Consider the following 115,343-nt stretch of genomic DNA (forward strand, 5'->3'; position numbering starts at 1 on the left):
ACGGCGATGTGATGTTTATCGTCGAATCCTATGCCGACTACGGCAAGCTCTCCGGTCAGGATCTGGAGCAGCTGCAAGCCGGTGCCCGCGTTGACGTGGTCGATGCCAAGCGCAACCCGCTCGACTTCGTGCTGTGGAAGATGTCGAAGCCGGGCGAACCGACCTGGGAAAGCCCCTGGGGCCCGGGCCGTCCTGGCTGGCACATCGAGTGCTCCGCCATGAACTCCAAGCACCTTGGCAACCACTTCGACATCCACGGCGGTGGCTCCGATCTGCAGTTCCCGCACCACGAGAACGAGATCGCCCAGTCCTGCTGCGCCCACGGTGGTGACTACGTCAACACCTGGATGCACAGCGGCATGGTGATGGTGGATAAAGAGAAGATGTCCAAATCTCTTGGCAACTTCTTCACCATCCGCGACGTTTTGGCACACTACGACGCCGAAACCGTCCGTTACTTCCTGATGTCTGGCCACTACCGCAGCCAGCTCAACTACTCGGAAGATAACCTCAAGCAAGCCCGCGCCGCGCTGGAGCGCATGTACACCGCCCTGCGCGATCTGCCGGTAGCCGCTGCTGCCGGTGGCGACGAGCAGGTGGCTCGCTTCAAGGAAGCGATGGATGACGACTTCAACACCCCGGAAGCCTACTCCGCCCTGTTCGATCTGGTGCGCGAGATCAACCGCCAGAAGGTTGAAGACATGGCCGTTGCCGCCGCGCTGGGCGCCCGTCTGCGCGAGCTGGGCGCCGTGCTCGGCATCCTGCAGCAAGACCCTGAGGCTTTCTTGAAGGGTGATGAAGCGGACGAAGAGGTTGCCGAAATCGAGCGCCTGATCGCCGAGCGCAATCAGGCCCGTGCCGACAAGAACTGGGCTGCGGCGGATGCCGCCCGCAACCGTCTCACCGAGATGGGCATAGTGCTGGAAGACAGCGCCGGCAAGACCAGCTGGCGCCGTGCGTAAGGGCGATGGGCCTGTTGGTGCCAACAGGTTGAGCCAATAAAAAACCGCAGCCCTTGGGCTGCGGTTTTTGTTTGTGTCTCTTCCCTCGACACCTCTTAAGCCTCTGCGATCGGCTAAGCCTCGGTGGCCTGCGCTCTGATCCCCTCTCCCCTTGCGGGAGAGGGTTAGGGTGAGGGGGGCTAACGTCATTTCTCGGCTGAATATCGTCCTACGCCTTAATGGCATGGCTTCGATATGCTGGTTGCGAGGGTTAATAGCCACGGGCGACTGTTACGAAGCGTCTTTCGCCAAGAGCTGCATGTTGAGTGAACTTGTTTTTAAGCCTGCTCTGTTGAACCTATAGCGCATGTATGCAGAGATATCGTCCTCGTGGGAGGAGACAATCAACTGACAATGCTTGAGTTCGCAACGGAGTAGATCGGTCAAGGAAGCAACGTTGATTTCATCCAGAGATTGCGACGGATCATCAATCAAGATGAGAGGTACCTTAGCATAGACCTTGTTGAGTGAGAGAAAGAAGGCAAGGCTAAGAGCTGACACCTGACCAGAGCTCATGGACATGACCGCATCGTGTTCAGACTTCTCGGCAGTCAGAAATCTCAGCTGTGTACCTTCGCGGCTCTCGATAAATAGACCCAGACCACGCTGGTAGTTTTGGATAAGTCGGCCACTGTAGATATGGAATATGAGTTCAATAGCCGAAATTGTCTGGTCGGTATACCTTTGTTCTGTCTCCTTCAGTGTGTCGCGGAGTGTTTTGATTTTAATTTGTGCTTTTTGCGCCGCTAGGGTTTCTTTTTCGATAAGTTTAAGATCGGAAATACAGGTTTGGAGACGAGCATTTTGAGCCTCGTTGGCTTTAATCGATATGTACAGCTCTTTATCCTTTAGGTCTTCAGCCGTGATTATGTAGAAGTCCTGCAAGTCTTTAAAGGCGCTATTTGTTGTTTCTCGCCAGTCCTCTGGCAGCGCTAAAGCATCAGCTTCAACCTGTTTTTTATTCCTTAGAATCGCTTTGAATTTTTCAAGTCGCTCATTTACTACCTCATCAATTTCAGTAAATGAGTCAGTAAATTGAATATTGTCACTTTGCAGCTTTTCCATTAGCTGGGTTATTGCTGGGAGTCGAAGCTTAAGTTTGGTCAGCTCTGCATGAAGCTTGGGTTCAAATGTTGGCTTGAGAAGTTTCAAACTGTCTTGGATCTGGATGTCGATGAGCTTCAGCTCAGCGCCCATAGTAGCGATAAGGTTAACTAAGTCCTTACCGTCTTTGCTTAGTGATTCAGAGATCTGCTTGGTTCTTGCGTCAATGGCATCCACCATTGATTTGTGATCTTCCCAGTCTGCGCCACAGAGAGGGCAAAACTGATCATCGGGATAGGACTTCTTATGTTCATCAATCAGCTGTCTTTTCAGACGTTCCAATTCGGCTACGACGTTCGCATTGGTGCTGCTTCTTTCGTGGAGGCTATTTCGGGATTCAATTTGTAACTCAAACCACTCAAGGCGCCCATCCGCCCAGTTAGGTAATGATCTGGCTTCTTCGAGTTTGATTGCAGTAGCACCGCGCTTGATGATTTTTGCTGAACTCTCTAACTCATCAATTATCTTCTTGATAGCATCAAGCACATCAAGCTTGTTTAAGTCTTTACCAAACTGAGCCAAGCTTCTCAGTGATTCCTCATTGAGATCAATTTCGGCATCGATTGTCTCGTTGTGAACCCTAGTTTTTATAGTGGCTTTGAGCGGTAGAAGAGCAATAATTTTGCGAACTGATTCCTGATAGGATGTATGATCTGCCGCTGAGTACGTTGAGAATAGGATCTCCCTGTCCCATATTGGTTGGACATCAGTCGTGGAGAGTTTTTTGTACTCAAGGTTACTTGTCTCTGCCTGCAATGTGCCTTTTAAGCTGGCTATCTCTTCTTTAAGTGATAAAGCTTTTCCTGTGCGTTCAGGATTGTTTATGTACCTTGTGAATTTATTGTATATGGTGTTGCAGTTTTCAATCTCGGTTTCGATATCACTGATGTTAAAGAGGTTTCCAAGTTTATCCTTGCGTTCGTCTACTCGAGTGTGTAATAGTCGGTTTTGTCCTTGTTCCAGATAGTTAAGGAAGGAGAAGTTTTCCCTGAAGTTTTTACCAAAAACTTCGTCAAGGAAGTTGTTGTCTCGCAGATTAATCTTTGTAAAATCAGATGATTCAAATTCCGGCAGCTGGTAAAGCTTAAAGTTTTCATACTTGTCTGCACGATTGTTCGCTGGTTTTTTGAATATTGCAACTGGGCAATGTCTTGCTAAAACAAGTTTGCGCTCATCATTAATAAATTCAATTTTAATGTAGAGGTCGTTCTCTCCGGAGCGATTGTTCCAGAAAAGATTATCTGTGTAGTCTCTCTTGTTTCTGGTTAATAATGTATTGAATAGGTTTTGTATTCGACTGATTTGGCCGGTGAGTAGCAGCTCTATTGCATCAAAGATGCTTGTTTTACCATAACCGTTAGGACCGTCCAAAGTTAGCAAGGACGACTCGCCAAGGTCCAAATAGATATGCTTGAATGCTTTGAAACTAGAGACTTCAATCTTGGATATTTGCCAGTTCATTTTTAATCATTTCCTTGATAATTTCGTCGGCATTTTTGTCTGTAACTGTTTGGATAGTCGAATATGTATCGTTCAGGCCAGCTTCTGCAACGGACTCAATTGCTTGTAGCCTCAAGGCCACAAGGTTTCCTTGGTGACTTGGTAGCTCTAAAAAAGGAAGTTTGATAAATATCTTTGCCGCGAAGCTGTATTGTGTGGCGACAAGAGGGTTGTCTTTGTAGTTAAGAAATTCCTTTTTGTCTGCAATCACAGATACCAGTTTGTCGAACGTAAAATCAGTTAGAACACTTTCCTCTGCAATACTGTAATAAAGGACATATTTTTTATAAAAATGTGGATCTTCCTCGATGGCGAATATTTTTCCTTCGTGTTCCTTGAACTCGGACAGAACGTCAAGGCGATGAATGCAAATCAAGTCGCAGTTTTTCTTAAAGCTTGGATTTCTGAGAAATTCTTCAGGTGCAAGGTGATTGATTTTGTTATTCAGCTCGCCGGGGTCTGGTAGGTCGTCAAGATTATGTATGACTGCGAACCTGATGGCAGTTCCAGACTCGCGAATGTAAAAGCTTGTGGTATCCAGTTCGCGTTGACACACAAAATTATGGGCAACAAGTGCTTCATCAATGAGTTGCTTTATCATTCAGTCGGTCCTCCGCTTCGTCCTTTGTTATTACGCTAATGCATAGCGACTTGATAATGTTGCTTGCAAGCATTGCAGTGGTCTGCTTGTTGTCGTAGTCATCCGAGTTTGTGAATTTTGTATTAAACGTGAATGAGGCCTCTGCTTTGCTGGCGATTAGATGGTTGTACTCAAAAAGGAGTCTCAGCAGAGCTCCGTTGTTTTTCATTTCATTGATCATGTCAGACTCACACTCTTCGCTTTCATCCACGTCAAGAGCGGTAGGCACGTAGAACTGATTTTTGCTATCGAGGTAGTGCGGGAGATGGTTGAATATGGGCTCCACCGAAATAGCCTGTATGAGCTTGGTGTATCGCCTGATATCGTTCGTCTGAACGTCTTGAAACCGCTCGGATGGCTTCATCATCTGGCATAGCGTTTTTAATTCGTTGATGGGCGTTTCGCGTATGTGATCACACAAGCGTCTAGCTCTCTCATAAGTGGCGTCATTCATTGTTGGTAGCGCTTTATCCAGCCTTTCTTCTAGATGGGTTAGGAGCCTACTCTTTAATTCAACTGCATAGTAGTCCCTATTCTGATAGGGGTTTTCATTCAGCAGATCAGCTAAAAGGCTACTGGCTTTGATGCGATTTTCGTATGCGGCTCTGGCTTCTCGGACTCCGTCAACTTGATTTAGTTTATGGCAATGTATTGCGATGGTGCTTATTTTTTCTGACAGTAAGCAGTAGTTAAAGTTTATAAGGTTATCACTGACAGTGATGGACTGTTTTTCACATACTTTTTTTATAAGTTCTTTGGTTAAGCCTTCAATTTCACCCAGTCCACAATAATATTTATCTCCGTATCGGTAAATTTTTACTGTTTCTCCACTAGCGCCTATGTGATCATCTGTATTATCTAGCTGGACGGATACGTGAAAGTAACGGGTCGTCCCTTTTATTTTGTCTAATTCGATTAAAGTGGACTGCTCTAGCGCCTTGGTGTAGCCACTACGATATTTGCTAATCTTCGCTTTTACTTGATGGGCGGTATGTAGTTTTCCATTTTTATAAATAGCAAAATCGTCGCTACTGTCTAGCTGAAGTTCGAAGTCTAAGTCATCATCGTAAATAAGTTTAAGTGAGTGATATAGCGCAATTTTCCCTTGATAAACGAAACCGCTCCACGAGGATATGGCGCTGGCTGGATATTTTTCATCATCTTCTTGGCTCACATTAAATCCTTTTTGACTTTTTGATTAACATGGGTGCACATGTTTTTTGGGGGTTATGATCATCTGGTTTTATAGGGCCGTACGTTCGATTAGCGAAGCGTAATCGGACGTTCGAGAAATAAGGTGTTATTACGGTGAGCTACTCACTATCGGGTCTTCAATATAAAACTGTTTCCTGATAGGGGTCTGTGCCGATTGCTGTTGTACTCATAATGATTTTTTCACCCATGCAACCACGTTGATGATTCTTGTTTCATCAGTGCGGCAATCTGGCCTCGCCATATGGCGGGCGAGGGGCCGGATCAGAGATAACGTCTCTCCCGATCACAGCCTCGAATACACCGGATGCTGTTAACCAACCTCGGTGCGGCGGGTTGGGAATTGCCCCCTGTTGTTCGCCGAGGTGAGACCGTTTGTCCAGGCCGCGAGGCAGGACGCCGAGCGAGCGCCGCTGGGCCATGGATGGCCCATCGGCGCGTGCCGTGGGACAAACGGGTGAACCGAGGGAACCCGACGCAGGAGGGCGAACAAGTGGGGGATTAGACCTTTGGTGACTTTGGGTCTTTCCAAAGTCACTCGCCAAGCCAAGCCGCGCAGCGGCGGCGAAACCTCGTCGAGGACGGAGTCCTCGTGTCCTGCATGGCGAAGCCATGCCAATTAGGGGGGCGATATTCCGCCATGTAATGACGTTACCGACCCCTCACCCTAGCCCTCTCCCGCAAGGGGAGAGGGGACGGTTACCGCGGACGATTACGCTTCGCTAATCGACCCTACGCTAAAGTGGCTACCGCCCCTGACTGTCGCTACCAGATTGCGCCGTTGACCATTGATCTCGGAAAAGGGGTCAACAGACGCCCGTCGCCATATTACGGAGCCAGAGTGGTCTTATCTATGGTTTTGATGAGCTAACTATCAGAAAAGAGTGATTTTTTGCGCTGGCACAAACTTTTATTAATTAGTGATTAGTTGTTGGTTGTCGGGGCTTGGCAGTGGCAGGGTGGTGGGGTGACGCCGCGAGGGGAGCGCAAACGGTAAAGAAGGGGAGCGCAAACGGAAAAAAGCGAAGGGGCCCTTGATGGGCCCCTTGTTGTTGGCGTTCGACGTCGCTATTTGGCGGCGGGGGTTGGGAAGTATTTGCTGTGCAGCAGCGGGTATTCGCTGCTTGCCAGCACCTGGGTCAAGCCGGTCTGGAACTCCTTGACCAGCTCGTCGCTCACCGGATGGCTGAAGGCGAAGCAGAGCTGCTCCGAGCTCAGCACCCACTGCTCCTTGAAGCTGGCTGGGTCGATCTTTTGCTCTGCGACCAGCATCTCCATGGTGGTCTTGTGAGTTGACAGCAGATCAACCCGGCCGGAGGTGAGCATCTTCAGCGCCTGTGATAGCCGATTGGCAGTCATCAGCCTGGTCTCGTCAAAGCCGTTGTTGAGCAGCAGCTGTTCCCCCACATCGGCTCGCACCGCCCCGATATTGAACGCCTTGGCATCGTCGAGCTTGGTGATGGTGATATTGCGCTGGGCCAACCCTACCAGCACGACTTCGATATAGCCGACGGGACAGGCCCACTTGAACAGGGGATCCCGCGCCTGGGTGCGGGCGGTGGAGAAGAGCACTGCATTGGGTTTTTGGGTCAGCAGGTAGTAGCCGCGCGCCCAGGGCATGATGGTGATGGGCTGCGCCGGCGTGTTGGTCTTTTTCCACACCAGTTGCAGCAGCTCGACCGCGAGGCCGGTGGGGGCGCCGCTGGCATCGGCGTAGTTGTAGGGTTTGTACTCTTCGGTGATGTAGTGCAGTTTGCCGAGCTCAGGACTCGCCTGTGCGAGGGTGGCCAGCAGCGCCCCGGCCAATCCAATCCATGGTTTCATTTTTGCCATCCTGATCAAGGGAATATCTGCTCAAGTGTGACCAAGCTGGCCGATTTCGCCAAGGCGACGGAGCATGTTTGGCAAAAAAGCGCGAGGGGCGGCCGCCATCCCACGCTCTATGTCGGCGGCGTTCGGGGCGTTAGCGCAGCGGCAGGTATTTGGCTTGCAGGGCCGAGAAATCCGCCGAGGCGACGACATGGGTCAGCGCCTGCTGAAAGAGGGCGACCTCGCTGTCGGGCACCTGACGGCTGAAGGCGTAGCAGAGCGGTCTGGCATCCAGCACGAAGGCGACATGAAAGTCATCCGGCTTGAAGCCGAGCTGCTGCAGAGTTTGATAACCCGCGAGCTTGTTGGTCGCAAACAGATCGGCGCGACCTGAGGTGAGCATTTTGGCCGCCTGGGTGAGGCGGTTGGCCAGCATCAGCTGGCGCTCATCGATACCGCGTTCGAGCAGCAGCTGTTTGGAGACGGTGGAGCGCACCACGCCGACCTTGTAGCGGCTGATCTCGGCCTCCGAGCCGAGGGTGATGTTGTCCGCCTTGCGCCCCAGCAGCACAAATTCCGAGTGATCGATGGGGCAGGCCCACTTGAAAAGCGCCTCCCGCTGCGGGGTGCGGGCGGTGGCAAACAGCACCACATTGGGTTTTTGTTGCAGCAGGTTGTAGCCCCGAGCCCAGGGCATAATGCGGATGGGCTGGGGCGACACGCCGCGCGCTTTCCAGATAAGCTGCATCAGCTCTACCGACAATCCGGTTGGCATCCCTTGCTGGTCGCTGAAATTAAACGGGGGAGAGATTTCGCTCAGATACTCGAGCTTGCCCGGATCGGCCTGCGCGAAGGTGGCCCACAAGAGCAGTAGCAGATGAGGTAGGTGCCATGTCCGCACGGGAAAGATCCTTCGCAATCAACTATGTAGCCCAGTTTGACTGCTTGTGGCGGGAATAGCTAGCCACCTCTATTGCATCTTTCATCAATAAACTGGGCAGCGAACTGCTGCCCAGCGGGTGAGTGAGTGCTCAGCGCACCGGCAGGTATTTGGCCTGCAATTTTCGAAACTCCTCCGAGGCAAGGGCGCGGGTCAGGCCCTGCTGAAAGAGGGTGATCTCGCTGTCGGGCACCTGACGGCTGAAGGCGTAGCAGAGCTGCTCGGCGCTCAGCACCATGGCCACGTTGAAGTCGTCGCTATTGAGCTTCAATTCGCGGATGGCATCATATCCCGCCAGCTTGCTGGTGGCGAGCAGGTCGGCGCGGCCGGAGAGCAGCATCTTCAACCCCTGCGACAGGCGGTTGGCCGGGATGATGTTGTTGTCATCCATGCCGTTGTTGAGCAGCAGCTGCTCGGCGGCATCCGAGCGCACGGCGCTGATCTTGTACTGGCTCATCTGATCGAAGGCGGTCAGGGTGATGTTCTGCGCTTTGCGGCCCAGCAGTATGTACTCCGAGTAGCCGATGGGGCAGACCCACTTGAAGAGATCCTCCCGCGCCTGGGTGCGGGCGGTGGAGAAGAGCACCACGTTGGGCTTCTGGGTTAGCAAGTAATAACCTCGCGCCCAGGGCAGGATGCGCACCGGCTGGGGCGTCACGCCGCTGTGTTGCCAGATCATCTGCAGCAGATCGACCGCAAGGCCGGTGGGCTGGCCTTGCGGATCGCTGAAGTTGTAGGGGGGGTACTCTTCGGTGAGGTACTCGAGCTTGCCCAGATCAGCCCGGGCCGTCGAGGCCCAGCAGAGCAGCAACAGATGACAGATCAGCCATATCCTCATTGGGAACATCCTTAGCGATCAACCTTCCCTTGAGTGTGACCATGAACAGAGTAAATAGCCACTCACTGCCGTTACCAGCGGGCGCGGATCTGCCCGATGGGCTGGTAGGCCTCATCCCGCAGCCCCACCAGCAGGGTCTTGCCATCCGCTTGCAGCCGGAACTCGCCGTAGCGGGCCGCTTCGTACTGCTCCCCCGACCCCTCTTCAAAGAAGTAGGCATCGGGGCCAATCTGCCACTGTCGCTCGCTCTGGTGCACCTGCAATAGCCGCTCATCGCTGGCGAGCCGATCCGGTTTGCCATCGGCCACCAGACTGGCCACCTGATGGGCATCGAGGCGGATCACCAGGGTGTCGCTGCCCTTATTTTGAGTAGTACGGGCGTCGCGGCTGGTCAGCTCGCGGGCAATTTCATAGTTGAGCCGCATGTAATCCCCCTGCATCAGGGAGCGGGGATCGACCGGAGCGAGTCGCAGCAGCACCACTTCGCCGCTGCTCATGGCATGCTCATAGCGCCAGACGGTGGCATTGATGCCCGCCAGAATGGCGAGGCCGCTCAGCAACAGGGCGAGTTGTCGGGTGACGGGTTTCATGAGTCGCTCCTTGCCGCGAAGGTGGTGAGCAGCTGGCGGGCACTCAGCAGCAGGATGCCGGAGCCAAGCAGCAGCCAGGATTTGGTCATCAGGGTGAGCCCCAGGTCGTAGTAATAGAGCGAACCATAGCCGAGCAGCAGCAGGGCCGAGAGGGTCATCAGCCCCAGACTGCCGGCATAAAACCCGAGGATCAGCACCAGTGCGCCTGCCCCCATGCCGGGGATGATGGCACTGATCAGCACCAGCGGCAGGCCAAACAGCAGGGGGAGCCTCAGCTTCACCATCACCGCCAGCAGCAGGGCGGCGCAGATCAGCGGATTGAGCCAGAGCGGCAGGCGAGACAGCCCCAGTTCGTCCAGCATGCTGCTGCCGCCATCCCACAGCGGGTGGTGCAGGCGGCCCAGCACCAGCAGGGAGAGGGCGAGCCCCAACGTGATGGAGTGATAGAGCTGGTGGCGCTCTGGGTCCCTATCTGCCCGCAGCCAGCAGAAGGTGATGGCCGCCATCACCAGCGGCAGGGCCAGCAGTTGCAGCCCGAGGCAGGCGAGGCCAAGGGTCAGCAGCAAGGCCGCCGCCACGCTGTGAAACAGCCGCACCAGCCAGTGATCGAACAGCACGGCGATGGCAAGGGAGAGCAGGCACAACCCAAACCAGAGCAGGGCGTGATGAAGATCAAGCTGATCGAGCAGGCCATAGAGCAGCCAGGCATCAGCCGCCAGGGTGAGGGCCAGCACGAACTGATCCCAGAGATCGCCGCTTTGGCTGCGATTGAGGGCGTAGGCCCCCGCCAGCAGCACGGCCCCCAGCAGCAGGGCGCTGTTGGCCTCGCGGGTCAGCTGCTCGAAGGTGAGAAACAGGAAAAAGAGCAGGAACAGGGCGGCAATCCAGCCCACCAGCCCGAGCAGAAAGCGGCTCGACCAGTGGGGCTGGGTATCACGGGGCTGATCCCCTTCCACCAGATTGGCCTGTTGCAGTGCTTGCCAAAGGGTCAGATCACTCATGAGACCTCCGTTGTTGTTGCAGCCAGCGGGCGGCGGTGACAGAAAGGCCGATGGCAATCAGGCTCAGCAGCAAGAAGCCGTTGATGTCGGGCTCCATCCACTTGCCCAGCGCCGCGAGGATGACGGCAATCAGACTGAGGCACCCCATGGCGAGTCCGGCGATAAATTTGTGGTGCCACAAGGCATAGGCCGCAGCGAGCCAGCCAAGCCAGAGTGGCCACACCAGCGCAGAGGCGGCATCAAACAGCGCCAGCAGGGTGAGCAGGGTAGCTCCCAGACCGGCAGCAAGGCCCGCCAGCCAGCTCGGCATCAGGCGCCAGCGGGCTGGCGCCAGCAGAAGCAGACCCCAGAGGGCGGCGTTGAGCAGGGTAAGGCACCAGCCCAATCCCTCTTCATCGAAGGTAAAGAAGAACGTGAACAAACCGAGCCGCCAGTAGAGCACCAGCGCCAACTGGCCGAGCAGCCAGCTTAAGGTCCAGAGCAGGGGACTTTGGCCAAATGCCGCCAGCGGCACCAGCATCAGCGCCCAGGTGGCGAACAGCTGCCAGGGATCAGCGCCGGTCTGGTAGGTCTGACCCACCAGCGCCAGCAGGGCGCCGATATTGAGGGCGATGGCGAGCAGCAGCGCCTGACGGGGGGTATCCCCAAGGGGCTTTCGCCACAGCAGAAGCAGCATGGCGAGCAGCGGCGCCTCCAGCAGGGCGAGGCGGGAGACCCGGCCCAGCTCTTGCCAGTTGAAGGCGACGAAGAAGATGAGGCCAGCCCCGATGCAGAGGGCACCGAGCCAGAGCAGCAGCCGGTCAAACAGCCACTGCCAGCGCGCCGGATGGGGGGGAAGATCGGTGAGGGTCAGGGCGTCCGCCAGCTTCTCTGGCGCCAGCCGTCCCTGTTTGACCCATTCGAGAAGCGTCTCTCTTGATACGTTGTGCATGGGGGGACTCCACGAGGTTTGCCCCATTATGGCATGAGGCACCCGCAACCGTGCACTGCCCCTTGGCTGTAAGGCAGGTGGTTGCGACAGCGGATTACGCAATAGACACAGCAGCAAACAAAAAAGCCCTCCACAGGGGAGGGCTTGGTCAGCGGAAAAGGCGATCAGGCAAAGATCAGGGTGCTCACCCCGAGGCCGACGAAGAGGATGGCGCAGGCGATGCGGATCCCCTTGAGCGGCAGCTTGTCCGCCCCCAGCTTGCCGATCAGCACCACAGGCACGTTGGCCAGCATCATGCCGAGGGTGGTCCCGGTAATGACCTGCACCAGCGAGTCATACTTGGCGGCCAGCAATACGGTGGCGATCTGGGTCTTGTCACCAATCTCGGCGATGAAGAAGAGCACGAAGGTGGCCATAAAGGGGCCGTATTTATCCAGCGAGCTCTCCTCGTCATCCATCTTGTCCGGCACCAAAATCCAGATAGCCATGGCGATAAAGGCGATGGCGACCAGCCAGGTCATTATCTTGGGATCGAGCCAGCGGCTGATGAACTCACCAATCCAGGCAGCGCCCGCATGGTTGAGCAAGGTAGCCGCCAGCATGCCGGCGATGATGGGCCAGGGCTTGCGAAAACGGCAGATGAGCAGCAACGCCAACAGCTGGGTTTTATCGCCGATTTCGGCAATGGCGACGCTGAGGGTTGAGGTTAACAAGGCTTCCATAAAAATGACCGGGGGACGGAATTGTTATAAACCAAAGACAAGCCTGCGCCATCCGTCCCCGGTATTGGCACTGGCCCGTCAAAGGTCTTGTCAAATCCATGGCTGGCATGGATCACCCTGACCATGGTGATTTGGCACCAAGTATGTTGATCAGGGTCGCAAACCGATATTCATGCAATGGATGGCACCGGCGTGCGAGACTACTCCCCCTCGATGGGAGCGGGCATTCTAGGGAAAAACCGCATGAGTGACAAGGGGATCAGCCACCCACCAGCTTGACGCTGAAACCGGCTTTCTCCAGCTCGGTTTTGATCAGGTCCCGTTTATCCCCCTGGATCTCGATCACTCCCTCCTTGATACCACCACCGGTGCCGCACTTTTTCTTGAGCAGGGTGGCCAGGGATTTTTGCTGATCGGCGGGTACGCCATGAATGGTGATCACCCCGGCACCCTTGCGCCCCTTGGTCTCGCGGCGAATGCGCACGGTGCCGTCGGTGGGGAAGGGGGAGGCGGATTGGGGAGCGCTCTGCTCCTTGATCATGCCGCCATCTGTGCTGTAAACGAGGCGGCTGTTGTTGTCGTGACTCATGGCAATACTTTATGGGTTAGCTAAGCGGAGTTTGATTTTACTCAAATAAAAGTTGAAGACACAGCTTATAATGCCCCAAGTAAAAGCGAATTATTATTGTTTAACTTCAGGAGTCAGTCATGGTACTCACGCAGTTGTCACCGGGACAGAGTGCTCGCATCAAGAATATGAATCAGCTCGCCCGGCCGCTGCGCCGCAAACTGATGGTGATGGGCCTGTTGCCCCAGACTGAAGTCATCTATCTGCGCTCCGCCCCCCTGGGGGACCCGCTCCAGATCCAGTGCCAGGGGATCTGTCTCTCCATGCAAAAGAGTCTGGCCCAGCAAATAGAAGTCGAGCCGGTATAACCCGCTGCTCGGCTGCCGCTCCGGTCAAGAAAGTCACCGGGAGCGGTTCAGAGACAAGAAGTCGAACCTGCAAAGCGGCTTGCCACACGCACGCGGCGGGTTCAGAAGAAAAAAGAGGTAGAGCTGGTATGAATTATTCCCTGGTAACGGTAGGTAACCCCAATAGCGGCAAGACCTCCCTGTTCAACGCCCTGACCGGCGCCCGCCAGCAGGTAGGCAACTGGAGTGGTGTCACCGTCGACAAGAAGATGGGTGAGTTCAGCGCGGGTGAACATCACTTCAAGCTGATGGATCTGCCCGGTATCTATAGCCTGGCCAGTCAGGATGGCAGTCTGGACGAGCAGATCGCCAGCCGCTTTGCCCAGGGCCAACAACCCGACCTGCTGCTCAACGTCATCGACGCCGCCAATCTGGAGCGCTCCCTCTACCTCACGCTGCAACTGCGCGAACTGGGCCTGCCCATGGTGGTGGTGCTCAACAAGCTGGATATCCTGCAAAAGCGTCGCATCGTCATCGACGAGAGCAAGCTCGGCAAATCTCTCGGTTGCCCGGTGGTGGCCCTCTCTGCCCACAACAGCAAGCAGGTTGCCGCCTTCAAGCAGCAGATCCGCCAGTTTATCGGTCAGCCGCAAGCCGCCTTGCAGCTCGATTACGGCCACGCGCTTGAAACCGATCTGGCGGAGCTGGAGACCCTGCTCGCCCCGCATCACCTCACTACCCGTGGCCGCGCCCTGCGCCTGCTGGAAGAGGATGCGGTGATGCAGGAGACCCTGCTGCCCGGTCAGCAGGCGGCGGCCGCCAATGTAGTGGCTCGTGCCCATCAGGGACAGGATATCGACCTGCAACTGGCGGATATTCGCTACGGCCATATCCACCAGTGGGTACAACAGGCTCGTCAGCAGAAGGGCAAGCTCACCGAGGCCCAGAGCGAGTGGCTGGATCGGGTGCTGCTCAATCGCTTGATTGGCATCCCCTTCTTCCTGTTTGTCATGTACCTGATGTTCCTGTTTGCCATCAACGTTGGCAGCGCCTTTATCGACTTCTTTGACATCATGGGCGGCGCCCTGTTTGTCGATGGGGTGCACCACCTGCTGGGGCTGGTCAATGCCCCCGAGTGGCTGGGCGCCATTCTGGCAGACGGCTTTGGCGTTGGTTTGCAGACCGTGGCCACCTTTATTCCGGTGATTGGCTGCCTCTATCTCTTCCTCGCGGTGCTGGAGAGTTCAGGCTATCTGGCCCGCGCCGCCTTCGTGGTGGATGCCCTGATGCGCCGCCTCGGCCTGCCAGGCAAGGCGTTCGTGCCGATGCTGATGGGATTTGGCTGTACCGTCCCCTCAGTGATGGCGACCCGTACCCTTAACTCCGAGCGGGAGCGGCTGATGACCTCCGCCATGGCCCCCTTCATGTCGTGCGGTGCCCGTCTGCCGGTTTACGCCCTGTTTGCGGTGGCATTCTTCCCCGAGTCAGGTCAGAACCTGGTGTTCGGTCTCTACCTCATCGGCATTCTGGTGGCGGTGCTCACCGGCCTGTTGCTGCGCAGCACCCTGCTGCCGGGCAAGAGCGACTCCATGCTGATGGAGATGCCGGACTACGAGTGGCCGCGTCCGGTCAACGTTGCCATCAAGACCTGGCAGAAGCTCAAATCCTTCGTCTTTGGTGCCGGTAAAACCATCGTGCTGGTGGTTGCCGTGCTGAGCGTGCTTAACTCCCTGGGTACCGATGGCAGCTTTGGCCATCAGGAGCAGGAGAGCTCGGTCCTTAGCAAGATAAGCCAAGCGGTGACCCCGGTGCTGCACCCCATCGGTGTACGCGATGACAACTGGCAGGCCACGGTCGGTATCGTCACCGGTATCTTCGCCAAAGAGGCGGTGGTCGGTACCCTCAACAGCCTCTACGCCGGTGGTGGCGATGCAGAGGAGGAGAGCGAGTTCTCGCTGGTGGCCAGTTTCCACGAAGCGATCGATGCCGTGGCGGCCAATCTGGCGGAGATCAACCCGAGCGACCCCATGGGGCTTGATGTTGGCAACCTCGACGACCAGAAAGCTGCCGCCGAGGCGCAGGAGGTGGATGTCTCCACCTACGGCAATATGCAGACCCACTTCGACGGGGCGGCTGGTGCCTTTGCCTACCTCTTGTTCGTGCTGCTCTACATGCCTTGCGCCGCCGCCATGGGTGCCCTGGTGCGGGAAACCGGTCGCCAGTGGGCCCTCTTTACCGCGGCCTGGTGCAACTATATGGCCTTTATGTGCGCGACCCTCTTCTATCAGGTGGCCACCTTCGCCGCTCATCCGGAGCAGAGCCTGTTCTGGATCGTCAGCTATGGCCTCTCTCTGGTACTGCTCTGGTGGGCCGGTCGCCGTCACGGTGACATCGTTGCCCGCAAGGTGGTGACCTTATGATCCTGCGCGAGCTGGGGGATTACCTCGCCGCGCAGCAGAAGGTGAGCCGGCGTGATCTGGCTCGCCACTTCCACACCTCGGAAGATGCGGTGGAGGCCATGCTCGGCGTCTGGATGCGCAAGGGGCGGGTCATCAAGCGTGAAAGCCGGGTCTGTGGTGGCAGTTGCTGCGGCAAGAGCGAGGAGGTGATGTTCGAGTGGTGTGACGCGGGTCAGATTGGCATCAAGATCCGCTAAACGACTACCCAACCTCATCACCAAACATCGAACAATAAAAAACGGCAGACCCTGCACAAGGGTCTGCCGTTTTTATTGCTGAAGACAGGCGGGATCAGGCGCTCTGGCGAGCCTCGCTCAGCAGTGCCAGCGCCGGTTGGGCGTTGTCCGGCATCAGCCGGTAGGCCTTGTGGTGTTTGACCAGGGTGGTTTTCTTGTTGCCCTGGCTCAGCAGCAGGCCGTGCTTGAAGGCCACCTCGGCCAGCACCTTCTCGTCACCGCGTACATAGAGGGTTAGGGGTTTGACAAGCTCACCGTCCTTGATATGGCCTTCATATTCGCTGTGGCTTACCACCAGACTCGGCTGACCGCCAGATTGCAGGCGCAGCTTGGCATTCACCTCGCTTTCGGTCAGCACCAGCCAGCCTGCCGCTGCCAGTTCCTCCAGCAGGGCTGCCAGCTTGGCACCCAGTTGTTGCGGGTTGGTCATGGCGCACTGGTACTGGAAGGCGATGCGCTCCAGCAGCCCCTTGAGATCGGCACCCGCTCCCAGGGTGCGGCCAAGCTGCACCCAAGCTTTCAAATCTTCCATCACCTGACGGGAGAAGCGTTTCTCCTTGAGGGAGTCGGCCATCCAGGTGCAGAGAAAGTGGCTCTCTTGCGCCGGAGTGCGCTTGCCCGCCTTTTGTTCGGCGGTGCGGGCCAGTTCGGCCAGGCTCTGGGTGGCCATCTCGAACAGGGCCTGATTGTAGGTCGGAGAGGTCATAAGCAATCCTTGAGTTGACCACCACAGGTCAACACCGATGACAGAGATGGCAAAGGCGCCAGTGGCGCCTTTGCGGTTCAATAGAGCAACTGCCCGCCTTATTTCGGCTGGCGGGGCTTCTTGGCGGCGGCCAGACGCTTGAGGCGCTGACCCTGCAGCTTGGCTTCGGCCATCACCTGGGCTACGGCGTTATCTTCACGCTGCGGGCGCTTGCCGAAGCGGCGACGCTCCTGCAACTGCTTGATCAGCTCGTCACGGCTGCTCACCTCATAGCCCAGCACCATGATGCGACGGATCTTCTGGCCGATCAGGGCCTCGATCTCCAGCAGGGTGCGCTCCTCTTCACGGCTGACGAAGGAGATGGCCATGCCGCGCTTGCCGGCACGACCGGTACGGCCGATGCGGTGCACGTAATCTTCCGCCAGGAACGGCAGATCATAGTTGACCACGTATTCCAGATCCGGAATGTCCAGACCACGGGCGGCCACTTCGGTGGCGACCAGTACCCGTACCTTGCCTTCCATGAATTCGCGCAGGGCGCGGCGACGGTTGCCCTGGGCCTTCTCGCCATGGACAACGGCGGACTTGATGCCGTCGAGGTTCAGCTCCTCGACCAGCACATCACAGCTCTCGCGGGTACTGGCGAACACCAGCACCTGCTGCCAGTTCTGCTTGCCAATCAGCTCTGAGAGCAGCTCGCGCTTGCGCTTCTGCTCGACCGGATAGACGGTGTGGCTGACGGTGTCGGCGGTGGAGTTCTGCTTGTTGACGCTGACGATCTGCGGTCTGTCCAGCATCAGGTTGGCCAGCTTCTTCACCGCGTCGGAGAAGGTGGCGGAGAAGAGCAGGTTTTGACGGGTCTTGTTGACCGCTTGCAGGATCTTCTGCACATCGGCACTGAAGCCCATGTCGAGGATGCGATCCGCTTCATCCATCACCAGACACTCGACGCCGGAGAGGCTGAGGTTGCAGGCGGTGAGGTGCTCCAGCAGACGGCCCGGGGTGGCCACAATGATGTGAGCGCCCGCTTTGAGCTTCTTGGCCTGCACGTCCTGCTTGCCACCGCCGACGATGGTGATGGTGGTGATATCGAGATACTTGGCGAAGTCATTGATGTTGCTCGCCACCTGAGCCGCCAGCTCGCGGGTCGGGGTCAGGATCAGCACACGGGCGTTGGAAGGCTGGACCGGAGCTGGATTGTCTACCAGACGCTGCAAGATGGGCAGGGCGAAGGCGGCGGTCTTGCCGGTACCGGTCTGGGCGCTGGCCAGCACATCGCGGCCACGGCGAATGGCCGGGATCGCCTGTTGCTGCACAGGGGTCATCTCCTGATAACCGCAATCTGAGACAGCACGCAAAATCTCGGGGGCAAAATCGAACGATTCAAATCTCATAATGGGTTCCTGTGTTCCAGCTGGGCTGTGTTTGGCTTGGTTAGCTCGGCATGAGCGAGACGGAGGTTGTAACCACCGACGGCTGCGCCTGACATCAAGTCAGAGAGTGAGCCGGAAAATGGCGGGCGCGAAGTGTAACAGATAGACGTCACAAATTCTGCCTCAAATGGTTGTCCTTTTCTCATCCTTTGTGGTGTGAATGGTGGTTGAAAGCAATCATTTGACTCCCAAAGACCAAGCCAAGAGCAGTGGGTGAACGGATTTGGATAAGGACGAAAGGGATATCGATGGAACTGGAACAGTTAAAACGCCAGCTGGAGCAGCTTGGCGAGCGCAATGACAGCATGCACGCCAGCGCAAGCTGCTCAATATCACCCGCGACACGGGGGAGTTGCTGTCAGTGCTGGTGCAGACCCGTGGGGCGCATGCGGTGCTGGAGATCGGCACGTCAAATGGTTACTCCACACTCTGGCTGGCAGAAGCGGTGCGTCGGTTGGAGGGGCACGTGACCACCATTGAGCTGGATGAGGATAAGCGCGTGCTGGCCCATGACAACTTTCAGAGGGCAGGGCTGGCCCCCTGGGTAACCTTGCTGGCAGGGGATGCGAGTGAGCTGTTACCGACCTTGCCGCAAGCCGGCTATCAGCTCATCTTCCTCGATTCGGATCGTCAGCACTACCGGGCATGGTGGCCGCAGATCCGCCGCCTGCTGGCACCCCGTGGCCTGCTGGTGGTTGATAACGCCATCTCCCATCGCAGCGAGATGGTGGAGTGGATGAACGAGGTCGGGCAGGATCCGGCTTTTGCCACCTCGCTGGTGCCGGTCGGCAAGGGGGAGTGGCTGGTGGTGCGTTTGTAGGGGTAGCTACAAAAAATCAGCCCCGCATTGGCGGGGCTGATTGTGAAAGCGCATCATGGCCTTGGTCGGTCGGATCAGACCGCCAGATAGTCCATGATCCCTTCGGCCGCTTTGCGCCCTTCGTAGATGGCAGTCACTACCAGATCGGAGCCACGTACCGCGTCGCCACCGGCGAACACCTTGGGGTTGCTGGTCTGGAAGGCATACTCCGCCTGCTCGCGGGCCTTGATGCGATCCCGGTTGTCGAGCTCGATGCCGAACTCCGCCATCCAGGGCTGGGGGTTGGGCTGGAAGCCAAACGCCATCACCACCGCATCGGCAGCCAGCACCTGCTCGGAGCCCTCGATGATCACCGGATTGCGGCGGCCATTGGCGTCGGGTTCACCCAGCTCGGTGCTCACCACCTTGATGCCGACGGTGCGACCATGGGCATCCAGCTCGACAGCTACCGGTTGCAGGTTGAACATGAATTCAACCCCCTCCTCGCGGGCGTTTTTCACCTCCCGCTTGGAACCCGGCATGTTCTCCTCGTCGCGGCGATAGGCACAGATCACCTTGGCGGCCCCCTGACGGATGGCGGTACGTACACAGTCCATGGCGGTATCGCCACCGCCCAGCACCACCACCTGCTTGCCGGCGAAGTCGATATAGTCGGCTTGCGCCTTCTCGAACCCCAGCAAGCGGTTGGCGTTGGCGATGAGGTAGGGCAGGGCATCATAGACGCCCGGCGCCTCTTCGTTGGCAAAGCCGCCCTTCATGTACTTGTAAGTGCCGACCCCAAGGAAGACCGCATCGAACTCGCCAAGCAGATCGGCGAAGGTGATGTCCTTGCCCACCTCGGTTTCGAGACGAAACTCCACGCCCATCCCCTGGAAGATCTCGCGGCGACGCTGCATTACCTCTTTTTCCAGCTTGAAGGAGGGGATGCCGAAGGTGAGCAGGCCACCGATCTCCGGATACTTGTCAAACACCACCGGGGTGACGCCATTGCGTGCCAGCACATCGGCGCAGGCGAGACCCGCTGGGCCGGCGCCGATGACGGCGACCCGCTTGCCGGTCTTGACCACGTTCGAGAGATCGGGCTTCCAGCCCATCTCGAACGCTTTGTCGGTGATGTACTTTTCGATGTTGCCGATGGTCACCGCGCCGAAGCGATCGTTGAGGGTGCAGGAGCCTTCACAGAGGCGATCCTGCGGGCAGACCCGACCGCACACTTCCGGCAGGCTGTTAGTCTGGTGGGAGAGCTCCACCGCCTCCAGAATGCGCCCCTCTTTGGCCAGCTTCAGCCAGTTGGGGATGTAGTTGTGGACCGGACACTTCCACTCGCAATAGGGGTTGCCGCACTCGAGGCAGCGATCCGCCTGCATCTGTACCTGCGGCTGATTGAAGGACTCGTAGATCTCCACAAACTGGATTTTGCGGATCTTGAGTGGCTTCTTGGGCGGGTCGACCCGCTGGACATCGATAAACTGAAATACGTTCTGGCTCATAGGGTTCCCTCCTTATTGCGCCTGGATTCTGAGTTCTGCACTGGAACGGCTGGTGTGACCCAGCAGCGATTTCACGTCGCTGGACTTGGGTTTGATCAGCCTGAACTTGGGCACATAGGAGTCGAAGTTGGCCAGGATCTCCTCGGCGCGCGAGCTGCCGGTCTCATTGAGGTGCGCCGTGATGATGCCGCGCAGGTGCTCCTGATGGATGGCGAGATCCGCCACGTCCAGCAGTTCCACCAGCTCGGGGTTGGTGCGCTTGGCGAAGTTGCCGCACTCGTCGAGCACGTAGGCAAAGCCGCCGGTCATGCCCGCCGCGAAGTTGACGCCGGTCTGACCGAGCACGGTGACGATACCGCCGGTCATATATTCACAACCGTTGTCGCCAATCCCCTCGACCACCGCCAGTGCGCCGGAGTTGCGCACCGCGAAACGCTCGCCGGCAGTGCCCGCGGCGTAGAGTTTGCCGCCGGTGGCGCCGTAGAGGCAGGTGTTGCCGATGATGGCGGCTTCATGGGATTTGAACGCCACGCCGACATGGGGCTTGATCACCAGCTTGCCGCCGGTCATCCCCTTGCCCACGTAGTCGTTGGCATCACCGGTGAGGATCATCTCAAGGCCACCCGCGTTCCAGACGCCGAAGCTCTGGCCTGCGGTGCCGTTGAAGTGCACTTTGACCGGATCGGCCGCCATCCCCTGGTTGCCGTGACGTTTGACGATCTCGCCCGAGAGGCGCGCACCCACCGAGCGGTCGGTGTTGCGAATGTCGTAGCGGAACTCGCCGCCGCTTGAGGTTTCCACCGCTTCCAGCAGATCTTCCACCATTTTCAGGTTGAGCGGTCCCTTGTCGAAGGTGGGGTTGTGCTGCTGGCTGAACAGACTGGAGCCTGCCGGAGCCACCGGACGGGCCAGAATGCCGGAGAGATCCAGCTTGGCCTGACGGGCTGTGAGGCCGGGCAGGGCCTCCAGCAGATCGGTGCGGCCAATCAGGTCGGTCAGCTGGGTGACGCCGAGCTGAGCCATCAGCTCGCGGGTCTCCTCGGCGATGAACTTGAAGTAGTTCATCACCATCTCCGGCAGGCCGGTGAAGTGCTCGCGACGCAGCTTCTCATCCTGAGTGGCAACGCCAGTGGCGCAGTTGTTCAGGTGGCAGATCCGCAGGTATTTGCAACCGAGCGCCACCATGGGACCGGTGCCAAAACCGAAGCTCTCGGCGCCGAGGATGGCCGCTTTGATGATGTCGAGACCGGTCTTGAGGCCGCCATCCACCTGCAGCCGCACCTTGTGGCGCAGACCGTTGGCGACCAGCGCCTGCTGGGTCTCGGCCAGACCCAGCTCCCACGGGGAGCCGGCATATTTGACCGAGGTGAGGGGGCTCGCGCCAGTGCCGCCGTCATAACCGGAGATGGTGATGAAGTCGGCATAGGCCTTGGCCACGCCGCAGGCAATGGTGCCAACGCCGGGTTCGGAGACCAGTTTCACCGACACCAGACAGCTCGGGTTGATCTGCTTGATGTCGAAGATGAGCTGGGCCAGATCCTCGATGGAGTAGATGTCGTGGTGCGGCGGCGGCGAGATCAGGGTCACGCCGGGCACGGAATAGCGCAGCTGGGCGATCTGGGCGGTGACCTTGTCACCGGGCAGTTGGCCACCCTCGCCGGGCTTGGCGCCTTGAGCCACCTTGATCTGCACCACATCGGCGTTCATCAGGTAGTGGGGGGTGACACCGAATCGGCCGGAGGCCACCTGCTTGATGCGGGAGTTCTTCTCGGTACCGAAACGCTTGGGATCTTCGCCACCTTCGCCGGAGTTGCTCTGACCGCCGAGGCGGTTCATGGCGACAGCCAGTGCCTCGTGGGCTTCAGGGCCGAGGGCGCCGATGGACATGGCGGCGGAGTCGAAGCGGGGGAACAGCTTGTCGGCTGGCTCAACCTGATCCAGCGCGACCGGATTGTCGACTTTCTTCAGTGCAAGCAGATCGCGCAGGGTGGCAACCGGGCGCTCGTTGACCAGACGGGCGTACTCCTTGTAATCGGCATAGTTGCCGGAGCGCACCGCGGTTTGCAGGGTCTGCACCACATCCGGGTTGTAGGTGTGGTACTCGCCGCCGTGAACGAACTTGAGCAGGCCGCCGTGGGCGAGGGGCTTGCGGGCCAGCCAGGCCTGACGGGCCAGCTTGAGCTGATCCTGCTGGATGTCGGCAAAGTCGGCGCCCTGAATACGGCTCGACACGCCACGGAAACAGGTCTCGACCACGGCTTTGGCCAGACCCACCGCTTCAAACAGCTGGGAGCAGCGGTAGCTGGCGACCGTGCTGATGCCCATCTTGGACATCACCTTGTAGAGCCCCTTGTTGATGCCGTTGCGGTAGTTGACCATCGCCTGGCGCAGGGGCATGGCGAGCACCCCCTCTTCAACCTGTTTGGCCAGGGTTTCGTAGGCCAGATAGGGGTAGATGGCGGTCGCGCCAAAGCCCAGCAACACCGAGAAGTGGTGCGGATCGCGCACGCTCGCGGTCTCCACCAGAATGTTGGCGTCACAGCGCAGGTTGTTGTCCACCAGAGTACGCTGTACCGCACCCACCGCCATGGCGGCCGGGATGGGCAGGGTATCGATGCTGATGTCGCGATCCGACAGCACCAGCAGCACGGTACCGCTCCTGGCGGCAGCCTTGGCCTCCTCGCAGATGCGCAGGATGGCGGCCTCCAGCCCCTCTTCGGGCTTGAAGTTGAGGCTGATCACCTTGTGGCGGTAGTACTCCCCTTCCAGAGCCAGCAGCTGGTGGAAATCGGAGTAGAGCAGGATCGGTGACTGGAACAGTACCCGGTGGGCGTGGCCGAAGGTCTCGTTGAAGACGTTCTGCTCGCGACCGATACAGGTGGCGAGAGACATGACGTGGTTTTCCCGCAGCGGATCGATGGGCGGGTTGGTCACTTGCGCAAACATCTGGCGGAAGTAGTCATAAAGGGTGCGAGCGCTGGAAGAGAGTACCGCCATCGGGGTGTCATCCCCCATGGAGCCCACCGCTTCCTGACCATTTTCACCGAGAACCCGGATGATCTGATCCAGCTCCTCGAAGGAATAGCCAAACAGCTTCTGATAGGTTTTAAGTTGGTCGTCGGAGAATTCGCGGCTACCAGTCTGGCTATCGTCCATCTGCTCGAAGGGGACCAGTCGGCGGCAATGTTTGTCCATCCACTGCTTGTAGGTGTGGCGGCTCTTGAGATCGTCATCGATCTCGAAGCTGGTCCACACCTTGCCGTTGCTGGTATCCACCACGAACAGCTCGCCCGGGCCGACCCGGCCCTTCTCCAGCACTTCGTCCGGGGTGTAGTCCCAGGTGCCGACCTCGGAGGCGAGGGTGATGAACTTGTCCTTGGTGATGACGTAGCGGGCCGGACGCAGACCGTTGCGATCAAGTGCGCAGGTGGCGTAGCGACCGTCGGTCATGACGATACCGGCGGGGCCATCCCACGGCTCCATGTGCATGGAGTTGAAGTCGTAGAAGGCGCGCAGGTCGTCATCCATGTTCGGATGTTTTTGCCATGCAGGCGGGATCAACAGGCGCATGGCGCGGAACAGGTCCATACCACCGGCGAGGAAGAGATCCAGCATGTTGTCGAGACTGGAGGAATCCGACCCCGTGGTGTTGACGAAGGGTGCCGCTTCCTGCAAATCGGGAATGAGCGGCGTCGCAAACTTGTAGCTGCGCGCCTTGGCCCACTGGCGGTTGCCGGCGATGGTGTTGATCTCGCCGTTGTGGGCCAGATAGCGAAACGGCTGCGCCAGCGGCCAGCGCGGGCTGGTGTTGGTGGAGAAACGCTGGTGGAAGACGCAGATGGCCGCCTGCATACGGATGTCGGCGAGATCCAGATAGAAGCGCGGCAAGTCCACCGGCATGCACAGCCCTTTATAGACGGTGACCAGGTTGGAGAGGCTGACCACGTAGAAGTAGTCGTCGTTGACGCGCTTTTCGATGCGGCGACGCACGATATAGAGACGGCGCTCGAGATCCTTGTCGACCCAGCCGGGCGGGGCGTTGACAAAGACCTGTTCAATGCTGGGCAGGGAGGCTTTGGCGATGGTACCCAGTACGTTGGTATCGACGGGCACCTTGCGCCAGCCGACCAGACTCAGGGTCTCTTTTTCCAGCTCTTCGTCGATGATGTCGCGGGTCTGCTGGGCCAATACGGGATCAGGGTTGAGAAACAGCATGCCGACCGCATAGTTGCGGCCAAGGTGCCATCCCTTCTCCTCGGCGACAGCTCTGAAGAAGCTGTCCGGTTTTTGCAGCAGCAGACCGCAACCATCGCCGGTCTTGCCATCGGCGGAGATCCCGCCGCGGTGCTGCATGCGAGCCAATGCTGACATCGCGAGACGGACAAGCTTGTGGCTGGCTTCCCCTTCCATGTGGGCCAACAGGCCGAAGCCACAGTTATCCCTCTCCAGCTTTGGATCATATAGTGACATTGCATTTCTCCCTTGCTCGGCCTTGTATCGCACAGTCATCACCTGACTGCATAAATTGCGATTGGCTCTTGTGGTTCCGTCTGCCTGACGTGGCGAATCTCCAAACTAATGGGATTTTCTGGCGAGGTCAATCGCAGGTCAGGTTTGTCTTCATGGTTACATTCGCATAACAAAATGTCGGGTTAGGGGGATTAGCTCGCAGTTATGGAGTGTTTATTCTGTTTAATTTGATTTTATTGGTTAAATATATCGCCATTGGCGGGCTCAATGGTGCGCTCGGCGACGATGGGCGAATGTAGTAATTTTACCAACTCTATGCTACCGAGAGCGGAAGGGATCACATTTTCAATATCCCATGCTTGCAATTGTGTGCTGTCGGGTCTCTTTGAATTTTTCATTGTTCAACAGTGGGTTATCAGGTCTCATTTTCATATGGATGTTTACTGTTTGAATCATCAAAGAACTGTAAAAATCCTTTTTTTGCGCTTTTTCTCTATATTTATTCAAAATTGGTCGGGTATTTATATGTTTTACCCTCTCCGCTAGCTTGATCCAGCTCAGCCCCTGTTTTGCGCAAGCTCGTACAATGGCGCTCCTTTAGCGGAGGTGTCATGCAGTTACACGAACTCGTCAATACATTCGGTCAGGATCTCAAGCAACGTCATGGTCAGAAGATCCACAAACTCTCCATCCACGGGGCCTTCACCTGCCCGAACCGTGACGGCACCCTGGGTCGTGGTGGCTGCACCTTCTGCAACGTATCCTCTTTTGCCGACGAGTCGGCCCAACAACTCTCCGTGGTGCAACAACTGCTGGCTCGCCGGGACGAAGTCACCCGTGCCAAGCGCTATCTTGCCTATTTTCAGGCCTATACCAGCACCTATGCCGAGGTCGAATATCTGCAGCGGATGTATGAAGAGGCGCTGTCGGTGAGCGATATGGTGGGGCTCTGCGTGGGCACTCGCCCCGATTGCGTGCCGGATGCGGTGCTGGATCTGTTGGCGGGCTATCAGGCCCGGGGCTACGAGGTGTGGCTGGAGCTCGGGCTGCAAAGCGCCAATGACAAGACCCTGCAACGGATCAACCGCGGCCATGGTTATGCCGTCTATGAGGATGCGGTAAGACGTGCCCATCAGCGCGGCATCAAGGTATGTGCTCATCTGATCGTCGGCCTGCCGGGGGAGGTGCCGATGGACAGCCTCGATACCCTGCATCGCATCGTTGAGACCGGTGTTGAGGGGATCAAGTTGCATCCGCTTCATGTGGTTGAAGGCAGTACTCTCGGCAAGGCGTGGCAGGCGGGGCGCCTTGAGGTATTGACGCTGGAGCAGTATGTGGAAGCGGCCGTTGCCATGATCCAGCACACGCCGCCCGAGGTGGTGTATCACCGGATTTCGGCCTCCGCGCGCCGTCCAACCCTGTTGGCGCCAGCCTGGTGTGAAAACCGCTGGACGGCCATGGCGGATATTGCCAAAGCACTCTCATTGAACGGCCCGCAAGGTCACGCGTTGGGCAGACCCTTCATACTTCCTGACCTATAATTGAGCGCCAGATTATTATTTTCACGTAAAACATAGGGTTATATAAAAAACTTCATACCCTAAACTATAGTTTTGGTACGTGCCGGTTGATATAGTGGTGCGCCATAATAAATGTCATTATCAATTAACTCCGACATTCACCCTGATTGCAGTGTTAGCATGGTGTTGATGAGCCGATTATTTTTACCAATAACGAATCATGCCGCCATTGCTGCTGTGCCGGGAAATTGGCGATGAGTGTCGCGATCTATCTGGACAGGTTTATCCCCTGATCAGTCTCATCAGCGGGAAGGCCACTCGGTTTTAGCGTGGCTATAGCAGGGAAATATGAGCGATGAACGCTCCTATCTACCTCATTTATGCAGTGACAGGATGCTATGCAAGCAGAAACAAGTCGTATTGATGAGTTATTGGAGTGTCTGGTCTTCTTGACCCGTTTTTATGGTGTGCCCAACAGCCAGGATGCCCTGACGACCGGGTTGCCACTGGTCTCCGGACGCCTGACTACCGCACTCTTTTGCCGTGCTGCCGAGCGTGGCGGGTTATCCGCCCGTGAAGTGATACAGCCACTGGCCGATATTTCTCCCTTGCTGCTGCCTTGTGTATTGCAGATGCGCAGTGGTGGCGCCTGCATTTTGCTGGAATGGAACGAAGATCGCAGCCAGGGGAAAGTGATTTTCCCGCAGGCCGGTGATGCCGCGCAATGGCTGACCGCAGCCCAATTGGGTGATGAGTATCTGGGACGCCTCTTCTACGTGAAGAAGCAGTTCAAGTTTGACGAACGCTCGCCCAAAGTGCTGGAAACCCGTGATGGCCACTGGTTCTGGAGCACCTTGTTCGAATCCCGCGGCATCTATCGCGATGTGCTGATCGCCTCCATTCTGATCAACCTGTTTGCCATCGCCAGCCCTCTTTTCACCATGAACGTCTATGACAAGATTGTGCCCAATCTGGCGTTTGATTCGCTCTGGGTGCTGGCGGTCGGGGCCATGGTGGTCTTTACCTTCGATTTTGTGATGCGGCAGTTGCGCAGTTACTTTATCGATATCGCTGGCAAAAAGTCTGATGTGCTGCTGTCCGCCAAGATCTTCGCCAAGGTGATGGGTATGCGGATGGAATCTCGTCCCGCCTCCACTGGCGCGTTCGCCAAACATCTGCAGGAATTTGAATCGGTGCGGGAGTTTTTCACCTCCGCAACGGTTTCTACTCTTATCGATCTGCCCTTTGCCGTCTTCTTCCTTTTTATTATCTGGATGTTTGCCGGTGTGATGGTGGTGGTCCCCATCGTCGCCATGCTGATCCTCATCGCCTACAGCTTCTATATTCAGGAGCCCCTCAAGCAGTCCATCGAAGAGGGTTCACGCCTTGCGTCCCAGAAGAACGCCAACCTGATTGAAAGTATTTCCGGGCTGGAAACCGTCAAGATTTTCGGTGCCGAGAGTATGTTCCAGCATCGCTGGGAACAGGCCGTCTCCCATATTTCCACCTGGGGCGTACAGACCCGCCGCATTACCAACTCTATGTCCTCACTGGCCAGTTATATCCAGCAGGTGGTGACGGTCGGTCTGGTGATCGTGGGTGTTTACCAGATCTCCGAAGGTTTGGTTACCATGGGGGGGATGATTGCTGCCGTGATGCTCTCCAGCCGCGCCATTGCGCCTATGGTGCAACTCTCCGTGTTGTCGACCCGTTATAACCAGGCCAAATCTGCATTGGATATTCTGGAAAAAATCATGCAAACCCCGGGTGAGCAGGAGGAAGGCAAGCAATATATCCATCATCCGGTGATTGCCGGTCGAATTGAATTCGAAAATGTCTCCTTCAAATATCCGGGAATGGAAACCAGCACGCTGCACAATATCAATTTGCGCATTCAGCCGGGCGAAAAGGTGGCGATTATCGGCCGGATTGGGGCGGGTAAAACGACCCTCGAGAAGTTGTTGATGGGACTTTATCGACCGACCGATGGCTCGGTACGTATCGATGGCTTTGAACTCGATCAACTGCCACCTGCGGTGATCCGTCGCAATATCGGCTGTGTTCCGCAAGATGTCATTCTCTTTTTCGGCTCTGTGCGGGACAACATCATGCTGGGTAATCCGCTGGTGGATGATGTGAGAGTCTTGCGCGCAGCCAAGCGGGCGGGTGTCACCAACTTTACCAACCGGGATCCCAACGGGCTGGATCGGCAGATAGGTGAGGGGGGGCGTCAGCTCTCCGGTGGCCAGCGTCAGTCGATCCTGCTGGCACGCGCCCTGCTCAATGATCCCCCCATTCTGGTGATGGATGAGCCGACCTCCAACATGGACAACCAGTCCGAGATGCAGGTCAAACAGGAGCTCGCCAGACTGGGCCCGGAAACCACATTGATCCTCATCACTCACAAAACCTCGATGCTGGATGTGGCATCGCGAGTGATCGTCATCGAGCAGGGGCAGATCGTTGCTGATGGCCCCAAAGAGGTGGTGTTGCAGCAGTTGAAGGAAGGCAAGGTGCGCGTGCAGGAGGTGTCCCATGCTTAAGGGGCTCATGGACTGGTTCAAGCGCAGCAAAAAGACGCCTTCCGGCGAGGTATTGCCGGCACCCGAGCATCTGGAGTTTGTCGATGACGGCGCTGCAGCTGTGCTGCTGACCACGCCGACCGGAGCTCGTATCCTGCTATGGTGCTGTTTCCTCTTTTTCATGAGTGCCATCGTCTGGGCGGCCTGGGCCGAGCTGGATGAAGTCACCGTGGGTCAGGGCAAGGTTATTCCATCCCGTCAGCTGCAGGTGATCCAGAACCTGGAAGGGGGGATCGTCAAAGAGATCTTCGTTAAAGAGGGGGATATCGTCGAAAAGGGGCAGCCGCTGCTGCGCATTGATGACACCCGTTTCCGTTCCGACTTTAGAGAACGGGAGCAAGAGGTAGTTACCCTCAAGGGGGATGTGGCTCGTCTGCGCGCCGAGATGGCCAGCGTCGAGGTGAAAAACGACCCGGCACTGGGGTGGCGTGAGCAGGTAGTGGTAGGCGAAGCGCCAATCCAGTTCCCCGATGGTTATGAAACCGTCTTTGCCGAATACGCACACCGTGAGCGCTCTGTACAGCGGGATCGCCTCAATAACCTGAAGAACCAGCTCTATATTCTTGGTCAGCAAATCGAACAGAAAGAGCAGGAGCTGATTGAACTGAATGCCAAAATTCGCACCGTGAATCGCAGTGTGGATCTGGCCAGACAGGAACTGAATATTAGCCGTCCGCTGGCGAAAGAGGGTATAGTGCCTCAAGTGGAGCTAATCAAGCTTGAGCGGCAGGTCAACGAGATGCAGGGGGAGCTGGAGAGCAACCGTCTGCTGATCCCAAAACTCAATTCGGTACTGCGTGAGACCATCTCCAAGCGTAATGATATTGCGCTGAAGTTCAGAGCAGACTCCCAGACTGAACTGAATGAGAAGCAGGGGCGGCTTGGCCAGTTGTCAGAAGGGCAGGTTGGCTTGCGAGACAGGGTCGACCGGACCAGCGTGATTGCTCCGCTCAAGGGCACCATCAAGAAACTCAAGATCAACACCCTGGGCGGCGTGGTTCAGCCCGGCATGGATTTGATGGAGATTGTGCCGCTGGAGGATACCTTGCTGGTAGAAGCCAAGGTGTCACCGAAAGATATCGCCTTCCTGCGACCGGGGCTGGACGCCATCGTCAAAATTACTGCCTACGACTTTACAATCTATGGAGGATTGCATGGCAAGGTTGAACAGATAAGTGCGGATTCGATCCAGGATGAGGAGGGGAACTCCTTTTATCTGGTTCGGGTTCGAACAGAGAAGAGTTACTTGGGCGATGAGCTTAACGCACTTCCCATCATCCCCGGTATGTTAGCCAGTGCTGATATCATTACTGGTAAAAAAAGTGTCCTAGACTATTTGCTTAAGCCGATTTTACGGGCAAAGCAGTCGGCACTGAGAGAACGATAAGCCAACAATCTAAAAACAAAACATGACTGGAGATAACATGAAAAAAACGATTGTTGCCATGCTGGTCAGTGGCTGCATCCTGATCCCGAGTTTGGGTCAGGCCCAGACTCTGGAAGAGTCGGTGGCACAGACACTTGCTACGCATCCCAAGATCAAGGAAGCGTTTGATCTGTATCAGGCACGACTCTATCAGCATGATGGAGCCAAGGGTGGCTATTATCCTACGATCGATCTGCGTGGCGGCGTAGGCTATGAAAAAACTGACAGCCCTTCTACCCGTGCTGCAAGTGCCAACAGCAATATTGATGATTCCATGACTCGCAAAGAGGCAGGATTGAGTCTGCGGCAAATGTTGTTTGATGGCTTTGATGTCAGCAACAACGTCTCCAGAACCGAAGCTGAAGCCAATGCCCAGCGTCTGGCGATGATCTCTGAAGCTGAAAATACCGCGCTGCGAGTAGCTGAGGTCTACCTCAATATGCTGCGCCAGCAGGAGATCCTGGAGCTTTCCAAACAAAACCTGGAAACGCACGAACAGATCCGCAGCGACATCAGCAAGCGGACTGATTCAGGGCTTGGCTCTACTGCGGATCAGACCCAGATTGAAGGTCGTGTTGCCCGAGCCTATTCAAATCAGGCCGCTGCCGAAAACAACTATCGCGACGCAGAGAGTGAATTTATTCGTGTCGTGAACGAGGTACCAAAAGATCTGGTACAGCCGGTTCCCAATACCGAGCTTATCCCGGCCAGCCTCGATAGTGCGCTGAAAACGGCGACCGAAGTCCACCCGACCCTGCTCTCTTCCCTGCAGGATATCGAAGCAGCCAAGTATCAACATGAAGGCGCCAAATCCGGTTTCTACCCGAATGTAACATTCGAGGTCGATCAGAACTGGAATGAGGATATCGATGCGGTCAAAGGGCGCAACGATGATCTGACCGCAATGGTGCGCATGCGTTACAACCTGTTCCGTGGCGGTTCTGATGTGGCAGAGAGCAATGCAACATCGGCTCTCTACTCTCAGGCGAAAGACATTCATTTGAATGCGTTTCGCCAGGTGGAGGAAGGCACTCGTCTGGCCTGGAACGCGAAAGAGTCGCTGGCCAAGCAGAAGACCTTCCTGAAAGAGCATGTTGACGCCAGCTATGACACCGTACAGGCATACAAGAAGCAGTTTGGTTTGGGTCAACGGACATTGCTGGACGTATTGAACACCGAGAACGAACTGTTCGAGGCGCGTCGCAGCTACATTACTGCCGAGTATGATGCACTGCTGGCGGACTATCGCATTCTCAACGCGACAGGCAGCCTGCTCAATGCATTTAGCGTCAAACAACCCGCTGAATGGCAGGCTAGGCAATAACCGTTTGCCCATGATCCCGCTGGGATCATGAACGCCAACATGGTGACTGCTGCTGGCAGTCACCATGTTTGGCTAAAGCAGATGGTTGCACGGGCTTTGAGGAGTGCAGCAGCAATAATGCAGCAGGAATATGACGTGACACTCCAGCGCGGAACCGGCGGCAGATGGGGTTATCTTCTTAATGAATGGAGATACAGCTCCCTACGCGCTCTGCGCCACTCCTTATGGATCCTGCTGTTACCCTTCTCACTTCTGCTCTGTGCCAGTCAGCCTCTGCCACAGGAAGATCTCAACTTGATCAAGCGGGCGGAGCAGACCTATGGCGCCAGAGCCGGCAAGCGTGTAACCAGTTGGCGTATGCTGGTCATGGAGACGAAGGGCAGGGCCCTGAGCGAAGAAAAAAAGCTTGAGCGGGTAAATAATTTTTTCAATCGGATGCGTTTTATTGACGATATCAAGTTGTGGCGCAAAAAGGATTATTGGGCAACCCCGCTAGAATTTTTGGGAGCCGCCGGGGGAGACTGTGAAGATTTCAGTATCGCCAAATACTCTACGCTGCTCGAGCTTGGGATCCCGGATGATAAAATGCGGATGGTGTACGTCAAGGCTCTTGATTACAACCAGTTTCACATGGTGGTGGCATATTATGAGACACCCTCTTCCGTTCCGGTTATTTTGGATAATTTGATAGGCTCGATTCGCCCTGCCACACAGCGGCGAGATCTGGTGCCTATTTACAGCTTTAACGGTAGTCACTTGTGGTTGATGAAGGCACGAGGCCAAGGGGAACTGGCTGGTCAATCATCCCGCTTGGGATTATGGAATGATTTACGCAATCGCATGACCTCGGGGCGATTGGCTCGGCCAGTGGTGAATTTGGATGATTAACCTATGACGCTCTATCGACAGTTATTAGCCACCATGCTGCTGCTGTTTGGATTGTTATTTGCGGCCACATACTGGGTGCAATTCAATTCAACCCGCACTTATCTGGCGCAGCAACAGGAAACAACGGTCATCAATACGGCAACTTCGCTGGGGCTTGCGCTCACTCCCTATCTGGAAAACGGTGACAAGGTCGGTGCCGAGTCGGTGATCCAGGCTATTTTTGATGGCGGCTATTATCGATTGGTTCGCCTGGATCTGCTGGCTTCAAAGGATGTCATCGAGCAGGAAAATACCAACAATATTCAGGGGGTACCGCGGTGGTTTGTAAATTTGGGACTGTTTCCTGAGGTATCCAACGAGTCAATTCTGACGTCTGGCTGGTTGCAGCTTGGAAAATTAAAAGTAGTGGGTCACCCCGGCCAGGCTTATTACGAGTTGTGGCGTGGGATGAGTGAGCTGGCGAGCTGGTTTCTGGTCGGCTTTTTGATCACCACCATTTTGTTGATGAGAGCACTCAACTACTTGCTCAAGCCACTCAAACAGATCTGTGATCAAGCCGTCGAGATCGAGTTGCACCATTTCGGTCATACGATCCCGGAGCCTAAAACCCATGAATTGAAGCAGGTCGTTCAGGCGATCAACACCCTCTCAAGCAAGTTGGCGTTGCAGTTCAAAGAGCAAGCCGATGAGGCCGAGAAATTGCGTGAGCGGGTTTATGTCGATGCCGTGTCGGGGCTTGGCAACCGAGCCTATTTTGTGGGTCAGGTAAACGCATGGATAGCGGAGGCTGGCCAAGGTGGCGTCATGCTGGTTGCGGTCGACATGCTGGATGATATCTATCGCGATGAAGGCTTTGCTGCCCGTGACAACATGGTCAAATCGATAGCTCAGGCTTTGAAAGAGCAATTAAAAGGGTGGGATGGCGCAGCCTTGGCACGGATCTCCGCGACGGAATATGCGCTGCTCTGTCCAACTGACGATCTGACTCAGCTAAAAGAGCTGGCTGAAGTGATTAATAGCCGCATTGCCGATCTGGTGGTGAATCCAATGGGCGAAGGGGATGCGCTCTCCGTCATTGGTATTGCCGGTCGTGATGGCAATGATGATCTCTCTGCCTTGTTGACCAAAGCCGATAATGCGCTTGGCAAGGCGCGCAATGAACGCCGTGGTGCTGTGGTGATGGAAGGGGGTACCGAGCAAGGTTTGATGGGGCGTTTGGCCTGGCGAGATCTGGTACAAGATGCAATTTCACGACAACTTTGGCGCTTCAAAGCCCAACCAGCTTGCCGGTTTGATAATGGAGCAAGGTTGCATGCCGAGCTGTTTGCTTCTATCTCTCGGGATGGCACTGATTATTTTGCCGGTCAGTTCTTGCCCGCGATTGAACAGTTCAAATTGGGTGGCGAGTTTGACCAGGCGGTGCTTGATGCTTGCGTTCCATTACTGCAAAAACAGTCTGATCTGGTACTGGCGATCAACATCACTGCTGGCTCGCTCTGCTCGGATGAATTTTTAACCTGGCTGACGCGCTATCTGACCGAGCATGCAGAGCTCAAAGAGCGGTTGTTATTTGAGATACCTGAAGCTGCCATCATGAAACATAAAGACAATGTGGCTGCGTTGGTGGGCACCTTGCAAGCTCATGGTTTCCAGTGGGGGGTTGACCACTATGGTCGTCACTTCCAGTCTCTGGGCTATCTGGAGGAGTTGTCGCCGGCTTATGTCAAGGTTGATCACGGTTATACCAGTCAGGTCATGGAGCCGGGGGCTGACACCTCATTCCTGGCTGCAGTGTGTCGCGCTGCGCACAATGCCGGTGTGACGACTATTGCAACCCGAGTCGAAGATCAACATCAAGTGGAACTGCTTTCCAAGTTGCATATCGATGGTTACCAGGGATTTGTTCATCCTGCCTTCCCATTATCTTGAACTAAATGGATAAAATGGCCCCGATAGGGGCCTTTTTATCCATTCAGGCGAGATCGACAGTCTTCACGGATGTATTAAGTTGGCGCTTTTAGGGACCAGAGTGATATCAGTAATGACAAGGGGGCTTTCAAGCCCCCTCGATATTTTAGATATAGATGCAGACATCAAAGTGGTTTCGTATTTTCCATCATTTGCCTATTTCGGCTGCTGTTCGGCCCCCGACAGCTCGATCTGTACCTTCACCCCCTCGCTCTGGAGTTTGTTGGCGATGGCGTTGAGATCGTTGCCCGGTTTGGCCTCAAGCAGGGCAATGCCGCCGCTGCTCTGCTTGAAGTTCAAGCCGTGGCGAGTCGCCAGCGCCTTGGCGCTGGCATCGTCAGCTTCCACCAGCAGGGTGCCGCTTACAGTCAGCTCCGGGCTGGCGGCCCCTTGCATCAACACGTCACCGCGGCGCAGGGTCTGTTGCGGGACCTTGCTGTCAAGGCTGCGGGCGACCCGCTTCTTGCTGCCGTTGTCAGGAATGAGGTAGGTCTGGCCGTTCACCTCTATGGTGCTGTACTGCTTGCCATCCATGGTGATGGACTCCTGGGCGCAGAGCTGTCCCGAGAGGGGGGCCAGCAGGGTTGCCAGAAGCAAGGTAACAGGTTTGTTCATGGTAATACTCCTAGCGTGTTAGCTGCGGTTGGCATCGTGACCCAGGACCCGCAGGGACCATGAGATCAGCTTGCCCGGTTGGCGATTGTTGCGCTCGGTCAGGGTGGTACGCTCACGGGTCTCGCGATTGAGCAGAGAGACCTGACGGGTACCGTTGGCAACATCGGTTACTTCCAGTCGCCATGTGCCTTGCGCCGATTCACCGTAAAACTTGTTGGACAGCATCCGCATGTCGCGCAATCCCTTGGTTCGTACAAAGCCCAGCTGCTGCTGGTCGAGAGATTGGCCGACCAGGCTGTTGAAGGGGCTCAGCAGGATGCTGCGGGTGCCGGTGGGGGAGACCAGTTCGATCAGCAGATCGGGCAGACGCTGGTGATCGAGGCTCACCATCACCTGAACCGCTTCTACCGTCAATGGTGTCGCGATGCGGGTTGTCGAGCTGGTCGGGCTGTTGCCCACATCCGGGATGGCAGCGGTACTGCCGGTGACATTGATCTTCTGCCACGGCAGCAGCACCAGCGGGGGGAGGGGCTGGTGATTGGCTGCCAGCTCAAGGGCCTTGTTGACGTCGATCAGACCAAAACCGTAAGTCGGGCTGAACCACATGCCGGCGGCATTGCGCTCCCACCCTTCCAGCCCTTTCACATCACGCACCTTGCCGGTGCTGCTGGTGTAGCTGACCATCACAGGTTTCTGTGTGGCATCGACCCGGGTTGCGCTGCGCGCCAGCAGATCCCGCAGGTCACGTACCGACAGATCCGGATAGGCGGACATCAGCAGCGCCATGGCGCCGGAAGTGCTGGGGGTGGCGGAGGAGGTGCCGTTCATCACGCCGTTGTAGTCGCAGCTGGCATCCAGTTGCGGGTTGCCGTGCAGCCGGTTGGTGCTGGGATCGTCGTTGCGGTTGTAACCCATGTCGCAGCCGGGCAGATCCGTGGTCACCATCGCCGGAGCGTCGGTACCGTACTCGCCGCCGGTCGCGCTCAGGAAGATGTTGCTGCCGACGCTGGAGTAGGAGGATCTGACGCCATCGGCGTTGAGAGCGCTTACCACCAGGTTCCAGAAGTTGCTGTTGGAGGGATCGAGGTTGCTGTTTTCAAACGGCAATTTGGGGCCATTGCCGGTGCGGTTAAGCACATAGCCGCCCGCCGCTATCTTGTTGAAGCCGTTGCCGGCGGCCTTGATATAGGCCGCGCCCTGCGCCTTGAGGGTTTGCTGTTCAAACAGACGATCAAGCTGGGATTGGTCCAGAGAGTTGGCAGAGCGGGGATCCACCACACTCATGCCGTAGCTCTGGTTGAACACCCGGTTGTCGCGGCTGGCATCGCTGTCGCCAAGGGCGTAGAGCCAATCCTTCTGCAACTGCTGGCTGTTGTCATCCAGCAGGTTGAAACCCTGCAGCTGGGCTCGCGGGGCAATACCCTTGGTACCTATGGCGTTGTCTACCGCCGCAATAATGCCGGAGACCGAGGTGCCGTGGGCCGTATCCGGATCGGTCGGTGTCGGGTCATCGCTGCCGGTTACCACGTTTTTCGACCCTGGGCGCACGTTGTCCGCCAGATCCGGGTGGGCGATGGCCAGACCATCATCCACCACGGCCACATTGACTCCCTGGCCCAGCACGCCGGTGCGATGAGCCCACCAGAGGTTGAGATCATTGCCTGCTATACCGCCACGGGCGCTGAATCCATCCTGCCCGCTGTTGAGCAGATACCACTGCTGATCCTGCAGGGGATTGGTACCTGGCAGGCAGCGCTCGGTGCTGCTGCGTCCGATATCCATGCCGCTCTCCTTGCCGGTGAGCGGCGCACAACCTTCATTTGCCTGAACGAGCGCACTGGGCAGGGTCGACAGCAGTGCTGTGATCGCCAGTGCTAACGATGTTTGCTTCATTATTTTTTTAACTCCATCTTGGATCGCACCATCCTGAGTGCGACGGAAATCTATACACGGGTGGTAGGGGTTCAAAAAGAGCCATTTTCAAAAAACGCAATGAGGTTCAAAGAAATCCGATCTGGTTTATGGTAGGTATTCCAATGACGCTGGTTATGTGTTCTATTGAGAATGGTTCTCACCGCTCACTACTGATCTTTTTATCTGTAATTCACTCCTCTCGCGACTCTCCTTCGCCGCAGCCATCTCGATTCGGGGCAATCCCGAGGGGAGCTCGTGCGCTCTTGAACGTGAGCGGCATGGTTGTGTGTGCCAACGTGAGTACAGCTATGCATTCGGGGGTGACAGCAAGGGTGATGAGGTGGAACCAGCGGTTTATTGCTTGGCGGCAGTGGATGGCTCTGTTATGGTAACCAAAATAGCCGTTTGGATGGCTAGATTGCTGCGGTTTGAGGGGCCAAATCTCTGAGAGCTACCCCGCCGCAGTCCCATAGCTTGATGCGTACCTGACAGGGAGTCCCTATGCCGTTTCGTTCCTTCTTATCTTCTCCTTTGACTGCCTCCTTGCGCGTCACTGCTGGCGCCAGCACCTTTATTGCCGCGATAGCGGTCGGGAGCCTCTCTTTTTCCGCTGTTGCCGTCGATGCGTCCTTGCCGACCAAACAGGAGATTGTGATTGGTACCACGGTGGGGGATTTTGCCGACATGGTGACCGACTCCATCAAGCCGCAGCTGGAGGCCAAGGGGTATAAGGTCAAGCTGGTGGAGTTCACCGACTATGTGACCCCCAATATTGCTCTGGCTGACGGATCACTGGATGTGAACTGTTTCCAGCACAAACCTTATCTGGAGAGTTTTGCCAAAGATCGCGGCTTGTCGCTGGCGCCCATTACCCAGGTGCCAACCGGTCCGATGGGACTCTACTCCGGCAAGCTGGCGGCACTCGACAAGGTGAAAGAGGGGAGCACGGTGGCCATCCCCAACGATCCCACCAATCAGGCGCGGGCGCTGTTGATGCTGCAGGATCTTGGTTGGCTCACTCTCAAGGAGGGGATAAACCCGCTCAAGGCGAGCGAGTTTGATGTGGTGAACAATCCGCACAATCTCAAGCTGGTACTGCTGGAAGCCGCGCAGTTGCCCCGCTCGCGGGAGGATGTGGACTTCTCGGTGATCAACGGTAATTTTGCCGCCTCCAGCGGAATCCCGTTCAGTGAAGGACTGTTTCTGGAGCGCAGCTACGATTTTATCAACTGGGTGGTGGTGAAAAGCGCAGATGCGGACCAGCCTTTTGCCAAAGATGTGGCGGCGGCCTACAACTCGGCGGCTTTCAAAGCCTATGCAGCCAAGCGTTTCGTCGGCTACAAGTACCCGCAAGGGTGGGGTGGCTGACAGTCGTGAACGTGGCCCGGCTATACAACGAAAAACGCCCCGAATTCGGGGCGTTTTTTATGGTAGCAAGCCATTAAGGGGCGCTTCACTGGTTGCGATAGAAGCGGTTCAGCTCGTTCATCACCTGGATCATGGCGCCCATATCCGGGGTGCCGTGCTTGATCGGGCGATAGCTGTTGCGTTCCAGCAGTTCGAAGTCACCCTGCTTGTTGAAGTGGGTGATGGTCTCCCCTTCATAGATGGCGAAGTCATTCTGATCCCCGGCCAGCAGCCAGTTGCGCGGGCTGGTATCAAACAGCGAGCGACCAACGCTGTAATCGCGCGCCGGATTGCGCACGCCCAGCATCCCCTGCATCAGGGTCGGAGCCAGATCGAAATGGCTGCTCGGTTGTTCCCGAACGTCACTGCCGCGCCCAGGCCAGGCCAGTACCAGCGGGACCTGCACCTGATAGGGAGAGTAGTTGCTGCCTGCGCCCCAGCTGTTGCTGCGGGTGTCGTTGAACTCCTGACCGTGGTTGGAGGTGATGACGACGATGGTGTTGCTGTCCATCCCCTGCGACTGCAATTTGGTCAGCATCTGTTCAAGCAACTGGTCGGTATAGAAGACCGAGTTCTTGTAGCGGTTCTCCAGTTTTTGCAGGTTCTCCGCCCGATAGGCGGTCGCCGGATTGAAGTTGGCGAGCTCCGGTTGGAACGGCCCCTTCATGGTGGCGGGCAACTGGTAGTCGCCGGGGCTCGAGAGATAGACCAGCGAGAACCAGGGGCGCTCGGGTGAGCGCTTCTCCAGCCACTGTTGCCAGTCGGTCAGCAGCTTGCCATCGTCACTCTGCTCGGAGACAAACACCTGTTTGCGCAGACCGGCGAGGATGCTCTTGCGATACTTCTGGGCATCTTCCATCGCGCCGAATAGCCCGAACTGGTAATCCTGGCGCAGCATCTCGTCGAACAGCACCGGCGGACGCTTGTCGCTGCTGATGTCCTTGTAGTAGTGACCGGGCAACCCGTAGAAGAGGCTGAACATCCCCATCAGGTCGTCGTTGCCGCCACTCAGGTGATTGCGGAACGTCAGATGCTGATCCGCATAGCGCTGCAGATTGGGCATGTTGATGTTGTTGAGCATGTCAAAGCGCAGCGAATCGACCACCACAATCAGCAGATTGTTGTGAGTCAGGGGGGCGTTGACGTTGAGCGGGCGCAGCGGATAGTGCATCCGGCTGTCGCTGTTATCCCCCTGGGAGGCCGCCTGCTTCTCGTACTGATCCAGATCCAGCCAGCCATGTTTGGCCAGGAAGGAGCGGGCCGTCATGGGGTAGGAGAGGGGGAAGTTGGCTCTCTGCATGGTGATGGGCTGATAGAGGGTCGCATCCGCCCAGCTGTTGACCACGTGGGTCAGAATAAAGCAGATCAGCAGGGCCAGCCCCACCTGATTGCCGTACTGGCGGCGCTTGCGCTTGTTGATCTTGCGCCAGACATAGGCCGACAGCAGCAGTTGCAGCAGGAAGATGGTGGGCACGGCAACGAAGATGATGCTCCAGATTGAGCCCTCTTCGGTTTGCGCCTGATCCAGCAGCAACTGCCATACCTGACTGTTGAGGTGGAACTTGAACAGCCGGAATACCTGGGTGTCGATCAGCAGCAGCACCAGCGCCAGGGTAGCGATGATGGCCGAGATGAACCGCAACGACTTCTCCTTGGGCAGCACGAAGCTGAGCGGGAAGATCGTCAACAGGTAGGTGACAAAACTCAGAAACGAGAAGTGGCCAATCCAGCTTACAACGAGATAGATCACGCCAAGCGTGGTCGATGGCCAGCTGATGGCACCCAGATAACGGGTGGCGATGAGCATGGCCAGAATAATGTTGAAGAAGGAGAACCAATGCCCCCAGGTGATCAGGCGAGAGACATTATCACGATAGGGGTTACCGGTTTCGACCATAGTGATCCATCTGCGTTGAGAAACGTCAAATCAACAGAGTCGGGGACTCAGTGTGCGTCGTGGCGATTATCGACCGATGCGGTCAGGGCCTGGACAAACTTTTCAGTGATGGCCTGGCGCTGGGCCGGTGCCATACCGTTGATGATATTGGTGGTCAGATTGCCAAGCACCATAAGGCTGAGATCTACCGGCGCTTTATGCTTTTCCAGCGCGGTGATCAGGTCGTTCATCAGGGCGTCAAATTGCTCGTTATTGTACTTTGATACGATAGGCATAATCTTCAGTTCATCTCGGTTCAAAGCGCCTTATAATACTTCACCCTTTCGGCTAACACTATGGCTTTGTGACATGAGTCTCGATATCGACAAGATCATTCTTCACTCCTTGCGCCAGGGCGGCGATGGTCAACCCCACGCCGATACCCGCAGCCAGACCCTGCCCCCTGATGAGGCGGTACAGGGACTGATGGCGGAACTGCATCGGATCTACAACGGCAAGGGCGGCAAAGGCTTTGGCTTCTTTGCCGATCCCGAGGCCGCCGTCGCCGAGCTGGCCGACGGTGAAGAGGCTCCCAAGCAGCCTTCACCCGCGTTTCGTATCGCCCTCGAACAGCTGCTCGCCGAGCAGACCGAATTCGTTCCCTTCTCGGTCACCGTGACCCAGATGCTGGTCAAGCAGCTGGTGGAGCACGCCCTCGATGAGCAGGGGGTGCTGCTGTTTGCCAAATATAACTACGTCGGGGTCGATTATCTGCTGATTGCCCTGCTGGAGGGCAAGGAGAGCGTCACCGTCAGCGAAGCGCTGGAATTGCGCCATATCCAGTATCTGGATATCGGCAAACTCAATCTGGTGGCCCGCATTGATTTGACCGAATGGAAAACCCAACCTGATTCGCGCCGCTATATCACCTTCAGCAAGGGGCGCATTGGTCGCAAACTGGGCGACTTCTTTATGGATCTGCTGGGTGCCCGCGAGGGCATGGATGCCAAGGTACAAAATAAAGGCTTGCTGCAGGCGGTCGAAGATTATTGCGACAGTCGTCAGCTCGAACCGACCGAGCGCAATGACTATAAAAAGCAGGTCTTCAAATATTGCACCGAACAGGCGAGTGCCGGTGAAGAGATCGAAATCAAGGAGTTGTCTGCAGAATTGCCCGGCGACGGTGACCTCGATTTTTACAGCTTTATCGGTCAGGAGTATGAGCTGGAAGAGCGCTTCCCGGCGGATCGCTCTACTCTGCGTGGTTTGACCAAGTTTGTCGGCTCCGGTGGCGGCCTGACTTTGAGCTTTGAGCAGAAGCTGTTGAACAGCCGGATCTTTTACGATCCCCAGACCGACACCCTGACCATCAAGGGTGTGCCGCCCAATCTTAAGGATCAGCTGCTGCGCCAGTCGTAGTCATGCTCCCGAGTGTGATCAACTCGTCATTTCTGGCAAAAAGAGACTCCGCCCCGGCGGGGTCTCTTTTTTTATCGCGCCCGGGCAGACCTCGAAACTGGCGCGGTACTTTGTTAACAAATCAAACAAAATAAACCACCTGAAAGGGTTTTCATTGAGGTGAAAACCCTTTCATTCATGAAAATTTATTTCATTTTGGTAATTATTATTCTGTGGTTGTCTGGAATTAAGCCGATAAATGGCCGTAATTCCCTGAAATAAGAAAATGTTTTCAAAACTTTCTGGAAGGAAATACGTAATTGCATTTCAAAAATGCGAGTTGCGTCATGTGAGCCGTTTGCCGCTTGGGATAATATTCATCTCGCACACAATGCTCTTACAGCGCGGAACTAATACAAGGAAAGGCTCATGAAAAAGAAATTGCTGTCATCCCTGATCGGTCTGGCCACTCTTGGCGTCGCTTGCTCTGCTACTGCTGCCATCGATGAAGGCCAGCTGACCATCTGGATCAACGGTGACAAGGGATACAACGGTCTGGCTGAAGTGGGTAAGAAGTTTGAAGCAGAAACCGGCATCAAGGTTACTGTTGCTCACCCGGATCAGGTTGAAGTGAAATTCCAGCAAGCCGCCGCCACTGGCAACGGCCCGGACATCTTCTTCTGGGCTCACGACCGTTACGGTGAGTGGGTCAAAGCCGGTTTGCTGGTTCCGGTAACGCCGAACGCTGCCACCAAAGGCAAATTTGAACAGCTGGCATGGGATGCCATGACTGTTGATGGCAAAACCTATGGCTACCCGGTTGCCATGGAAGCAGTCAGCCTGATTTATAACAAGGACCTGCTGCCCGAGCCGCCGAAAACCTTCGAAGAGATCGCCAAGATTGACGAGACTCTGAAGAAAAATGGCAAGCGCGCCATCATGTGGGCTTATGACACCCCGTACTTCAGCTATCCGCTGGTGGCTGCCAACGGTGGTTACGCCTTCAAGAAAACCGCTACCGGTTATGACGTCAAAGATACCGGCGTGAACAACGCAGGTGCCAAGATGGGCGTGGGCTACATCTCCGAGATGATCAAGTCCGGTCACCTGGAAAAAGGCATCGACTACGGTGTGATGGACGCCAAGTTCAACAAGGGCGAAGTGGCCATGATGATCAACGGTCCCTGGGCCTGGAGCAACCTGGACAAGAGCGGCATCAAGTACGGCGTAGCGCCGCTGCCGACCCTGAACGGCAAGCCGGCCAAAGCCTTCGTTGGCGTACTGGGTGCCACCATCAACGCTGCCAGCCCGAACAAGGATCTGGCTATCGAGTTCCTGGAAAACTACCTGCTGACCGATGCCGGTCTGGCGCCGGTTAACGCCGACAAGCCGCTGGGTGCCGTTGCGCTGAAATCCTTCCAGAAGACCCTGGAATCCGATCCGCACATCAAGGCCACCATGCTGAACGCCCAGGCTGGCGAGCCGATGCCATCCGTTCCCGAGATGAGCCGTTTCTGGTCTTCCTTCGAAACTGCCCTTAAGAACGTGACCTCCGGTCGTCAGGGTGTTGACGAAGCTCTGGATACCGCTGCCAAGCGTATCGTTCAGTAAGCACGCACTACCCGGGAGGCCGTCATGGCCTCCCACTCTCTCAAATCTCTCTTGGCGTTATAAAGGTTAATTGGCATGGAAGTAGTTCCTTCTGTTGAGTCCTATGCCGGTCCGAAGGATAAGCACACCTGGCTTAAGTGGACCATAGCGGCCCTGGTTGCCATCCTCAACGGCTACGCAGCCGTGATGATGTACGCCAGTGGCGAGTGGGTATTCGCGCTGCTGGATCTGGTGGTGGTTTCCGTCGGTCTGTATGTCTTCATGAACAAGAAGACCTATGCCCATCGCTACATCTTTCCGGGTGTTGCGGGCATGGTTGTGTTTATCATCTTCCCTCTTGCCTACACCATTGGCATTGCCTTCACCAACTATTCGGGGTCCAACTTGCTCTCCGTGGAGCAGGCGCGGGACTACCACCTGAAGAAAACCTACAAGGTGGCGGGCGGTGAATTCGATTTTACCCTGCTGGGTGGCGACAATGGCCAGTTCCAGCTGCTGCTGACACAGGATGATCAATCCTTTATCAGCCAACCTGTTTCCCTTATGACCAACAAGGCCCGTGAGCTGGCGTCCCGCGAGGGCCGTGTGCAGAACACCCAGCAAGTGGTCGAGCTGCAGCCCTTCACTGGCGAAGCGGCCAGCAAGGCCGCACCGATCCGCGCCATTGTTGAACATCGTACTCATCTGAGTGACCTTGATCTGGTACTGCCGGATGGCGGTACCCACCTGACCCTGAGCAGCCTGCGCAAGTTTGCCGCCCAGAAGCAGCACTACACCCGTCTGATGGATGGTGCCGTGCTCAAGTCCGGCGTGGTGATCAAAGACAGCAACCTGCTGCGTGATACCCAGAATGGCGAGCTGATGCTGCCCAATGGCGAGACCGGCTTCTATCAGTACATCGACGAACAGGGTCAGTTTGTCGGCAAGAGTATTGCTCCGGGCTTTGTGGTGAGCGTCGGTTGGAAGAACTTCGCGCGCATCGTCACCGATCCGGGCATCCAGTCACCCTTCCTGCAGATCTTCATCTGGACCGTGATCTTCTCAACCTGCTCCGTCGCTTTCACCCTGGCTATCGGCATGGTGCTGGCCTGTCTGGTGCAGTGGGAAGAGCTCAAGGGGCGCGGTTTCTATCGGGTCATGTTGATCCTGCCCTATGCGATCCCGGCGTTTATCTCCATCCTGGTGTTCAAGGGGTTGTTCAACCAGAACTTCGGTGAGATCAACATGTTCCTGGAAGCGGCGTTTGGCATCAAGCCGGACTGGTATACCAACCCCTTCCTGGCCAAGGTGATGATCCTGATTGTCAACACCTGGCTCGGCTACCCCTACATGATGATCCTCTGCATGGGCCTGCTCAAAGCCATTCCGGAAGATCTCTATGAAGCGTCCGCCATGGACGGTGCCGGTCCGGTACAGAACTTCTTCAAGATCACCGTGCCGCTGCTGATGAAGCCGCTGACACCCCTGTTGATTGCCTCGTTCGCTTTCAACTTCAACAACTTCGTGCTTATTCAGTTGTTGACCAACGGTGCGCCCGACATCATCGGCGCCAGCACCCCGGCCGGTACCACCGACTTGCTGGTGAGTTATACCTACCGGATTGCGTTCCAGGGATCGGGTGGTCAGGACTACGGTCTGGCCAGTGCCATCGCCACAGCTATCTTCCTCATCGTAGGTGCGCTGGCGCTGCTCAACCTGAAATTGTCCAAAGCCGACAAGCAGCTGTAAGGAGGCTTCAACATGGCAATCGTACAACCCAAATCAGTCAAATACCGGGTGTGGGCAACCCACCTGGTCATGTGGGGCTTCCTGGCGCTGATCATCTTCCCGTTGATCATGGTTATCGCCATCTCGTTCCGTAACGGTAACTTCGCGGTAGGGGAGATCATCCCCTCCAATCCGACGCTGGATCACTGGAAGCTGGCGCTGGGCATGTCTATCACCAACGCCGACGGCAGCATCACGCCGCCGCCGTTCCCGGTGCTGACCTGGTTGTGGAACTCCATCAAGATCGCCGGCATCACAGCCCTGATGATCGTGACGCTCTCCACCACCTGTGCTTACGCCTTTGCCCGCCTGCGTTTTCGTGGCAAGTCCACCATCCTGCAGGGTATGCTGATTTTCCAGATGTTCCCGGCAGTGCTGGCACTGGTAGCCATCTACGCGCTCTTTAACAAGATTGGTGACTACATCCCTTGGCTCGGTCTCAACACCCACGGTGGCCTGATCCTGGCGTACATGGGGGGGATTGCCCTCCACGTCTGGACCATCAAGGGCTACTTCGAGACCATCGACTCCTCCCTGGAGGAGGCGGCGGCCATCGACGGGGCGACCCCGTGGCAGGCATTCCGTCTGATCCTGTTGCCCCTGTCGGTGCCCATCCTGGCGGTAGTGTTTATTCTGGCCTTTATCGGTTCCATTACCGAGGTGCCCATGGCCTCCATCCTGCTGCAGGATGTGAACAATCTGACCCTGGCGGTCGGGGCCCAGCAGTACCTCTATCCGCAGAACTATCTGTGGGGTGATTTCGCGGCGGCCGCAGTGCTCTCCGGTTTCCCCATCACTGTGGTCTTCCTGTTGGCACAGCGCTGGTTGGTTGGCGGTCTGACTGCTGGTGGTGTGAAAGGTTAAGTTTATGGCCGGGGGAGCTGACTCCCCCCGCTATCACGATTTGCAAAGATTCAAGAGCGGAGCTCGTCATGGCTGAAGTAGTACTCAACAACGTTCGCAAAAATTACGATCCGGCTGTTCACAAGGACACCCTGCGCAACATCAACCTCTCCATCAAGGAAGGCGAATTCATTGTCTTCGTCGGCCCGTCCGGCTGCGGTAAATCCACCCTGCTGCGGATGATCGCGGGTCTGGAAGACATCACCAGCGGTGAGCTGACCATCGGCGGTCGCTACATGAACGACGTGCCGCCGGTAGAGCGCAACGTCGGCATGGTGTTCCAGTCCTACGCCCTTTATCCGCACATGAACATCTACGAGAACATGGCCTTTGGTCTGAAGCTCAAGAAGATGGACAAAGAGAACATCCACAAGCGGGTGATGCGCGCCGCCGAGATCCTGGGTCTTGAGCCGCTGCTGGACAGAAAGCCCAAGGCGCTCTCCGGTGGTCAGCGTCAGCGTGTCGCCATCGGTCGCTCCATCGTGCAGCAGCCGCAGGTATTCCTGTTTGACGAACCCTTGTCCAACCTGGATGCCGCGCTGCGGGTCAAGATGCGGATCGAGATCGCCAAGCTGCACAAGGAGCTTAACTCCACCATCATCTACGTGACCCACGATCAGGTGGAAGCGATGACCCTGGCCGACAAGATTGTGGTGCTGAGCCCGCTCAAGGCCGAAGCTGCCACCAACCTGGAACAGTTCGGTTCACCTCTGCATCTCTACCACAACCCGGACAACAAGTTCGTGGCGGGCTTTATCGGCTCTCCCAAGATGAACTTCCTGGCGGGCGAGTTGCTGGAGATTGGCGAGCAGGAGTGCCTGGTCAAGTTGACCTCTGGCGATACCGTGCGTGCCCGGGTCGATGCCCGCAGTGGCGCTGTGGGTGACAAGGTGGAGCTGGGTATTCGCCCCGAGCATCTGATGCCGCTGGATCACCCCCATGCACACAGCAAGGTGAGCGGGATCGTGCAGGTGGCCGAGCACCTGGGTGCCGAGTCCTTCGTTTATATGGATGTGGATGGTCACGACTTTACCGTCAAGGCTACCTCGGATGTGGATGTGGCGACCGGTCAGACCTACAGCGTGGGTATCCCGGCCGAAGCCTGCTACCTGTTCGATGCCAAGGAGCAGGCGTTCCCCCGTACCGCCAAATATATCCGTACCTGATTTTTTGTTGTGCTGGTTTTCCTTTCTTAATAATCAATGCCTTTTTGCCGGTCGTCAGACCGGCTTTTTATTGCCTGCGATTTGAACATGCAGATAGGCAAGGTAACCCGGTTCAAGCCTCGAGTTCGGCGGTAATATCGGGCACAAAGGTCTGGCTGGCCAGCGGCGGGCGCTCATACCCTTCGGTCTTGATGGGGGGGAGCTTGATAGGCTCGTAGTGGATCGCCTCGTAGGGTACCTTGCTCAGCAGATGGGCGATGCAGTTGAGGCGGGCACGGCGTTTGTCATCTGCCTCCACCACGAACCAGGGACAATCCTCGGTGTCGGTGTAGGTGAACATGTCATCCTTGGCGCGGGAGTATTCCACCCAGCGTGACCGGGATTGCAAATCCATCGGGCTGAACTTCCAGCGCTTGATGGGGGTGTTGATCCGCTCTTTAAAGCGCTTCTCCTGCTCCTCGTCACTGACCGAGAACCAGTATTTGATCAAGGTGATGCCGGAGCGGATCAGCATCCGCTCAAACTCGGGGCAGGCGCGCAGAAACTCGCGATACTCAGCGTCGCTGCAAAATCCCATCACCCGCTCGACTCCGGCCCGGTTGTACCAGGAGCGGTCAAACAGCACCATCTCGCCAGCGGCGGGCAGGTGGGCCACATAACGCTGAAAGTACCACTGGGATCGCTCCCGATCGGAGGGGGCGGGCAGCGCCGTGACCCGGCAGACCCGGGGGTTGAGCGGTTCGGTGATCGCCTTGATGACGCCCCCTTTACCGGCGGCGTCCCGTCCCTCGAACAGCACCACCACCTTCAGTCCCTCCTGCTTGACCCACTCCTGCAGCTTGACCAGCTCCTCCTGCAGATGGGCAAGGTGGTGCTCGTAGCACTTCTTGTCCAGACGTGGCCGCTTCTTGCTCTTCTCCTTCGCCATGGGCTTCTCCTTTTGGCATCCTTTCATGGGTGACCTCTTTGAGTCACTGTCAGCTTGCACCAGGGAAGCGTCACCTGCCAAGGGGGACGTGATACACTGCCCGCCCATCGCTGGCAACAGGAGATAACATGAAGCATTTTATGGAGATAGCGGGCCGCCGGATGGCCTATCTGGATGAAGGGCAAGGGCCGGTACTGCTGTTTGGTCACAGCTATCTGTGGGACAGCGCCATGTGGGCGCCGCAAATCGAGGCGCTCAAGGGCAGCTATCGCTGCATCGTTCCCGAGCTGTGGGGCCACGGCGATTCCGACCTGCTCCCCGAAGGTGGCTGCACCCTGGCGACTCTGGCGCGGGATCACCTGGCGCTGCTCGATGCCCTCGGCATTGAGGAGTTCGTGTTGGTGGGCCTCTCCATCGGTGGCATGTGGGGGGTTGAGCTGGCGCGCATGGTGCCAAACCGCCTCAAGGGTCTGGTGCTGATGGACAGTTTTGTCGGCCTGGAACCGCAGATCACCTGCGAGCGCTACCTCGGCATGCTCGCTGCGATCGAGCAGCTTGGTTCAATTCCTGCACCCATCATCGAACAGGTGGCGCCTATCTTCTTTGCCAGCCAGCCTGATGAGGCGCTGATGAGTGGTTTCAAGGCGCGTCTTGCCGCTTGGCCAAACGAGAAGATCGCCGCCATGGTGGCGGTGGGCCGCAGCTTTGTGACCCGCGAAGATCGTATCGAGTGGCTGGAGGAGATCACCACTCCCGCGCTGGTGATGACAGGCTGCGAGGACAAGGCCCGTCCGGTGCTGGAGGGCTATCTGATGGCCGAGGTGCTGGGTTGCCCGTTCAGGGAGATCCCGATGGCTGGCCACATCTCGTCGCTGGAAAATCAGTCCTTCGTCAATCAGCAACTGACCGAGTTTCTGGCGGCGCTGTCAGCCTGAATTGGCAGCCTGAGTAGGCTGTACTACCAGCCTGATGATGGTCGTGAAAAAGGGAGCCGAGGGCTCCCTTTTGTTTGGTCGTGTCTCACGGTTCAAGACTCATAACTGTTACCAGATATAGCCCAGCGCAAAACCCGCATAGAGCTCGCCATCGTGCTGGACGATGGGGCTGTTTTTGATGTCCCGATCATACCATTCGTAGTTCATGGCAAACATGCCAATCCAGTTGGGGCTGAAGCGGTAACTGGTGACGAGGGCCGCCATCGGGGATAGGGTGGTACCGGTATCCCAGGCGGGCCTCTGGGCGGTTGCCTCGCTCTCGAAGATGCCGCCGAAGTAGTAGTTGGCCATCTTGTCGCTGCGCAGCATCAGCCCCATCCCCGGCATGATCAGCAGGTTGTCGCGCTGGATGGGGAAGTCGGCCCACAGCAGCAGCTCCTGCCCCTTGCTGCGGCCGGTGACATCGCTGTTGGCACGCACGGTCAGCAGGGCGTAGGGGGTGATGATGTTGCCACCGATCCCGCCTTCCAGCTGCCATTTTCGCTGCTCCATGCCAGTAAAGGCCGGAGAGTCCTCGGGATCCAGATTGCCAAAACGGACCCGGCCATAGCCGTAGAGGGCCACGTTCTCATCCTTGTGGAAGTAGTAGCGGGCCCGATCCCCCAGAAACATGAACTGGTCGCCAAAATAGATAAAGCCCGGGATGGCGTAGAGGCTGTTATCTTGTGCTTCATAACGGGCCTGCCCCCCGATGAGCGCCGCACCGGCGACAAAGCCTTGTGGCACCGGACTGGTTGGGCTGTCGCTGGTGAGCAGATCCATGGCGCCAAGATCGATATCGGCACGCGCAGGGAGGGCTGTAGCGAGGAGCAGGGCCGTCAGTCCTGCCGCTCTGATTTGACGAAAAAAGGTCATGGACACTCCGTTGTCACGATTGCAGGGGAAGCAGGTTATTTTGCAGCACTGGGCATCTCTTCACGTTTTGGCCACGCATTGATCACCGCCTTGACCAGGGTGGCGAGGGGAATGGCGAAGAAGACTCCCCAGAATCCCCACAAGCCGCCGAAGACCAGCACGGCGATGATGATGGCGACCGGATGGAGGTTGACCGCTTCCGAGAAAAGCACCGGCACCAGCAGGTTGCCATCGAGAGCCTGAATGACCAGATAGGCCACCATCAGCCAGGCGAACTCGGGGGTGAGCCCCCACTGGAACAGGGCGACCATGGCGACCGGAACTGTCACCACGGCGGCGCCGATATAGGGGATTAGCACCGAGAAGCCGACCGCGACCGCCAGCAGCACCGAGTAGCGCAATCCCATCAGGGCGAAGGGGACATAGGTGGCGATGCCGACGATGAGGATCTCGATCACCTTGCCGCGGATGTAGTTGATGATCTGGTTGTTCATCTCGACCCACACCCGGTTGACCAGGGTGCGGTTGCGCGGCAGGAAGCGGCGCAGGCTGCCCATCAGTACCCGCTTGTCCTTGAGCATAAAGAAGACCATCAGCGGCACCAGAATGAGGTAGATCATGATGGCGACCACGTTGACCAGCGAACTGAGGGAGGCGCTCACCAGATGCTCGCCGCCACTGAGGATGCGCTGGCGAATATTGTCGATGACGGTCTCCACCAGACTGACGTCGATGAGCTCGGGGTATTTGTCAGGCAGGGTGCGCACATAATCCTGAGCGTGGGTCAGCATGGCCGGCGCCTCTTTGGCCAGATTGATCCCCTGACTGACCAGCGTCGGGATAAGACCCAGCAAGGAGGCCACCGCCACTGCAATAAAGAGGATCAGAATGACGCTGGTGGCCAGGGTGCGCGACAGCCCCGCTTTTTGCAGCCGGGCGACCGGCCACTCCAGCAGATAGGCCATCACCAGCGCCACCAGCAGGGGGGCCAGCAGATCACCAAACAGCCAGATGATGGTGAAGCAGAACACCAGCAACAGGAAAAGGGTAACGGCATCGGGATCGGAAAAACGGGTCTGATACCAGCGCTTCAATACTTCTAACATGACGGCATCCTTACATCACTGGGGCTCAAGATGGTTGTTTCGCCCCGACAACCAACTGCAAAGAGAGGGTATTGTCAGGTTGTTGCTGCACCTCGACATGGTGGCCCTGACGGTGCAGATAGGCCGGAATATCCTGCCGGGAGCCCGCATCGGCCAGCCGGATGGTGACGGTTTGACCGCTTTGGGCCTCCCTTAACCAGAGCTTGAGCCGGATCAGCGGCTCGGGGCAACGCCAGGGGGTCAGGTCGAGAATTTCCATGGGGGCTCCATCAGGCAGGTGGCCGCTATTATGGCCGTGATAAGAGCATGAAACAACGCTTGTAGCCCTTGATGGGCAAGGGTATTCTGCCGAGGCCCTTTCTGATGGAGATAGAGATAACGTGGCACGTTTTTCCCCCCTGATGGCATCGCTTCCCCTGCTGGCTTCCCTGATGGGCGCCACGTTTCATGCCGAGGCCAACAATCAGCTTCCCGACATCGGCACGGCCGGGGTTGCTGCCCTGCCCATCGAGCAGGAAGTGCGTTACGGCAACGCTTTTATGCGCTTTGCCCGTGCGGGTCTGCCGATCATCGATGATCCGGTGCTGAGCCAGTACATTGACGATCTGGGTCAGCGACTGCTGACCAACGCCGATGGGGTGCGTTTCCCGTTTACCTTCTTCCTCATCAATGATTCCAGCATCAACGCGGCCGCCTTCCTCGGCGGGCGGGTCAAGGTGCACACCGGCCTCTTCCTCTACGCCGACAGCGAGAGCGAGCTGGCCTCGGTACTGGCCCACGAAATCACCCACGTGACCCAGCGCCATATCGCCCGTTACATGGAGGCGCAGGCGAGCAGCTCGGCGGTGACCCTGGCCGGTCTGGTGGGATCCATCGCACTGGCGGTGATCAACCCGACTGCCGGTATCGCCGCGCTGCAAACCACGCTGGGCCTCTCCATGCAGTCTGCCATCAACTACACCCGCGACAACGAATACGAAGCGGACCGGATCGGCATGAAGACCCTCTACGATGCCGGTTTCGATCCCATGGGGATGGCCAACTTCTTCCAGAAACTGGCTGCCGAGTATCGCTATGCCAGCAAGCCGCCGGAAATGTTGCTGACTCACCCGCTGCCGGAGACCCGGATCAGCGAGGCCCGCGCCCGAGCAGGCAGCTATGGCCGCCGCGACTTGCCGCCCAGCCTCGATTTCTGGCTGGCCAAGGTGCGGATTCAGGTGCGTTTTGGTACCGATACCCCGCAGGGGCTGCTGAGCTACTTCGATAGCCGGATCCAGAAGGGGGATTATCCGCTCAAGGATGCCGCCATCTATGGCAAGGCGCTGGCGCTGATCCAGCTCAAGCGCACCGACGAGGCTGATACCCTGATGCAGGAGCTGGCGGCCCGTCATCCGGAAGATCTCTTTATCGTCGATGCCCAGACCGACATCGATCTGGCCAAGGGGCGCAGTGCTCAGGCCATCGCGCGCCTCGAGAAGTTCCGCAGCCGGATGCCGGATAACGAAGTGGTGGTGGTCAACCTCGGCAACGCCTACCTCGAGAGCGGCAACTACAAGAAGTCCATCGCCATCCTCGACCCCTATGCCCGTGCCCATGAGGAGAACAATCTGGCCTGGAACCTGCTGGCCGATGCCTATCGCAAGGCGGGCAGAATGACCGAGCTGCATATGGCGCGGGCCGAGATGCTCGCGCTGCGCGGGGATTATCAGGCGGCCATCGACGAGCTGATCGTGGCACGCGGTACCACCAGCGATCGGATGACCCTGGCTCGTCTGGAGGCGCGCATCACCGAGCTGGAGCGGGCCAAGAAGGATCTCGACAGCCTCAAGGGCTAACGAAACTGGCATTGGCCTATCAAACAAGGGCGCACCACGGTGCGCCCTTGTTGTTTATGGCGGTGGCGTTGATGTGGAGGACGGTGATAGCAGCGATGGGCTAGTGACTCAGGCTGCTGGCGGTCGCCTTGAGCATCTCGATCTGCTGCTGGTCGAGCTCGCCGACCAGCGTCTGCTTGAGCTTGCCCTCGCTATCGAGCAGATAGCTGGTGGGCAGGCCGCTTGGGCGAGGGAAGGGGAGCCTGGCATCTTCATTGGCAATAAGGAGCGGCACCTTGATGTGATACTGCGCAGCCAGCTTGTCCAGCGCTGCTGGCGTGGTCGGGTCGTAGTTGATGGCCACCACTGTGATCTGGCCCTCAGCTGCCAGCCCGTTGAGGCGCGGCATCTCCCGCAGGCAGGGGGCGCACCAGGGGGCGAAGTAGTTGATCAGCAGCGGCTTGCCGGCAAAGTGGCGCAGGCTGACCGACTTCCCTGTGGCATCGGTAAATTCGGGGGCGGGTGTGCAGGCGCCCAGCAGGCCCGCCACAATCAGCCAACAAATTCGTTTCAATTCCTTTCCACTGCTGCTTACCCTGACCATCACTTTCCCCTACAATAGCGCCGTTTCTAGTCCCATCTTGCGATTAATCAGGGAGTTACCATGAGCGAGACCCAAATCTACCACAATCCGCGCTGCTCCAAGAGTCGCGAAACCCTGGCCCTGCTGGAACAGCACGGGATCGCCCCTGATGTGGTGCTCTATCTGGAGCAGGCCCCGAGCGAAGATGAGATCCGCAACCTGCTCTCTCTGCTCGGTTTTAACGATCCCCGCCAGCTGATGCGCACCAAGGAAGAGCTCTACAAGGAGCTGGGATTGGCCGATGTCAGCGGTGATGCCCTTATTCGCGCCATGCACCAGCATCCCAAGCTGATCGAGCGCCCAATTGTCATCAAGAATGGTCAGGCCCGCATTGGTCGCCCGCCGGAGCAGGTGCTGGAGATCCTCAAGTGAGCACCCGCTTCGCACGTTGGCTGACTCTGGTCGGCTTCTTCGGCCTGCTTGGCTGGGTCATCCTCTGGCATCTGTGGCTGTCACCCCATCCGGACCTCAACCCCTGGCTGCTGCCGGTGATCTGGACGGTGCCGCTGCTCTTCCCTCTCAAGGGGATAGTGCAGGGCAACCCCTACACCCACGCCTGGGGCAACTTCGTGTTGATGCCCTATTTCCTCCACGCCCTCACCCTGATCACCACGGATGAGGGGGAGCGGTGGCTGGCGGTGGTGGAGCTGGTCTTCACCACTCTCGCTTTTGTCGGCACCATCTATTACGCCCGACTGCGTGGTCGGGAGCTGGGCTTAAGCATTCGCAAAAAGAAAGACGAAGCCAACTGATGACAAACGCCCTGCAAGGGGCGTTTTTTTATGGGGAAGCAGCTCTATCCAGAGGGATCACTGTGCCCCTTGGGCTGCCCGATATTGGGCCAGCTGCTGCTGGCTAAAGGCCATCAGCTGGGGATAGAAGCGCAGAAACCCCGCCTCGCATGTTTGCCACTGCGACTCATCAAGGGTCAGCAGCGCCTCTCCCAGCTGTACCGGGCGACGCAGTCGGCGGCCGATGCCATTTAGCGCTTGCCCCAGCCCCTCCTTGTGGCGGTAGGAGGCGATCCAGTTTTGCTCGGCCATCCGCTTGAGGGGGAGTGGCAGTCCATCCGGCAGGCGTGGGTGATCCGCCAATAGCTGGTCATAACTGCGTTGCAGGAAGCGGGGCAGGGGCTCGGTACCGAACAGCTCCCAGTGCTGGCTCAGCCAGTGGTCGTAGATCATATCCACCACTATGCCGCCAAAGCGGCGCCAGGGGGCCTCGAAACAGGCGACGGCCGCCTTGTGCTCGGGGTGGCTGTCGGTGAAAGCGTCAATTTTGCGGTGTAGCCAGATCCCCTCATCGAAGTGGGCGGCAAGCCCCGTGGGCAGCGTGCCTTTGACGAAATCGCCGAGCAGATTGCCGGTGAGGGAGCTTCGGGTGTGGGCAGCCAGATGGAGATGGGCCAGAAAATTCATCGGTAGCTGTGGGTCTGTTATGGGATGGCAAGGTGCTTCGAGCCTAACGGATCCCGCCCGCCTTGACCATGGTCGGGATTTTGCTACTGCCCGGCGGCTGCCTATTGCCGGGCAAAATTCGGGCGTGCTAAGGTGATTGCCATCTTTGTCACAGGACGCGACAAACCACCATGATGCGCAAAGCCAGAGGCTTTTTTCTGGCCTTCTACTTCAAGCCTTTCTATCTCTCCGAGTGGTTCGACGAATAGATCGAACCCTTGGAGCAGTTCACTGACGCCCGCTCGGGCGTGATCTCGCTCATCCAGATTTTGCCGCTTTTGGTCATCGCATTTATTCGCCTGCGGTGCCTTGTCCGCGCCTGTGCGCTTTTTATGTAATGGAGTACTCATGATGAAGATCAGACTGACCCTCTCAGCCCTGTTTGTTGCCAGCCTGCTGGCCACCCCCGCCATGGCCAAGGAGTGGAAAACCGTGCGCTTCGGGGTGGAGGGGGCCTACCCGCCCTTCTCCTGGACCGATGCGTCGGGCGAGATCAAGGGGTTTGATATCGATCTCGCCAACGCCCTGTGTCAGCAGATGGCGGTCAAGTGCGAGCTGGTGGCGCAGGATTGGGACGGCATGATCCCGGCCCTGCTGTCGCGCAAATACGACGCCATCATCGCCGCCATGTCGATCACCGACGAGCGGCGCCAGAAGGTCGATTTCACCGAGAAATATGCCCATATTCCCAATCGCTTTGTGGCGGCCAAGGGGACCGATCTGACATTGACCCCGGAAGGCATGGCGGGCAAGCGCATCGGGGTGCAGCGTGCTACCACCCACGACAAGTACCTGACCGACAATTTTGGCTCGAATGTCACCATAGTCCGCTACGGCAATGCCGATGAGGCCTATCTCGATCTGAAGGCGGGTCGGGTGCTGGCCCTGTTGGCCGATGCCTCTGCCATTGAGCAGGGACTCCTTGGCAAAGAGGGGGGCGACAAGTTCGACTATGTGGGGCCCGCCCTGACCGATCGCCAGTGGTTTGGTGATGGTATGGGGATCGCCGTGCGCAAGAGCGATAAGGAGCTCAAGGGCAAGCTGGACGAGGCGATCAAGGCCCTGCGTGCCAACGGTACCTATCAGCAGATCAACCAGAAGTACTTCAAGTACGATATATATGGTGGTTGACGGGGGGAGGGAGCTTGCTCCCTCTCTTTTCATTGGGCAAGCGACAATCGTGCAAGGAGGATCGCCATGTTGACCCTGATCGAGGGAGCCGAGGTCTTCAGCCCCACCCACCTTGGCCAGCAGGATCTGCTGGTGGCCGATGGCCGCATTGCCTGGATGGGCAAGGGGTTGACGGTGCCAGCAAACTGGCCGTTGCACAGGGTCTATGGTCGAGGCCGCTATCTGGTGCCCGGGCTGGTGGATCCGCTGGCCCATATCACGGGCGGTGGCGGTGAGGGGGGCTTTGCTTTTCGCACCCCTGAACTGGCGGCGAGCGAGGCGCTCAAGGCCGGCGTCACCACCCTGGTGGCGGCGCTTGGCACCGACAGCCTGACCCGCACTCCCGCGCAGGTGCTCGGCAAGGTGCGCGAGTTTCGCGCCGCCGGGGTGAGCGCCTTTATGTATACCGGCTCTTACCATCTGCCGGTCAAGACCCTGACCGGCACGGTGGAGTCGGACATCATCCTGATCCCCGAGGTATTGGGGGTGGGGGAGGTGGCCATCAGCGACCACAGATCCAGTGCGCCGACCCACGATGAGCTGGCCAGGCTTGCCAGCGAGGCGCGGGTGGCAGGGCTGCTTGCGGGCAAGAGCGGGGTCAGCTTCTTTCATGTCGGGGATGGCAAGGGGGCATTGGCGCCCCTGCGGGCCCTGCGCGATGAGACCGATATTCCGCTGCGCCAGCTCTATCCCACTCACTGCAACCGCAACCCCTGGCTCTTTGCCGAGGCCATCGAGTGGGGCAAGGCGGGAGGTTGGGTCGACCTCACCACCTCGAGCTTTCCCGATCTGCTGGAGGATGGCGAGCGGCTGGCCGCCGATGCGCTCCTCGAGCTGTTGGCCGCCAGTGTGCCTGCCGAGCGCATCACCTTCAGCTCGGATGCCAACGCCAGCCTGCCGCGCTTTGATGGCGAAGGGCGGCTAATCGAGATGCGCTGCGGCCAGATTGCCAGCCTGTGGCAGCAGTGCGTGCGCGCGACCCGGCTCGGTGTCTCGCTGGAGAGGGCGTTGGCCGTGGTGACGAGCAATCCGGCGCAGGCGCTGGGGCTCGGCAGCAAGGGGCGTATCGGGGTCGGACAGGATGCGGATCTGCTGCTGGTGCACGACCGGACGTTTGCTATCGAACGGGTGATGAGTGGCGGCCAGTGGCGCGAATAAGGCTGCGGGTAATATCGTAGTCAGTGCGAGTGCGTGGTGGCTCCAAACAGCAAAAGCCCGACAACAAGGTCGGGCTTTTTTTATCTGCAATGTGGGAATCAGGCTTAGATCGCCAGAAACCCCAAGATCAGGATGGGGCCGAGCAGGCTCAGGATAAAGCCGGAGACAATGGCCACCGGCACCACCTGAATGCCCCCTGATTTCTGGATAACCGGCAGGGTGAAGTCCAGCGCCGTGGCGCCGCCGTAACCGATGGCCGCTGAGGGGTGGCGTCGCATCAGGACCGGGATGATCAGAATGGCGATAAGCTCGCGCCCAAGATCGTTGATAAAGGCAGCAGAACCGAGCACCGGCCCCAGTTTGTCGGCCACCAGAATGCCGGAGAGCGAATACCAGCCGAAGCTCGAGCTCATCGCCAGACCATGGGCAAAGGGCATGCCCAGCAACTGGGCCGCCAGCAGGCTGCCCAGCCAGCTGCTGAGGATGACAGTGGCGGCTATCTTCATCCCCCAGGGGTTGAGCAGGATCTGGCGCAGCCGCATGCCGGAGTTGCGCATCTGTACCCCGATGAGAAACAGCAGCAGCATCAGGGCCCACTCGCTCCACTTGTCGATGGGCAGGGCGCGCAGATCCACCAGCAGCCCGAGCAGCACGCCGCCGAGCACCACAAAGCAGAGCTGCAGGGATTCCCACAGCAGGTGCAACTTGCCCGGCATCTTGGCATCGCTCGCCTCATGGGTCGGCGGTGTGCGCTTGTCGAGCCACCAGAGGGCCAGCAGGTTGCAGAGCGTGATCGCGGTGAGCATCACCCCGGCGACCTTGAAGATCACCGCCAGATTGCTGCCAAGGTTCTCCACATAGGCAAGCCCGAGCCCCATCAGAAACAGAATGAGGTAGACCATCTTGCCCAGACTCTGGTTGACCAGCTTGATCAGCCGGGCAGAGGAGAGGGGAATCAGATAGCCGATTGCCAGTGGCAACAGGATCAGCAGCACATTGAGCAGCATCGAGGCCTCGATCACAAAAACTGATAAAAACACCACATTATCATTACTTATTGGCTCTGTGTCACATATCTCTCGCTTTCATGGCCGAAAACAGCCCTTTTGGGGGCAGATTGTTACTTTTTTGCCACCACCTCTCTGTTTGATAAGGTTCTGTGCGAGCCCGAGTGCACCAATGAAATCAAGTTGATCCAATCGGGGGGCCGATATCTCGCTCGGCAAGGGGGTGCATAAAGCCATTTTGGTGCCGGTTTGGCACACATCACGCTTTTCTCTTGCCACTGATATGATTGGGGTATAAAAAGGCGTTATCGGAATAGCCATTGAAACGGCTGTTTATGCAAACAAAGTGCTGAAAAATACGCAAAGAGCGAATAAAAATAGAGCGAATCCCCTGAAGACCCTCGTTCTGTATTGTTTTTTCACTATCCGGGTGATATTTTCGCTGAAGGTTGCCATCGGTTAACTTTTTGTTAAATGGACGATGGTTGAGTCACGCCCCCTGCGGCGTCTAGGGACAGACAAGGTTGTAATGGATGAGCGACGTTGCCGCACTGGAAGTACGTGATCTGCACAAATATTTTGGCACCCACGAAGTGCTCAAGGGCATTGACATGACCGCCCACAAGGGGGATGTGATCTCCCTGATCGGCTCCTCCGGCTCGGGGAAGTCGACCTTTCTTCGCTGTATCAATCTGCTCGAAACCCCCTCATCCGGCACCGTCTCGCTCCATGGCGAGTTGATCCGGATGAAAACCAGCCGCGCCGGCGAGCGGTTGCCCGAGGATATGCGTCAGGTTGAGCGGATCCGCAGCCGGCTGGCCATGGTGTTTCAAAGTTTCAATCTCTGGTCACACATGACCATCATGCAGAACATCATCGAAGTGCCAATCCAGGTGCTCAAGGTGCCTCGTGCCGAAGCACTGGCCAAGGCAGAGCAACTGCTCAACCGGGTTGGACTCTGGGAGCGGCGCGACTACTATCCCGGCCACCTCTCCGGTGGTCAGCAGCAGCGGGCCGCCATCGCCCGTGCGCTGGCGGTAGAGCCCGAGGTGATGCTGTTCGATGAACCCACCTCGGCGCTGGATCCCGAGCTGGTGGGAGAGGTGCTCGGCCTGATGCGCGAGCTGGCTGAAGAGGGGCGCACCATGTTGGTGGTGACCCACGAGATGTCGTTTGCCCGGGATGTATCGAACAAGGTGATGTTTCTGCATCAGGGGCGGGTGGAAGAGGAGGGCAACCCCAAGGAGATTTTCGCCCATCCCAAATCCGAGCGGTTCAAGCAATTCATCTCCTCCATCTACTGATGGCGGGATGCCTGGTTACCCAATCAACTGTTTTATCAAGGAGAGATACATGAACAAGCTGATGCTGGCGACAGCCGTAGTTACTGCCCTTGCGTCCGGTAGCCTGATGGCCAAGGAGTGGAAAGAGGTCCGGATCGGGGTTGAGGGTGCCTATCCCCCCTTCTCCTGGACCGAGCCCAGTGGCGAGGTGAAAGGCTTTGATATCGACATCGCCAACGCCCTGTGCGAAGAGATGAAAGTGAAGTGCACCCTGGTCAAGCAGGACTGGGACGGCATCATTCCGGCGCTGTTGTCGCGCAAGTTTGACGCCATCATCGCTACCATGGACATCACCGAAGAGCGCAAGAAGAAGGTGGACTTCACCCAGAAGTACCAGCACATTCCGGCCCGCTTTGCCGCCAAGAAGGGCACTGACGTGCAGCTCGACAAAGCCTTTATGGAAGGCAAGTCCGTCGCGGTGCAGCGTGCGACCTCCATGGATACCTTTATTACCGACAACTTCCCCAACGCCACCATCAAGCGTTACGGCACCGCCGATGAAGCCTATCTCGATCTGAAATCCGGTCGTGTGGACTATGTGCTGGCCGACTCTGCCGCCATCACCGACGGTCTGCTGAAGAAAGAGGGCGGTGATGCCTTCGAATTCGTCGGCCCGAAACTGACCGATCCCAAGTGGTTTGGCGAGGGGGCCGGTATTGCGGTGCGCAAGGCTGACAAGGATCTGAAAGAGAAATTCAACGCCGCCATTCTGGCGCTGCGTGCCAACGGCAAGTACAAGGAAATCAACGACAAGTACTTCGAGTTCGACGTTTACGGAGAGTAAAACAAAGAGACGTTTACGGCGAGTAAGTCCAAAGACGTCTACGGCAAGTAACGACAGGTTGATCCCGTCAGTAATCATCGGGCCCGTCACCTCCCTGAGGGAGTTTACGGGCCCGCATTGATTGCAATGGAGCTGCACATATTTCATTCGGACTGCTATGGAGCCTTCTGGTTAGCAGGTGCGTGAAGATTCAGTGGCGATGGAGCTGCATATGTTTGATTTGAAAGGATACGAAGCCTCGCTGCTGGAGGGCGCCTGGGTCACCCTGGAAGTGGCGCTGGCCTCCCTGCTGCTGGCGTTGCTGCTGGGGATGCTGGGGGCGCTGGCCAAACTCTCTCCCTACAAGTGGGCCCGGGCCATCGCCACCGGCTACACCACCATCATTCGCGGCATCCCCGATCTGGTGCTGATGATGCTGCTCTTCTTTGGTGGCCAGGTGCTGATCAACGGCATCTGCACCTGGGTCAACGAGACTTACAACAGCTGGTTACTGGAGAGCAATCCCAATCAGGAGTGGGTCTCCCTGCTTCCGGACTATATCGACATCAGCCCCTTTGTGGCCGGTGTCGCGACCATCGGTTTTATCTTCGGCGCTTACATGACCGAGACCTTTCGCGGCGCCATTCTGGCGGTGGACAAAGGCGAGCTGGAGGCCGCACGGGCCTTTGGCATGCGGGCAACCCAGGTGTTTGTGCGGATCCTCTTCCCCCAGATGATGCGCCACGCTCTGCCCGGGTTTGGCAACAACTGGCTGGTGCTGCTGAAAACCACCGCGCTGGTCTCCATCATCGGCCTCGATGACATGGTGCGCAAAGCCTCGCTGGCGGCGGGCTCGACCCAGCAACCCTTCACCTTCTACATGGCGGTGGCGCTGATCTTCCTGATCTTCACCGCAGTCTCCACCTCGGCGCTCAAGTGGGCCGAGCGTCACTATGCCATCAAGACGAGGTAAGCCATGGATTTCTCAATCATTCTCAAAGAGTGGCCCACCTACTGGGAGGGGCTCTATACCACCGTCTGGCTGGTGGCCCTCTCTCTGATCCTTGGGTTGATGCTGGCGGTGCCCATGGGCATCCTGCGCAATAGCCGCAACTGGCTGATCAAGGGGCCGATCTGGGCCTATATCTACTTCTTTCGCGGCACCCCGCTGCTGGTGCAGCTCTTTATCATCTACTACGGCGCCGCCCAGTGGGAGTGGCTGAAGAACAGTGCCGCCTGGTCGCTCTTCTCCGAAGCCTGGTTCTGTGCCCTGCTGGCTTTCACCCTCAATACCGCCGCCTATACCGCCGAGATCGTGCGCGGGGCGGTGCACAATATGCCGCGCGGCCAGATTGAGGCTGCCAACGCCTTTGGCATGACTCGCTGGCAGACCCTGACCCGGATCATTTTGCCCAACTCGTTTCGTCGGGCACTGCCGGCTTACAGCAACGAGGTGATCTTCATGCTGCAAGGCTCGGCGGTGGCGGGCATCATCACCATCGTCGATCTGACCGGCGCGGCGCGGATCATCAACTCTCGCTACTACAGTCCGTTCGAGGCCTTTTTGACCGCAGGGCTGCTCTATATGCTGCTCACCTTTGTCATCGTCTGGCTGTTCAAGAAGTGGGAAGCGCGCTGGCACGCCCACCTGCGCCCGCGCAATGTGTAAGGTGTGATCTGCCAAGATGAGCGAAAATGGCCCCGCCTGTTGCAGGCGGGGCCATTTTTTATCTTCATCCTCTGCCCGCCCGGTTTGCCAAATGGCGGATGAGCAGGGAGAATGCAGCACTCCCGAGCGCCGCCAGTCGTTGGCTGCATGCCTTATTCCCCAGTTCCCGAGGTTTTATGTACCGGATATTGTTTGAGCATCCCGCTTTCCTGGTTATCGACAAGCAGCCCGGCATCGGCATGCATGACGAGAAGGGCGACGGGGAGGCGGTCAATCCGGGGCTGGTTAATCGCGTGAAGGCCGATACAGGGCTGACCCTCTATCCGGTGCACCGGCTCGACAAGATGACCTCCGGGTTGGTGCTGCTGGCCCGCACCACAGAGGCGAACCGCGAGCTGAGCATGGCGTTTGCGGCCCGCAAGGTGAGCAAGCAGTATCTGGCGCTCTCCGATCGCAAACCCAAGAAGAAGCAGGGCTGGGTGAAAGGGGATATGCAAAAGGGGCGAGGTGGCAGCTGGTTGCTGGCGCGTACGCTGGAAAACCCCGCCATCAGCTGGTTCGATTCGGTGTCGGTGCGCGAGGGGCTGCGGCTCTATCGCATCAAGCCGCAGACCGGTAAGACCCACCAGATCCGGGTTGCCCTCAAAAGTATCGGCGCGCCCATTCTGGGGGATGAGCGCTATGGCGGCACGCCAGCCGAGCGGGGCTATCTGCACGCCTGGCGGCTCAGCTTCACCCTGGCGGGGGAGCCGTTCGCTTTTGTCTGCCCGCCCGATGTGGGGAGCGAATTTGTCACCCCCGAGATCACGGCCGCCATCGCCGCCCTTGCGCCCTGATGTTTATGGGCTCAGAGCCTGACGCCATGATCCATTCATCGATAGACCGTGAGCCAGAAGGGCGCGCGACGCGCTGGATCCTGGCCGACTTTGACGACACTCTGGCCCCCGGCGACAGTCATGCCGGTCTACTGCGCTATATCCTGCGCCGCCGGATCTGGCCGCTATTGCTGTTGCCGGTGATTGCGCTGGGTGGGTTGGTCTATCTTGTTCCCAGCCAGCGGCGGCGCGGTATCTCCCTTATCTGGTGGGCCATCACCTTTGGGCTCTCCCCTTTGGGGTGGCGCAAGCTGGTGCGTGACTATTGCCGCACCAGGCCGGGGTTGTTTCGTCAGGCTCGCGATCTGCTGCAAAGCGAGGGCGCGCGCTGCTGGGTGATCTCCGCCAGCCCCTGCGCGCTGGTGCGAGCCCAGCTCTATCAGCAACTGCCCGGCCAGTTGCCCCACCGGATCATTGGCTCGCAGATGCACTACCGGTTCGGCGGCCTGATGCCGCGCTTCTATTGCCACGGCCAGCACAAACTGTTGCCGGAGATCTGCGTCCTCGATGCCGAGCTGGCGCTTAGCGACAGCCTGCACGATCTGCCGCTGCTGGGGTTGGGGAAAGAGGCGTGGTTGATCAATCCGACGCCTACGCGACTGCAAAAGGCCCGGGCCCGCTTGCCCCATCTGATGGTCAAAAACTGGCAACTGTAAGCCAAAGCTGACAGCCATGCGGGTCGTCACACTTTGATCCGCAGGGTTGCGGCTTGAATGTCACAATCTATTTACATCTTTTGCTGCCAGCTGCGAAAAACTATCTGCAACCCGCCTCTTCTCTTCCTGCTACGCCCTGCTTCTAATGAAACAAGTTGTTAACACTTGTCGCGCCACTGGGTGCTGCAATCCGTTTTAACCGAATCAAGAGCAAGGAGCGCCCGATGAATGCCACCTCTTCCGCCACTCATACCATCAATCCGCTGAGCTCTAATCCGTTAGGGACGGACGGCTTCGAGTTTGTCGAGTACACGGCCCCCGATGCCAAAGGAATTGCCGCCCTCAAGAGCCTGTTTGTCTCGCTCGGGTTTGCCGAGGTCGCGCAGCACAAGCACAAGCAGTGCTGGCTCTACCGGCAGGGGGACATCAACTTCGTGGTCAATGCCGAGCCCCACTCCCAAGCCGAACAGTTTGCCAGCCTGCACGGGCCGAGCGTCTGCGGCATGGCGTTTCGGGTGAGCGATGCGGGCAAGGCCCAGCAGTTCGCCATTACCAAGGGGGCCAAGCCCTTTGTCGGCAAGATTGGGCCGATGGAGCTCAATATTCCCGCCATCTACGGTATCGGCGAGAGCACTCTCTCCTTTGTCGACCGCTATGGCGACAAGGGCTCCATCTATGACGTGGATTTTGTCTTCTACCCCGACTGGCAGGCCCGGATGGCCGAGGTGGATGCCGGTCTTATGGAGATCGATCACCTGACCCACAACGTCCATCGCGGCAATATGGATGTCTGGTCCAACTTCTACGAGCGGATCGGCAACTTCCGTGAAATTCGCTACTTCGATATCGAGGGCAAGCTGACCGGGCTGCATTCACGCGCCATGACCGCCCCCTGCGGCAAGATCCGCATCCCCATCAACGAGTCGGCGGATGACAAGTCCCAGATCGAGGAGTACCTGCGCCAGTACAAGGGGGAGGGGATCCAGCACATCGCCATGGCCTCCAGCGATATCTACCAGACCATCCGCACCCTGCGCAGCCGCGGCACCGGCTTTATGCCGACGCCCGATACCTACTACGAGAAGGTGAACAGCCGGGTCGAGGGACATCAGGAGGATCTGGCGGCCCTCAAAGAGCTGCGCATCCTCATCGACGGCTCCCCCACCAAGGATGGCATCTTGCTGCAGATCTTCACCGATACCGTGATAGGCCCGGTATTCTTCGAGATCATCCAGCGCAAGGGTAACGAAGGGTTTGGCGAGGGCAATTTCAAGGCTCTGTTTGAATCGATCGAGCTGGACCAGATCCGCCGCGGCGTGCTGGATGGCGGCGAGGATGAGAAGGGTGCCCGCAAAGAGGGAGCGAGCGATGCGTAACTGGATTAACTTCCCCCATCGGGAGGGGACCCACTCCCGTCAGGCCCATGCCGACCTGCCGGAACAGGCCATCTATGAGCGCGAGCTGGGGCGCAGCGGCTTTTTCGGCCCCGCCACTCATATGCACCACAAGCATGCCCCCACCGACTGGAGCAGTTGGGAAGGGCCGCTGCGGCCACGGCTGTTTGACCTCAATGCTCTGCAAGAGGAGGTGAGTTCGCTCTCACCCTGGGTGGCCCCCGACATTCTCAGCAACCCCCACTGCCGCTACCGGTTCTGGCGGCTATCCGAACCCATGCCGTTTCTGGTGCGCAATGCCGACGGCGACGAGCTGCTCTTTATCCACGAGGGGGGCGGCGAGTTTTTCTGCGATTACGGCCATCTGACTCTGCGGGACGGCGACTATGTGGTGATCCCCCGTGGCACCATGTGGCGCATCGAACCCAGTGCGCCCATGTTCATCCTGATGATCGAGGCGACCAACGACAGCTACCAGCTGCCGGACAAGGGGCTGGTGGGCAATCACGCCATCTTCGACCCGGCGGCGCTGGATGTGCCCGCCATCAACGAGCGCTTTTTGGCCCAGCAGGATGAGAATCCCTGGTCGCTGCAGGTGAAGCGCCACGATCAGGTGTCGGTCATCACCTGGCCCTTCAACCCGCTGGATGCGCAAGGTTGGCACGGCGACTTGTGCGTGGTGCGCCTCAACTGGCGGGATATCCGCCCGCTGATGAGCCACCGCTACCATCTGCCGCCGTCGGCTCATTCGACCTTTGTGGCGAGCCGCTTCGTGATCTGTACCTTCGTGCCACGCCCCATCGAGAGCGATCCCGGCGCCCTCAAGGTGCCCTTCTATCACAGCAATGACGATTACGACGAGGTGCTCTTTTACCACGCCGGGGATTTCTTTAGCCGGGACAATATCGAGCGGGGCATGGTCACCTTCCATCCCGCCGGTTTCACCCACGGCCCCCATCCCAAGGCGTTTGCGGCAGGGCAGGCCTATGCCAAGAAGTTCACCGACGAAGTGGCGGTGATGCTAGATACCCGCGATGCGCTGAACGTCGGCAGCCTGTGTGAAGGGATCGAGAACACCCGATATGTCTCCAGCTGGCAGCGCCCGGACGCTGCTGCCGGCAAATAAGGAATCGCTTATGAAATTGGCAACATTGAACAATGGCAAGCGCGATGGCGCTTTGGTGGTAGTGAGCCGGGATCTGGCCCGGGCAGTACGGGTGAGCGAGATTGCTCCCACCCTGCAGGCCGCTCTCGACGAGTGGGCCGAGGTTGCCCCCAGGCTGGAGGCTGTTTATCAGCAGCTTAATGAGGGCCGCGTGCCCGAGGCGTTCCCCTTTGATGAAGCGTCTTGCCTCTCTCCCTTGCCGCGTGCCTACCAGTGGGCCGATGGCAGCGCCTACGTCAACCATGTGGAGCTGGTGCGCAAGGCGCGCGGCGCCGAGATGCCGGAGAGCTTCTGGCACGATCCGTTGATGTATCAGGGGGGCTCCGACAGCTTTTTGGCCCCCCGTGGGCCGATTGTGATGGGCTCGGAGGAGTGGGGGATCGATTTCGAGTCGGAGGTGGCCATCATCACCGACGACGTGCCGATGGGGGTGAGCGCGGAGGGGGCTGCCAGTCACGTCAAATTGCTGATGTTGGTCAACGACGTGAGCCTGCGCAACCTGATCCCGGGGGAGCTCGCCAAGGGCTTTGGCTTCTTCCAGTCCAAACCGTCCAGCGCCTTCTCGCCGGTGGCCATCACTCCGGATGAGCTCGGCGATGACTGGCGTGATGGCAAAGTGCATCTGCCGCTTCTGACTCACCTCAACGGTGCCCTGTTTGGTGCGCCCGAAGCCGGGGTGGACATGACCTTCAACTTCTTCGAGCTGATTGCCCATGCAGCCAAGACCCGCCCCCTTGGTGCGGGCTGCATCATCGGCTCCGGCACCGTCTCCAACTACGATCGCAGCGCCGGTTCATCCTGCATCGCCGAGCGCCGCATGCTGGAAATTCTTGATTGTGATCAAGCTATAACCCCCTATTTGCAGTTTGGTGATAGAGTGTCGATCGCGATGGAAGATCGCTCTGGCCAAAACCTGTTTGGCACTATCTCTCAACAGGTGGTGCCAGCGAGCGGTCAGGGAGGTTGATGGCCAGCGCCAGTTGGCGGCAAGGATATTCGGGATATGTCCGGATCACGACGAGCCCTCAACCGGTGCCGGATACACAAGGAGGCAGGTGGCGAGCACCTGCCGGGCTTCGGGCCCAGATAAGATGCAGGGACAGATTATGTTGCAGTTGTTTGGCTATTGGCGTTCGTCGGCAAGTTTTCGGGTGCGGATCGTGTTGCAGCTCAAGGGGCTCGCCTACGAGCAGCATCCCATCAATTTGCGGCAAGGCGAGCAGAGCGAGAAGGCCTATCGCCGGATCAACCCCCAAGGGCTGGTGCCGTTTCTGGTGGATGGCGATGTGCAGATCGGTCAGTCGGTCGCCATCATGGAGTACCTTGACGAGACCTATCCCGCCTACTCCCTGATGCCCTCTTCCCCCGACGCGCGGGCCCGGGTGCGCCAGATCGTCAATATGATCGCCTGTGATATTCACCCGCTCAACAATCTGCGGGTGCTCAACTATCTGGAAGAGCACTTCAGGGCCAACAACGAGCAGGAGGCTCGCTGGTATCGCTACTGGATTGACGAGACCTTCACCGCCCTCGAACAGCTGTTGATGACCACCGCCGGTGTCTACTGCGTCGGCAACGAAGTGACCCTGGCTGACTGCATGCTGGTGCCTCAGGTCTACAATGCCCGCCGCTACGACATGACCCTGGACGATTACCCCACCATCCGCCGCATCGTCGCCAACTGCGAACAGTTGCAAGCCTTTATCAAGGCGGCCCCCGCCAACCAGCCGGATGCACAGTGACCTACTGACTTGAATCGCGGGATGGCGTCAGCACGCCATCCCGCGCGTTATATCTCCTCATCTCTTTATTTCCCTTCTGTATGCGCCTTGCGTGCCTCGTGTTGACGGCTGAATGTCGCCAAGGATCCTGCACTTGTCACACTTATCAACATTTTGCATCGATTGAGTCTTTGTTGTTGGTGTTTTGGGCTGCCAGTCACACTCAAGTCAGTTGATTGGGCCTAGTATCGCCACGCCAGCGGAACAGTGGAAATCAGAAATGCGCACAGATCGCCTATCAGGGGGCCTTGGCTACCTCTCTGGTTTCCACGGTTTATCCGCACTGCTCTTTTTCGTGTTTACGGTTTGATGGCCCGCATTGTCCGGCCCGTGTCACCGCGCAGATCCCTTGTGACAGCGGCAGGTTGACTGGCGCGCCACCGCTTATTTGCAACAACTCTGTGCAACAAGGAGATCTCATGCATTCCTTCAAAAAGTGCGTCGTCGCACTCTCCATCAACCTTGCTCTCTTCTCGTCGGCGTTCGCCTGTACCACCTTGCTGGTCGGCAGTGAAGCCAGCGCCGATGGCTCCATGATGGTGGCCCGCAGCGCCGACAGCGATGCCCTGAAAGCCCAGCATTTCGTGATCCATCCGGCCAAGCAGGGGCAGAGCGGTATGCACAGCTCCAAAGCTCACAACGGTGCTAATGATTTCCGCTATCCCTTGCCGAAAAACTCCCTGCGCTATACCACGGTACCGAACTGGAAGACCCAGCTGCACGGCGCCACCGGGTTCAATGAGAAGGGAGTAGGAGTGAGCGGCACCGAGTCCATTTTTGCCTCACCCGAAGCGCTTGCCTTTGACCCCTATGTGGAAGACAAGGGGATCACCGAGGATGACATTCCCGATGTGCTGCTCTCCCGATCTACATCGGCCCGCGAGGCGATCGCCTTGCTTGGCAACATCATCGAGACCATAGGCGCGGGAGAGGGATTTGGCGTCGCCGTGGTGGATGATAACGAGCTCTGGTATCTGGAGACCGCCACCGGCCACCACTGGATGGCGCAGCGTCTGCCGAAAAATCACTATTTTGCCACCGGCAATCAGGGCCGCCTGCAGCAGTACGATCCGGCCAGTGCCGACATGATGGGCTCGAAAAATCTGATTGAATTTGCCACCGAGAAGGGGCTCTACCATCCGCAAAAGGAGGGGGTGTTCAACTTCTCGAAAGCCTATACCCGCGATGACGAGCGGGATCGCACCTATAACGATCCGCGGGTCTGGACCATCCAGCAGATGTTCAACCCCTCGCTCAAGCAGGCGGTTGATGCCGGTCGCCAGTTCCCAGTCACTCTCTCCCCCGAGAAGAAGATGACGCTGGAGGAGGTCAAGGCGGTGCTGCGCAATCACTATGACGGGACCGAGCACGATCCCTACAGCAAGGGGTTGAACGGTCAGGAGCCGTGGCGCCCCGTCAGCGTGTTTCGCACCTACGAGTCCCACGTGATGCAGGTACGCCCCTGGATGCCGCGTGAGGTGGGGGAGGTGACCTATGTGGGCCTCGGCATGGCGGATTTGACCGCCTTCGTTCCCTACTACAGCAGTCTGGAAGACTATCCGGCCCACTATGCCATGGGTAGCGACAAGGCCGACAGCGACTCCATCTACTGGAAATATCGCAAGCTGCAGACCCTGGTGATGACCGATTACCCCAAATTGGCCCCCATGGTGAAGCAGGCGTACCAGAGCTGGGAGGCGAAGATCGCCAAAGAGCAGAAAGAGATGGAAGCCAGCTACCTGAAAACGGTCAAAACCGACAAGGCCGCCGCCAACAGCATGCTCAACGATTTCAATCTGCGGGTGATGCAGGAGGCCGAAACGCTGACCGAAGATCTGACCAACCAGATCTTCACGGTGCGCACCCAGGATATTCAGGCCGATATCTTCTTCGCCAACAAGGCGAAAAAGGACTGATTGCCGCCCCCATGATGTGGTGAAGCGGCAGAGCGTCTCGCCATCAATTTTCTGAGTATGGTGATCTTCTCACTGTCACCCCGGCTATCAGAGGACTACATAACGGAAAGCCTTCACGGAAGTGAAGGCTTTTTTGCAGAGAGTGTTCAGATGGTCACGACGAAGCCTATCTGGCTAAAAACGGTACTCGATATGGAGGGTATGGCTGTCCAGCCCCGGATTCTTGTCATACATATTAGCGTTGGACATGTGCTCATACTGATAGCCGATCAGCCAATTCTTGGTGATGGCGTAACCGAGGCCGATACCCAGGGCGAACTGGAAGGGGCCGCCGTAATCCTTATAGCCGTGGCCGCGAGTGCCAAATTGGTACTGATCGAGCCAGACCATTTCGCCGGGGAGCCAGGTCACCCAGTTACCCCATTGGCATTCGATACGGGCGCCGCCCCCCAGTCTGGCGGTCTCTTCATCTTCTACCTTGAGCGTACCGCCACGTACCCCCAGCCCAAATTGGCAGCCTGAGTCTCCCCAACGCCAAAACATGTGGTGGAACTTGGCGTCGGCGATTTTAATGTCAAACTTTTCGTCGCTGAACGCCTTGCCCAGTTGCAGGGTAAAAATATTGTTATTGGCCATTGCTGCAGGGCTGGTAAACAGTGCTGCCAGAAGGCCGATCCTTGAAAGAGTGTTAGCGTCCATGCCCCCTCCTATGTCGTTGTGACCCTGTGGTACCGATTCAATCGGACACATCTAAGGCATAGACAACGTTCAAGAGCATTGTCAATTCGTGATAGAAAACTAAAAAAAAACATATTGTCTAATTAATGGTCTAGTTGTGATCTCTCTTCTGTAGGGGGGATATTCGATGTAGTGCTCTTTTTGTTCGTTAATTGAGCAACCTAGTTTTGTGAAGACCTGAGGTCTAACTAAGGCGTTTAACTTCATTAAACTAGCCATTTGATTAACTTGTATATCTGAAAGGTATTCATGGTGTTACCATTCCCCAATGAAAAGCACCTACATTTTTTCTTTTGTTATTGCAAGTGATCTGGCTCTCAAAAATGGATTAAATAATATATAAATAGTCTAAACAAGAACTCTCTAAACCAAATGATGTATCGTCACAAATCATTACATAATTCATTTTCAGCCGTCACCAATGTGGGTGTAAGAACATAAATCTTTTTATAACAATGAGTTAATTTGATGCGTTATGCACATCTGTACTGAGGGCTTATTGAGTCTTGACTCAGTCGCAACTGATTGATAGGATGCGCCGAAAATAAATACAAGCATGATTTGCGTCACATAATGACGCTTAATGCACGGGTTGGATATTTACTACGCAATCTATGTCGCTGTTTTTTTAACCGGCGCTGCTCGCTGTTACCCCCCGTTTTATTTTTCTCATTCAATTTGCCTGCTTTTTGTCCGGGAAGGTGTCATTGCCGTGCGGTAGCTATGTCTATTCACGTTAGTGGCAATTGTCGTGCGGTAGCCATGCATATTTTCATGGAAACCATGGGTTCGTTGCTTGCTCTTTGCTTTTCTTCGCGCTCGTTGCCGCAAGTTAAGCCAAGCCTCCCGTACACAGGCATCGTATGCGGCAAATTCAACTTGCCAATCAGAGCGTCATCTCGGTCTAACTGAGCGAAATGCGATTGCCTCTCTTGTTTCATTTCCTCAAAAGCTCGCTTCCGCCAAGCATTTACGGAACACTATTGCGCATCTCGCAATACGAACTAATGGAAAATCTTGATACATGAACAATGTCACTCCGTTCCTGGCGGTCATCTTCGCCATTCAGATCGGTGGCTGCGCATACCAACCCAAGCAGGTCGAGGCATCTCGTCCCTTGGTTAACCCGGTTGATATGAATGCACAGCCAGTTATGCCAAGCGCTGTACAACAGGCGCTCAATACGCTGCCTCAGGGCTCGGCGTTCACCCATCACGACACCACATTTACGCTCGGGAAGCGTTATGTCTCGGCGCTTGGGCGTGAGTGTGTCGAGCTGATTTACAGTCAGCAGCAAGGGCACCAGCAACGCAGTGCAGCTTGCAAGAGTGCTGAGCAGTGGTACCAGGTTCCTCAATTGGATCAGGCATCTTTGGGCAATCTGTTTGCCAGGTAACAACGCGAAAGGGTTAGGTTTTGAAGATTAAAAGTAGCCGTTTGAGTTTGATGTTGTGGTTGATCACTGCATCTTTCCCCGTACTCTCTGCCAGTGCCCCCAATCTGGCTCAATCAGATGGTCAGACATTTGGCTATCAACTGGCAAACAACAAAGGGTTGCATTCTGCACAAGGTGGCCAAGCCAATACCGACTCGACCACCGGCACCTTTGCCCAACAGAACCGGCAAGGAATGTTGTTGCCAGGGGAGGCTGATGTACGCAAATTGTTGCCGCAAGCAGAAGCTGGATTGCCTCCTCCTTACGGTGCCAACCTGTTTGCAGGTGGCTATGAAACCGAGCGCAGTGATGGCTTGAATGACAATTACTTGATTGCCGCTGGCGACAAACTCAATATCTGGATTTGGGGAGCAGTCAATTTTTCCAATGTGGTGACGGTGGATAATCAGGGTAATATCTTCATCCCTGATGTGGGCCCCATCAATGTCAAAAATGTGCCGGCCAGTCAGGTTAACGGGCTGGTAACCAGCCGCATTGGTGATGTATTCACCAACAATGTCAATGTTTACGTCAATTTGCTTACCACGACCCCTGTTAGTGTTTATGTCACCGGCCCAGTCATCCGTCCTGGTCAATATGCCGGTCAATCGTCAGACAGCGTGCTCTATTTCCTCAAACGAGCTGGCGGGATTGACTCCGAGCGGGGCAGCTACCGCCAGATCAAGGTGCTGCGTCAGAATCGGGTGATCCAGCAGGTCGACCTTTATGAATTTATGCGCCAGGGCAAAATGCCCATTCTCTCCTTCAAGGATCAGGACGTGATCCTGGTGGAACCGCAAGGTCCGATGATCAATGTGGCGGGCAAGGTCCGTAATCCATTCCGATTTGAATTGACCCAGCGCAACACCCTGGGGGCGGAACTCATCAACTATGCGCTGCCGTTGGCCAAAGTGAGTCACGTTGGTGTGATTGGCGATCGTGCCAATGGCCCCTTCTCTGTCTATCTGCCATATAAAGACTTTGCCAACATCCAGCTCAAAGATGGTGACAAAGTGCTGTTCAACGATGACATGCATGCACAGGTATATGATGTGCAGGTCTCGGGCAGCTATATGGGTCCCTCTTACTTTACCGTGCGCAAGCAGACCAAGTTGCACGACCTGCTCAACCACATCCCTATTGATCCTCAGCTTGCCGATTACCAATCGATCTATCTGATGCGCAAGAGTGTGGCGGCGCGGCAAAAAGAGATGCTGGATGAGTCGCTCAATCGACTGGAACGTAGTGTGTTCACCGCTCCTGCAAGTTCGGATGGGGAAGCCACGATTCGAGCCAAAGAGGCTGAACTGGTAATGCAGTTTGTCGAGAAAGCGCGCAAGATCCAGCCGCTGGGCAAGGTGGTAGTGGCCGACCGTGGCGTCATTGCCAATATTCAGCTGGAACAGGGCGATCAGATAGTCATTCCCAACAAAACGGATCTTATCCAGGTCGGTGGGGAAGTGTTGATGCCGCAAGCCGTGGTCTACAACGAGAAAGCCAACCTTGATGACTATGTGGCATGGGCCGGTGGATTCACTGAACGAGCCAATGACAAGCGGATTGCTGTGGTTCATGCCAACGGGCTGGTAGAGTTTAAAGATCAGGGGAGTGTTCAGCCGGGAGATCAGATCCTGGTGCTGCCCAAGGTCGATAACAAAACCATGCAATCGGTCAAAGATATAACTCAAATCATCTATCAGATCGCAGTGGCTGCTAACGTAGCGATTAAATAATCCTCAACCTTCGCACCAGACAGGCTTGCCGTCAGGCAAGCCTGTCACACCATAAAGTACGTCAATGCATAAACCCATTCTCAATCAAACGCCCCGCACATCTTTGCAGGTATTGCGCGATGTCGTTTTTGGCTTGCTTATCCGCGAGTTGAAAACCCGTTTTGGCAGCTATCGCCTGGGGTATGCCTGGGCACTACTGGATCCTCTACTGATGATCGGTGCCTTTAGCCTGATTTTCGGCTTGCGCGGGCATAGCGGATTTGGCGGAGCACCTGCACCACTCTTTATCACCGCTGGTTATCTGCCTTTTATCTTTTTTAAAAATGTGGTTAGCAAGCTGCAATCTGCGGTCAGCGCCAATATGGGGTTGTTCTGTTACCGTCAGGTCACCCCATTTTCTACCTTTATTGCCCGTTTTATGCTCGAAACCATGGTCGGGATGATGGTGGGGGGGATATTGGTGCTGGGGTTACTCTGGCTGGGCTTTGATGCGATTCCTGCCGATCCGCTGCAGGTTATCCTTGTCTATCTGCTGTTGATGGTGTTCTCGTTTTCCCTCGGTATTGTCTTTTGCGTGATCTGTAATTTGGTGCAAGAGGCCGACAAATTCCTCAATCTGCTGATGATGCCGCTGATGTTTATCTCATGTGTCATGTTCTCGCTTGCCACCATTCCAGCCCAATATCGGCACTGGTTTTTATGGAATCCGCTGGTGCATGCCCTCGAGCTTATTCGCAGTGGCTGGATTGCTGGCTACAGTAGCCCCTATGTCAGCTCGAGCTATCTGGGCGCTGTCACCCTGATACTGCTCACCTTTGCCATGAGTTGCTATCGGTTGAGCCATCGCCGCCTTATCGCCAGTTAAAGTGAAACTCGATGATTGTTCTTGACTCTGTTACCAAGTATTACCCGACCAAATTTGGTCGCAACTATGTGCTGCGCGATGTCTCGCTCACCCTGCCTCGAGATCGCAATATCGGTATTCTGGGCGTTAATGGGGCAGGTAAGTCAACGTTGTTACGGCTACTCGGGGGTATGGATATGCCCAACCGAGGCAAGGTGAGCCGGCATTGCCGGGTATCCTGGCCACTGGCACTGGGGGGAGGTTTTCAGGGCAGCATGACGGGGCGTGAAAATACCCGTTTTGTTTGCCGCATTCATGGGGTGCGCGAGACGGCTGCTGTTGAGGAGTGGGTCAAGGAGTTCTCGGAAATAGGTCAGCATTTCGAGCTGCCAATCAAGGGATACTCCAGTGGTATGCGTTCCAAATTTTCCTTTGCAGTTAGCATGGCGTTTGATTTCGATATCTATCTGACTGACGAAATCACCTCGGTGGGGGATGCGCGTTTTAAGCAGAAGTGTATCGATGTATTTAACCAGAAACGTGAAACTGCCAGCCTTATTATGGTGTCGCACGATATGAAAAACCTGCGTCAGCAGTGTGATATGGGTATTTTATTACGAAATAGCCGATTGGAGGTATTTGACAATATCGACGATGCGATCCGTATTTATCAAAATCTATAATAAGCACAATTAAACATGACACAACCTATCAGAACAGAAAAGCCATCACGCTTCGTGCGGAAGCTTCGCAAACTTGGCAAAGAGCCGAAGCGTTTCTTCATTGATTCCAACGGTTATAAAATTGCCCACAGGTCTTGGCAACAGAGTCTGAAACTGGGCAGCTTTTTGTGGGTTGTAGCCTGCTTTACCATGGCATCGATCTATTTTGGCGGGATTGCTTCAGACCGTTATGTCAGCCGAAGTGACATTATTATCAAGCAGGCAGATCAAATCAAAATGTTGCCCGATGCTCTGTCTATGCTGGGGCTGGGTGGTAGCAATCATCAGGACGTATTGCTGGTACAAGAGTACCTTCGCTCCTGGGATCTGTTGGCCAAGCTGGATCGCGAATTGGCGCTTAAAGCGCACTACCAAAGCCATAATGCCGACTTCTTCTCCCGTTTATCGGGGGAGGCGACCCGCGAAGAGTTTCTTGAATATTACCGTGACCACTTGACCTTGCGTCTTGATGAACTCTCCGGGGTATTAACCATCGAACTGCAGGCTTTTGATCCCGTATATGGCCAGCAGGTAGTGAGCATGATGCTGAAAGAAGCGGAAGGCTTTATCAACAAGCTGGGCCATCAGGTCGCCATGGATCAGCTCGCCTTTGTCGAGCAAGAGGTCAACCGTTCTCATCAACGCTTGCAGGCAGAGAAAGCCAGGGTGCTGGCGTTTCAAAATAGCCATCAGCTGATCAGCCCGGAATCGACCAGCACTGCACGTCTTGGTGTGGTTAGTGAAATTGAAGCCGAGCTTGTTCGCCAGCAGGCAGAACTCAAGCAGTTGCACAGTTATATGAAAGAGAGTGCCCCTGCGGTGGTATCGGTACAGGCAAGGATCAATGCCCTTGGCAAGCAACTGTTGCAGGAAAAGGCCAAATTGACCACAAATGGCACAAATGCGAGCAATCAGGTGGCGCCTGAGGCGATGAACGAAATCACTGCCCAATATATGGATCTGAAAACCCAGGCCACTCTGGCTGCTGATCTCTACAAGACGGGCCTTATCAGTCTGGAGCAAGCTCGCGTAGAGGCATATCGCAAGCTGAAACACCTGCTGGTCGTGACGAAGCCAACCTTGGCGGAAGAAGCCGAATACCCACGCCGCTTGTATAACCTGGTCACAATTGGTGTTCTGCTTTGCCTCTTCTATGGCCTGATTGTTATGGGGCTGGCGACCTTGCGTGAACACCAGGATTGATAGGGTGATGCAAGATAGGTCAGATCTGTATTCTTGGCAGATGAGAATATCATCTGCCAAAGAGATAACCTTGAGGAATGAGGTCTGCCTGTCAGAATATAGCCAAGTGACTATTTTATAAAAATTTATTGGTTTTTTGATAAAAACCAGTGTGCTGTTCATATTCCACGCTATGTAGATAATAGGTGGTTATGATTTTTACTGGATTATATATGTGGATCAATTTCTTTGGGCAATAATAAACGACCATGTATTGCTTTAGTGGCCGACCAGTTTACTACATTCAGTTTGGCTCCAGACGCAGATTTAATTCAAATAACACCGATAGATTGGCAATGGAAGTTAAGATTTTACAAACCTGACTTTTTATTTGTCGAGTCAGCCTGGCGTGGTTATAAGGATAGCTGGAAAGGGAAAATAGCCAGTTATGCCCATAGTTCGCCCAATAAACCAGAGCTGCGGAGGTTGCTGGAATTCTGCCAAAAACGGAAAATCACAACAATTTTCTGGAACAAAGAAGATCCGTTTCACTTCGAACGCTTTGCTGATGCGGCCGCGTTGTTTGATGTAGTCTACACCACGGACTCCGGCTCACTGGAGCGCTATCATGCGCTCCCCCATCAGCGTTTTCAGCATGTCGGTGTGCTGATGTTTGCTGCCCAGCCACGCTGGTATCAACCTGCAGAGAAGGGAGTGCGGGGTCAGGAGGTCGCATTTCTGGGTGGCTATTATGGTAACGAGCTGGCTGAGCGAAGCAGGGTTCAGGAGGATATTCTTCTGGCATTGCGAGATAAGAATCTGATTATTTTTGACCGGTTTTGGCAGAAAGGAAATGGCTGCAGCTATCCTGAGCAACTACAACCTTACTGTAAACCTGCGATCACTCAAATGTCGGTTGCCAAGGCATATCAGCAATATCAAATATACTTAAACTTCAATACGATTAGTCAATCTTCAACAATGCTATCCCGTCGGGTGTTTGAATTGGCCGCTGCTGGCTGCCCTATTATCAGTACGCCTTCGATCGCCATGGATAACATTTTTGGCAAGAGCATTGTCGCAGTGCAGGATGGTGCTGCGGCGCGCGAATGGTGTGAACAATTACAAAATAATGTTCGACTAAGAGACGAATTGGGTCAAAACGCGATGGAAATCGTGCTGGCCCAACACACCTGGCAACACAGGCTGACACAGCTCAACAGTGAACTCAGTCTTTATTAGTTAATTTCGGATAGATAAAACCAATTAGCTCACACGGGAGTGATTATTATGCCAATTAAGGCGCAGCGAGTATTGATCGTTTTTGGTACCAGACCGGAAGCCATCAAGATGGCCCCTATCGTCAAGGCTTTCCAGGCCAATCGCAAGGTTGACGTCAGGGTTTGTGTTACCGGGCAACACCGGGAGATGCTGGATCAGGTTCTCAACCTGTTCGAAATTGAGCCGGAATATGATCTCAACATCATGAAGCCGGGCCAGGATCTGACCGATGTCACGACCGCCATCTTGCAGGGGCTCAAACCCGTTTTTGCCGAGTTCAAACCGGACCGCATTCTGGTGCATGGTGACACGGCTACGTCGTTTGCGGCGACACTGGCCGCCTACTACCACCGTATCGCAGTTGGCCATGTTGAAGCAGGGCTGCGCACCGGCAACATCTACTCTCCCTGGCCGGAAGAGGGGATGCGTCGTTTGACTGGCGGCATCGCCGATCAACACTACACCCCGACTATCAGCTCGCTGAAAAACCTCATCATGGAGAACATCGCACCGGAGACCATCTTCGTCACCGGTAACTCGGTGATCGACGCCTTGATTGAGGTTTCCCAACGCATTGATAAAAACCTTGGCATGAAGGCTGAACTGGCCGCGCGCTTCCCTTTCCTCGACAAGAGCAAGAAGCTGATCCTGGTCACCGGTCATCGCCGCGAGAATCACGGCGATGGCTTTGAGCGGATCTGCAAGGCGCTCTCCGTGCTGGCCCAGCGGGATGATGTGCAAATCGTCTATCCGGTTCACCTCAACCCCAACGTACAAGAGCCGGTCAACCGCAACCTCAAGGGGCTCGACAATGTGCATCTGATCGAGCCGCAAGATTACCTGCCGTTCGTCTATCTGATGAAGCAGAGCTACCTGATCCTGACCGACTCTGGCGGTATTCAGGAAGAGGCGCCCACCCTGGGCAAACCGGTGCTGTGCATGCGAGACACCACAGAGCGTCCTGCTGCAGTCAAGGCCGGAACAGTTCGTCTGGTGGGGACCTGTGACGAGACTATCGTTGCAGAAACCGTTCGCCTGCTGGATGACGAGCTGGCCTACCAGGTGATGAGCCATGCCAACAACCCCTATGGGGATGGCAGAACCAGTCAACGCATCGTTGAGGCCGTCATTGGCTTGAGCGGCGCCCTCGGCCAGCAGATTGACAGCAGCCTGCAAGTGGCCTGATTTACAGATTACATAACTGTCCTTGGGGGCATATTGCCCTCAGTTTTACTTTTGAGAGCACAAAATAATGAAATTCGAAACCATCTCCGTGGTTGGTCTGGGTTATATCGGTTTGCCAACAGCAGCAGTCATCGCCAGCAACGGCATTCGGGTTATCGGTGTCGATGTCAACCAGCATGCGGTAGACACCATCAATCAGGGCAAGATCCATATCGTGGAACCGGGCCTGGAAGATCTGGTCAAGCAGGCGGTACAGGATGGCCACCTGAGCGCACACACCAGCCCGCAGAAGGCGGATGCCTTCCTGATTGCTGTGCCGACCCCGTTCAAGGGTGAAGATCACGAACCGGATCTGAAATATATCGAGAGTGCTTCCCGTGCCCTGGCGCCCATGCTGGAGAAAGGCAATCTGGTGGTACTGGAGTCCACTTCTCCGGTGGGGGCCACCGAACAGATGGCCAAATGGCTGGCCGAAGAGCGCAGCGATCTGACCTTCCCGCACACAGTGGCAGAAGGCCAGACCCCTGACATCTTTGTTGCCCACTGCCCGGAGCGCGTGTTGCCCGGTCAGGTGATCCGCGAGCTGGTGGAGAACGATCGCATCATCGGTGGCATGGACAAGGCCAGTACCGAAGCCGCCACTCAGGTCTACAAGATGTTTGTCAAGAAGGGTGAATGCATTGCCACCGAAGCACGCACCGCCGAGATGAGCAAGCTGACCGAAAACGCCTTCCGTGATGTCAATATCGCCTTTGCCAATGAACTGTCACTGATCTGTGACCAGCAGGGCATCAATGTGTGGGAGCTGATCTCCCTTGCCAACCGTCACCCGCGGGTCAATATCCTGCAGCCGGGTTGTGGCGTGGGTGGTCACTGCATCGCCGTTGACCCCTGGTTTATCGTCAACCAGAATCCTGACACTGCCAAAATCATCCACCAGGCTCGCCTGGTCAACGACTACAAGCCGCACTATGTGGTGGAGCAGGTAGAAAAAGCGGTGGCCGGTCTGAGCAACCCGAAAATTGCCTGTCTGGGTCTGGCCTTCAAACCGGATATCGACGATCTGCGTGAAAGCCCGGCACTGGATATCACCAAGACCCTGGCAAATAACCCGGCTTATAAAATTTTGGCGGTTGAGCCAAATATTGAAGCCCTGCCCGCTGCGCTGGAAAATCGTAATAACGTCAAGTTGGCATCATTGTCAGATGCATTACAACAAGCGGATGTAATGATTATTTTGGTCAAGCACAAGCAATTTGTTGGTTTGAATCGCAGCGATATCGCTAGTAACCAAATATTTGACTTCGTTAACGCTATCTAATCTTCTATCAAAAATGGGCCATGATAATTATCATGGCCCATGTGAAAAAATTATGAAAAAACAAAGAATTAATAGAGCTAAAAAAAAGAAGGCACAAGTGCAGACTAAGGCTGAATTGCTGTCAAAAATAGAACTTGATGCACAGTTATATAATATAGAGAAGGAGACTCTTGCCAAAGAAAAATCATTAATTGAAGCTCGGTTAACTCAGGAAAAAGAGGCTCTTGCGAAAGAGAAAAAATTGCTTGAAACTAAGTTAAATAAAGAGATAGAGGCGCTCATTAAAGAAAGGGAACTCATAGAGCGTGAGTTGAAAAAAGAAAAAGATATACTAGCAAATGAGAAAAAACTAGTTGAGGCTGAACTCAACTCAGCTCGTTTAAAATATAGAAATGTCACCCAGAAAAATAGAGAGTACAATGAAGAGTTAAAGTCAATTAGTACTAAATATGAAACTGCTTTGAGTGAAATAAACCTTGAAAAGGAGCATATTGCCGCATTAAGTAATGATCTTACCGAGTTAAAAACGGTAGTGGGTGACAAGGATAGCATTCTCAGTGTCAATCAGGCAGTGACTCAATCTTTGCAATCTGAACAAGATCATCTGAAGATGGAGTTTCTGCGCGCTCGCTTGGCTCTGCATGATCTTCGTCATGAGCTGCATCATAAAGAAGCCGAGCTATCACAACATAAGATAAGAGCGGCCAAACTTAAGAACACACTCTCCTACCAGTTGGGCCATACCCTTATTTTTTCAACTAAAAGTTGGAAGAATTTCCTCACTCTACCAGCGAAGCTGTGGCAAATAAGGCGTCTGGCAGCAGAAAGACGTATGACAATGCCGGCTCAGCAACTGCTCTCTTATCAGCCAACTGAGGCGGCTGGGTTTACCAATCGAACAGAGATACTTCATCTGGAGAGCGCGATTGAGTCGTTAGTTATTGATACAAAGGATGGCTTGGCAAAAGCATTAAAACAATTGAAAGTTGCCAGCATTATGGACGAATTTACCTTTCTGTCCTATGAGCCGGAATGCAATTTGCTGCAACTGACACCACAACACTGGGAGCAAGAGTTAACCACATTCCAGCCTGAATTGCTTTTCATTGAGTCCGCCTGGCGTGGCAAAAATGATTTGTGGGGGAGTAAAGTCGGTCATATGAGCCAAGAAGTGGTTAACATTGCTGCTTGGTGCCGAAAAAATAAAGTGCCTACGATATTCTGGAATAAAGAAGATCCTGTCCATTTCGAGACTTTCCTTAATACCGCCAAGCTTTTTGATTATATCTTTACCACAGATATTGACTGCATTAGCCGTTACAAATCAGCATTGGGTCATGATCGAGTATATTTCTTACCCTTTGCTGCGCAGCCAATGGTTAACAATCCAATTGAAAAGTATGAACGAAAAGATGCCTTCTGTTTCGCCGGTGCTTATTATGTAAAATATCCAGAAAGAACTCGCGATTTAGGCGATTTTTTGCTGAGCCTACCAGATTTTAAACCTGTTGAAATCTATGACCGAAACTATGGGAAAGACGATCCTAATTATCAATTCCCGGCAGAATATCAGCCGTTTATCGTCGGTACATTACCCTATAGCGAAATTGATCGGGCTTACAAGGGGTATTACTATTCAATTAATCTTAACTCGATAAAACAGTCACAATCAATGTTTGCCAGACGGGTATTTGAGCTGCTTGCCTCGAATACTGTTACTGTCAGTAACTTTTCCCGTGGTATTAGGGCTATGTTTGGTGATCTTGTGTTTACCAGTGATTCTGGTCGAGAACTAGTTAGCCGATTAAGCAAAATTGCTGGTAACCCACTTAAGGTAAAATTGCTGCGTCTGCAGGCTTTGCGGAAAGTCATGATGGAGCATACGTATCAAGATCGACTGGCTTATGTTTACAGCAAGGTTAGTAATTGTGAGCCCGAATCTTTACTACCTCAGGTTACAGTGATTGGGTATGCGAGGTCGATTGAAGAGTGTGTGACTCTTATCCAAAGCTTCACCCGCCAGCATTATGAAAATAAAACATTGACGATAGTCACGATCAATGGTCTTGATACGTCAGGACTTGAGGTGGAAGACAATATAACGTTGGTGAATGCCAGCCAAGCAGAAGAGATAAGGTTGAAGGATGCGTGCATGGGCACGTGGCTCTCGGCTATGGTGACCGACGATTATTATGGCCCATACTATCTTACCGATCTTCTTCTTGCCACTCGTTATACTGATGCCAGAGTTATTGGCAAAGGTGCATTCTATAAGATAGTTGCGGGGGAATTACAGCTAAACCACAGTGATGCTATCTATAAGAATGTTGAGTATGTTGCAGCCCGCAGAAGTATCGCATTTGGTGCGGTGATTCCAGATAGTAATCTTCGAGACTGGACTAGCTGCTTGTATACCCATAAGTATATGAGCGATAGTGTATTCTCTGTTGATGAGTTTGGCTATTGTATGGAAGGGAAAGAGGAGGTTCTTGAGTATGAAGAGTTCCAAGAAAACATCCTTGCCAATGGGTATAGTCTGGCAGAAATAAATTCAATTTCTGAACAGGCAAAACCAGATCAAGTAAATATTAATGCACTACCGATGTTGCGGGGAAGTGAGATATTAGAAATACTTAATCCACCTAAGTCAACTAGTGTATCTGCTATTATTGAACATGGCCAGTTGGTATTTAATTCATCTTTACCTGATAATAAACATGAATATTGGTATGCGAAGGTTGACTACAAACCTGAGCAGTTAAATGTGGTGAATGGTCAGCTTCATATGTACCTTGACACTACACCAGGGTTAAACATTCAGTTTGTATTGCAATTTTTAGATGGCAATAAAACAAAAATTACACATGCCATTAATTTAGCAAACCGAAATGTTGCTATCAATATTCCTGAAGGAACCTGTTTTGTTCGGCTTGGGTTGCGTATATATGCATCTGGAAGTGCCGTCATTGGTGGTTTGATTTTAGATAAAAAACCGATGAATATATCAGCACAATTAGTGAAATCAGACACCCTGGTATTAACTAATAATTACCCAAGTTATAGCGATTTATATAAAAACGGGTTTGTGCATAGCCGTGTAAAATCGTATCTTGAAAGGGGCTGTAAATGCGATGTTTTCAGATTTAAGCGTGATGAACCCGTGTCATACCATGAATTTGAAAATATCGATATAATTACTGGTGGTGAGGCGGTTTTACAAAAAACTATCGCCAGCACAGGCTATAAAACCATATTGGTTCACTTCCTTGATGAACATATGTGGTCAGTATTAGAACCAGTGATTGATCATGTTAACGTGATAGTCTGGGTGCATGGTGCGGAGATTCATCCTTGGTATCGTCGTAATTACAATTATACCAATGATCAGCAGCGTGAAGCGGCAAAGAAAAGCAGTGAAATACGAATGGCGTTTTGGCGAAGAATATTAAATCCAATGCATCCAAACCTGAAAATGGTGTTCGTGTCTAACTATTTTGCTGAAGAAGTGATGGAAGATATTGGATTCCGTTTGCCAGAAGATAGTTATACTGTTATTCACAACCCTATAGATATGGCCAAGTTTAACTATATCGAAAAGCCTGCCGCGCAACGAACTAAAATATTGTCGATAAGACCATTTGCCTCAAGGCAATATGCTAATGATTTGAGTGTGTCAGTGATTACAAAATTAAAAGACAAACCATTTTTTAATAAACTGCAGTTCCATATTATTGGTGATGGTCCACTTTTTGATGAGACACTACAACCGCTCATTGGCCTAGAAAATGTCAGCTTGGAGCGGCGTTTTGTGAACCATGATGAAATATCTGCTCTTCATAAGCAATATGGAATATTTCTTTGCCCAACGAGATGGGATTCGCACGGAGTATCACGTGATGAGGCAATGTCATCAGGTCTTGTGCCATTTACCAGTGCTGTTGCAGCTATTCCTGAGTTTGTCGATGAAGAGTGTGCTGTATATGATGATGGTGAAAATGTAGATAACTTGGTTGCAGGCATTGAGAGACTTTATCATTCTCCAGATTTATTTGTGAAAATGAGTAAAAATGCTTCAAACCAAGTTTTCAAAAAGTGTAATAAAGAAATGATAATCGCTCGTGAGCTCGAGTTATTTCATGACACTAACTGTTAAATTTGATATTAAATTCCCCGCTTAATCGAAATGGTCAGCGGGGGATCTATTAAAATATAGCACCTCATTGTTAAATGACATGGGCATTTAAAAATTAGTTCAATGTGTGCAACAATGTGGTTATTTTAATGATTGAGTGCCAAGATTATCATACAGTCTGTTGACATTCATAAATATTGAGATATTTTAAGATGCCCTTGAATAAAATAAGAAAGGCTGTTTTCCCTGTTGCTGGTATGGGGACTCGTTTTTTGCCGGCAACCAAGGCATGTCCAAAAGAGATGTTACCTGTTGTTGATAAGCCACTGATTCAATATGCAGTAGAGGAGGCTATTTCAGCAGGTATCACCGATCTTATTTTTGTGACCTCATCTACAAAGCGTGCTATTGAAGATCACTTTGACAGCAACTTTGAGTTGGAATACAAGCTTGAACAAGCGGGGAAAAAAGCCTTGCTGGATACGGTTAAGAATATCATTCCAGAAGGGGTCAATTGTTTTTATGTTCGCCAGACCGAAGCTCTGGGTCTTGGTCATGCCGTATTGTGTGCCAAACAGATCGTAGGCAATGAACCCTTTGCTGTATTGTTGGCTGACGACATGATCTATTGCGATAAAACCCCCTGCCTAGACACCATGATTGCGCTTTCAAATGAAAGCCATAGCTCAGTGGTGGCCGTAGAAGCCGTTCCAATGGAAAAGGTCAGCCAATATGGTGTAATTGAGCCTATTACTATAGGTGAGCGTCTTTACAAACTTAATGGTGTGGTAGAAAAACCCCCTCGTGAGGAAGCTCCATCCAATCTTTCGATCGTTGGGCGATATATTCTGCAACCAAGAATTTTCGAGCTTTTAGAAGGTACACAGCGTGGTGCGGGTGGTGAAATTCAATTAACTGATGCAATCGCGTGTTTACTAAAAGAGCAGACCATATATGCATATGAATTTGACGGTATACGATATGATTGTGGGAGCAAGATTGGTTATATAAAAGCAAATCTAGATTTCGCACTGCGTCATGATGAAATAGGTGATGACGTGAGGGATATGCTAATTAAATTGAGTGTGTAATAACCTATGTTGACATCGTTTAATATGCTTTCTTAGCATGTTGTTTTTATAATATTGTCGTAAGTTACAACAGAAGTTGCAAAGTTATTCGACATAATAAATAGTTGTGCTTGCTTTTGTTTTGATTGAGTCAGACCTAAAAATGGAATGACAAAGCTGTATATTTTTTTGGGGTTGGCATAACCTCTCATTGTTGAATTTAATTGTTTAAACTTATACGCTTTTAGCATTTATGGGCTTATTAAAAGCGAGCATTTATAGCCCCTTTGTTATTCTATCACTATATTAAGACACAGTATATGTGTATTGCTTTTATCTTCTGGCGTCATTGTTAATAAATTTGAGAATTATAATGAAAGTTTTTATCTATGGTGAATGTGTTAGTCGTGATATATTTAACTTTGATGCGGCAAATATGCATAAAGTTGATAAGTACTTTGCTAGAAGTGCAATTTCAAGTGCGTTTGACAATCTTGAAGTTAATGATGAATGGTCTGATAAGATTGCATCAAATTTTCAAAAAAGAATGGTTTTATGTGATTTAAAGAAATCTCTTGCTAAGGAAATTGAAAGTTCTGATTTTGATGTTTTTTTAATTGATTTTACATCAGAACGGCATGCGCTTTTTATATTTAACAATGGCTCAAGTTGTACTTTATCTACAGAGATAATTGGTGCTGGTTTTCCGCAAAATGATACGGATATTGGCCGTAAAATATTACCTTTCTCTGAGGAGCGTTTTTTGTTATGGGAGGCCGGATGGCAGAAATTTGTCCAACTGATGAAAGAACACAATTTTAAGGATAAGGTTGTGATAAATGCAGTCACTTGGGCAAAAAGAACCTCTGATCATTCGGCTTTTGATGGTATTCACACTGAGCAGTATTTGGAGCATGTCAATAATTATTTCAATAGGATATATGAAAGAGTTGCAATTGATGTTCCGAAAGAACAATTTATAACCGCACCTGAAGAGCTCCATATTGCGTCTATCGAGCATCGTTGGGGAAAGAGCCCACTTCATTACATAGATGATTATTATATCCATCTTGCCTCTGAATTAATAAAGCGATTGAGTGTTTTAAAAATCAGAGCATTGATGGACTCATTGGATTTTAGCTTCAATGTTAGTGATACTGAAATTGTTTTTTCTTTATCCACACCTGATGCGGCAGTCGATAATTTTTACTATGCATTTTATTTGTTGGTAAACGATAAAAAATGTGCTGAATCTGGATATAAAAAAGATAAAAATGTTTGTTTTTTCTATGATATAAAGGAATGTGATGAAGTTGATATTATTTATTATGTTAAGGATATGCATGGTCAAAGAGAAAGTAGGCGGTTATCTTTAAAAAAGAAAATGCAGCTTGTCAAAATAGATGAATATCTTGCCGATTTTAAACCTGATAGAACTCAAAAGTATATTAAAGACGAATACCTCCGTCTTCGATATGATATTATAGGGGATACATTAATTGTATCCTTGCCTTATGCAACCGATAAAGTTAGAATTGATAAAAACTATGGTATAGAGTGGTCTGCTCATTCATGCAATCTCAATGAATCTGGCTTTATGTGGTTCTATTCACTTTACTATATTGGTTTTTTAATTAAAGAGTCAGAAAATAATAGTCTTTTAGATGATTATATTCATTCTGCAGTCCATAGCTTTTTAAACTCCTCATTATGTTTTAGTGATGATTTAAAAGATATAACTAGTGCAGATCATTCTGCTAGTGAAAGAGTATTAACTCTTATTAATTATGTTACTAGATATGCTGACAGTCTAGAGAAAACGAAAATCGATGCGCTGATTGTTGCTATACATTTTTGGTTAGAGTGGTTAGCATCATACAGCTGGTATCAAAATAATAACCATGGGGTTATGGCAGATATCGCTGTCCTTAATGGATATTTGTTTCTTAAGTCAATACCAGACGCAAAAAAATTTGAAAACATTGCATTGTCGAGATTGAGTAGGACAATCTCAATCGCTTACGATAAAGACGGTTTTTGTAATGAGAATACAATAGGATACCATTCATTTAATAATGCGCTATATAGTAAAATTATAAAGGCTCTGCTAAATAATAGCTCTTCATTCTCAAGTCATAATCTATTGAAGATAGAGTCAATGAATGAAATTCTTATATCCTCTGATAGGGCATTAAGATATTCTATATGGCAGGATGGTAGTATTCCTCCTATTGGGGATTCACCAATAATTAGAACAAAGTTAGAATCCATTAATAGTTCATTTTGCTTTTTTGATAGTGGGTTCGCAGTAATAAAGACTGACGATATTTATTTTTCACTGTTATGTAACTCTAGATCTCGTATACATAAACATGTTGATGATACCTCGATAACGCTACGATATAAAACTCAAGAAATTATTATTGATTCTGGTTCATATAGATACGATAGAACAGATCCTTATCGTGCTAGTTTGGTTTCATCATTATCACATAGTGGTCTTTTTACTTCGACGATAGACAAAACTATTTGTAATGATTATTATAAAAATTTAAATCCTAAAGCTAGAATAGTTGACTTTGTAGAAAATGGTGATTCATTTTATATAAAGTGTGAAAATATAATTAATGATGGTGAAGAGACCTTAGTTAGAGAGATTTTTATTAATCTTCCATTATCCATAAAAATAGTTGATTCTTTCTCATTCGTTAGTAGTGGGCAAGTTAAGTATGCATCTCAAAGATTTATTTTCGACGAAAACTCATCTGTTGAAAAAAACTCTAATGGTGGATTTTTATTAAATGTGAACGGTTTACCCTTTGATATAAAAAGCAGTGCGAGTGAACATAGTTTATACAGAGGGGAAAGAGACCCATCTTATAGAGGATGGCGTTCAAAGGAAAATGGTGAACTAATAGAAACTCTTGGAATGGATTTTTATGTAAGAGATGAAAATTCAGGGAAGATAACTACAAGTATTTCACTTATAAATGATGGGGAGGACTTTCTTGGGGAAAACAGTGGGAAAAACCTTATCTAATTTGAGTGTTATAACACCATTTTTTTTTACGAAAAATGTGCGAGGTTCACACAGCGATGCTCAATCTCGATTAAAACGGTGTTTTTTATCTTACTCGTCATCTATCAACATAGAAAAATTCCTTATCAGCAATGTTGTCTGGGATAAACCACCGTTTGTAAATGTTATTACTAGGGCTTATTCCCCTAAGCACTCTATTTTTTCTCCCGGTATAGCAAGAAATCAGTCTGTTAACTCAATCTCAAGTAAATATATCTTTTTACTTGATGCAGATCTTATTTTTGCACCAAAACTAGCTTCTTCTCTTATGGATAGAGTGAGCTTGGTATCTAATTTAAGTCATGTGTCTTTTGAAATGTACCCCTGCCTTTATCTGACCAAGGAGGAGACAGAGCGCTTTGATGGGGATTTTCAGGGCTGCCTGGAGTCTTTTTTGCGGGGAGAAAATCACCGGGTTGAGGGAATCGCCCTGGCCAGCAGTTGCTTGCTGATGAATCGCGAGTGGTTTTTGCAGCTGGGGGGCTTTGACGAGCAGTTTGTCGGCCATGGCGGCGAAGATCTCGAACTGATTGACAGGCTCACCCGTCATTACCCCATCGGGCCACGACCTGATGACTATGCCCTCAATATCAAGGCACAGCATCCGGGAGATTATCAGGGGTTTCGCCGCTATTTCAGTTATTATGCGCTGCCCCATCTGTTTGCCGGCCGGTTTCTGGTTCACCAGTGGCATCCGCGCCCACTAACTCACCCTTACCACAAGCGGCGGGCTAACAATGATCAGTTGCTTGAGCAGATGCTGGCTCGCAGTGAAGCAGAGCGAGGCCCGTTGAAAGGGCCCGTGGTGCCCTGTAACGACCTTGGCGGGGAGCTGCCGGATTTTCGCGAGTGGATGATCCGTTTGCAGGAGGAGGCGGGCTATCCGGTGAGCGAATATCCGGGGCTGTTGCGCTGGCAAGAGGGGGTGCAGCGCAAGCGGCCACTGTGGCGCAAGCTGCGCAAGCTCTACCTCAACCCTCGGGCCTTTTTCAGAGATATGTTTAAGCCCACATCTCGCTGAACTTTTTATCTGAGCAATTTGCATGACTCTATGGACACAATCCAGCGGCATTCTGGCCCGCAGCACTCAAATCAGCGCCTGTCTGGGACAGCCATTGGCGCGCTTTGCTTCCCCTGATGCCGTACAGCCGGGTGATGTGCTGATCGGCTGGGGCCAGAAGGCTAATACCCACCAGATCAAGGAGCAGGCCAAGACCCTGAGTTTGCCCTATTGGCAGCTTGAAGATGGCTTTATCGGTTATATCGGTCATCCAGCCAGGGGGGGCAAGGCGGTCTCGCTGATCGCCGATCCGGTGGGGATCTATTACGATGCCCGCCAGCCTAGCCAGCTTGAGCAGTTGATTGCCACCCCGTGCGAGCCACAGATGTTGGCACGGGCCGAACGACTGATTGGTGAGCTGGTACGCCTCGGGGTCACCAAATACAACTGTTATGCCACTGCCCCCGGTCAGCCGATTGCCAGCGGCAGCGTGACCGCCCTCTCTGCTGTCGGGGACTATGGCGGCTTGCCATCAGGGCTTGCCACACGTCTGCAGCAGAGCGCCAAACCCAGGATCCTGCTGGTCGATCAGGTCGCAGGGGATCTCTCCATTCCTGGCGCCCTGGCCAGTGAAGCAGATTTTGTGGCGATGGTGGAGGAGGCCCGCCGCAATCATCCCGATGCGTGCCTGTTGCTGCGCACCCATCCCGATACTCGCCTTGGCAAGAAGCGCGGGGTGTTGGCCCGTCTGAACCTGGATGATGTGGAGATTGTGGCCGATCACTGCCATCCCCATGCGCTGCTCAATGTGGTGGATGCTGTCTATACGGTGTCATCCCAGCTTGGTTTTGAGGGCCTGTTGCTTGGCAAGCCGGTCTATTGCTTCGGTATGCCGTTTTATGCCGGTTGGGGGCTGACCCATGACAGCAAGCAGTGTGAACGGCGCAACGTAAAAGTGTCGCTCCCCCAGCTGGTTGCTGCAGCCTTGATCTGCTACCCGCGCTATCTTGACCCCGTGCTTGGCCAACGTTGTGAAGTGGAAGAGGTCGTTGCCATCATTGCTCGCCAGCAAAAGCCTGCTCCACGTTGGCGCAGGCTTTATCTGGTCGGTTTCTCGCTGTGGAAGCGCGCCTTTATGCAGGCGTTTTGTCATCACTTGGCCGAGGAGCTTTGTTTTGTTAGCAAGCCTCCCAAGCGGTTGACTGGTGATGAGCAGGTTCTGGTGTGGGGAAGCCGCTATCCCGAGCTGGTTTCTGCGATACGGGTCGAAGACGGTTTTATCCGCTCGAAAGGGTTGGGTTCCAACCTGTGCCGTCCTTCGTCACTGTCACTGGATCCGGTCGGGATCTATTTCGACAGCCGTTCCCCCAGCGGGCTTGAGCAGTTGCTCAACTACCAGCGGGTGACGGAGGTGGAGGTCAAGCGCGGTGACGCTCTGATTGCGTTGCTACGTGAACACAGGGTCAGCAAATACAATGTGGGCGAGCCGCAGCATTACGCCAAGCCGGATGACGGTCGTGAGATGGTTTTGGTGGTCGGGCAGGTAGATGGTGATGCCTCCATTCTGACCGGGAGCCCGCATATTCGCAGTAACGAGCAATTGCTGTGGGCGGTGCGGGCGGCTAAACCCGAAGCCCATATTCTCTACAAGCCTCATCCTGATGTGGTGGCGGGCAATCGTGGCGGGGCGATTTCAGCGGCCTGTCTGGCGGAGTGTGTCGATAGTCAGGTGCTCGATATTGGCCTCACCAGCCTTTATCCCCATGTGGATGAGCTGCATACCATGACATCGCTCAGCGGCTTTGAGGCGTTGGTGCAGGGAGTCAAGGTGACGACCTGGGGCCAGCCCTTCTACAGTGGCTGGGGGTTGACCACGGATGCCAATCCGCCTGCTCGCCGTCAACGTAGTCTGCCGCTGGCGGCTCTGGTCTATCTGACGCTGGTTGCCTATCCACTCTATATCGATTGGCAGACCGGCCTCTGGATTAGCCCGGAGCAGTTGATCCGCCAGCTGGCTAAGCAAGGGCACTCATCGGCCCAAAAGGCCAGCCGTTGGCAACGCTGGCAGGTCAAGCTCGGTTACTTGTTCCAGACGCTCATGCAGCGCCCGGCTCCGTTGAGTTTTCGCTTCCCCCGTTTTTGAGATACGTCGTCAATGAAGATTTTGTTACTGCAAGGACCGCTTGGCCCTTTCTTTCAGGCCTTGAGTCGCCAGTTGACCGAGGCGGGACATCAGGTGGTGAAGATCCATTTCAATGGCGGGGATGAGTGCTGGCCCTGTGCGGGGGAAAATCTGCGCTTTTGTGGTAAACCGGAGAGCTGGAATGCATTTTTCCGCCGGGTGCTCAAGCATCACGCTATCGATTCGGTGGTCTGCTACGGAGATTGCCGTTACTACCATCTGATTGCTGGCCGTATCTGCAAGCTGAAGAAGTTGCCATTTTGGGCAATGGAGGAGGGTTATCTCAGACCCGATTACGTCACGTTGGAACAGGGGGGGGTCAATGCCTTCAGCCCCTGGTATGAGCGTCGTGATCAGCTTGCCGAGCTGGACTGGCCAGAGCCTTATGACAGTTCGCTCAAGGTAGGCAAGACCTTTGCTGTGCGCGCCTGGAATGCCAGTCGTTACCATATCAGCAAGGCGCTGATGCAGTGGCGTTATCCCCATTTTGTCAATCATCGCCCCTGGAATCTGGTGCAGGAGGCGATGGGGTGGGTCTGCGGCGCCATGGTGAAATACGGCAACTTGCGCCAGGATCGCGCTTTGCTCAAAGCGTTGCCGCAGTACGCCGGGAGGATCTTCTTTGTGCCACTGCAAGTGACCGAAGATTTTCAGATCAGGGAACACTCTGACTTGAGCGGGGTAGAGGAGATGGTTGCGCAGGTGATCAACTCCTTTGCGCAGCATGCCAAACCCGAAGATGTGTTGCTGTTCAAGCATCACCCCATGGATCGGGGCTATGTCAGTTATCGCGCCCAGATAAACAGACTCATCGCAGTGCTTGGCCTGGAGGGGAGGGTCTTTTACGGTTATGAACTGCCGCTGCCGACCCTGTATCCCTTGCTCAAAGGGGTTATCACCATCAACAGTACGGTCGGTCTCTCTGCGCTGTTGCATGATGTGCCTACCTTCTGCATGGGGCGTGCACTCTATGACATTGACGGCTTGACCACCAAAGGTTCACTGGAATCCTTCTGGCACAAGCAGAGCCCCGTATGTGCCGAGACATTCAAACGGGTGCGCTACTCCTTGCTCCATCTGACCCAGCTCAATGCCAGTTTTTACCGTCATCTGAATATGAGTGCGCTGGCGGTCATGGAAAAGATGAAGCTCGACACCCGGCATCGCAGTGATGAGGCGGTGTCATGGGGGCATCGGGCCAGTGTGCATAAAATGGTTGGCTTTACCTTACCCTGGTTGGCCACTTATGAGCGTATTGCGGACGGATTGCATTCGGTCGGGTCCTGGTGCTCAACACTGCCCGTATAGGAGGGCAGTTTTTGCGCTGCCGGCCCGGCACGTCGCGCTGAATCATAAAAAAGCCCTTCACCATGGTGAAGGGCTTTTTGCTATCTGACGTTATCCGCTCGGTTTGGCGTGCAGGCTCAGTAGCCCTGCTGGTGCACGTCCATCACGGCGCGGCCGGACGGGTCGGCCATCTCCTTGAACTTGGCATCCCACTCCAGCGCGGTGGGGGTGGAGCAGGCGACCGACTTGCCGTAGGGCACGGTGCGGGCGGCGGCTTCCAGCGGGAAGTGCTCGTCGAAGATGGCTCGGTAGAAGTAGGCCTCCTTGGTGAGAGGGGTGTTGATGGGGAAGCGGAATGCAGCCGCTTCGAACATCTGATCCGTCACTTCGGTCTCGACCATGGCTTTCAGGCTGTCGATCCACGAATAGCCCACGCCATCGGAGAACTGCTCCTTCTGGCGCCAGGCCACTTCGTGGGGCAGCAGATCTTCGAACGCTTCGCGCAGAATGTGCTTCTCGATCTTGCCTTTGCCACACATCTTGTCGGCGGGCTGCAGGCGCATCGCCACGTCCATGAACTCCTTGTCGAGGAAGGGCACACGACCTTCCACGCCCCAGGCGGCCATCGATTTGTTGGCGCGCAGGCAGTCATAGAGGTGCAAGGAGGCGAGCTTGCGCACGTTCTCTTCGTGGAACTCGCGGGCGTTGGGCGCCTTGTGGAAGTAGAGGTAGCCACCAAACAGCTCGTCGGAGCCTTCGCCGGAGAGCACCATCTTGATCCCCATCGCCTTGATGTAACGGGCCATCAGATACATGGGTGTGGAGGCGCGGATGGTGGTGACGTCATAGGTCTCGAGGTGATAGATGACGTCGCGCAGGGCATCCAGACCCTCCTGCACGGTGAAGTGGATCTGGTGGTGGATGGTGCCGAGGTGATCAGCCACCTTGCGGGCGGCGGCGAGATCCGGCGACCCTTCCAGACCGACGGCGAAGGAGTGCAGCTGCGGCCACCAGGCTTCGCTCTTGCCATCGTCCTCGATGCGGCGCGCCGCATAGAGCTTGGTGATGGCGGAGATGACGGAGGAGTCCAGCCCGCCGGAGAGCAGCACGCCATAAGGCACGTCACACATCAGCTGGCGTTTGACCGCCGCTTCCAGCGCCGCTTTTAGCTCGGCCTTGTCGCTGACATTGTGCTCGACCGCGGCGTACTCCATCCAGTCGCGCTTGTACCACTGTTTGAGCTCGCCATCCTTGCTCCACAGGTAGTGTCCCGGCGGGAAGGTTTCGACGCTCTTGCAGACCGGCACCAGCGCCTTCATCTCGGAGGCGACATAGAAATTGCCGTGCTCATCGCGACCGGTATAGAGGGGGATGATCCCCATGTGGTCGCGACCAATCAGGTAGGCATCCTGTTCGGCGTCATAAAGAATGAAGGCAAAGATGCCGTTGAGATCGTCAAGAAACGCCGGGCCCTTCTCCTTGTAGAGCGCCAGCAGCACTTCACAGTCGGATTTGGTCTGGAACTGGAAGTCGACCTTGAGGGTTTTCTCCAGCTCTTTGTGGTTGTAGATCTCGCCGTTAACCGCCAGCACATGGGTGCGCTCGGGGTTGTAGAGCGGCTGGGCGCCATTGCCAGGGTCGACGATGGCCAGACGCTCGTGCACCAGAATGGCTTTGTCGGAGCTATAGACGCCGGACCAGTCAGGCCCGCGGTGACGCAGTCGCTTGGACATCTCCAGCGCCGATTTGCGCAGGGCTACTGCATCGGACTTGATATCCAGAATGCCGAAAATTGAACACATTGGCGGTAATCCTCTTGATTTTTATATGAGCCCCCCACGTTTGGGCTCGAAATTCCATTTACATTCCTCGTCAGACACAATGCCTAGCGGAAAAACCTTTTGCAAGCGGGAAAACCGCAGAAAATCATGCCGTAAGCGTCAAGCGGATCAACAGGATAAGGGCTGCTGCAACGGGGCAGGGTGACGTGAACGTCAAGTCGAGGCGGGTTCGAAGATGACGTAGACCTTGCGACAGGGGGTGAGGGTCTCCCACTCTCCGACAAAACCGGCTGGAATGACGAATTGATCGCCGGGTTTGAGGGCCAGCTGGCCGCCCAGATTGTCATGGATCACCACATCCCCCTCCAGCAGCTGGCAATACTCGTGTTCGGTGTAGTGGATGGCCCAGCGGCCGGGCTCGCAAGCCCAGAAGCCGACGTGAAACTGCTGGCGGGGGTCGGAGTAGTGGTTCCACACCGTCTGGCTCGGGTTGCCCGCTTTAATGCGCTCGGGGGCAGGCATCAGCGGGGTAGGGGCCGCCTCGTGGCGGTCGAGCAGGATCCAGTCGTTGAGGGTCTTCATGGTGCCTCCTTGGCTTCGGCAGATAGGAACGCGGGGCCATCCCGGCCCGCGTTTGTTTGTTTTATTAAACGAGGTTGTGCATAACTTAAACGATGCGCATTCCCTTGCCAAGGGCTGCTGGCCGACGACTCAAAGCGGCTGCAAGCGGCGGATCACATGACGGGCAAAGCCGCTGCCCGCTTCGTTGTAGACGTTGAACACCGCATCCACCCCCTGCTCCTGCAAGGAGGCGATATCATCCTCGAAGCGGACGATAGCCGCGATCTTGCCGTTGAACCCGTGGCTGCGCAGCTTCTCGATGGCGTAGAGATTCCCCGAGTGGTGGGGCATGGCCAGCAGCACCAGATTGACCTGATTGGAGAGCAGCACCTTGTCCCAGAAGTCGGTATCGGTGGCATCCCCCTCGATGACGTTCATCCCCTGGGCACGCAGGGTGGGCAGCTTCTCGCTGTCGTTCTCCACCCCGAGGATGACGTTGCCGTACTTGTTCTCCAGCTCGAAGTAGGCCCCCTGACCGATCCGCCCCATACCGAGGATGATCACCTCCGCATCGCCCAGCTCGATGGGCCTGTCTTCCGGATGGAGGTTGCTTGCCTGCAATCCCCGCAGCCAGTGGCCGATGCGGTGGTAAATGCGCTCGCTCTGGGCATTGAGCGGGGCGGAGATCATAAAGCTCGCCGCCAGCGCCAGCGAGACCGCCACCAGCCACTCGTGGGAGAGCCAGCCCGCCTTGGCGGCGATGGCGGCGACGATCAGGCCAAACTCCGAGAAATTGGTGAGCGCCAGGGTCGAGAGCAGCGCGGTACGCACCCGCAGGTGAGCGCCGCTGTAGACCAGATAATAGAGGACACTTTTGAGCGGCAGGGCCAGCACCAGCGCCAGTGCCAGCAGCATGGTGTCGTGGGTCGGCAGGCCGTTGAGGCCGATGGTGAGAAAGAAGCAGACCAGAAAGAGGTCTTTGAGGTTGAAGAGCGCCTTTGCAAGCCCTGCAGCAGCCGGATGAGAGGCGAGCAGCATGCCGATGATGAGGGCTCCCAGATCCGGCTTGAGGCCGACTACTTCAAAACCGGCAGCCCCGACCACCAGTGCCAGAAATACTCCGAACAGCACCTGCAGCTCGCCGTGCCCGGCACGCTCCAAGAGCTTGAACAGCAGCGGGCGCAGCAGCGGCAATCCCAGTACCCAGAGCGCCCAGATACTGGGCCACTTGCCGCTGGAGAAGGCCAGAAACGCCACTGCGAATACATCCTGCATCACCAGCACGCCGATGGCGATACGGGCGTAGAGGGCGTTCATGTCGCTGCGATCTTCCAATACCTTGACCGCGAAGACGGTGCTGGAGAAGGAGAGGGCAAAGCCCAGCAGCAGCGCCAGCTTCCAGTCCAGAGAGAGGGCAAGTTCAAGCCCCACTCCCTTGCAGACCAGCAGCACCACGGTAAAGAGCAGGGTGGAGAGCAGCAGGTGCAGGCTGGTGGTGCCCCACACATCGCGCCGCATCAGGGTCTTGATATTGAGCTTGAGGCCGATGGTGAACAGCAGCAGGGTGACGCCGAGATCGGCCACCTCGCTCAGGGCGGGGGTATTTTCATATCCCATGCCGTTGAGGATAAAACCGGCGGCCAGAAAGCCGAGCAGGGGGGGCAGGCCAATCAGATTGACCAGCATGCCGCAGCCAAAGGCCACGGCGATCAGAATGGGTTCCATAACAGATCCTGCAAGGGCAGGAGAGACCTGCCCTGTTTAACGCTTGGGTGGTGATTAGACGATATCGATGTCGACCACGGAGTCGAAAATATGGTTCGGGCGAAACGGCATGCGGTCGATATCGGCGACCTTGCTCACCCCGGAGAGCACCAGCACCGTCTCGAGACCGGCCTGAAAGCCCGCCAGAATGTCGGTGCGCAGGTTGTCGCCGATGATGATGGTGTCGTCCGAGTGGGCCTCCATCCGGTTGAGCGCCGCACGGATGATCCAGGCGCTCGGTTTGCCGACATAGAACGGCTTCTTGCCTGTCATCCGCTCGATGGGGGCGCACAGGGCGCCGCAGGCCGGGTGCATCATGGGGCCGTGGGTATCGGGGTTGGTGGCGATAAAGCGGGCCCCCTGATCGACGAACTTGGCGCCCTGTTGCATCATGGTCCAGTTGTAGTTGCGGGTCTCGCCCACTACCACGAAGTCCGGGTCGATATCGGTGATGGTGAAACCGGCCTTGTAGAGCTCGTGGGTCAGCGCCCCTTCGCCGATCACATAAGCCTTCTTGCCATCCTGACGCTTGAGGAAGTCGGCGGTGCCCATGGCGGAGGTATAGAAGCACTCCTCCGGCACTTCGATCCCGGCGGAGCGGAAGCGGTTTTGCAGATCTTTCTGGGTCTGGGCCGGGTAGTTGGTAAGGAACAAGAGCTTGCTGCCCTGCTCCAGCAGGCGATGGACGAAACGGTCGGCACCGGGGATGAGATCGTTGTTGTGCAGGATGACACCGTCGATATCGCAGATGACGTTCTTCTTCATGAAAACTCCTTGTCAGGGCGCAGGCGAGCCGCCAATCGTTAAGATGTTCAATCATTTATGATTTTTGTGACGCCATTATAAGTCTGTTTGATGACAAGTCTCCCCTGTCTCGCCACTTCGGTGCACAATAAAGCTGCCGTCGGGTCAGTCTGGTGGAGGGGCTGACGCCGGATCACTTTGCTGATGGAGCCGTCGCTATGGACACCCCGATTCCCAAGCCAGTCACCCCCGAACACCTCACCGCCGCGCAATTTATCGCCGGACTGCCGAAACTGGAGCTGCACCTACATATCGAGGGCAGCCTCGAACCCGAGCTGATGTTTGAGCTGGGTCGCCGCAATAATATCCCGTTGCCCTGGCCCGATGTGGCCAGCGTGCGCGCCGCCTATGACTTTGACTGCCTGCAATCCTTTCTCGACCTCTACTATCGCGGTGCCAGCGTGCTGGTGACCGAGCAGGATTTCTTCGACCTCACCTGGGCCTATCTTGAGCGTTGCGCTGCCGACAAGGTGGTGCATGTGGAGATCTTCTTCGACCCGCAGACCCACACTGCCCGCGGTATCTCCTTTGCTACCGTGCTGGGCGGTATCGAGCGGGCGCTGCAGACCGGGGAGAAGGAGTTTGGCATCAGCTGGCGCCTTATCATGAGCTTTTTGCGCCACCTGAGCGAAGAGGAGGCGTTCGCTACGTTGGAGGAGGCGGAGCCCTTCCTGTCACGCATTCACGGTATCGGCCTCGATTCGGGTGAAAAGGGCAACCCGCCGACCAAGTTTGCCCGGGTCTTTGCCAAATGCCGCGAGCTGGGGCTGCCGGTGGTGGCCCATGCAGGTGAAGAGGGGCCTGCTGACTACATTTGGCAGGCGATCAACGAGCTGCAGGTATGCCGTATTGATCACGGAGTGCGCTCGGCCGATGATCCCGAGTTGCTGCGCTATCTGGCCGACACCCGGCTGCCGCTTACCGTATGCCCCCTCTCCAACACCCGGCTCAAGGTGTTCGGCAATATGGCCCAGCACAATGTGTTGCGGCTGCTGGAGCAGGGACTCTGCGTCACCATCAACTCCGACGATCCCGCTTACTTCGGTGGTTACATGGGGGCCAACTTTGCGGCACTGGCCGATGGCCTTGGCGCGACCATGAGTCAGCTCTGCCGCTTGTCGCTCAATGCCGTTGAAGCGAGCTGGCTCTCTCTGGTCGACAAGGCGCGGCTGACCCGGGCGATCCGCAGTTATGCCGCAACTCACGGGGTGATCCTGCATTGAGTCAGGAGTCAATGAAGTCGAGATGACATGCACTATATAAAGAGAGGCCCGCCATCACTGGCGGGCCTCTTTCGTTTCAATGGTCGGTGTGGTTATCAGGGAAGGTCAGCGTTATGCCACTCGCACCAGAAACTTCTCACCCTGTCCTTCGCGCTTGAAGCGCTCAAGCAGGGTCGGCAGTGCCTCAAAGTCGCCCACCACCAGCGGCGGCAGGGTCAGCTCGCCGCTCGCCATCTGTGCCATCATGGCGACACCGGCGGCCACCAGTCGGCTCCACTGCTTGTCGGTGCCAAAGGGGTGCTGGGCGCCAAGCGCAATCTCGTGCAATGAGTGGCAATGGCTAAAGGCGGGCAACGGATTGTGCGGGATGCGCCCGAGCACAGTCACCATGTGACCGTAGTAGCCAAGGGCGGGCAGCAGGCTCTCTGCCTGCTGGCTGGAGACCAGATCGATGATCCCCTCGAACGGCTCGTTGCCGTTGGCCACCTGCAAGGTGACCAGCCAGTCGGGATCCCGATAATCGGCCACCCCCTGCACGCCGATCTGTTTGAGCCAGTGATGGTGGCGTGAGCTGGCGCTGGCAAAGACCCGCGCCCCCTGCTTGAGGGCGAGCTGCACTGCAAAGCGGCCGACACTGCTGCCGGCACCTGTGATAAGCAGCGCTTCCCCGTGCAGGCGCGGCAACTTGGCCAGCGCCTGCCACGCGGTGAGGCCGGGACAGGGCAGGGTGGCGGCCGCCTCGTCACTCAGGGCATCGGGCACTGGCAGCAGGGCGCGGGCTGGTACCCGGGTGTGACGGGCAAAGCTGCCGTGGTGGCGCAGATCGGTGTGATAGGCGACCCGGGTACCGGGGCGCAGATGGCTGACGTTGGCACCGAGGGCCACGATAGTGCCCATGCCATCGACGCCGGGCACTTGACCATCCTGCCAGTTGGAGTGGCCATATTCGATCAGCTTCCAGTCCACCGGATTGAAGGCGATAACCCGGTTTGCCACCAGTACCTCGTCAGGGGCGAGCGGTGCCAGGGGCAGGTCGACGAGGGTAAGCTGGGTCGGTTCACCGGGGGCATGCCAGCACCAGGCTTGGGTGTGATTCATGATGACTCCTTGTGAAAGCGAGGGGAGAGAACAACGAGATCATTGCAGCAATGATTCGGTCAGTCATATCACTGTTGCTAATGCGCAACAATACGGCAGGCCCCAACCTGTGGGGCCTGCGTTACGTGGCCGATTGGTCATCGGCAATCAGCGGTTGGCGGTTGCGTCCTCGGCTTGGTAGACGGGGTAATCGGTCAGCCCTTTCTCGCCGCCGCCAAACAGGGTGGCCGGATCGTGGGGGGCCAGCGGATAGCCGTGGCGCAGCCGATTCGGCAGATCCGGGTTGGCAACGAAGGGGCGACCAAAGCCAATCATGTCGGCCCAGCCCGCTTCGAGGGCGGCGCGTGCGCGATCACCATCATATTTACCGGCGTAGATCAGGGTGTTGGGGAAGGTATCCCGCAGACCCAGCTTGAAGTTCTCTGGCATCAGGGGGGCATCGTCCCAGTCCGCTTCGGCAATGTGCAGGTAGACCACGTTGAGCTGGCCCAGCATGCGGGCGGCCGCCAGATAGGTCTCCTGCGGATTGGCATCGACTGTGCCGTTGAGGGTGGTGAGCGGCGCAAGACGCACCCCAACCCGATCGGCGCCGATTTCGCTACTGACCGCCTCGGTCACCTCTTTGAGAAAGCGCAGCCGGTTTTCCAGCGATCCGCCATAACTGTCGGTGCGGGCGTTGGATTCGGAGTCGAGGAACTGGTTGATCAGATAACCGTTGGCGGCGTGCAGCTCGATGCCGTCAAAACCGGCGCTGATGGCGTTGCGGGCCGCCTGACGGAACTGTCCCACTACCGCATCGATATCGGCCTGGGTCATGGCACGCGGGGTGACGGTCTCGACAAAGCCCGGCGCATCGCTGCCGTTATCGACGAACACCTTGACGCCCACGGCGGGTAGGGCTGAAGCGGAGATGGGCTGGGCGCCGCCGATGTTGTCGGGATGGGTGACCCGGCCCACGTGCCAGAGCTGGGCGAAGATGGTGCCCCCCTTGGCATGCACTGCATCGGTCACAAGCTTCCAGCCAGCGATCTGCTCGGCACTGTAGATCCCCGGCGTCCAGGCATAGCCCTTGCCCATGGGGTCGATTTGGGTGCCTTCGCTGATGATCAGGCCCGCCTCGGCGCGCTGGGCGTAGTAGCTGGCCATCATGGCGTTGGCCACATCACCCGGCTGACTGGCACGGGAGCGGGTCATGGGGGGCATAACGATGCGGTTGGCAAGGTGCAGCTGACCCAGTCGCTGCGGGCAAAACAGGTGATCGTGGCTCATCTTGAGTTCCTCATGGTGGGATTGAGGGTGACTCTAGCCGCCAATAGCGTTGCAACAAAGAGGGGTAATTGCACCATTGAATTGCACTGAATGCAGCAATCGCGACTGACTGCGGATGAACGTCGCGGCGGATGGCTGGCGGGGCAGAGAGGGTGTTGCAATCGGTGCATCACATGCAAATGAAAGGCGAATAAAAAAAGAGGGCTCGCAGGCCCTCTTCTCATGATTGCGTTGCGGCTCGATTAGCCAGCGACCGGCATCACCCATACCCGCTCGATGCGCCGCTCGCTCACCTCGATCACCTCGAAGTTGAGCTGCTGCAGTTGCAACTGCTGACCCGGGGTGGGCAGAGTGCCGAAGTGGGAGAGCAGCATGCCCGCCAGGGTCACGTATTCATCGCTCTCGCTCACCAGCCCCTCGTGCTCCAGCACCTGTTCCACATGGTGGATGTTGGTGCTGCCATTGATCAGCCACCCTTCGCCATCGCGCACGATATCCGGGGTTTCGTCTTCGTCCGGCAGCTCGCCAACGATGGCCTCCAGCAGATCGTGGGTGGTGACCAGCCCCTGGATCACGCCAAACTCGTCGGAGACCAGAATAAGGCTCCCCTTCGCCTTGCGCAGCTCCGCCAGCAGGCGGATCACGTTGATGGTCTGCGGCACGATAATGGGATCGTTCTGCTTGGCCAGTTCGCTCAAAGATTGCCCTTCGTTCAAGGCAAACAGCAGGTCGCGCGCCTTGACCACTCCGATCACCTCGTCCAGATCCCCGTCACAGATAGGGAACAGGCTGTGGGGCTCGCGCTGCAGCAGGGCGCGGATCTCGTCGCTGGAATCGTTGATATCGATCCAGGCCATCTCCGAGCGCGGGGTCATGATGGTGCGAATGGAGCGCTCGGCCAGCGACAGCACGCCGGTCACCATATAGCGCTCCTCCTCGCCAAAGCTCACCGGCGCTACGGCCGGGGCATCCAGATCGTCATCCGGCTGATCCTGATAGGCCTTGCTGCCCATCAATTTGAAGATGGCGGCGGTGGTGCGCTCGCGCAGGGGCTGTTTGGATTCGTGACGCATGGCGCTGCGCTGGGCCAGCTGGTTGAAAAACTCGATCAGCACCGAGAAGCCGATGGCTGCGTAGAGGTAGCCCTTCGGAATATGGAAGCCGAATCCTTCCGCCACCAGGCTGAAGCCGATCATCAGCAGGAAGCTCAGACAGAGCACCACCACGGTAGGGTGGGCGTTGACGAAGCGGGTCAGCGGCTTGGAGGCGAGCACCATCACCACCATGGCGATGGTCACGGCGGCCATCATCACACCCAAGTGTTCCACCATGCCGACGGCGGTGATGATGGAGTCGAGCGAGAAGACCGCATCGAGCACCAGAATTTGGGCGATCACCACGCCGAAGCTGGCGTAGGCGCCGACAGGGCCGTCATCCTGAGGTTTGGCTTCCAGCCGCTCGTGCAGCTCGGAGGTGGCCTTGAACAGCAGGAACAGGCCGCCCCCCATCAGGATCAGGTCCCGACCGGAGAAGGGGTGATCCCACAGGTGCAAAATCGGGGTGGTCAGGGTGACCAGCCATGACATGACGCTCAGAAGTCCTAGTCGCATCAGCAGGGCCAGCGACAGGCCGATAATGCGCGCCTTGTCCCGTTGGGCGGGGGGCAGTTTTTTCACCAGGATGGCGATAAAGACCAGGTTGTCGATCCCCAGCACGATTTCCAGAATGATCAGGGTAAACAGACCAATCCAGATATGGGGATCCAGCAGCAATTCCATTGTATGACCTCAATAAAAACAGACAGAGCAGAGAGTGATCACGGCGCACGATGGCCGCAGTAACAGCAAGGCAAAGGTGTTATTCAGAGGCGCTGATTAAGCAGAAAAAGATAGGCTTTGACAGAGAGAGACGAAGGGCAACTTCGGGGATTGTCCATGATGGGCAATAAAACCTCGGGTGAAAAATGAGCCCTGATGATAGCGGCTGGCGCCAATTTGGCAAGAGCAGTGTCAGTGGGGCGTGATGGGGTTGTGATGCGACAGGGGGAGGCGGCGGTGCCACGCTCCCCCATGCGGTCGTTACAACCAGCGCTTTTCGCGGGTGAAACAGACCGAGAGCCAGGCATCCCCCAGGGTGTCGCCAAGGCGAGACCAGAGCTCCTGACGCAGGGCATCCTGACGTTCGACGGGCCACTCCTGACCCGGCGCCACCAGAATGTTCAATTCCAGATCGAAGCGACGACCGCTTTTGGCCAGATGGCTGTAGCACTCGATGCCGTGGCGCTGGCGCAGCGCCTCGATCTCCTGCTCGACTTGCCGTGGCACATCCCCCTTGGGGGCGATCTTCAACACTTCCCGCAGGTTGCGACCGAGCACCTTGATGGGAATGAGGGTGGCGCAGAGGGCCAGCAGCGAGACCAGCACCGGGTCTATGTAGCGGTTGTATTGGCCGTAGCCGATGGCATCGAGGCCGATGGCGACCACAAAGCCAATCAGCAGAGTGGCGCTGAGCAGGGTATCCACCAGCCATTCCTTGGAGTCGACCCGCACCAGCTCGGAGTCTACCTGCTCGGCGACCTGGGCTTCGATACGATAGATGATGGCGCAGAAGAAGGTGGAGACGGCGGCATAGATGAGAGCGTGGCCGAGATCGATCTCCCGTCCTCCCTCCAGCAGGGTGGTGATGCCGCTATAGAGAGCGCCAAGGCAGAGCAGCAGAATAATGGTGCCATTGATGACGTTGGTGATGGGCTCGAAGTGGGCGTAGCCATACTGGAAGCGCGCATCGGAAGGGCGGGTAACGAGATAGGCGGTAACAAGACCGAGGCCTGTCATGCCCATGCTGAACAGGGTGAAGATACCATCGAGCATGATGGCGTTGGAACCGACGAAGAGGCCGTAGCCGATGCCGAAGATGGCAAAGGTGATACAACCGAACAGCGACAGGGTAAGCGCCTGTTTTTCGGTGGTGACCAGCGTACTGATAACATGGCTGTGGTGAGCCATAAAAGTCCTCCTTTCAAATGGTGAATATTGCCAAGCGCAAGCGGTTTTCTAGCTGATATACTGCCCGCTCACATGTGAGCGGACTGGCCTGACTGCCATTGACAGGCGGCTGGCCAGTCGTTGTCGCCGGCGTGCCGGCATCAAGCAAAGGATGGGAACAAGGATTCATGATCCCGAGACTCGATTACCAGGACAGTTTGTCACCCGCAACCCTGCAGTTTCTTGAGTTGCTAGAGCGCAGCGCATTTCGTGGTGATATCGAAAAGTCTTATGCAAGCCGGTTGGCGATGGCGACGGATAACAGCGTCTATCAGGTAGTACCTCAGGCGGTTCTCTATCCGCGCAGTGCGGACGACATAGCAGCAATGCTCAAGCTGGCCGCAGAGCCGGCGTTCGCCTCCCTGAGTTTTTTCCCTCGCGGTGGCGGTACAGGCACCAATGGCCAGTCATTGGGCGGCGGCATTATCGTCGATCTCTCCCGTTATATGAACCAGATCATGGAAATTAATCTGGAGGAGGGGTGGGTGCGAGCCCAGGCCGGGGTGGTGAAAGACCAGCTCAACGCCTATCTCAAGCCCCACGGTTACTTCTTCTCGCCGGATCTCTCCACCTCCAATCGCGCCACCTTAGGGGGCATGATCAACACCGACGCCTCGGGGCAGGGGTCGCTGGTTTACGGCAAAACCTCGGATCACGTGCTCGGCCTCAAAGCCGTGCTGGAGAATGGCGACATCATGGCCACCGAGCCGCTGACCGGTGAGCGACTGGCCGACAAGCTGGCGCTGGAGAGTCGGGAAGGGGAGATCTATCGCACCCTCTATCGCATCGGCAAGGAGCGCCGAGCCGACATCGAGGCGACCTTCCCCAAGCTCAACCGCTTTCTGACCGGCTACGATCTCAAGCACCTCTATCAACCCGATACCGACACGCTGGATGTCAGCCGGGTGCTGTGCGGATCTGAAGGGTCTCTCGGCTTTATCACCGAAGCCAAACTCAATATCACGCCAATCCCGCGCTACCGGACGCTCGTCAACGTCAAGTACGACAGTTTCCCCTCCGCCTTGCGCAATGCCCCCTTTATGGTGCAGGCCCAGGCGCTGTCGGTGGAAACGGTAGACTCCCGGGTGCTCGGGCTGGCCCGCGCCGACATCATCTGGCATTCGGTGAAAGAACTTATTCAGGATGTGCCCGGCAAGGATCTGCAGGGGCTCAATATCGTCGAGTTTGCCGATACCGACGGGGCAGAACACAGGGCCAAGGTGGCGGAGCTCTGTCGCCGTATCGATGCGCTGCTGGCCAAGGGCGAGGCGGGGATCATCGGCTATCAGGTGTGTGACCACCTGCCGAGCATCGAGACCATCTACACCATGCGCAAGAAGTCGGTGGGGCTGCTGGGCAATGCCGAAGGTCGCAAGAAGCCGGTGGCCTTTACCGAAGATACCGCGGTGCCGCCCGAATCTCTGGCCGATTTCATCATGGAGTTTCGTGCCCTGCTCGACGCCCACGGCCTCGACTACGGCATGTTCGGCCACGTCGATGCCGGTGTGCTGCACGTGCGCCCGGCGCTCGACTTGTGTGACCCGGAGCAGGAGGTGCTGCTGCGCCGCATCTCCGATCAGGTGGTGGCGCTCACCGCCAAATATGGCGGCCTGATGTGGGGCGAGCACGGCAAGGGCTTTCGCTCCGAATACAGCCCCGCCTTCTTTGGCGAGCTGTGGGAAGAGCTGCAGCGGGTCAAGGGGGCGTTCGACCCGACCAACCGCATCAACCCGGGCAAGATCTGTATCCCCTACGGTAGCGGCGCCGAGCTGGTGTCGGTGGATGGGCCCAAGCGCGGCAAGTATGACCGCCAGATCCCGCTCGCGGTGCGCACCAGCTACACCCGCGCCATGGATTGCAACGGCAACGGTCTCTGCTTCACCTTCGAGACTGACTCCCCCATGTGCCCCTCGGTCAAGATCAGCCGTGATCGTCGCCACTCCCCCAAGGGGCGGGCGGGCCTGATGCGTGAATGGTTGCGTCAGCTGGCGGAGCAGGGCTTTGACCCGCTGGCGGAAGAGGTGGCGCTGCAATCCGGTGGCGTGCGCTTCAAACAGCTGGTGGACAAGGTGCGCAACAGCTGGGCCAAACAGCGCGGCGAGTATGATTTCTCCCACGAGGTGATGGAGGCGATGGCTGGCTGTCTGGCCTGCAAGGCGTGCACCAGCCAGTGCCCGATCAAGGTGGATGTGCCCGATTTTCGCGCCCGCTTTATGCAGCTTTATCATGGCCGCTACCTGCGCGCCCCCAAGGATTACTTCGTCGGCACGGTGGAGAGCTATGCGCCGCTGCTTGCCAAGGCGCCGAAGCTGGTCAACTTCTTCCTCGAAAAAGAGTGGGCACAGAAGGCGACCGAGAAGAGCATCGGCATGGTCGATGTGCCGCTGCTCTCGGTGCCGACCTTGGCCGAGAGCCTGCACGATAACCGCGCCCGCTATTTTGATCTGCCGGGACTGGAGCGCATGAGCGCCGAGCAGCGCAAGCAGGTAGTGCTCATCGTGCAGGACCCCTTCACCAGTTATTACGACGCCCCCGTGGTGCGCGACCTGGTGAAACTCGCCAGCAAGCTCGGCTTTCAGCCCTACCTGCTGCCTTTTAAACCCAACGGTAAGCCCCAGCATATCAAGGGGTTCCTGCGCGCCTTTGCCCGCACTGCTGCCAACAGCGCCCAGTTCCTCAACAAGGTGGCGGCGCTTGGCATTCCCATGGTGGGGGTGGATCCGGCCATGGTGCTCTGCTATCGCGACGAGTATGCCAAGGCGCTGGGGTCGGCTCGCGGTGATTTTCAGGTGTTGCTGCCACAGGAGTGGCTGCTCTCGCTGCCGGTAGATCAGTTGCCTGCTCGAACCGACAAGACCAAGAGCGAGGAGGGGAGTGAGCCCTGGTATCTCTTTGCCCACTGCACCGAGAAGACCGCCAAGCCCTCCACTCACGGTGACTGGAGCACCCTGTTTGGCCGCTTCGGGGCCAGTTTGCAGCCGGTCTCTGTGGGTTGTTGCGGTATGGCGGGCACCTATGGTCACGACGTCAAACAGGTGGAGAACTCCAAGGGCATCTATGGGTTGAGCTGGGCCGACCCGCTAGCCCGTCTACCCAAAGCGCGCTGTCTGGCGACCGGCTATTCGTGCCGTAGTCAGGTCAAGCGGATGGAGGGGGAAAAGCTCAAACATCCATTGCAAGCCCTGCTGGAGCTGCTCTGATGCTGACGTTTCCCAAGCGGTTTCGGGTGCCGAAGGCCTATCGGCATCCACGTTTCTTGCTGTTACCCGCCACCCCCGCTCAGGCTGTGGTGGAGTTTGTCGCCATGTTGCGCGAGCGCGAGCAGCTCCATCAGCTGTTTCGCCCGAACGATATCTGGCCCTCAGCCAACTTCAGCCTGAGCCAGCACGAAGGAGATCTGGAGTGGCAGCAGTCGGAGTTTCTGGCCAAGCGCTCCTTTGCCTATGGCCTCTGGAGCCCGGATCGGGAGCCGCAATTTTGGGGCGGGGTTTATCTCTACCCCTCGGTGCTGCCGGAGGTAGCGGTGGAGCTCTTCTTCTGGAAGGTGGCCGAGGCGCCCATCACGGATGAAGAGCTGGAGATTCAGCTGCGCGAGTGGCTCGCCAGGGTGTGGCAGTGGCCAGCCCCCCGCTTGCCGGGGCGAGAGGTGCCTTGGTCCGAGTGGCCCGGCGTTACCTACCCTTGGTGACATCCCGCTTAAGGGCATGATTGTGTAACACGCAGCTCCGGGTCGGGGCTGCGTTGTTACCACGTCACCCGGTAACCAACAACTCATATAACAGAACCATTTTGCCGATGGAGGGCGTTTCACTCATATCGGTACGCATTCATCGCTTACATAAGGAGTCTGCTCGCAATGAGTCACGATATTGCGCCCATCTGGCGTAAACCCATGAGTCTGGAGGGGCTCAACGCCACCTCTCGCAACACCCTGATGGCCCATCTCGATATCGCCTACAGGGCTTTTGGCGCCGATTGGCTGGAAGCGACCATGCCAGTGGATCATCGCACTCACCAGCCCCTTGGCATGCTACATGGCGGCGCATCTGTGGTGCTGGCGGAAACCTTGGGCTCGATTGCCGCCAACATGGCGGTGGGACCAGATAGCTACTGTGTGGGGCTGGAGGTAAATGCCAACCATCTGCGGGCCAAACGGGAAGGGGTGGTGACCGGGCGTTGCACGCCGCTCCATCTGGGAGCAACAACCCAAGTGTGGCAGATTGAAATTCGGGACGAACGTGAGCGTTTATTGTGCACCAGCCGACTGACCATGGCGGTGCTCAAACACAAGCGGGGCAAGGACTCCAGCGAGGAGTGATCTGCAATAACGCACCATGAGTGCAAAATAAGCAAGCCATACTCGTCAGATCCCTCTATAATTGCCAACGTCTTGAGAGGCTTATCACATTTTTCAAGACAGCAGAACAAAGTGGCGCTATAATCGCCGCCTTTTTGCTATTCCGCGGTGTTAGCCGCCTGCCTTAATCTGGAAGAATCTATGTCTGATACCGAACAACTGCCCCTTTTTAGTGAGCTTGGACTGGCCGCGCCTGTATTGAAAGCGCTGCAGGACGTGGGCTATGAGCGCCCGTCACCGATCCAGGCCGCAGCAATTCCCCACCTGATGGCGGGACACGATCTGCTGGGGCAGGCGCAAACCGGTACAGGGAAGACCGCTGCTTTTGCCTTGCCTCTGTTGTCTCGTCTGGAAGCTGGTAACCGCAACACCCAGATCCTGGTGCTGGCGCCTACCCGCGAACTGGCGCTGCAAGTGGCTGAAGCGTGCCAACGCTACGCCCACCACATGCCTGATTTCCACGTACTGCCCATCTACGGCGGTGCCTCCTACGAAACCCAGACCCGCGCCCTGCGTCGTGGTGCACAGGTTGTCGTTGGTACTCCGGGCCGCGTGATGGACCTGATCCGTCGCAAGAACCTGGACCTCTCCGGCCTGAAAGCACTGGTACTGGACGAAGCTGATGAAATGCTGCGTATGGGCTTCATCGACGACGTTGACTGGATCATGGAGCAGTGCCCGAGCACTCGTCAGGTTGCCCTGTTCTCTGCCACCATGCCGGAGCAGATCCGTCGCGTGGCCCAGAAGCACCTGAAGCAGCCCAAAGAGATCAAGATCGCCTCCAAGACTGCTACCGCGACCACTATTCGCCAGCGCTACTGGCAGGTAACCGGCCTGCACAAGCTGGACGCCATGACCCGTCTGCTGGAAGTGGAATCCTACGAAGCCCTGCTGGTATTCGTACGTACCAAGAACGCTGCCGAAGAGCTGGCTGGCAAGCTGGCCGCCCGTGGTCACGCCTGTGAAGCGCTACACGGCGACATCCCGCAGAAACTGCGTGAGCGTACCGTCGACAAGCTGCGCCAGGGCCAGCTGGATATCCTGATCGCCACCGACGTTGTCGCCCGTGGTCTGGACGTTGAGCGTATCACTCACGTAGTGAACTACGACATTCCGTACGACACCGAATCTTACGTTCACCGTATCGGTCGTACCGGTCGTGCTGGTCGTAAAGGCGAAGCCATCCTGTTCGTCGCTCCGCGCGAGCGTCGTATGCTGCGCGCCATCGAGCACGCAACCCGTCAGGCCATCGAGCCGATGAAGATGCCGAGCACCGAGGACATCAACCAGCATCGTCTGGCCAAGTTCAAAGAGCGCATCCGCGAAACCATGATGGGTGAAGAGCTCGAGATCTACCACAACCTGGTAAACGAGCTGATCGAAGAGGATTCTGCCGATCCGCTGGAGCTGGCTGCCGCACTGGCCAAGCTGGTACAGGGTGACCAACCGCTGCTGCTGGATGACTCCATTCCGGATCCGCTGCTGAACGCTGGCAACGATCGTGGTGGCTTCGAGCGCCGTGACTTCAACGACCGTGGTGGTCGTGACTTCGGTGACCGTGGCGATCGTCCTGCCCGTCGCATGCCGTCCCTGGAGCCGCGTCCGCTGAAAGACAACCCGGACGTGGAGATGGAGCGCTATCGCGTAGACGTGGGTGCCCATCACGGTGTCAAGCCGGGCCAGATCGTGGGCGCCATCGCCAACGAAGCGAACATCGAGAGCCGCTTCATCGGCAACATCGACATCGCTGATGACTTCTCTACCGTCGATCTGCCGAAAGGCATGACCGCCGATGTACTGGAAGTGATCAAGAAAGCCCGTGTTTGCCAGCGTCCGCTGCAAATCACCCGCTACACCGAAGTGCCTGCCGGTGGCAACACCAGCAGCCGCCCGCCCCGTGGTGATCGTCCGTTCCGTGGCGACCGTCCTTTCAACAAGGATCGCCGTCCCCAGGGTGACCGTCCGTTCAACAAGAGCGGGGAGCGCCGTGAAGGTGGCTTCAACAAAGATCGCAAATTCGGTGGCAAGCGTCGCGAAAGCTGATTGCTGATCCCGTTATGAAGAAGGCCGCTCATTGAGCGGCCTTTTTTCTGCCTGCGGTTTACCCTGTGTTCTTACTGAACGCCAGATCGGCATAAGCCGTTACATGGGTGAGCGCATGATGGCCACTATTTGATAACTGGATGTCGGGGAAAGAGAGAATACCTTTTCTACTCGACAGGCGGTTGTGACGTGGTTGGGTATCATCCGTCGTTCTGCCATAGGTCTGGGCTGGCAGCCGTTTCTTTGTATTGGCAAGCGTTGGGACGTGTGCACTTGGGCGGGTGGTTGGATGGGGAGTGACAGCATTGCGCCCGCTGACTCCGGCGGTTGTAAGGGGTGGCGACTAGGTGGCCGCTCAGAGACGTTGTCTGGCTGGCAACCATTATTCATATCGAGCTGGGTAGTTGGTTGGCATCAATGAAGAAGGCGACCATCTGGTCGCCTTCTTGTTGTGCATTGTGACGTGCAGAGTTCGCAGCCCGAGGGGCTATCAGAGCACCATGGCGGCAATCCAGCCGAAGATCACCAGCGGGATGTTGTAGTGAATAAAGGTGGGCACCACGCTGTCCCAGATATGGTCGTGCTGACCATCTGCGTTGAGGCCGGAGGTGGGGCCCAGCGTCGAGTCGGAGGCCGGTGAACCCGCATCCCCCAGCGCGCCTGCGGTACCGACCAGGGCGATGATCGCCATCGGTGAGAAGCCAAGCTGCAGGCAGAGCGGCACATAGATGGTGGCGATGATGGGCACGGTGGAGAAGGAAGAACCGATCCCCATGGTGATGAGCAGACCCACCAGCAGCATCAGGAAGGCGGCGATGCCTTTGTGCTGGCCTATGCCTGAGGCAACCACCTGAACCAGAGAGTCGACCCCGTGGGTTGCCTTCATCACGGCGGCAAAACCGGCGGCGGAGATCATGATGAAGCCGATCAGCGACATCATCCGTACCCCCTGAGTGAAGGCATCCTGGCTTTCGCGAAACTTGATAACGCCGCCGCAGGTGAAGATGACAAAACCGGCCAGTGCACCCAGTACGATGCTGTTGGTCATCAGTTGCAGCCCCAGCGCTACGCCAATGGCCAGCAGGGCCACCCAGATGTGGGTGAGGTTGAGCTCGATCGCTTCGGGCTCGGCATCTAGGATCTTGGCCAGATCGTACTGGCGCGGTTTGCGATAGCTGATGAATACCGCAATCAGCAGGCCCAGTACCATACCGGCGACCGGAATGGCCATCGCCAGCGGGATCTGGCTGGTGGTGATGGGCACGCCGTTATCGATCAGGTTCTTGGCCAGAATGTTGTTGAGGAAGATGCCACCAAAGCCGACCGGCAGCACCATGTAGGTGGCGGTCAGGCCAAAGGTGATGACACAGGCCACCTGACGACGGTCGATCTGCATCTGCGCCATCACGTGCAGCAGCGGCGGGATCAGGATGGGAATAAAGGCGATGTGAACCGGGATCAGGTTCTGGGAGGAGATCGCCACGGCCAGCACGGAAGAGAGCAGCAGGGTTTTGACCCACATGATGCGGGTCGAGCTGGCATCCTTGCCCAGCTGGTTGATCACCTTGCGGGCCAGCAGGTCGGTGATCCCGGAGCGGGAGATGGCAACCGCAAAGGCGCCCAGCATGGCGTAGGAGAGAGCAATCTCGGCGCCACCGCCCAGGCCACCGCTGAAGGTGGTGAGGGTATCGGTCAACGACAGCCCACCGACCAGGCCGCCAGCAATGGCCCCCAGCGCCAGCGAGACCACCACATTGATCCGCAGCAGACTGAGCACCAGCATCAGCCCGACTGCGATAACAACTGGATTCATTTGATTTCCTTATAGTTTGTTATTGCTGTCTGTCATGTGAAGGGGAGTTAGTTTGCGAAAAATGTGACAAATGTCGAGTAAAAAATCAGTCAAACCCCTCATATCGCAGCAGCATGTGGCACAAGGTTGCTCAACATGAGGGTTTGTGACCTGTTTGTCTCCGTGCATCCCGTGCGCAGCGGTGGATAGTGACGTTGATAGCGATTTCCGGTGTGTTATGCAATCAATCACTTCCCCAAAAAGCGAAGGCTGCCAGTGGCAGCCTTCATCCGTTTATTCTTGCCCCTCATCATCGGCAGGAGCATCGGTTGTGTCATCATCCGGATGCGCTGGCGGCCAACCCCCCATGCTCTTCCAGCGGTTAACGATATGACAGAACAGCTCTGTGGTGCGTTCGGTGTCATAGAGGGCAGAGTGCGCCTCTTTATTGTCAAACGGGATGCGGGCGCTCTGGCACGCTTTGGCCAGCACGGTCTGCCCCAGCGCCAATCCGGAGAGAGCTGCGGTGTCGAAGGTGGCAAACGGGTGGAACGGATTGCGCTTGAGGCCAGCGCGCTCGGCGGCAGCCATCACGAAGCCGTGGTCAAAGGTGGCGTTGTGGGCCACTATGATGGCGCGGCCGCAATCCTGCTCCTTCATCCCCTTGCGGACCCCCTTGAAGATCTCGGTCAGTGCCTCTTTTTCCGAGACAGCGCCACGCAACGGGTTGTAGGGGTCGATGCCGGTGAACTCCAGCGCAGCCTTTTCCAGGTTGGCCCCTTCGAAGGGCTCGACATGAAAGTGGAATACCTGATCGGGAACGAGCCAGCCCTGCTCATCCATTTTCAGGGTGTAAGCCGCGATTTCGAGCAGGGCATCGGTCTTGGCGTTGAACCCGGCTGTTTCAACATCGATGACGACGGGGTAAAAACCACGGAAACGGCCCTTGAGGGTATGAACTGCGTCGGTCATGGGATCTCGGTCGGGATAAAATGAGGCGGCATTATGGCAAAAAAGCACAGGCTTGTCCTCCCATCCCACGCAGGATACCGCGCCAAGATGGCGCAGGATTCAATATCTGTGCAGCCACCAGCGGGCGGCAATCAGCGCCGTGAGCGACCCCAGCAGGGCGCTGGCCAGCACATCCACCGGCCAGTGCATCCCCATTACCATGCGCGACAGACCAATTCCCAATGCCCACAGTGGCAGCAGCCAGACGCCCGTGGGGGCGCGGGCCAGCCAGATAAGGCCAAAGAACTGGGCCAGGCTGATGGCGGCGATACTGTGGCCGGAGGGGAAGGCGTAGTTCACCTCGGCCTGCCAGTGGTGGCCGAGCCACTCTGGCAGGGCCAGCAACTGGCTGGCGGCGTGAACCTGTTCACTGCGCACATCGACGCTACTGGCGTAGAAGTGCTTGATGGCCGGGATCAGCCCCTGACTCTCCAGCCAGAGCAGATAGGGTCTGGGCTCTTCGGTCAGGTGCTTGATCAGGCTCTTGAGCCCCCAGTCGCTGGCAAGCAGGGCCGCCAGTGCACACCCCAGCGCAATGAAGGAGGCCCACTCCAGTCTCAGTTTGTAGCGGGTCAGCAGCAGCAAGAGGGCGCCACTGACCCCGATCCCGGGAATATCGACCATGCGGGTGAGGGCGTATGACCACCATAACCAGCCTGATTGCAGGGAGCCGGTGAGAAAAGGCTGCCAGGGCAGGGTGGCGAGCAGTAACAGGGGCAGGATCAACAGGGCAGTGAAGCCAAGCACCTGGCTGCGGGTGAGTGAGGCGGTTGACGTTGGGAGCGACGAAGCGTGTGGCGGCATTGTGGGTATGGGCGATCGCGAAAAAGAGGGGCATTGTGCCACCGTGATATGCTCGGACAAAGCCGAGCAGCACGTTTGTTACCTCTGCTTACACATTTGTGGCGACATCCTCTGTTTGAGCGGGCGGATCGAGCGGCTGCCGCGCAATGTGGGCCCGTTTCACGCCGGATTGCATCACAGGCTGAAATCTCGGGCGGCTTTGCGCTAGAATGGCGCCCCCGTGGCGGTTGTGACCAAAGAGAGCCCGATGAAGATAGTCGTTGATGAGAATATGCCCCATGCCGTGGAGCTGTTTGCCGAATTTGGCGAGGTGATCGCCTTGCCCGGACGGCAGATGCAGGCCCGCGATCTGCTGGATGCCGATGTGCTGCTGGTGCGTTCGGTCACCCGCGTCAACGGCGATTTGCTGGCGACCAGCCCCAAACTCGGGTTTGTCGGCACCGCCACCATAGGCACCGACCATGTGGACAGGGCGTTGCTGGCAAGCCGCAATATTCCCTTCTTCAGCGCTCCCGGTTGCAACAAGTATTCGGTGGGGGATTATGTGCTCTCCGCCCTGCTGGTGCTGGCGGAGCGTTACGAACTCGACCTCTCGGCCATGACGCTGGCGGTGATTGGCGCGGGCAATACCGGCGAGTGTGTGGCTGGCAAGGCCCAAGCGCTCGGCATGCGGGTACTGCGCTGCGATCCACCCAAGGCGCGGGATAATCCCGATGCGGGCTTT

92 protein-coding genes and 1 pseudogene (2 of these 93 only partly in view) are annotated in these 115,343 nt (G+C 56.0%); 54 read left to right on the forward strand and 39 right to left on the reverse strand.

Annotated features, from left to right (window positions below; translation table 11 throughout):
* Positions 1 to 962: the 3' portion of a cysteine--tRNA ligase gene (cysS, locus tag AB5Y86_RS16900; protein WP_368193501.1), read on the forward strand. It extends 415 nt beyond the left edge of the window; the window shows 962 of its 1,377 coding nt (coding positions 416-1,377); the start codon falls outside the window, past its left edge; the stop codon is at positions 960 to 962.
* A gap of 270 nt (positions 963 to 1,232) precedes the next feature.
* Here the strand turns inward: cysS and AB5Y86_RS16905 are convergent, their stop codons facing one another.
* From AB5Y86_RS16905 to AB5Y86_RS16955, 11 genes are all read right to left on the reverse strand, one after another.
* Positions 1,233 to 3,566: an AAA family ATPase gene (locus AB5Y86_RS16905; RefSeq protein WP_181269475.1), complete on the reverse strand. Its 2,334-nt coding sequence runs from the start codon at positions 3,564 to 3,566 to the stop codon at positions 1,233 to 1,235.
* Positions 3,541 to 4,206 (reverse strand): ABC-three component system middle component 1, encoded by a 666-nt coding sequence (locus AB5Y86_RS16910; protein ID WP_368193502.1) that lies wholly within the window; start codon positions 4,204 to 4,206, stop codon positions 3,541 to 3,543. The genes AB5Y86_RS16905 and AB5Y86_RS16910 overlap by 26 nt, the downstream gene beginning before the upstream one ends.
* A complete protein-coding gene (locus tag AB5Y86_RS16915) occupies positions 4,187 to 5,419 on the reverse strand; it encodes an ABC-three component system protein (protein ID WP_368193504.1) in 1,233 nt (410 codons plus the stop codon). The genes AB5Y86_RS16910 and AB5Y86_RS16915 overlap by 20 nt, the downstream gene beginning before the upstream one ends.
* A gap of 1,106 nt (positions 5,420 to 6,525) precedes the next feature.
* On the reverse strand, positions 6,526 to 7,281 hold the full coding sequence (locus tag AB5Y86_RS16920; RefSeq protein ID WP_157160527.1) for an ABC transporter substrate-binding protein: 756 nt from the start codon (positions 7,279 to 7,281) through the stop codon (positions 6,526 to 6,528).
* A gap of 139 nt (positions 7,282 to 7,420) precedes the next feature.
* Positions 7,421 to 8,167, reverse strand: coding sequence for an ABC transporter substrate-binding protein (locus tag AB5Y86_RS16925; protein WP_139442610.1), 747 nt, complete (start codon positions 8,165 to 8,167; stop codon positions 7,421 to 7,423).
* 130 nt (positions 8,168 to 8,297) lie between these two features.
* Positions 8,298 to 9,044 (reverse strand): ABC transporter substrate-binding protein, encoded by a 747-nt coding sequence (locus AB5Y86_RS16930; RefSeq protein WP_064336340.1) that lies wholly within the window; start codon positions 9,042 to 9,044, stop codon positions 8,298 to 8,300.
* 71 nt (positions 9,045 to 9,115) lie between these two features.
* The gene (locus AB5Y86_RS16935) at positions 9,116 to 9,634 is read right to left on the reverse strand and encodes a GDYXXLXY domain-containing protein (protein WP_368193505.1); all 519 of its coding nucleotides are present in this window, start codon (positions 9,632 to 9,634) and stop codon (positions 9,116 to 9,118) included.
* On the reverse strand, positions 9,631 to 10,635 hold the full coding sequence (locus tag AB5Y86_RS16940; protein ID WP_368193507.1) for a DUF4401 domain-containing protein: 1,005 nt from the start codon (positions 10,633 to 10,635) through the stop codon (positions 9,631 to 9,633). The genes AB5Y86_RS16935 and AB5Y86_RS16940 overlap by 4 nt, the downstream gene beginning before the upstream one ends.
* Entirely contained in the window at positions 10,628 to 11,566 is a 939-nt protein-coding gene (locus tag AB5Y86_RS16945; RefSeq protein WP_368193509.1) for a DUF2157 domain-containing protein, read from the reverse strand. The genes AB5Y86_RS16940 and AB5Y86_RS16945 overlap by 8 nt, the downstream gene beginning before the upstream one ends.
* A 164-nt stretch (positions 11,567 to 11,730) precedes the next feature.
* Positions 11,731 to 12,288 (reverse strand): TMEM165/GDT1 family protein, encoded by a 558-nt coding sequence (locus AB5Y86_RS16950; RefSeq protein WP_005337386.1) that lies wholly within the window; start codon positions 12,286 to 12,288, stop codon positions 11,731 to 11,733.
* A gap of 259 nt (positions 12,289 to 12,547) precedes the next feature.
* Positions 12,548 to 12,877, reverse strand: coding sequence for a translation initiation factor (locus AB5Y86_RS16955; RefSeq protein ID WP_005337385.1), 330 nt, complete (start codon positions 12,875 to 12,877; stop codon positions 12,548 to 12,550).
* Positions 12,878 to 12,996: 119 nt separating this feature from the next.
* Here AB5Y86_RS16955 and AB5Y86_RS16960 point away from each other — a divergent pair, with 119 nt between their 5' ends.
* From AB5Y86_RS16960 to AB5Y86_RS16970, 3 genes are all read left to right on the forward strand, one after another.
* Positions 12,997 to 13,224, forward strand: a complete 228-nt coding sequence (locus AB5Y86_RS16960; RefSeq protein ID WP_005337384.1) for a FeoA family protein — start codon at positions 12,997 to 12,999, stop codon at positions 13,222 to 13,224.
* 128 nt (positions 13,225 to 13,352) lie between these two features.
* The gene (feoB, locus tag AB5Y86_RS16965) at positions 13,353 to 15,623 is read left to right on the forward strand and encodes a Fe(2+) transporter permease subunit FeoB (RefSeq protein WP_368193511.1); all 2,271 of its coding nucleotides are present in this window, start codon (positions 13,353 to 13,355) and stop codon (positions 15,621 to 15,623) included.
* Positions 15,620 to 15,859, forward strand: coding sequence for a FeoC-like transcriptional regulator (locus AB5Y86_RS16970; RefSeq protein WP_005350974.1), 240 nt, complete (start codon positions 15,620 to 15,622; stop codon positions 15,857 to 15,859). The genes feoB and AB5Y86_RS16970 overlap by 4 nt, the downstream gene beginning before the upstream one ends.
* Before the next feature lie 94 nt (positions 15,860 to 15,953).
* Here the strand turns inward: AB5Y86_RS16970 and AB5Y86_RS16975 are convergent, their stop codons facing one another.
* Both AB5Y86_RS16975 and AB5Y86_RS16980 read right to left on the reverse strand, forming a co-directional pair.
* Entirely contained in the window at positions 15,954 to 16,604 is a 651-nt protein-coding gene (locus tag AB5Y86_RS16975) for a DUF2913 family protein (RefSeq protein WP_368193512.1), read from the reverse strand.
* Positions 16,605 to 16,702: 98 nt separating this feature from the next.
* Positions 16,703 to 17,998 carry a DEAD/DEAH box helicase gene (locus tag AB5Y86_RS16980; RefSeq protein ID WP_368193513.1) on the reverse strand — a complete coding sequence of 432 codons (1,296 nt, stop codon included), beginning with the start codon at positions 17,996 to 17,998 and terminating at the stop codon, positions 16,703 to 16,705.
* 287 nt (positions 17,999 to 18,285) lie between these two features.
* Here AB5Y86_RS16980 and AB5Y86_RS16985 point away from each other — a divergent pair.
* Positions 18,286 to 18,857: pseudogene (locus AB5Y86_RS16985) on the forward strand (O-methyltransferase).
* A 74-nt stretch (positions 18,858 to 18,931) separates the two neighbouring features.
* On the opposite strand, the gene AB5Y86_RS16990 reads toward AB5Y86_RS16985, so the two are convergent.
* Together AB5Y86_RS16990 and gltB are read right to left on the reverse strand one after the other, a co-directional pair.
* On the reverse strand, positions 18,932 to 20,347 hold the full coding sequence (locus AB5Y86_RS16990; RefSeq protein WP_201946056.1) for an FAD-dependent oxidoreductase: 1,416 nt from the start codon (positions 20,345 to 20,347) through the stop codon (positions 18,932 to 18,934).
* A gap of 12 nt (positions 20,348 to 20,359) precedes the next feature.
* Complete coding sequence (gene gltB, locus AB5Y86_RS16995; RefSeq protein WP_335834341.1) at positions 20,360 to 24,817, reverse strand: glutamate synthase large subunit; 4,458 nt, start codon at positions 24,815 to 24,817, stop codon at positions 20,360 to 20,362.
* Between the two features lie 611 nt (positions 24,818 to 25,428).
* Here gltB and AB5Y86_RS17000 point away from each other — a divergent pair.
* The 6 genes from AB5Y86_RS17000 to AB5Y86_RS17025 all read left to right on the forward strand — a co-directional run bounded on the left by AB5Y86_RS17000 (position 25,429) and on the right by AB5Y86_RS17025 (position 34,486).
* Positions 25,429 to 26,358, forward strand: a complete 930-nt coding sequence (locus tag AB5Y86_RS17000) for a TIGR01212 family radical SAM protein (RefSeq protein WP_335834340.1) — start codon at positions 25,429 to 25,431, stop codon at positions 26,356 to 26,358.
* A gap of 377 nt (positions 26,359 to 26,735) precedes the next feature.
* Positions 26,736 to 28,880 carry a type I secretion system permease/ATPase gene (locus tag AB5Y86_RS17005; protein WP_335827526.1) on the forward strand — a complete coding sequence of 715 codons (2,145 nt, stop codon included), beginning with the start codon at positions 26,736 to 26,738 and terminating at the stop codon, positions 28,878 to 28,880.
* Positions 28,873 to 30,306 (forward strand): HlyD family type I secretion periplasmic adaptor subunit, encoded by a 1,434-nt coding sequence (locus AB5Y86_RS17010; protein ID WP_335827527.1) that lies wholly within the window; start codon positions 28,873 to 28,875, stop codon positions 30,304 to 30,306. The genes AB5Y86_RS17005 and AB5Y86_RS17010 overlap by 8 nt, the downstream gene beginning before the upstream one ends.
* A gap of 37 nt (positions 30,307 to 30,343) precedes the next feature.
* Positions 30,344 to 31,669, forward strand: coding sequence for a TolC family outer membrane protein (locus AB5Y86_RS17015; RefSeq protein ID WP_043819337.1), 1,326 nt, complete (start codon positions 30,344 to 30,346; stop codon positions 31,667 to 31,669).
* A 135-nt stretch (positions 31,670 to 31,804) separates the two neighbouring features.
* Positions 31,805 to 32,557 (forward strand): transglutaminase-like cysteine peptidase, encoded by a 753-nt coding sequence (locus AB5Y86_RS17020; protein WP_279462270.1) that lies wholly within the window; start codon positions 31,805 to 31,807, stop codon positions 32,555 to 32,557.
* A 3-nt stretch (positions 32,558 to 32,560) separates the two neighbouring features.
* Positions 32,561 to 34,486, forward strand: a complete 1,926-nt coding sequence (locus AB5Y86_RS17025; protein ID WP_042056178.1) for an EAL domain-containing protein — start codon at positions 32,561 to 32,563, stop codon at positions 34,484 to 34,486.
* A gap of 195 nt (positions 34,487 to 34,681) precedes the next feature.
* Here the strand turns inward: AB5Y86_RS17025 and AB5Y86_RS17030 are convergent, their stop codons facing one another.
* On the reverse strand, positions 34,682 to 35,140 hold the full coding sequence (locus AB5Y86_RS17030) for a hypothetical protein (protein ID WP_368193517.1): 459 nt from the start codon (positions 35,138 to 35,140) through the stop codon (positions 34,682 to 34,684).
* Between the two features lie 18 nt (positions 35,141 to 35,158).
* Positions 35,159 to 37,033, reverse strand: coding sequence for a S8 family serine peptidase (locus AB5Y86_RS17035; RefSeq protein ID WP_368193518.1), 1,875 nt, complete (start codon positions 37,031 to 37,033; stop codon positions 35,159 to 35,161).
* 522 nt (positions 37,034 to 37,555) lie between these two features.
* On the opposite strand from AB5Y86_RS17035, the gene AB5Y86_RS17040 reads away from it, so the two are divergent.
* Positions 37,556 to 38,422: a MetQ/NlpA family ABC transporter substrate-binding protein gene (locus tag AB5Y86_RS17040; protein WP_368193519.1), complete on the forward strand. Its 867-nt coding sequence runs from the start codon at positions 37,556 to 37,558 to the stop codon at positions 38,420 to 38,422.
* An 85-nt stretch (positions 38,423 to 38,507) separates the two neighbouring features.
* Here AB5Y86_RS17040 and AB5Y86_RS17045 read toward each other — a convergent pair whose 3' ends face one another.
* Together AB5Y86_RS17045 and AB5Y86_RS17050 are read right to left on the reverse strand one after the other, a co-directional pair.
* Complete coding sequence (locus tag AB5Y86_RS17045) at positions 38,508 to 40,358, reverse strand: DUF3413 domain-containing protein (protein WP_042053125.1); 1,851 nt, start codon at positions 40,356 to 40,358, stop codon at positions 38,508 to 38,510.
* A 47-nt stretch (positions 40,359 to 40,405) separates the two neighbouring features.
* Positions 40,406 to 40,633 (reverse strand): YejL family protein, encoded by a 228-nt coding sequence (locus tag AB5Y86_RS17050; protein WP_005333874.1) that lies wholly within the window; start codon positions 40,631 to 40,633, stop codon positions 40,406 to 40,408.
* Between the two features lie 73 nt (positions 40,634 to 40,706).
* On the opposite strand from AB5Y86_RS17050, the gene yejK reads away from it, so the two are divergent.
* The 5 genes from yejK to AB5Y86_RS17075 all read left to right on the forward strand — a co-directional run bounded on the left by yejK (position 40,707) and on the right by AB5Y86_RS17075 (position 47,182).
* Complete coding sequence (gene yejK / locus AB5Y86_RS17055; RefSeq protein ID WP_019445372.1) at positions 40,707 to 41,756, forward strand: nucleoid-associated protein YejK; 1,050 nt, start codon at positions 40,707 to 40,709, stop codon at positions 41,754 to 41,756.
* A gap of 408 nt (positions 41,757 to 42,164) precedes the next feature.
* Positions 42,165 to 43,346 (forward strand): maltose/maltodextrin ABC transporter substrate-binding protein MalE, encoded by a 1,182-nt coding sequence (malE, locus tag AB5Y86_RS17060; RefSeq protein WP_005333871.1) that lies wholly within the window; start codon positions 42,165 to 42,167, stop codon positions 43,344 to 43,346.
* Positions 43,347 to 43,421: 75 nt separating this feature from the next.
* The gene (gene malF, locus AB5Y86_RS17065; RefSeq protein ID WP_368193521.1) at positions 43,422 to 45,074 is read left to right on the forward strand and encodes a maltose ABC transporter permease MalF; all 1,653 of its coding nucleotides are present in this window, start codon (positions 43,422 to 43,424) and stop codon (positions 45,072 to 45,074) included.
* Between the two features lie 12 nt (positions 45,075 to 45,086).
* Positions 45,087 to 45,977 (forward strand): maltose ABC transporter permease MalG, encoded by an 891-nt coding sequence (gene malG, locus AB5Y86_RS17070; protein ID WP_005333868.1) that lies wholly within the window; start codon positions 45,087 to 45,089, stop codon positions 45,975 to 45,977.
* A gap of 68 nt (positions 45,978 to 46,045) precedes the next feature.
* On the forward strand, positions 46,046 to 47,182 hold the full coding sequence (locus AB5Y86_RS17075; RefSeq protein ID WP_368193523.1) for an ABC transporter ATP-binding protein: 1,137 nt from the start codon (positions 46,046 to 46,048) through the stop codon (positions 47,180 to 47,182).
* Between the two features lie 112 nt (positions 47,183 to 47,294).
* Here AB5Y86_RS17075 and ppk2 read toward each other — a convergent pair whose 3' ends face one another.
* Positions 47,295 to 48,110: a polyphosphate kinase 2 gene (gene ppk2 / locus AB5Y86_RS17080; protein ID WP_005361444.1), complete on the reverse strand. Its 816-nt coding sequence runs from the start codon at positions 48,108 to 48,110 to the stop codon at positions 47,295 to 47,297.
* Between the two features lie 128 nt (positions 48,111 to 48,238).
* On the opposite strand from ppk2, the gene AB5Y86_RS17085 reads away from it, so the two are divergent.
* On the forward strand, positions 48,239 to 49,045 hold the full coding sequence (locus tag AB5Y86_RS17085) for an alpha/beta fold hydrolase (protein WP_368193525.1): 807 nt from the start codon (positions 48,239 to 48,241) through the stop codon (positions 49,043 to 49,045).
* Positions 49,046 to 49,153: 108 nt separating this feature from the next.
* Here the strand turns inward: AB5Y86_RS17085 and AB5Y86_RS17090 are convergent, their stop codons facing one another.
* Genes AB5Y86_RS17090 through AB5Y86_RS17100 form a run of 3 tightly spaced genes read right to left on the reverse strand, consistent with a single transcriptional unit; the run spans position 49,154 to position 51,325 of the window.
* Entirely contained in the window at positions 49,154 to 49,960 is an 807-nt protein-coding gene (locus AB5Y86_RS17090) for a MipA/OmpV family protein (protein WP_368193526.1), read from the reverse strand.
* 35 nt (positions 49,961 to 49,995) lie between these two features.
* A complete protein-coding gene (locus tag AB5Y86_RS17095; protein WP_005352935.1) occupies positions 49,996 to 51,066 on the reverse strand; it encodes an AI-2E family transporter in 1,071 nt (356 codons plus the stop codon).
* A gap of 25 nt (positions 51,067 to 51,091) precedes the next feature.
* Positions 51,092 to 51,325, reverse strand: a complete 234-nt coding sequence (locus AB5Y86_RS17100; protein WP_236358856.1) for a sulfurtransferase TusA family protein — start codon at positions 51,323 to 51,325, stop codon at positions 51,092 to 51,094.
* 121 nt (positions 51,326 to 51,446) lie between these two features.
* Here AB5Y86_RS17100 and AB5Y86_RS17105 point away from each other — a divergent pair, with 121 nt between their 5' ends.
* Positions 51,447 to 52,901, forward strand: coding sequence for a M48 family metalloprotease (locus AB5Y86_RS17105; RefSeq protein WP_368193528.1), 1,455 nt, complete (start codon positions 51,447 to 51,449; stop codon positions 52,899 to 52,901).
* Between the two features lie 100 nt (positions 52,902 to 53,001).
* Here the strand turns inward: AB5Y86_RS17105 and AB5Y86_RS17110 are convergent, their stop codons facing one another.
* Positions 53,002 to 53,484 carry a TlpA disulfide reductase family protein gene (locus tag AB5Y86_RS17110; protein ID WP_201910379.1) on the reverse strand — a complete coding sequence of 161 codons (483 nt, stop codon included), beginning with the start codon at positions 53,482 to 53,484 and terminating at the stop codon, positions 53,002 to 53,004.
* A gap of 60 nt (positions 53,485 to 53,544) precedes the next feature.
* Between AB5Y86_RS17110 and arsC the strand changes: the two genes are divergently transcribed.
* Both arsC and AB5Y86_RS17120 read left to right on the forward strand, forming a co-directional pair.
* Positions 53,545 to 53,895: an arsenate reductase (glutaredoxin) gene (arsC, locus tag AB5Y86_RS17115; protein WP_128835936.1), complete on the forward strand. Its 351-nt coding sequence runs from the start codon at positions 53,545 to 53,547 to the stop codon at positions 53,893 to 53,895.
* Positions 53,892 to 54,275: a DUF2069 domain-containing protein gene (locus AB5Y86_RS17120; RefSeq protein ID WP_005333836.1), complete on the forward strand. Its 384-nt coding sequence runs from the start codon at positions 53,892 to 53,894 to the stop codon at positions 54,273 to 54,275. Before arsC ends, AB5Y86_RS17120 begins: the two co-directional genes overlap by 4 nt.
* A gap of 57 nt (positions 54,276 to 54,332) precedes the next feature.
* On the opposite strand, the gene AB5Y86_RS17125 is transcribed toward AB5Y86_RS17120, so the two are convergent.
* On the reverse strand, positions 54,333 to 54,941 hold the full coding sequence (locus tag AB5Y86_RS17125) for an ACP phosphodiesterase (protein ID WP_368193530.1): 609 nt from the start codon (positions 54,939 to 54,941) through the stop codon (positions 54,333 to 54,335).
* Between the two features lie 101 nt (positions 54,942 to 55,042).
* Positions 55,043 to 55,330, reverse strand: coding sequence for a hypothetical protein (locus tag AB5Y86_RS17130; RefSeq protein WP_368193532.1), 288 nt, complete (start codon positions 55,328 to 55,330; stop codon positions 55,043 to 55,045).
* A 1-nt stretch (position 55,331) separates the two neighbouring features.
* Here AB5Y86_RS17130 and AB5Y86_RS17135 point away from each other — a divergent pair, with 1 nt between their 5' ends.
* The gene (locus AB5Y86_RS17135) at positions 55,332 to 56,111 is read left to right on the forward strand and encodes an ABC transporter substrate-binding protein (RefSeq protein ID WP_368193612.1); all 780 of its coding nucleotides are present in this window, start codon (positions 55,332 to 55,334) and stop codon (positions 56,109 to 56,111) included.
* Positions 56,112 to 56,177: 66 nt separating this feature from the next.
* Positions 56,178 to 57,308, forward strand: coding sequence for a beta-aspartyl-peptidase (gene iadA, locus AB5Y86_RS17140; RefSeq protein ID WP_368193533.1), 1,131 nt, complete (start codon positions 56,178 to 56,180; stop codon positions 57,306 to 57,308).
* Positions 57,309 to 57,412: 104 nt separating this feature from the next.
* On the opposite strand, the gene AB5Y86_RS17145 is transcribed toward iadA, so the two are convergent.
* Positions 57,413 to 58,315: a lysine exporter LysO family protein gene (locus AB5Y86_RS17145; RefSeq protein ID WP_043819350.1), complete on the reverse strand. Its 903-nt coding sequence runs from the start codon at positions 58,313 to 58,315 to the stop codon at positions 57,413 to 57,415.
* A gap of 533 nt (positions 58,316 to 58,848) precedes the next feature.
* On the opposite strand from AB5Y86_RS17145, the gene AB5Y86_RS17150 reads away from it, so the two are divergent.
* The 11 genes from AB5Y86_RS17150 to AB5Y86_RS17200 all read left to right on the forward strand — a co-directional run bounded on the left by AB5Y86_RS17150 (position 58,849) and on the right by AB5Y86_RS17200 (position 69,877).
* Positions 58,849 to 59,619 (forward strand): ABC transporter ATP-binding protein, encoded by a 771-nt coding sequence (locus tag AB5Y86_RS17150; protein ID WP_005337310.1) that lies wholly within the window; start codon positions 58,849 to 58,851, stop codon positions 59,617 to 59,619.
* Between the two features lie 49 nt (positions 59,620 to 59,668).
* Positions 59,669 to 60,442: an ABC transporter substrate-binding protein gene (locus tag AB5Y86_RS17155; RefSeq protein WP_005337307.1), complete on the forward strand. Its 774-nt coding sequence runs from the start codon at positions 59,669 to 59,671 to the stop codon at positions 60,440 to 60,442.
* A 211-nt stretch (positions 60,443 to 60,653) separates the two neighbouring features.
* Positions 60,654 to 61,394 (forward strand): ABC transporter permease, encoded by a 741-nt coding sequence (locus AB5Y86_RS17160; protein ID WP_005352911.1) that lies wholly within the window; start codon positions 60,654 to 60,656, stop codon positions 61,392 to 61,394.
* Positions 61,395 to 61,397: 3 nt separating this feature from the next.
* Entirely contained in the window at positions 61,398 to 62,090 is a 693-nt protein-coding gene (locus AB5Y86_RS17165) for an ABC transporter permease (RefSeq protein WP_005337302.1), read from the forward strand.
* Positions 62,091 to 62,266: 176 nt separating this feature from the next.
* The gene (locus AB5Y86_RS17170) at positions 62,267 to 62,926 is read left to right on the forward strand and encodes a TIGR01621 family pseudouridine synthase (protein ID WP_167569953.1); all 660 of its coding nucleotides are present in this window, start codon (positions 62,267 to 62,269) and stop codon (positions 62,924 to 62,926) included.
* Positions 62,927 to 62,952: 26 nt separating this feature from the next.
* Complete coding sequence (locus AB5Y86_RS17175) at positions 62,953 to 63,621, forward strand: haloacid dehalogenase-like hydrolase (protein WP_368193535.1); 669 nt, start codon at positions 62,953 to 62,955, stop codon at positions 63,619 to 63,621.
* Between the two features lie 224 nt (positions 63,622 to 63,845).
* Positions 63,846 to 64,997 (forward strand): 4-hydroxyphenylpyruvate dioxygenase, encoded by a 1,152-nt coding sequence (gene hppD / locus AB5Y86_RS17180; RefSeq protein ID WP_368193537.1) that lies wholly within the window; start codon positions 63,846 to 63,848, stop codon positions 64,995 to 64,997.
* The gene (locus AB5Y86_RS17185; protein WP_368193539.1) at positions 64,990 to 66,141 is read left to right on the forward strand and encodes a homogentisate 1,2-dioxygenase; all 1,152 of its coding nucleotides are present in this window, start codon (positions 64,990 to 64,992) and stop codon (positions 66,139 to 66,141) included. The genes hppD and AB5Y86_RS17185 overlap by 8 nt, the downstream gene beginning before the upstream one ends.
* 10 nt (positions 66,142 to 66,151) lie before the next feature.
* Complete coding sequence (locus AB5Y86_RS17190) at positions 66,152 to 67,147, forward strand: fumarylacetoacetate hydrolase family protein (protein WP_368193540.1); 996 nt, start codon at positions 66,152 to 66,154, stop codon at positions 67,145 to 67,147.
* 139 nt (positions 67,148 to 67,286) lie between these two features.
* Complete coding sequence (gene maiA, locus AB5Y86_RS17195; protein ID WP_005352879.1) at positions 67,287 to 67,922, forward strand: maleylacetoacetate isomerase; 636 nt, start codon at positions 67,287 to 67,289, stop codon at positions 67,920 to 67,922.
* A gap of 458 nt (positions 67,923 to 68,380) precedes the next feature.
* Positions 68,381 to 69,877 (forward strand): C69 family dipeptidase, encoded by a 1,497-nt coding sequence (locus tag AB5Y86_RS17200; RefSeq protein WP_368193543.1) that lies wholly within the window; start codon positions 68,381 to 68,383, stop codon positions 69,875 to 69,877.
* Between the two features lie 174 nt (positions 69,878 to 70,051).
* Here AB5Y86_RS17200 and AB5Y86_RS17205 read toward each other — a convergent pair whose 3' ends face one another.
* On the reverse strand, positions 70,052 to 70,576 hold the full coding sequence (locus AB5Y86_RS17205) for an acyloxyacyl hydrolase (protein ID WP_368193544.1): 525 nt from the start codon (positions 70,574 to 70,576) through the stop codon (positions 70,052 to 70,054).
* Positions 70,577 to 71,639: 1,063 nt separating this feature from the next.
* On the opposite strand from AB5Y86_RS17205, the gene AB5Y86_RS17210 reads away from it, so the two are divergent.
* The 14 genes from AB5Y86_RS17210 (at position 71,640) to AB5Y86_RS17275 (ending at position 93,089) form a co-directional block, all read left to right on the forward strand.
* A complete protein-coding gene (locus AB5Y86_RS17210) occupies positions 71,640 to 72,011 on the forward strand; it encodes a hypothetical protein (RefSeq protein WP_338455083.1) in 372 nt (123 codons plus the stop codon).
* Between the two features lie 20 nt (positions 72,012 to 72,031).
* Positions 72,032 to 73,783 carry a polysaccharide biosynthesis/export family protein gene (locus AB5Y86_RS17215; protein WP_323968589.1) on the forward strand — a complete coding sequence of 584 codons (1,752 nt, stop codon included), beginning with the start codon at positions 72,032 to 72,034 and terminating at the stop codon, positions 73,781 to 73,783.
* Positions 73,784 to 73,847: 64 nt separating this feature from the next.
* Positions 73,848 to 74,648, forward strand: a complete 801-nt coding sequence (locus AB5Y86_RS17220) for an ABC transporter permease (RefSeq protein WP_236562324.1) — start codon at positions 73,848 to 73,850, stop codon at positions 74,646 to 74,648.
* An 11-nt stretch (positions 74,649 to 74,659) separates the two neighbouring features.
* Positions 74,660 to 75,310, forward strand: coding sequence for an ABC transporter ATP-binding protein (locus AB5Y86_RS17225; protein WP_368193545.1), 651 nt, complete (start codon positions 74,660 to 74,662; stop codon positions 75,308 to 75,310).
* Between the two features lie 15 nt (positions 75,311 to 75,325).
* A complete protein-coding gene (locus tag AB5Y86_RS17230; protein WP_368193546.1) occupies positions 75,326 to 76,552 on the forward strand; it encodes a sugar transporter in 1,227 nt (408 codons plus the stop codon).
* 228 nt (positions 76,553 to 76,780) lie between these two features.
* Positions 76,781 to 77,773, forward strand: coding sequence for a glycosyltransferase (locus tag AB5Y86_RS17235; RefSeq protein ID WP_234923071.1), 993 nt, complete (start codon positions 76,781 to 76,783; stop codon positions 77,771 to 77,773).
* Positions 77,774 to 77,821: 48 nt separating this feature from the next.
* On the forward strand, positions 77,822 to 78,997 hold the full coding sequence (gene wecB / locus AB5Y86_RS17240) for a non-hydrolyzing UDP-N-acetylglucosamine 2-epimerase (protein WP_227342487.1): 1,176 nt from the start codon (positions 77,822 to 77,824) through the stop codon (positions 78,995 to 78,997).
* Between the two features lie 67 nt (positions 78,998 to 79,064).
* A complete protein-coding gene (gene wecC / locus AB5Y86_RS17245; protein ID WP_368193547.1) occupies positions 79,065 to 80,318 on the forward strand; it encodes a UDP-N-acetyl-D-mannosamine dehydrogenase in 1,254 nt (417 codons plus the stop codon).
* 52 nt (positions 80,319 to 80,370) lie between these two features.
* Positions 80,371 to 84,471, forward strand: coding sequence for a glycosyltransferase (locus AB5Y86_RS17250; RefSeq protein ID WP_368193549.1), 4,101 nt, complete (start codon positions 80,371 to 80,373; stop codon positions 84,469 to 84,471).
* Between the two features lie 191 nt (positions 84,472 to 84,662).
* Complete coding sequence (gene galU / locus AB5Y86_RS17255; RefSeq protein ID WP_322112860.1) at positions 84,663 to 85,541, forward strand: UTP--glucose-1-phosphate uridylyltransferase GalU; 879 nt, start codon at positions 84,663 to 84,665, stop codon at positions 85,539 to 85,541.
* Positions 85,542 to 85,893: 352 nt separating this feature from the next.
* Positions 85,894 to 88,560 carry a DUF6270 domain-containing protein gene (locus tag AB5Y86_RS17260; protein ID WP_368193550.1) on the forward strand — a complete coding sequence of 889 codons (2,667 nt, stop codon included), beginning with the start codon at positions 85,894 to 85,896 and terminating at the stop codon, positions 88,558 to 88,560.
* On the forward strand, positions 88,529 to 89,620 hold the full coding sequence (locus AB5Y86_RS17265; RefSeq protein WP_368193552.1) for a galactosyltransferase-related protein: 1,092 nt from the start codon (positions 88,529 to 88,531) through the stop codon (positions 89,618 to 89,620). Before AB5Y86_RS17260 ends, AB5Y86_RS17265 begins: the two co-directional genes overlap by 32 nt.
* A gap of 22 nt (positions 89,621 to 89,642) precedes the next feature.
* Complete coding sequence (locus tag AB5Y86_RS17270) at positions 89,643 to 91,742, forward strand: capsular polysaccharide biosynthesis protein (protein WP_368193554.1); 2,100 nt, start codon at positions 89,643 to 89,645, stop codon at positions 91,740 to 91,742.
* A 12-nt stretch (positions 91,743 to 91,754) separates the two neighbouring features.
* On the forward strand, positions 91,755 to 93,089 hold the full coding sequence (locus tag AB5Y86_RS17275; protein WP_368193556.1) for a capsule biosynthesis protein: 1,335 nt from the start codon (positions 91,755 to 91,757) through the stop codon (positions 93,087 to 93,089).
* Between the two features lie 116 nt (positions 93,090 to 93,205).
* On the opposite strand, the gene asnB is transcribed toward AB5Y86_RS17275, so the two are convergent.
* From asnB to AB5Y86_RS17295, 4 genes are all read right to left on the reverse strand, one after another.
* A complete protein-coding gene (asnB, locus tag AB5Y86_RS17280; protein ID WP_110303926.1) occupies positions 93,206 to 94,870 on the reverse strand; it encodes an asparagine synthase B in 1,665 nt (554 codons plus the stop codon).
* Positions 94,871 to 95,062: 192 nt separating this feature from the next.
* A complete protein-coding gene (locus AB5Y86_RS17285) occupies positions 95,063 to 95,431 on the reverse strand; it encodes a cupin domain-containing protein (RefSeq protein WP_216979005.1) in 369 nt (122 codons plus the stop codon).
* Positions 95,432 to 95,560: 129 nt separating this feature from the next.
* The gene (locus AB5Y86_RS17290; RefSeq protein WP_368193558.1) at positions 95,561 to 97,135 is read right to left on the reverse strand and encodes a cation:proton antiporter; all 1,575 of its coding nucleotides are present in this window, start codon (positions 97,133 to 97,135) and stop codon (positions 95,561 to 95,563) included.
* Between the two features lie 54 nt (positions 97,136 to 97,189).
* Entirely contained in the window at positions 97,190 to 97,939 is a 750-nt protein-coding gene (locus tag AB5Y86_RS17295) for an HAD-IIA family hydrolase (protein ID WP_005337281.1), read from the reverse strand.
* Positions 97,940 to 98,136: 197 nt separating this feature from the next.
* On the opposite strand from AB5Y86_RS17295, the gene AB5Y86_RS17300 reads away from it, so the two are divergent.
* Positions 98,137 to 99,201 carry an adenosine deaminase gene (locus AB5Y86_RS17300; RefSeq protein WP_368193560.1) on the forward strand — a complete coding sequence of 355 codons (1,065 nt, stop codon included), beginning with the start codon at positions 98,137 to 98,139 and terminating at the stop codon, positions 99,199 to 99,201.
* Positions 99,202 to 99,312: 111 nt separating this feature from the next.
* Here the strand turns inward: AB5Y86_RS17300 and AB5Y86_RS17305 are convergent, their stop codons facing one another.
* The 4 genes from AB5Y86_RS17305 to AB5Y86_RS17320 all read right to left on the reverse strand — a co-directional run bounded on the left by AB5Y86_RS17305 (position 99,313) and on the right by AB5Y86_RS17320 (position 104,573).
* A complete protein-coding gene (locus tag AB5Y86_RS17305; protein WP_368193562.1) occupies positions 99,313 to 100,299 on the reverse strand; it encodes a zinc-binding dehydrogenase in 987 nt (328 codons plus the stop codon).
* Between the two features lie 147 nt (positions 100,300 to 100,446).
* Positions 100,447 to 101,568, reverse strand: coding sequence for an alkene reductase (locus AB5Y86_RS17310; RefSeq protein WP_368193564.1), 1,122 nt, complete (start codon positions 101,566 to 101,568; stop codon positions 100,447 to 100,449).
* A gap of 242 nt (positions 101,569 to 101,810) precedes the next feature.
* Positions 101,811 to 103,346: a TerC family protein gene (locus AB5Y86_RS17315; protein ID WP_368193566.1), complete on the reverse strand. Its 1,536-nt coding sequence runs from the start codon at positions 103,344 to 103,346 to the stop codon at positions 101,811 to 101,813.
* 300 nt (positions 103,347 to 103,646) lie between these two features.
* Complete coding sequence (locus tag AB5Y86_RS17320) at positions 103,647 to 104,573, reverse strand: cation diffusion facilitator family transporter (protein WP_042080468.1); 927 nt, start codon at positions 104,571 to 104,573, stop codon at positions 103,647 to 103,649.
* A 167-nt stretch (positions 104,574 to 104,740) separates the two neighbouring features.
* Here AB5Y86_RS17320 and AB5Y86_RS17325 point away from each other — a divergent pair, with 167 nt between their 5' ends.
* The 4 genes from AB5Y86_RS17325 (at position 104,741) to AB5Y86_RS17340 (ending at position 111,012) form a co-directional block, all read left to right on the forward strand.
* Positions 104,741 to 107,812, forward strand: a complete 3,072-nt coding sequence (locus AB5Y86_RS17325; RefSeq protein ID WP_368193567.1) for an FAD-binding and (Fe-S)-binding domain-containing protein — start codon at positions 104,741 to 104,743, stop codon at positions 107,810 to 107,812.
* Entirely contained in the window at positions 107,812 to 108,300 is a 489-nt protein-coding gene (locus AB5Y86_RS17330) for a hypothetical protein (protein WP_368193568.1), read from the forward strand. Before AB5Y86_RS17325 ends, AB5Y86_RS17330 begins: the two co-directional genes overlap by 1 nt.
* 168 nt (positions 108,301 to 108,468) lie before the next feature.
* On the forward strand, positions 108,469 to 108,930 hold the full coding sequence (locus tag AB5Y86_RS17335) for a hotdog fold thioesterase (protein ID WP_368193569.1): 462 nt from the start codon (positions 108,469 to 108,471) through the stop codon (positions 108,928 to 108,930).
* A gap of 180 nt (positions 108,931 to 109,110) precedes the next feature.
* Positions 109,111 to 111,012, forward strand: coding sequence for a DEAD/DEAH box helicase (locus tag AB5Y86_RS17340; RefSeq protein ID WP_005337260.1), 1,902 nt, complete (start codon positions 109,111 to 109,113; stop codon positions 111,010 to 111,012).
* Positions 111,013 to 111,502: 490 nt separating this feature from the next.
* On the opposite strand, the gene AB5Y86_RS17345 is transcribed toward AB5Y86_RS17340, so the two are convergent.
* From AB5Y86_RS17345 to AB5Y86_RS17355, 3 genes are all read right to left on the reverse strand, one after another.
* A complete protein-coding gene (locus tag AB5Y86_RS17345; RefSeq protein WP_128835913.1) occupies positions 111,503 to 112,825 on the reverse strand; it encodes a Na+/H+ antiporter family protein in 1,323 nt (440 codons plus the stop codon).
* A gap of 273 nt (positions 112,826 to 113,098) precedes the next feature.
* The gene (gene rnt, locus AB5Y86_RS17350; protein ID WP_368193570.1) at positions 113,099 to 113,776 is read right to left on the reverse strand and encodes a ribonuclease T; all 678 of its coding nucleotides are present in this window, start codon (positions 113,774 to 113,776) and stop codon (positions 113,099 to 113,101) included.
* A 99-nt stretch (positions 113,777 to 113,875) separates the two neighbouring features.
* Positions 113,876 to 114,619 carry a phosphatase PAP2 family protein gene (locus AB5Y86_RS17355; RefSeq protein WP_368193571.1) on the reverse strand — a complete coding sequence of 248 codons (744 nt, stop codon included), beginning with the start codon at positions 114,617 to 114,619 and terminating at the stop codon, positions 113,876 to 113,878.
* A 247-nt stretch (positions 114,620 to 114,866) separates the two neighbouring features.
* Here AB5Y86_RS17355 and AB5Y86_RS17360 point away from each other — a divergent pair, with 247 nt between their 5' ends.
* Positions 114,867 to 115,343 carry the 5' portion of a 4-phosphoerythronate dehydrogenase gene (locus tag AB5Y86_RS17360; RefSeq protein ID WP_368193572.1) on the forward strand. Its footprint extends 645 nt past the window's final position, so the window shows 477 of its 1,122 coding nt (coding positions 1-477); its start codon is at positions 114,867 to 114,869; the stop codon falls past the right edge of the window.

It is taken from the genome of Aeromonas sp. s8, assembly GCF_040907785.1.
In the GTDB taxonomy this organism is placed as follows: Bacteria; Pseudomonadota; Gammaproteobacteria; order Enterobacterales; family Aeromonadaceae; genus Aeromonas; species Aeromonas veronii.

Excerpts from the sequence above, each read along its gene's own strand:
- AB5Y86_RS16905 (WP_181269475.1), bottom strand. The coding sequence starts at position 3,566 with ATGAACTGGCAAATATCCAAGATTGAAGTCTCTAGTTTCAAAGCATTC.
- AB5Y86_RS16910 (WP_368193502.1), bottom strand. The coding sequence starts at position 4,206 with ATGATAAAGCAACTCATTGATGAAGCACTTGTTGCCCATAATTTTGTG.
- AB5Y86_RS16920 (WP_157160527.1), bottom strand. The coding sequence starts at position 7,281 with ATGAAACCATGGATTGGATTGGCCGGGGCGCTGCTGGCCACCCTCGCA.
- AB5Y86_RS16930 (WP_064336340.1), bottom strand. The coding sequence starts at position 9,044 with ATGAGGATATGGCTGATCTGTCATCTGTTGCTGCTCTGCTGGGCCTCG.
- AB5Y86_RS16935 (WP_368193505.1), bottom strand. The coding sequence starts at position 9,634 with ATGAAACCCGTCACCCGACAACTCGCCCTGTTGCTGAGCGGCCTCGCC.
- AB5Y86_RS16940 (WP_368193507.1), bottom strand. The coding sequence starts at position 10,635 with ATGAGTGATCTGACCCTTTGGCAAGCACTGCAACAGGCCAATCTGGTG.
- AB5Y86_RS16945 (WP_368193509.1), bottom strand. The coding sequence starts at position 11,566 with ATGCACAACGTATCAAGAGAGACGCTTCTCGAATGGGTCAAACAGGGA.
- AB5Y86_RS16950 (WP_005337386.1), bottom strand. The coding sequence starts at position 12,288 with ATGGAAGCCTTGTTAACCTCAACCCTCAGCGTCGCCATTGCCGAAATC.
- AB5Y86_RS16955 (WP_005337385.1), bottom strand. The coding sequence starts at position 12,877 with ATGAGTCACGACAACAACAGCCGCCTCGTTTACAGCACAGATGGCGGC.
- AB5Y86_RS16960 (WP_005337384.1), top strand. The coding sequence starts at position 12,997 with ATGGTACTCACGCAGTTGTCACCGGGACAGAGTGCTCGCATCAAGAAT.
- feoB (WP_368193511.1), top strand. The coding sequence starts at position 13,353 with ATGAATTATTCCCTGGTAACGGTAGGTAACCCCAATAGCGGCAAGACC.
- AB5Y86_RS16970 (WP_005350974.1), top strand. The coding sequence starts at position 15,620 with ATGATCCTGCGCGAGCTGGGGGATTACCTCGCCGCGCAGCAGAAGGTG.
- AB5Y86_RS16975 (WP_368193512.1), bottom strand. The coding sequence starts at position 16,604 with ATGACCTCTCCGACCTACAATCAGGCCCTGTTCGAGATGGCCACCCAG.
- AB5Y86_RS16980 (WP_368193513.1), bottom strand. The coding sequence starts at position 17,998 with ATGAGATTTGAATCGTTCGATTTTGCCCCCGAGATTTTGCGTGCTGTC.
- AB5Y86_RS16990 (WP_201946056.1), bottom strand. The coding sequence starts at position 20,347 with ATGAGCCAGAACGTATTTCAGTTTATCGATGTCCAGCGGGTCGACCCG.
- gltB (WP_335834341.1), bottom strand. The coding sequence starts at position 24,817 with ATGTCACTATATGATCCAAAGCTGGAGAGGGATAACTGTGGCTTCGGC.
- AB5Y86_RS17000 (WP_335834340.1), top strand. The coding sequence starts at position 25,429 with ATGCAGTTACACGAACTCGTCAATACATTCGGTCAGGATCTCAAGCAA.
- AB5Y86_RS17005 (WP_335827526.1), top strand. The coding sequence starts at position 26,736 with ATGCAAGCAGAAACAAGTCGTATTGATGAGTTATTGGAGTGTCTGGTC.
- AB5Y86_RS17010 (WP_335827527.1), top strand. The coding sequence starts at position 28,873 with ATGCTTAAGGGGCTCATGGACTGGTTCAAGCGCAGCAAAAAGACGCCT.
- AB5Y86_RS17015 (WP_043819337.1), top strand. The coding sequence starts at position 30,344 with ATGAAAAAAACGATTGTTGCCATGCTGGTCAGTGGCTGCATCCTGATC.
- AB5Y86_RS17025 (WP_042056178.1), top strand. The coding sequence starts at position 32,561 with ATGACGCTCTATCGACAGTTATTAGCCACCATGCTGCTGCTGTTTGGA.
- AB5Y86_RS17030 (WP_368193517.1), bottom strand. The coding sequence starts at position 35,140 with ATGAACAAACCTGTTACCTTGCTTCTGGCAACCCTGCTGGCCCCCCTC.
- AB5Y86_RS17035 (WP_368193518.1), bottom strand. The coding sequence starts at position 37,033 with ATGAAGCAAACATCGTTAGCACTGGCGATCACAGCACTGCTGTCGACC.
- AB5Y86_RS17040 (WP_368193519.1), top strand. The coding sequence starts at position 37,556 with ATGCCGTTTCGTTCCTTCTTATCTTCTCCTTTGACTGCCTCCTTGCGC.
- AB5Y86_RS17045 (WP_042053125.1), bottom strand. The coding sequence starts at position 40,358 with ATGGTCGAAACCGGTAACCCCTATCGTGATAATGTCTCTCGCCTGATC.
- AB5Y86_RS17050 (WP_005333874.1), bottom strand. The coding sequence starts at position 40,633 with ATGCCTATCGTATCAAAGTACAATAACGAGCAATTTGACGCCCTGATG.
- yejK (WP_019445372.1), top strand. The coding sequence starts at position 40,707 with ATGAGTCTCGATATCGACAAGATCATTCTTCACTCCTTGCGCCAGGGC.
- malE (WP_005333871.1), top strand. The coding sequence starts at position 42,165 with ATGAAAAAGAAATTGCTGTCATCCCTGATCGGTCTGGCCACTCTTGGC.
- malF (WP_368193521.1), top strand. The coding sequence starts at position 43,422 with ATGGAAGTAGTTCCTTCTGTTGAGTCCTATGCCGGTCCGAAGGATAAG.
- malG (WP_005333868.1), top strand. The coding sequence starts at position 45,087 with ATGGCAATCGTACAACCCAAATCAGTCAAATACCGGGTGTGGGCAACC.
- AB5Y86_RS17075 (WP_368193523.1), top strand. The coding sequence starts at position 46,046 with ATGGCTGAAGTAGTACTCAACAACGTTCGCAAAAATTACGATCCGGCT.
- ppk2 (WP_005361444.1), bottom strand. The coding sequence starts at position 48,110 with ATGGCGAAGGAGAAGAGCAAGAAGCGGCCACGTCTGGACAAGAAGTGC.
- AB5Y86_RS17085 (WP_368193525.1), top strand. The coding sequence starts at position 48,239 with ATGAAGCATTTTATGGAGATAGCGGGCCGCCGGATGGCCTATCTGGAT.
- AB5Y86_RS17090 (WP_368193526.1), bottom strand. The coding sequence starts at position 49,960 with ATGACCTTTTTTCGTCAAATCAGAGCGGCAGGACTGACGGCCCTGCTC.
- AB5Y86_RS17095 (WP_005352935.1), bottom strand. The coding sequence starts at position 51,066 with ATGTTAGAAGTATTGAAGCGCTGGTATCAGACCCGTTTTTCCGATCCC.
- AB5Y86_RS17100 (WP_236358856.1), bottom strand. The coding sequence starts at position 51,325 with ATGGAAATTCTCGACCTGACCCCCTGGCGTTGCCCCGAGCCGCTGATC.
- AB5Y86_RS17110 (WP_201910379.1), bottom strand. The coding sequence starts at position 53,484 with ATGGTCAGGGTAAGCAGCAGTGGAAAGGAATTGAAACGAATTTGTTGG.
- arsC (WP_128835936.1), top strand. The coding sequence starts at position 53,545 with ATGAGCGAGACCCAAATCTACCACAATCCGCGCTGCTCCAAGAGTCGC.
- AB5Y86_RS17125 (WP_368193530.1), bottom strand. The coding sequence starts at position 54,941 with ATGAATTTTCTGGCCCATCTCCATCTGGCTGCCCACACCCGAAGCTCC.
- AB5Y86_RS17130 (WP_368193532.1), bottom strand. The coding sequence starts at position 55,330 with ATGAGTACTCCATTACATAAAAAGCGCACAGGCGCGGACAAGGCACCG.
- AB5Y86_RS17135 (WP_368193612.1), top strand. The coding sequence starts at position 55,332 with ATGAAGATCAGACTGACCCTCTCAGCCCTGTTTGTTGCCAGCCTGCTG.
- iadA (WP_368193533.1), top strand. The coding sequence starts at position 56,178 with ATGTTGACCCTGATCGAGGGAGCCGAGGTCTTCAGCCCCACCCACCTT.
- AB5Y86_RS17145 (WP_043819350.1), bottom strand. The coding sequence starts at position 58,315 with ATGCTGCTCAATGTGCTGCTGATCCTGTTGCCACTGGCAATCGGCTAT.
- AB5Y86_RS17150 (WP_005337310.1), top strand. The coding sequence starts at position 58,849 with ATGAGCGACGTTGCCGCACTGGAAGTACGTGATCTGCACAAATATTTT.
- AB5Y86_RS17155 (WP_005337307.1), top strand. The coding sequence starts at position 59,669 with ATGAACAAGCTGATGCTGGCGACAGCCGTAGTTACTGCCCTTGCGTCC.
- AB5Y86_RS17160 (WP_005352911.1), top strand. The coding sequence starts at position 60,654 with ATGTTTGATTTGAAAGGATACGAAGCCTCGCTGCTGGAGGGCGCCTGG.
- AB5Y86_RS17165 (WP_005337302.1), top strand. The coding sequence starts at position 61,398 with ATGGATTTCTCAATCATTCTCAAAGAGTGGCCCACCTACTGGGAGGGG.
- AB5Y86_RS17170 (WP_167569953.1), top strand. The coding sequence starts at position 62,267 with ATGTACCGGATATTGTTTGAGCATCCCGCTTTCCTGGTTATCGACAAG.
- AB5Y86_RS17175 (WP_368193535.1), top strand. The coding sequence starts at position 62,953 with ATGATCCATTCATCGATAGACCGTGAGCCAGAAGGGCGCGCGACGCGC.
- hppD (WP_368193537.1), top strand. The coding sequence starts at position 63,846 with ATGAATGCCACCTCTTCCGCCACTCATACCATCAATCCGCTGAGCTCT.
- AB5Y86_RS17185 (WP_368193539.1), top strand. The coding sequence starts at position 64,990 with ATGCGTAACTGGATTAACTTCCCCCATCGGGAGGGGACCCACTCCCGT.
- AB5Y86_RS17190 (WP_368193540.1), top strand. The coding sequence starts at position 66,152 with ATGAAATTGGCAACATTGAACAATGGCAAGCGCGATGGCGCTTTGGTG.
- maiA (WP_005352879.1), top strand. The coding sequence starts at position 67,287 with ATGTTGCAGTTGTTTGGCTATTGGCGTTCGTCGGCAAGTTTTCGGGTG.
- AB5Y86_RS17200 (WP_368193543.1), top strand. The coding sequence starts at position 68,381 with ATGCATTCCTTCAAAAAGTGCGTCGTCGCACTCTCCATCAACCTTGCT.
- AB5Y86_RS17205 (WP_368193544.1), bottom strand. The coding sequence starts at position 70,576 with ATGGACGCTAACACTCTTTCAAGGATCGGCCTTCTGGCAGCACTGTTT.
- AB5Y86_RS17210 (WP_338455083.1), top strand. The coding sequence starts at position 71,640 with ATGAACAATGTCACTCCGTTCCTGGCGGTCATCTTCGCCATTCAGATC.
- AB5Y86_RS17220 (WP_236562324.1), top strand. The coding sequence starts at position 73,848 with ATGCATAAACCCATTCTCAATCAAACGCCCCGCACATCTTTGCAGGTA.
- AB5Y86_RS17225 (WP_368193545.1), top strand. The coding sequence starts at position 74,660 with ATGATTGTTCTTGACTCTGTTACCAAGTATTACCCGACCAAATTTGGT.
- AB5Y86_RS17230 (WP_368193546.1), top strand. The coding sequence starts at position 75,326 with ATGACACAACCTATCAGAACAGAAAAGCCATCACGCTTCGTGCGGAAG.
- wecB (WP_227342487.1), top strand. The coding sequence starts at position 77,822 with ATGCCAATTAAGGCGCAGCGAGTATTGATCGTTTTTGGTACCAGACCG.
- wecC (WP_368193547.1), top strand. The coding sequence starts at position 79,065 with ATGAAATTCGAAACCATCTCCGTGGTTGGTCTGGGTTATATCGGTTTG.
- AB5Y86_RS17250 (WP_368193549.1), top strand. The coding sequence starts at position 80,371 with ATGAAAAAACAAAGAATTAATAGAGCTAAAAAAAAGAAGGCACAAGTG.
- galU (WP_322112860.1), top strand. The coding sequence starts at position 84,663 with ATGCCCTTGAATAAAATAAGAAAGGCTGTTTTCCCTGTTGCTGGTATG.
- AB5Y86_RS17260 (WP_368193550.1), top strand. The coding sequence starts at position 85,894 with ATGAAAGTTTTTATCTATGGTGAATGTGTTAGTCGTGATATATTTAAC.
- AB5Y86_RS17270 (WP_368193554.1), top strand. The coding sequence starts at position 89,643 with ATGACTCTATGGACACAATCCAGCGGCATTCTGGCCCGCAGCACTCAA.
- AB5Y86_RS17275 (WP_368193556.1), top strand. The coding sequence starts at position 91,755 with ATGAAGATTTTGTTACTGCAAGGACCGCTTGGCCCTTTCTTTCAGGCC.
- asnB (WP_110303926.1), bottom strand. The coding sequence starts at position 94,870 with ATGTGTTCAATTTTCGGCATTCTGGATATCAAGTCCGATGCAGTAGCC.
- AB5Y86_RS17285 (WP_216979005.1), bottom strand. The coding sequence starts at position 95,431 with ATGAAGACCCTCAACGACTGGATCCTGCTCGACCGCCACGAGGCGGCC.
- AB5Y86_RS17290 (WP_368193558.1), bottom strand. The coding sequence starts at position 97,135 with ATGGAACCCATTCTGATCGCCGTGGCCTTTGGCTGCGGCATGCTGGTC.
- AB5Y86_RS17295 (WP_005337281.1), bottom strand. The coding sequence starts at position 97,939 with ATGAAGAAGAACGTCATCTGCGATATCGACGGTGTCATCCTGCACAAC.
- AB5Y86_RS17300 (WP_368193560.1), top strand. The coding sequence starts at position 98,137 with ATGGACACCCCGATTCCCAAGCCAGTCACCCCCGAACACCTCACCGCC.
- AB5Y86_RS17305 (WP_368193562.1), bottom strand. The coding sequence starts at position 100,299 with ATGAATCACACCCAAGCCTGGTGCTGGCATGCCCCCGGTGAACCGACC.
- AB5Y86_RS17310 (WP_368193564.1), bottom strand. The coding sequence starts at position 101,568 with ATGAGCCACGATCACCTGTTTTGCCCGCAGCGACTGGGTCAGCTGCAC.
- AB5Y86_RS17315 (WP_368193566.1), bottom strand. The coding sequence starts at position 103,346 with ATGGAATTGCTGCTGGATCCCCATATCTGGATTGGTCTGTTTACCCTG.
- AB5Y86_RS17320 (WP_042080468.1), bottom strand. The coding sequence starts at position 104,573 with ATGGCTCACCACAGCCATGTTATCAGTACGCTGGTCACCACCGAAAAA.
- AB5Y86_RS17325 (WP_368193567.1), top strand. The coding sequence starts at position 104,741 with ATGATCCCGAGACTCGATTACCAGGACAGTTTGTCACCCGCAACCCTG.
- AB5Y86_RS17330 (WP_368193568.1), top strand. The coding sequence starts at position 107,812 with ATGCTGACGTTTCCCAAGCGGTTTCGGGTGCCGAAGGCCTATCGGCAT.
- AB5Y86_RS17335 (WP_368193569.1), top strand. The coding sequence starts at position 108,469 with ATGAGTCACGATATTGCGCCCATCTGGCGTAAACCCATGAGTCTGGAG.
- AB5Y86_RS17340 (WP_005337260.1), top strand. The coding sequence starts at position 109,111 with ATGTCTGATACCGAACAACTGCCCCTTTTTAGTGAGCTTGGACTGGCC.
- AB5Y86_RS17345 (WP_128835913.1), bottom strand. The coding sequence starts at position 112,825 with ATGAATCCAGTTGTTATCGCAGTCGGGCTGATGCTGGTGCTCAGTCTG.
- rnt (WP_368193570.1), bottom strand. The coding sequence starts at position 113,776 with ATGACCGACGCAGTTCATACCCTCAAGGGCCGTTTCCGTGGTTTTTAC.
- AB5Y86_RS17355 (WP_368193571.1), bottom strand. The coding sequence starts at position 114,619 with ATGCCGCCACACGCTTCGTCGCTCCCAACGTCAACCGCCTCACTCACC.